The organism is Streptomyces sp. NPDC102283 (assembly GCF_044766265.1).
GTDB lineage: Bacteria > Actinomycetota > Actinomycetes > Streptomycetales > Streptomycetaceae > Streptomyces.
Genome location: NZ_JBIWLQ010000012.1, coordinates 112,663 through 228,005 on the forward strand (window position 1 = coordinate 112,663; position 115,343 = coordinate 228,005).

The 115,343-nt window shown below is 72.1% G+C and carries 86 protein-coding genes, 2 pseudogenes and 1 riboswitch (2 of these 89 only partly in view); of the genes and pseudogenes, 39 read left to right on the top strand and 49 right to left on the bottom strand.

From position 1 onward, the window contains the following. The 5 genes from ACIRJT_RS23785 to ACIRJT_RS23805 form a co-directional block, all read right to left on the bottom strand. On the bottom strand, positions 1 to 451 hold the 5' portion of the coding sequence (locus ACIRJT_RS23785) for a BTAD domain-containing putative transcriptional regulator (protein WP_403912276.1). It extends 2,378 nt beyond the left edge of the window; only the first 451 of its 2,829 coding nucleotides appear in the window; the start codon lies at positions 449 to 451; the stop codon falls past the left edge of the window. Between the two features lie 182 nt (positions 452 to 633). Continuing rightward, positions 634 to 855, bottom strand: coding sequence for a DUF6458 family protein (locus ACIRJT_RS23790; protein ID WP_215104431.1), 222 nt, complete (start codon positions 853 to 855; stop codon positions 634 to 636). Positions 856 to 955: 100 nt separating this feature from the next. Further along, positions 956 to 2,254: a M18 family aminopeptidase gene (locus tag ACIRJT_RS23795; RefSeq protein ID WP_403912279.1), complete on the bottom strand. Its 1,299-nt coding sequence runs from the start codon at positions 2,252 to 2,254 to the stop codon at positions 956 to 958. Positions 2,255 to 2,314: 60 nt separating this feature from the next. Continuing rightward, complete coding sequence (locus ACIRJT_RS23800) at positions 2,315 to 2,941, bottom strand: Uma2 family endonuclease (RefSeq protein ID WP_403912282.1); 627 nt, start codon at positions 2,939 to 2,941, stop codon at positions 2,315 to 2,317. A 109-nt stretch (positions 2,942 to 3,050) separates the two neighbouring features. Continuing rightward, positions 3,051 to 4,877 (bottom strand): acyl-CoA dehydrogenase, encoded by a 1,827-nt coding sequence (locus tag ACIRJT_RS23805; RefSeq protein ID WP_403912283.1) that lies wholly within the window; start codon positions 4,875 to 4,877, stop codon positions 3,051 to 3,053. A gap of 167 nt (positions 4,878 to 5,044) precedes the next feature. On the opposite strand from ACIRJT_RS23805, the gene ACIRJT_RS23810 reads away from it, so the two are divergent. The 3 genes from ACIRJT_RS23810 to ACIRJT_RS23820 all read left to right on the top strand — a co-directional run bounded on the left by ACIRJT_RS23810 (position 5,045) and on the right by ACIRJT_RS23820 (position 7,912). Further along, positions 5,045 to 5,512 (top strand): SseB family protein, encoded by a 468-nt coding sequence (locus ACIRJT_RS23810; RefSeq protein ID WP_371624555.1) that lies wholly within the window; start codon positions 5,045 to 5,047, stop codon positions 5,510 to 5,512. A gap of 199 nt (positions 5,513 to 5,711) precedes the next feature. Beyond that, a complete protein-coding gene (locus ACIRJT_RS23815; protein ID WP_403912286.1) occupies positions 5,712 to 6,668 on the top strand; it encodes a pirin family protein in 957 nt (318 codons plus the stop codon). 116 nt (positions 6,669 to 6,784) lie between these two features. Then, positions 6,785 to 7,912: an AI-2E family transporter gene (locus ACIRJT_RS23820; protein ID WP_403912289.1), complete on the top strand. Its 1,128-nt coding sequence runs from the start codon at positions 6,785 to 6,787 to the stop codon at positions 7,910 to 7,912. A 69-nt stretch (positions 7,913 to 7,981) separates the two neighbouring features. Here the strand turns inward: ACIRJT_RS23820 and ACIRJT_RS23825 are convergent, their stop codons facing one another. Beyond that, complete coding sequence (locus ACIRJT_RS23825; protein WP_403912292.1) at positions 7,982 to 10,111, bottom strand: SpoIIE family protein phosphatase; 2,130 nt, start codon at positions 10,109 to 10,111, stop codon at positions 7,982 to 7,984. A gap of 166 nt (positions 10,112 to 10,277) precedes the next feature. On the opposite strand from ACIRJT_RS23825, the gene aspS reads away from it, so the two are divergent. The 3 genes from aspS to ACIRJT_RS23840 all read left to right on the top strand — a co-directional run bounded on the left by aspS (position 10,278) and on the right by ACIRJT_RS23840 (position 13,829). Then, the gene (gene aspS / locus ACIRJT_RS23830) at positions 10,278 to 12,089 is read left to right on the top strand and encodes an aspartate--tRNA ligase (protein WP_403912294.1); all 1,812 of its coding nucleotides are present in this window, start codon (positions 10,278 to 10,280) and stop codon (positions 12,087 to 12,089) included. 266 nt (positions 12,090 to 12,355) lie between these two features. Beyond that, on the top strand, positions 12,356 to 13,147 hold the full coding sequence (locus tag ACIRJT_RS23835) for a L,D-transpeptidase family protein (protein ID WP_403912297.1): 792 nt from the start codon (positions 12,356 to 12,358) through the stop codon (positions 13,145 to 13,147). A 100-nt stretch (positions 13,148 to 13,247) separates the two neighbouring features. Further along, complete coding sequence (locus ACIRJT_RS23840; RefSeq protein WP_403912300.1) at positions 13,248 to 13,829, top strand: Uma2 family endonuclease; 582 nt, start codon at positions 13,248 to 13,250, stop codon at positions 13,827 to 13,829. Between the two features lie 70 nt (positions 13,830 to 13,899). Here the strand turns inward: ACIRJT_RS23840 and metG are convergent, their stop codons facing one another. Continuing rightward, positions 13,900 to 15,513, bottom strand: coding sequence for a methionine--tRNA ligase (metG, locus tag ACIRJT_RS23845; protein ID WP_403912302.1), 1,614 nt, complete (start codon positions 15,511 to 15,513; stop codon positions 13,900 to 13,902). 181 nt (positions 15,514 to 15,694) lie between these two features. Between metG and ACIRJT_RS23850 the strand changes: the two genes are divergently transcribed. Both ACIRJT_RS23850 and ACIRJT_RS23855 read left to right on the top strand, forming a co-directional pair. Next, positions 15,695 to 16,348, top strand: a complete 654-nt coding sequence (locus tag ACIRJT_RS23850; RefSeq protein ID WP_032752670.1) for a response regulator transcription factor — start codon at positions 15,695 to 15,697, stop codon at positions 16,346 to 16,348. Next, a complete protein-coding gene (locus ACIRJT_RS23855; protein WP_403912655.1) occupies positions 16,348 to 17,631 on the top strand; it encodes a sensor histidine kinase in 1,284 nt (427 codons plus the stop codon). The genes ACIRJT_RS23850 and ACIRJT_RS23855 overlap by 1 nt, the downstream gene beginning before the upstream one ends. Here the strand turns inward: ACIRJT_RS23855 and ACIRJT_RS23860 are convergent. Beyond that, complete coding sequence (locus ACIRJT_RS23860) at positions 17,565 to 19,250, bottom strand: VWA domain-containing protein (protein WP_403912305.1); 1,686 nt, start codon at positions 19,248 to 19,250, stop codon at positions 17,565 to 17,567. The two genes, ACIRJT_RS23855 and ACIRJT_RS23860, sit on opposite strands and share 67 nt — an antisense overlap. A 293-nt stretch (positions 19,251 to 19,543) precedes the next feature. Between ACIRJT_RS23860 and ACIRJT_RS23865 the strand changes: the two genes are divergently transcribed. Then, positions 19,544 to 21,613, top strand: coding sequence for a PhoX family protein (locus tag ACIRJT_RS23865; protein ID WP_403912308.1), 2,070 nt, complete (start codon positions 19,544 to 19,546; stop codon positions 21,611 to 21,613). Between the two features lie 65 nt (positions 21,614 to 21,678). Further along, positions 21,679 to 22,080: an RNA-binding S4 domain-containing protein gene (locus ACIRJT_RS23870; RefSeq protein WP_403912311.1), complete on the top strand. Its 402-nt coding sequence runs from the start codon at positions 21,679 to 21,681 to the stop codon at positions 22,078 to 22,080. Positions 22,081 to 22,141: 61 nt separating this feature from the next. Here ACIRJT_RS23870 and ACIRJT_RS23875 read toward each other — a convergent pair whose 3' ends face one another. Both ACIRJT_RS23875 and ACIRJT_RS23880 read right to left on the bottom strand, forming a co-directional pair. Continuing rightward, positions 22,142 to 22,387, bottom strand: coding sequence for a DUF2630 family protein (locus ACIRJT_RS23875; RefSeq protein WP_403912314.1), 246 nt, complete (start codon positions 22,385 to 22,387; stop codon positions 22,142 to 22,144). A gap of 60 nt (positions 22,388 to 22,447) precedes the next feature. Next, on the bottom strand, positions 22,448 to 23,374 hold the full coding sequence (locus ACIRJT_RS23880) for a hypothetical protein (protein WP_403912317.1): 927 nt from the start codon (positions 23,372 to 23,374) through the stop codon (positions 22,448 to 22,450). 131 nt (positions 23,375 to 23,505) lie between these two features. Between ACIRJT_RS23880 and ACIRJT_RS23885 the strand changes: the two genes are divergently transcribed. The 5 genes from ACIRJT_RS23885 (at position 23,506) to ACIRJT_RS23905 (ending at position 28,006) form a co-directional block, all read left to right on the top strand. Beyond that, positions 23,506 to 23,913: a hypothetical protein gene (locus tag ACIRJT_RS23885; protein WP_403912320.1), complete on the top strand. Its 408-nt coding sequence runs from the start codon at positions 23,506 to 23,508 to the stop codon at positions 23,911 to 23,913. Between the two features lie 184 nt (positions 23,914 to 24,097). Then, entirely contained in the window at positions 24,098 to 24,700 is a 603-nt protein-coding gene (locus ACIRJT_RS23890) for an NADPH-dependent FMN reductase (protein ID WP_403912323.1), read from the top strand. A 70-nt stretch (positions 24,701 to 24,770) separates the two neighbouring features. Continuing rightward, on the top strand, positions 24,771 to 25,742 hold the full coding sequence (locus tag ACIRJT_RS23895) for an ATP-binding cassette domain-containing protein (RefSeq protein ID WP_403912326.1): 972 nt from the start codon (positions 24,771 to 24,773) through the stop codon (positions 25,740 to 25,742). Continuing rightward, positions 25,739 to 26,596 carry an ABC transporter permease gene (locus ACIRJT_RS23900; RefSeq protein ID WP_403912329.1) on the top strand — a complete coding sequence of 286 codons (858 nt, stop codon included), beginning with the start codon at positions 25,739 to 25,741 and terminating at the stop codon, positions 26,594 to 26,596. The genes ACIRJT_RS23895 and ACIRJT_RS23900 overlap by 4 nt, the downstream gene beginning before the upstream one ends. 129 nt (positions 26,597 to 26,725) lie before the next feature. Further along, positions 26,726 to 28,006, top strand: a complete 1,281-nt coding sequence (locus ACIRJT_RS23905) for a MerR family DNA-binding transcriptional regulator (RefSeq protein WP_403912331.1) — start codon at positions 26,726 to 26,728, stop codon at positions 28,004 to 28,006. 341 nt (positions 28,007 to 28,347) lie between these two features. Here the strand turns inward: ACIRJT_RS23905 and ACIRJT_RS23910 are convergent, their stop codons facing one another. The 4 genes from ACIRJT_RS23910 to ACIRJT_RS23925 all read right to left on the bottom strand — a co-directional run bounded on the left by ACIRJT_RS23910 (position 28,348) and on the right by ACIRJT_RS23925 (position 34,496). Next, a complete protein-coding gene (locus ACIRJT_RS23910) occupies positions 28,348 to 32,055 on the bottom strand; it encodes an ATP-binding protein (RefSeq protein ID WP_403912334.1) in 3,708 nt (1,235 codons plus the stop codon). Positions 32,056 to 32,170: 115 nt separating this feature from the next. Next, positions 32,171 to 32,593, bottom strand: a complete 423-nt coding sequence (locus ACIRJT_RS23915; protein ID WP_371624535.1) for a universal stress protein — start codon at positions 32,591 to 32,593, stop codon at positions 32,171 to 32,173. Positions 32,594 to 32,739: 146 nt separating this feature from the next. Then, positions 32,740 to 33,399: an FMN reductase gene (locus tag ACIRJT_RS23920; protein WP_403912337.1), complete on the bottom strand. Its 660-nt coding sequence runs from the start codon at positions 33,397 to 33,399 to the stop codon at positions 32,740 to 32,742. Between the two features lie 5 nt (positions 33,400 to 33,404). After that, a complete protein-coding gene (locus tag ACIRJT_RS23925; protein WP_403912340.1) occupies positions 33,405 to 34,496 on the bottom strand; it encodes an LLM class flavin-dependent oxidoreductase in 1,092 nt (363 codons plus the stop codon). 534 nt (positions 34,497 to 35,030) lie between these two features. Between ACIRJT_RS23925 and trpS the strand changes: the two genes are divergently transcribed. After that, complete coding sequence (gene trpS, locus ACIRJT_RS23930; protein WP_403912343.1) at positions 35,031 to 36,155, top strand: tryptophan--tRNA ligase; 1,125 nt, start codon at positions 35,031 to 35,033, stop codon at positions 36,153 to 36,155. 55 nt (positions 36,156 to 36,210) lie between these two features. Here the strand turns inward: trpS and ACIRJT_RS23935 are convergent, their stop codons facing one another. The 4 genes from ACIRJT_RS23935 to ACIRJT_RS23950 all read right to left on the bottom strand — a co-directional run bounded on the left by ACIRJT_RS23935 (position 36,211) and on the right by ACIRJT_RS23950 (position 46,754). Beyond that, positions 36,211 to 38,226, bottom strand: a complete 2,016-nt coding sequence (locus ACIRJT_RS23935) for an NAD-binding protein (RefSeq protein ID WP_403912345.1) — start codon at positions 38,224 to 38,226, stop codon at positions 36,211 to 36,213. Between the two features lie 30 nt (positions 38,227 to 38,256). Beyond that, positions 38,257 to 43,380 (bottom strand): DNA repair ATPase, encoded by a 5,124-nt coding sequence (locus ACIRJT_RS23940; protein WP_403912348.1) that lies wholly within the window; start codon positions 43,378 to 43,380, stop codon positions 38,257 to 38,259. A 397-nt stretch (positions 43,381 to 43,777) separates the two neighbouring features. Continuing rightward, entirely contained in the window at positions 43,778 to 45,916 is a 2,139-nt protein-coding gene (locus ACIRJT_RS23945) for a flotillin family protein (RefSeq protein WP_403912350.1), read from the bottom strand. 151 nt (positions 45,917 to 46,067) lie between these two features. Continuing rightward, positions 46,068 to 46,754 (bottom strand): hypothetical protein, encoded by a 687-nt coding sequence (locus ACIRJT_RS23950; RefSeq protein WP_403912352.1) that lies wholly within the window; start codon positions 46,752 to 46,754, stop codon positions 46,068 to 46,070. 442 nt (positions 46,755 to 47,196) lie between these two features. Between ACIRJT_RS23950 and ACIRJT_RS23955 the strand changes: the two genes are divergently transcribed. Continuing rightward, a complete protein-coding gene (locus ACIRJT_RS23955; RefSeq protein ID WP_403912354.1) occupies positions 47,197 to 48,270 on the top strand; it encodes a PucR family transcriptional regulator in 1,074 nt (357 codons plus the stop codon). A 154-nt stretch (positions 48,271 to 48,424) separates the two neighbouring features. On the opposite strand, the gene ACIRJT_RS23960 is transcribed toward ACIRJT_RS23955, so the two are convergent. From ACIRJT_RS23960 to ACIRJT_RS23985, 6 genes are all read right to left on the bottom strand, one after another. Next, positions 48,425 to 48,880 (bottom strand): tellurite resistance TerB family protein, encoded by a 456-nt coding sequence (locus ACIRJT_RS23960; protein ID WP_215110340.1) that lies wholly within the window; start codon positions 48,878 to 48,880, stop codon positions 48,425 to 48,427. Positions 48,881 to 49,052: 172 nt separating this feature from the next. Further along, the gene (locus tag ACIRJT_RS23965; protein WP_403912357.1) at positions 49,053 to 50,408 is read right to left on the bottom strand and encodes a cation:proton antiporter; all 1,356 of its coding nucleotides are present in this window, start codon (positions 50,406 to 50,408) and stop codon (positions 49,053 to 49,055) included. Between the two features lie 2 nt (positions 50,409 to 50,410). Then, positions 50,411 to 50,881 carry a cation:proton antiporter regulatory subunit gene (locus tag ACIRJT_RS23970; protein WP_403912360.1) on the bottom strand — a complete coding sequence of 157 codons (471 nt, stop codon included), beginning with the start codon at positions 50,879 to 50,881 and terminating at the stop codon, positions 50,411 to 50,413. Positions 50,882 to 51,177: 296 nt separating this feature from the next. After that, positions 51,178 to 51,534, bottom strand: coding sequence for a winged helix-turn-helix domain-containing protein (locus ACIRJT_RS23975; protein WP_403912363.1), 357 nt, complete (start codon positions 51,532 to 51,534; stop codon positions 51,178 to 51,180). After that, positions 51,531 to 52,106: a hypothetical protein gene (locus ACIRJT_RS23980; RefSeq protein ID WP_403912365.1), complete on the bottom strand. Its 576-nt coding sequence runs from the start codon at positions 52,104 to 52,106 to the stop codon at positions 51,531 to 51,533. The genes ACIRJT_RS23975 and ACIRJT_RS23980 overlap by 4 nt, the downstream gene beginning before the upstream one ends. Positions 52,107 to 52,183: 77 nt before the next feature. Further along, positions 52,184 to 52,750: a flavoprotein gene (locus ACIRJT_RS23985; protein ID WP_403912368.1), complete on the bottom strand. Its 567-nt coding sequence runs from the start codon at positions 52,748 to 52,750 to the stop codon at positions 52,184 to 52,186. 152 nt (positions 52,751 to 52,902) lie between these two features. On the opposite strand from ACIRJT_RS23985, the gene ACIRJT_RS23990 reads away from it, so the two are divergent. After that, positions 52,903 to 53,547, top strand: coding sequence for a dihydrofolate reductase family protein (locus ACIRJT_RS23990; protein ID WP_403912371.1), 645 nt, complete (start codon positions 52,903 to 52,905; stop codon positions 53,545 to 53,547). Continuing rightward, entirely contained in the window at positions 53,544 to 53,759 is a 216-nt protein-coding gene (locus tag ACIRJT_RS23995) for a hypothetical protein (protein ID WP_403912373.1), read from the top strand. Before ACIRJT_RS23990 ends, ACIRJT_RS23995 begins: the two co-directional genes overlap by 4 nt. 10 nt (positions 53,760 to 53,769) lie before the next feature. Here the strand turns inward: ACIRJT_RS23995 and ACIRJT_RS24000 are convergent, their stop codons facing one another. After that, positions 53,770 to 54,756: a VOC family protein gene (locus ACIRJT_RS24000; RefSeq protein ID WP_403912376.1), complete on the bottom strand. Its 987-nt coding sequence runs from the start codon at positions 54,754 to 54,756 to the stop codon at positions 53,770 to 53,772. 70 nt (positions 54,757 to 54,826) lie between these two features. Further along, complete coding sequence (locus tag ACIRJT_RS24005; RefSeq protein ID WP_403912379.1) at positions 54,827 to 55,327, bottom strand: HAD domain-containing protein; 501 nt, start codon at positions 55,325 to 55,327, stop codon at positions 54,827 to 54,829. A 194-nt stretch (positions 55,328 to 55,521) separates the two neighbouring features. Here ACIRJT_RS24005 and ACIRJT_RS24010 point away from each other — a divergent pair, with 194 nt between their 5' ends. Next, on the top strand, positions 55,522 to 56,643 hold the full coding sequence (locus ACIRJT_RS24010; RefSeq protein ID WP_403912382.1) for a hypothetical protein: 1,122 nt from the start codon (positions 55,522 to 55,524) through the stop codon (positions 56,641 to 56,643). 78 nt (positions 56,644 to 56,721) lie between these two features. Here the strand turns inward: ACIRJT_RS24010 and ACIRJT_RS24015 are convergent, their stop codons facing one another. Then, positions 56,722 to 57,054, bottom strand: a complete 333-nt coding sequence (locus tag ACIRJT_RS24015; RefSeq protein WP_403912383.1) for a hypothetical protein — start codon at positions 57,052 to 57,054, stop codon at positions 56,722 to 56,724. Between the two features lie 392 nt (positions 57,055 to 57,446). Between ACIRJT_RS24015 and ACIRJT_RS24020 the strand changes: the two genes are divergently transcribed. Beyond that, the gene (locus ACIRJT_RS24020; protein WP_403912385.1) at positions 57,447 to 58,700 is read left to right on the top strand and encodes a helix-turn-helix domain-containing protein; all 1,254 of its coding nucleotides are present in this window, start codon (positions 57,447 to 57,449) and stop codon (positions 58,698 to 58,700) included. Positions 58,701 to 58,714: 14 nt separating this feature from the next. Then, positions 58,715 to 59,074, top strand: coding sequence for a hypothetical protein (locus ACIRJT_RS24025; RefSeq protein WP_403912387.1), 360 nt, complete (start codon positions 58,715 to 58,717; stop codon positions 59,072 to 59,074). An 80-nt stretch (positions 59,075 to 59,154) separates the two neighbouring features. Here ACIRJT_RS24025 and ACIRJT_RS24030 read toward each other — a convergent pair whose 3' ends face one another. Further along, positions 59,155 to 60,276 (bottom strand): cobalt-precorrin-5B (C(1))-methyltransferase, encoded by a 1,122-nt coding sequence (locus ACIRJT_RS24030; protein WP_403912389.1) that lies wholly within the window; start codon positions 60,274 to 60,276, stop codon positions 59,155 to 59,157. Between the two features lie 16 nt (positions 60,277 to 60,292). Here ACIRJT_RS24030 and ACIRJT_RS24035 point away from each other — a divergent pair, with 16 nt between their 5' ends. Continuing rightward, positions 60,293 to 61,063 carry a cobalt-precorrin-6A reductase gene (locus ACIRJT_RS24035; RefSeq protein ID WP_403912392.1) on the top strand — a complete coding sequence of 257 codons (771 nt, stop codon included), beginning with the start codon at positions 60,293 to 60,295 and terminating at the stop codon, positions 61,061 to 61,063. On the opposite strand, the gene ACIRJT_RS24040 is transcribed toward ACIRJT_RS24035, so the two are convergent. Genes ACIRJT_RS24040 through ACIRJT_RS24050 form a run of 3 tightly spaced genes read right to left on the bottom strand, consistent with a single transcriptional unit; the run spans position 61,048 to position 64,602 of the window. Continuing rightward, positions 61,048 to 62,595 carry a precorrin-2 C(20)-methyltransferase gene (locus tag ACIRJT_RS24040; RefSeq protein ID WP_403912395.1) on the bottom strand — a complete coding sequence of 516 codons (1,548 nt, stop codon included), beginning with the start codon at positions 62,593 to 62,595 and terminating at the stop codon, positions 61,048 to 61,050. The two genes, ACIRJT_RS24035 and ACIRJT_RS24040, sit on opposite strands and share 16 nt — an antisense overlap. 8 nt (positions 62,596 to 62,603) lie before the next feature. Then, the gene (locus ACIRJT_RS24045; protein ID WP_403912398.1) at positions 62,604 to 63,230 is read right to left on the bottom strand and encodes a precorrin-8X methylmutase; all 627 of its coding nucleotides are present in this window, start codon (positions 63,228 to 63,230) and stop codon (positions 62,604 to 62,606) included. A gap of 55 nt (positions 63,231 to 63,285) precedes the next feature. Continuing rightward, positions 63,286 to 64,602, bottom strand: a complete 1,317-nt coding sequence (locus ACIRJT_RS24050) for a cobalamin biosynthesis protein CobG (protein ID WP_403912400.1) — start codon at positions 64,600 to 64,602, stop codon at positions 63,286 to 63,288. Positions 64,603 to 64,962: 360 nt separating this feature from the next. Continuing rightward, positions 64,963 to 65,042: riboswitch (cobalamin riboswitch) on the top strand. Between the two features lie 117 nt (positions 65,043 to 65,159). Between ACIRJT_RS24050 and cobN the strand changes: the two genes are divergently transcribed. The 6 genes from cobN to ACIRJT_RS24080 all read left to right on the top strand — a co-directional run bounded on the left by cobN (position 65,160) and on the right by ACIRJT_RS24080 (position 74,339). Continuing rightward, positions 65,160 to 68,765, top strand: a complete 3,606-nt coding sequence (gene cobN, locus ACIRJT_RS24055) for a cobaltochelatase subunit CobN (protein WP_403912403.1) — start codon at positions 65,160 to 65,162, stop codon at positions 68,763 to 68,765. A 141-nt stretch (positions 68,766 to 68,906) separates the two neighbouring features. After that, positions 68,907 to 70,001, top strand: a complete 1,095-nt coding sequence (locus ACIRJT_RS24060) for a hypothetical protein (protein ID WP_403912407.1) — start codon at positions 68,907 to 68,909, stop codon at positions 69,999 to 70,001. A gap of 87 nt (positions 70,002 to 70,088) precedes the next feature. Then, the gene (locus ACIRJT_RS24065) at positions 70,089 to 70,550 is read left to right on the top strand and encodes a hypothetical protein (RefSeq protein WP_403912409.1); all 462 of its coding nucleotides are present in this window, start codon (positions 70,089 to 70,091) and stop codon (positions 70,548 to 70,550) included. Between the two features lie 7 nt (positions 70,551 to 70,557). Further along, positions 70,558 to 72,384 carry an alpha/beta hydrolase gene (locus tag ACIRJT_RS24070; protein WP_403912412.1) on the top strand — a complete coding sequence of 609 codons (1,827 nt, stop codon included), beginning with the start codon at positions 70,558 to 70,560 and terminating at the stop codon, positions 72,382 to 72,384. Positions 72,385 to 72,578: 194 nt separating this feature from the next. Continuing rightward, complete coding sequence (locus tag ACIRJT_RS24075) at positions 72,579 to 73,085, top strand: hypothetical protein (RefSeq protein WP_403912415.1); 507 nt, start codon at positions 72,579 to 72,581, stop codon at positions 73,083 to 73,085. A 138-nt stretch (positions 73,086 to 73,223) separates the two neighbouring features. Then, positions 73,224 to 74,339 (top strand): DUF4037 domain-containing protein, encoded by a 1,116-nt coding sequence (locus tag ACIRJT_RS24080; protein ID WP_403912417.1) that lies wholly within the window; start codon positions 73,224 to 73,226, stop codon positions 74,337 to 74,339. Between the two features lie 24 nt (positions 74,340 to 74,363). Here ACIRJT_RS24080 and ACIRJT_RS24085 read toward each other — a convergent pair whose 3' ends face one another. The 12 genes from ACIRJT_RS24085 to ACIRJT_RS24140 form a co-directional block, all read right to left on the bottom strand. Continuing rightward, on the bottom strand, positions 74,364 to 76,487 hold the full coding sequence (locus tag ACIRJT_RS24085; RefSeq protein WP_403912420.1) for a hypothetical protein: 2,124 nt from the start codon (positions 76,485 to 76,487) through the stop codon (positions 74,364 to 74,366). Beyond that, positions 76,484 to 78,535 carry a hypothetical protein gene (locus tag ACIRJT_RS24090; protein WP_403912423.1) on the bottom strand — a complete coding sequence of 684 codons (2,052 nt, stop codon included), beginning with the start codon at positions 78,533 to 78,535 and terminating at the stop codon, positions 76,484 to 76,486. Before ACIRJT_RS24090 ends, ACIRJT_RS24085 begins: the two co-directional genes overlap by 4 nt. Then, positions 78,532 to 81,228 carry a hypothetical protein gene (locus ACIRJT_RS24095; RefSeq protein WP_403912426.1) on the bottom strand — a complete coding sequence of 899 codons (2,697 nt, stop codon included), beginning with the start codon at positions 81,226 to 81,228 and terminating at the stop codon, positions 78,532 to 78,534. The genes ACIRJT_RS24090 and ACIRJT_RS24095 overlap by 4 nt, the downstream gene beginning before the upstream one ends. Continuing rightward, positions 81,225 to 85,157 carry a tubulin-like doman-containing protein gene (locus ACIRJT_RS24100; protein WP_403912429.1) on the bottom strand — a complete coding sequence of 1,311 codons (3,933 nt, stop codon included), beginning with the start codon at positions 85,155 to 85,157 and terminating at the stop codon, positions 81,225 to 81,227. Before ACIRJT_RS24100 ends, ACIRJT_RS24095 begins: the two co-directional genes overlap by 4 nt. Before the next feature lie 133 nt (positions 85,158 to 85,290). Further along, a complete protein-coding gene (locus ACIRJT_RS24105; protein ID WP_403912432.1) occupies positions 85,291 to 87,570 on the bottom strand; it encodes a VWA domain-containing protein in 2,280 nt (759 codons plus the stop codon). Positions 87,571 to 87,734: 164 nt separating this feature from the next. Then, on the bottom strand, positions 87,735 to 88,286 hold the full coding sequence (locus ACIRJT_RS24110; protein WP_403912434.1) for a Pycsar system effector family protein: 552 nt from the start codon (positions 88,284 to 88,286) through the stop codon (positions 87,735 to 87,737). Further along, complete coding sequence (locus ACIRJT_RS24115; protein ID WP_403912436.1) at positions 88,283 to 89,335, bottom strand: hypothetical protein; 1,053 nt, start codon at positions 89,333 to 89,335, stop codon at positions 88,283 to 88,285. The genes ACIRJT_RS24110 and ACIRJT_RS24115 overlap by 4 nt, the downstream gene beginning before the upstream one ends. Next, the gene (locus ACIRJT_RS24120) at positions 89,328 to 91,940 is read right to left on the bottom strand and encodes a hypothetical protein (protein WP_403912439.1); all 2,613 of its coding nucleotides are present in this window, start codon (positions 91,938 to 91,940) and stop codon (positions 89,328 to 89,330) included. The genes ACIRJT_RS24115 and ACIRJT_RS24120 overlap by 8 nt, the downstream gene beginning before the upstream one ends. A 2-nt stretch (positions 91,941 to 91,942) precedes the next feature. Beyond that, positions 91,943 to 92,794 (bottom strand): hypothetical protein, encoded by an 852-nt coding sequence (locus ACIRJT_RS24125; RefSeq protein ID WP_403912440.1) that lies wholly within the window; start codon positions 92,792 to 92,794, stop codon positions 91,943 to 91,945. Positions 92,795 to 92,886: 92 nt separating this feature from the next. Then, positions 92,887 to 93,609, bottom strand: coding sequence for a Crp/Fnr family transcriptional regulator (locus ACIRJT_RS24130; protein ID WP_403912442.1), 723 nt, complete (start codon positions 93,607 to 93,609; stop codon positions 92,887 to 92,889). Between the two features lie 420 nt (positions 93,610 to 94,029). After that, positions 94,030 to 95,790 (bottom strand): lysyl oxidase family protein, encoded by a 1,761-nt coding sequence (locus ACIRJT_RS24135; protein ID WP_403912445.1) that lies wholly within the window; start codon positions 95,788 to 95,790, stop codon positions 94,030 to 94,032. A 469-nt stretch (positions 95,791 to 96,259) separates the two neighbouring features. Then, positions 96,260 to 97,666, bottom strand: coding sequence for a glycosyltransferase family 39 protein (locus ACIRJT_RS24140; protein WP_403912448.1), 1,407 nt, complete (start codon positions 97,664 to 97,666; stop codon positions 96,260 to 96,262). A 381-nt stretch (positions 97,667 to 98,047) separates the two neighbouring features. On the opposite strand from ACIRJT_RS24140, the pseudogene ACIRJT_RS24145 reads away from it, so the two are divergent. From ACIRJT_RS24145 to ACIRJT_RS24175, 7 genes and pseudogenes are all read left to right on the top strand, one after another. Further along, positions 98,048 to 98,113: pseudogene (locus ACIRJT_RS24145) on the top strand (hypothetical protein); the annotation flags it as partial. 227 nt (positions 98,114 to 98,340) lie between these two features. Beyond that, the gene (locus tag ACIRJT_RS24150) at positions 98,341 to 101,670 is read left to right on the top strand and encodes a WD40 repeat domain-containing protein (RefSeq protein ID WP_403912450.1); all 3,330 of its coding nucleotides are present in this window, start codon (positions 98,341 to 98,343) and stop codon (positions 101,668 to 101,670) included. Positions 101,671 to 102,030: 360 nt separating this feature from the next. After that, on the top strand, positions 102,031 to 103,254 hold the full coding sequence (locus ACIRJT_RS24155) for a helix-turn-helix domain-containing protein (protein ID WP_403912452.1): 1,224 nt from the start codon (positions 102,031 to 102,033) through the stop codon (positions 103,252 to 103,254). Between the two features lie 177 nt (positions 103,255 to 103,431). Further along, positions 103,432 to 104,244 (top strand): toll/interleukin-1 receptor domain-containing protein, encoded by an 813-nt coding sequence (locus tag ACIRJT_RS24160; RefSeq protein ID WP_403912658.1) that lies wholly within the window; start codon positions 103,432 to 103,434, stop codon positions 104,242 to 104,244. Next, positions 104,241 to 106,229 carry a hypothetical protein gene (locus ACIRJT_RS24165; RefSeq protein ID WP_403912454.1) on the top strand — a complete coding sequence of 663 codons (1,989 nt, stop codon included), beginning with the start codon at positions 104,241 to 104,243 and terminating at the stop codon, positions 106,227 to 106,229. Before ACIRJT_RS24160 ends, ACIRJT_RS24165 begins: the two co-directional genes overlap by 4 nt. Then, positions 106,226 to 107,557 carry a hypothetical protein gene (locus ACIRJT_RS24170; protein WP_403912457.1) on the top strand — a complete coding sequence of 444 codons (1,332 nt, stop codon included), beginning with the start codon at positions 106,226 to 106,228 and terminating at the stop codon, positions 107,555 to 107,557. Before ACIRJT_RS24165 ends, ACIRJT_RS24170 begins: the two co-directional genes overlap by 4 nt. Positions 107,558 to 108,388: 831 nt before the next feature. Next, complete coding sequence (locus ACIRJT_RS24175) at positions 108,389 to 109,213, top strand: hypothetical protein (RefSeq protein WP_403912459.1); 825 nt, start codon at positions 108,389 to 108,391, stop codon at positions 109,211 to 109,213. A 222-nt stretch (positions 109,214 to 109,435) separates the two neighbouring features. Here ACIRJT_RS24175 and ACIRJT_RS24180 read toward each other — a convergent pair whose 3' ends face one another. From ACIRJT_RS24180 to ACIRJT_RS24190, 3 genes and pseudogenes are all read right to left on the bottom strand, one after another. Next, on the bottom strand, positions 109,436 to 110,392 hold the full coding sequence (locus ACIRJT_RS24180; RefSeq protein WP_403912462.1) for a hypothetical protein: 957 nt from the start codon (positions 110,390 to 110,392) through the stop codon (positions 109,436 to 109,438). A gap of 183 nt (positions 110,393 to 110,575) precedes the next feature. Beyond that, a complete protein-coding gene (locus ACIRJT_RS24185) occupies positions 110,576 to 110,905 on the bottom strand; it encodes a hypothetical protein (protein WP_403912464.1) in 330 nt (109 codons plus the stop codon). Between the two features lie 179 nt (positions 110,906 to 111,084). Next, positions 111,085 to 111,333: pseudogene (locus tag ACIRJT_RS24190) on the bottom strand (transposase); the annotation flags it as partial. A 135-nt stretch (positions 111,334 to 111,468) separates the two neighbouring features. Here ACIRJT_RS24190 and ACIRJT_RS24195 point away from each other — a divergent pair. Continuing rightward, on the top strand, positions 111,469 to 112,239 hold the full coding sequence (locus ACIRJT_RS24195) for a hypothetical protein (protein WP_403912467.1): 771 nt from the start codon (positions 111,469 to 111,471) through the stop codon (positions 112,237 to 112,239). Positions 112,240 to 112,693: 454 nt separating this feature from the next. After that, positions 112,694 to 113,314 carry a restriction endonuclease gene (locus ACIRJT_RS24200; RefSeq protein ID WP_403912469.1) on the top strand — a complete coding sequence of 207 codons (621 nt, stop codon included), beginning with the start codon at positions 112,694 to 112,696 and terminating at the stop codon, positions 113,312 to 113,314. A 179-nt stretch (positions 113,315 to 113,493) separates the two neighbouring features. Here the strand turns inward: ACIRJT_RS24200 and ACIRJT_RS24205 are convergent, their stop codons facing one another. Genes ACIRJT_RS24205 through ACIRJT_RS24215 form a run of 3 tightly spaced genes read right to left on the bottom strand, consistent with a single transcriptional unit; the run spans position 113,494 to position 114,977 of the window. Continuing rightward, positions 113,494 to 113,757 (bottom strand): hypothetical protein, encoded by a 264-nt coding sequence (locus ACIRJT_RS24205; RefSeq protein WP_386876842.1) that lies wholly within the window; start codon positions 113,755 to 113,757, stop codon positions 113,494 to 113,496. Beyond that, on the bottom strand, positions 113,754 to 114,560 hold the full coding sequence (locus ACIRJT_RS24210) for a hypothetical protein (RefSeq protein WP_403912472.1): 807 nt from the start codon (positions 114,558 to 114,560) through the stop codon (positions 113,754 to 113,756). The genes ACIRJT_RS24205 and ACIRJT_RS24210 overlap by 4 nt, the downstream gene beginning before the upstream one ends. 45 nt (positions 114,561 to 114,605) lie before the next feature. Beyond that, positions 114,606 to 114,977 (bottom strand): hypothetical protein, encoded by a 372-nt coding sequence (locus ACIRJT_RS24215; RefSeq protein ID WP_403912475.1) that lies wholly within the window; start codon positions 114,975 to 114,977, stop codon positions 114,606 to 114,608. 172 nt (positions 114,978 to 115,149) lie between these two features. On the opposite strand from ACIRJT_RS24215, the gene ACIRJT_RS24220 reads away from it, so the two are divergent. Continuing rightward, positions 115,150 to 115,343: the 5' portion of an HD domain-containing protein gene (locus tag ACIRJT_RS24220; protein ID WP_403912477.1), read on the top strand. Its footprint extends 376 nt past the window's final position; the window shows 194 of its 570 coding nt (coding positions 1-194); its start codon is at positions 115,150 to 115,152; the stop codon falls past the right edge of the window.

A 115,343-nucleotide genomic window follows, 5' to 3' on the forward strand; every position in this document is an offset into this window, starting at 1 on the left:
CTGCCACCCGGAGCGGCGGACCGGCGAACGCACCGCTGAGCGCGGGGCCCTGCCACAGGGACAGCGCCTCCTTGAGCATCAGCACGGCGTCGGCGGGGCCGCGCTGCTCGCGTGCCAGCGTCAGCAGTTCCTCGAACCGCTGCGAGTCCAGCAGCGTCTCCGGGACCCGCAGCACGTACGCGTCGCCGAGGGTGGCCAGCTCCACTCCGTAGGCCTCCGCGTCCGCGCCCGCCAGCAGGGCGCGCAGCCGGGAGACGTGTCCCTGGATGACGCCGCGGGCCTGGGGCGGCGGCTCGTCGTCCCACAGGCACTCCGTCAACCGCCCGATGGAGACCGGCGTGTTGGCGGACAGCAGCAGAGCGGCGAGCAGACTGCGTCGCTTGGCCGGCCCCAGGGGCAGCGGCCCGGTGAGCGTTTCGACGGAGACCGTGCCGAGCAGCCGGAACTCCACGGGCGGCTCCCCTTCCGGGCCGGACACGCCCACGGTGGGGGCGCGGGATCCGACCCAGAATATCGGGGATTCCGCAGGTCCCGCGCAGAGCCGACCGACCCGGTGACGGCTTTCGGCCGTCCCCGCGGACGGTCGTCGTACGGGCCGTCAGCGGTCGTGCGGGCCGGTCGTCGTGCGGGCCGTCAGTGGTAGCGGTGCTCGTCGTCCGAGACGACGGTGGTGGTGGGCGGCACGACCATACGGCGGCGCCGCGCGATGCTCATGTAGACGAAGACCCCCACGAGGCCGACGAGCATCATGATCCAGCCGACCAGGTCGACATTGACGGTGTCCATCTTCCAGTCCGTGGCGAACGCCAGGATCGCGCCCCCACCGATCAGGAGAATGCATCCTCCGAGTCCCATGAATCCCGCCTCCTCGACCGCCCGGTGAGTCCGGGTCGGTGTACGACTCGCGTACCCGGCCCGGCAACAACCATGTGTGAGAAGGCGGTTGGGTGGCGGGTCAGCCCGCGAGGAACGAGGCGAGCGCGTTCGCCAGCAGATACGGGTCGTCGGCGCCGCACAGCTCACGCGCGCTGTGCATCGAGAGGATCGCCACGCCGATGTCGACGGTCTGGATGCCGTGCCGGGCCGCGGTGATCGGTCCGATCGTGGTGCCGCAGGGCATCGCGTTGTTGGACACGAAGCTCTGCCACGGCACGCCCGCCTTCTCGCAGGCCGCGGCGAACACCGCACGGCCGCTGCCGTCGGTGGCGTACCGCATGTTGACGTTGACCTTGAGGATCGGCCCGCCGTTGGCGACCGGGTGGTGCGTCGGGTCGTGCCGCTCCGCGTAGTTGGGGTGCACGGCGTGGCCCGTGTCGGAGGAGAGGCAGACCGTGCCGGCGAAGGCGCGGGCGCGGTCCTCGTACGTGCCGCCGCGCGCGAACACCGAGCGCTCCAGCACCGAGCCCAGCAGCGGTCCGTCGGCCCCGGTGTCGGACTGCGAGCCGTTCTCCTCGTGGTCGAAGGCCGCGAGCACCGGGATGTACGGGATGTCGGCGTCGTCCTGCCCGGCGACGGCGGCCAGGGCGGCGGTCGCGGCGTGCACCGAGAGGAGGTTGTCCATCCGGGGCCCGGCCACCAGCTCCCGGTCCCGGCCCAGGTACGAGGGCGGCTCGATGGCGTGCGGCATCAGGTCCCAGCCGGTGACGTCCTGCGCGTCGACGCCCGCCTCCTCGGCGACGAAGCGGATCAGGTCGCCCTCCTCGACGTCGCCGAGCCCCCAGATCGGCTGCATGTGCTTCTGCCGGTCGAGCTTGAGCCCCTCGGTGTTGGCCGACCGGTCCAGGTGCACGGCCAGCTGCGGCACGCGCAGCAGCGCCCGGTCGATGTTGACCAGCCGGTGGGTGCCGTCCCGCAGCGAGATCCGGCCGGCCAGGCCCAGGTCCCGGTCGAGCCAGGTGTTCAGCAGGGTGCCGCCGTAGACCTCGACGGCGATCTGGCGCCAGCCGTGCGCCCCGGTGTCGGGGAGCGGCTTCACCCGCAGGTTCGGGGAGTCGGTGTGCGCCCCGGCGATCCGGAACGGGGTGTGCGCCCCGGCGCCCCCCGGGACGTACCAGGCGACGATCGCCCCGCCGCGCAGCACGTACTTCCCACCGGCCGACGCGTCCCAGGCGGCGGTCTCCTCGACCTGCCGGAAGCCGGCCTCCTCCAGCCGCGAGGCGGCGTTCGCCACGGCGTGGTACGGGGACGGGCTGGCCGCCAGGAAGGACATCAGGTCATCGGTGTGCGCGCGGTCGAACCGGAGAGGGGAACTCATGTTCTTCACTGTAACGAGGACTCGGAGTCCGGTATCCGGTGACCGGGGAGATCGGTGGCCCTACAGCTCGTCGATCGAGGTCAGGTCGATATCGATGTCGTACGGAGCGGAGAGCTTGAGCCGGTCGTGGTGGACGCCGGTGGAGACATACGTCTTGTCGACCGGGTCGAGCTCGTAGGTGATGACCATGGGGCGGTGGCCATCGCCGATCATTTCCACCAGCCAGAAGTGCTTGATGCCCTCTGCCGCGTACTTGTGCGGCTTGGTGTCCCGGTCGCGGTCCTCGGAGTCGGGCGAGACGACTTCGACGGCGAGCAGGACGTCTGCGGCCCGATAGCGCCTCTGGAGCTGGTCGCCGTCCGCCTCCGCCGACACCACCACCAGATCCGGCTGGGGCACACTCCGCTTGCCCAGGACGACCGCCATCTCCCGGCGCACGCGCAGGTGCCCAGGCACGTGGAGGCGCAGCCCCTGCTCCAGCAGATACATCGCCAGCGTGTGGAACTTCCGCTGCGGACTCACGAGAACCAGGTTCCCGTCGATCAGCTCTGTGTGCGGCGGGAGGTCGTCAAGCGTGAAGAAATCGTCCACGGTGTAGCCGTCCGGTGGCGGGACCGGCCACCCGGGGTTGGTGCGCCGCTGCTGCGACGCTTCGGACTGTGCCTCGGCGGTCATGGTTCTTCCCATGGAAGGGATCCTGGCCCGTGCACTCAGCGTACCCAGCTGATACGACAGCGCCGCCACCCGAACAGATTCCGGGTGGCGGCGCGTGTTGACGAAAGAGGCGAGCGATTCCTTAGAACGCGGCCTCGTCCAGCTCCATCAGGGAGTTGTCGATCGACTCGGCGAGCGCGCGCTCGGTCGAGACGCCCGGCAGGACGTTCGCGGCGAAGAACTTCGCGGCGGCGATCTTGCCCTGGTAGAAGGGGACGTCCTTGGCGGAGGCGGTCGGCAGCTTCTCGGCGGCCACGGCCGCGCCCTTGAGCAGCAGGTAGCCGACGACGACGTCGCCGGACGCCATCAGCAGGCGGGTCGTGTTGAGGCCCACCTTGTAGATGTTCTTGACGTCCTCACCGGTCGCGGTGAGGTCGGTGATCATCGTGCCGACGATCGCCTCCAGGTCCACGGCGGCCTTGGCGAGCGAGTCCAGCGCCGGGGCGAGCTCCTCGTTGCCGTGGGCGCCCGCGAGGAACTTCTTGATCTCCTCGGAGAGCGTGTTGAGCGAGGCGCCCTGGTCGCGGACGATCTTCCGGAAGAAGAAGTCCTGGCCCTGGATCGCCGTGGTGCCCTCGTAGAGGGTGTCGATCTTGGCGTCCCGGATGTACTGCTCGACCGGGTACTCCTGGAGGTAGCCGGAGCCGCCGAACGTCTGGAGCGACTGCGCGAGCTGCTCGTAGGACTTCTCGGAGCCGTAGCCCTTCACGATCGGCAGCAGCAGGTCGTTGAGGCCGTTGAGCGCCTTGGCGTCCTCGCCCGCGGCCTCCTGCTCCTGGATCGCGTCCTGGACGGAGGCGGTGTACAGCACGAGGGAGCGCATGCCCTCGGCGTACGCCTTCTGCGTCATGAGCGAGCGGCGCACGTCGGGGTGGTGCGTGATGGTGACCTTGGGCGCCGTCTTGTCCATGAAGTTCGCCAGGTCGGGACCCTGGACGCGCTCCTTGGCGTACTCCAGCGCGTTCAGGTAGCCCGCGGAGAGGGCGGCGATGGCCTTCGTGCCGACCATCATGCGGGCGAACTCGATGATGCGGAACATCTGGCGGATGCCGTCGTGCTTGTCGCCGATCAGCCAGCCCTTGGCGGGGTGCTGGTCGCCGAAGGTCATCTCGCAGGTGTTGGAGGCCTTGAGGCCCATCTTGTGCTCGACGTTCGTCGCGTACACGCCGTTGCGCTCGCCCAGCTCGCCGGTGGTCCAGTCGAAGTGGAACTTCGGGACCATGAAGAGCGAGAGACCCTTGGTGCCGGGTCCGGCGCCCTCGGGGCGGGCCAGCACGTAGTGGATGATGTTCTCGGACATGTCGTGCTCGCCCGAGGTGATGAAGCGCTTCACACCCTCGATGTGCCAGGAGCCGTCCTCCTGCCGCACGGCCTTCGTCCGGCCGGCTCCGACGTCGGAGCCGGCGTCCGGCTCGGTCAGCACCATCGTCGAGCCCCACTGCTTCTCGACGGCGATCTCCGCGATCTTCTTCTGCTCGTCGTTGCCCTCGTCGAAGAGGATGCCGGCGAACGCCGGGCCGGAGGAGTACATCCACACGGCCGGGTTCGCGCCGAGCAGCAGCTCCGCGTAGCCCCAGATCAGGGAGCGGGGCGAGGTGGTGCCGCCGATCTCCTCGGGGAGGCCCAGGCGCCAGTACTCGGAGTCCATGAAGGCCTGGTACGACTTCCTGAAGCTCGCCGGGACCGGAGCGGTCTTCGTCTCCGGGTCGAAGACCGGCGGGTTGCGGTCGGCGTCCGCGTAGGACTCGGCGAGCTCGTTCTCCGCGAGGCGCGCGATCTCGTCCAGGATGCTCTTCGCGGTGTCGACGTCCATCTCACCGAACGGACCGGTGCCGTACACCTTGTCGCGCCCGAGGACCTCGAAGAGGTTGAACTCGATGTCGCGGAGATTCGACTTGTAGTGCCCCATGGGAAGGCTCCGTAATCAATAGCAGTGGCGCACAGCGCCCCGGGGAGTGATGCGGGTCGGGCGACAGGCAGGCGTAGGTCGATCAGCTGACCTCTACGATGATGCTACCCGTCAGTAATAAGGCGCAACCCCTCAAGCCGTAGATGTGTCCGATTACTCTTTGCAGCATGTACGGCTACGACCAGAACCCTGGTGCTCAGCAGCAGATGGGTCAGATGGGCCAGATGGGTCAGATGGGCGGCGGCTACGGGGAGCAGCCGCTGTATCCCGAACCGTCGCCGCCCTCCCTGGCCGACGCGGTACGGGCCTTCACCACCGGCTCCTTCTCCGCCGAGGACTTCCAGCAGATCTTCGCCACGTCGAAGGTCTACTGCCCGCGCGGCGACAATCCGGGCTTCCTGGCGCTGCACAACACGCAGCAGCCGGTGATCCCGATGTTCACCACGCTCAAGGAGCTGCGGCTGTACGCGGGCAAGGAGTCCAAGTACTTCGTGATCACCGGGGCCGAGGTGATCGACCTGCTGCCGACGGGCTACGGCTTCGTCCTGGACATGGAGGGTGATCACCGGATGGTCTTCGACGCCAAGGCGGTCGAGCAGATGGTCGACTTCGCGATGCGTCGTATGTATGGGTAGGTGTGACGTCCCGGTGGGTCTCTGACCTGCTGTTTCGTAGTTCGGACGCGGGTCCGTGCCAGGGGTGGCGCGGACCCTTTTCGCTGTCGGGTTCACGAGTGGTCCCACCGGCGTGGCCGCCCGGGAATGCGCGACGCCTTGCAGGATGTTCACCATTCAACTAAATTGGACGCAGAACACTCGCCCGGAGGTGGCTTCCATGCCCGCAGTGACCGTCGACAACCCGCTGACCCTGCCCAAGGTGACCGCTTCGGGTGACGCCGCAGCGCGTCCCGTGCTCGCCGTCACGACCGCGCCGAGCGGCTTCGAGGGCGAGGGCTTCCCCGTCCGCCGCGCGTTCGCGGGGATCAACTACCGGCACCTCGACCCGTTCATCATGATGGACCAGATGGGTGAGGTGGAGTACGCCGCGGGCGAGCCGAAGGGCACCCCCTGGCACCCGCACCGCGGCTTCGAGACGGTCACGTATCTCATCGACGGGACCTTCATCCACCAGGACTCCAACGGTGGCGGCGGCACCATCGAGAACGGCGACACCCAGTGGATGACCGCCGGATCGGGCCTGCTGCACATCGAGGCCCCGCCGGAGTCGCTCGTCATGTCCGGCGGGCTCTTCCACGGCCTCCAGCTCTGGGTGAACCTGCCCAAGGCCGACAAGATGATGGCCCCGCGCTACCAGGACATCCGCGGCGGCGAGGTCCAGCTGCTCGCCTCGCCCGACGGCGGCGCGCTGCTCCGGGTCATCGCCGGTGAGCTCGACGGCCACGAGGGCCCCGGCATCACCCACACCCCGATCACGATGATCCACGCCACCGTCCGGCCCGGCGCCGAGGTGACTCTGCCGTGGCGCGAGGACTTCAACGGCCTCGCCTACGTCCTGGCCGGGCGCGGCACGGTCGGCGCGGAGCGCCGCCCCGTCGCGATGGGCCAGACCGCGGTGTTCGGCGCCGGCGGCTCGCTGACCGTCCGCGCGGACGAGCGGCAGGACGGCAACACCCCCGACCTGGAGGTCGCTCTCCTCGGCGGCCGTCCGATCCGGGAGCCGATGGCGCACTACGGACCGTTCGTGATGAACAGTCAGGCCGAGCTGAAGCAGGCCTTCGAGGACTTCCAGGCCGGCCGCCTGGGCACGGTCCCCGCGGTCCACGGCATGTGACACCTTCCGCCGACCCCTCCCGCCAGCCCCTCCCGCCTTCCCGTCAGGTGACTTTCCGTCACCCGTACGGGGGCGGCGGACGGGCCGGCCGCCACGCCCCGTGATCGGGTGGGAGGGTGCCCGCACCCCAGCCCCTCCTCCCCGAGAGCGCCCGCCGGGCGGCCGCCTGGTGCGGTGTCGTCCTGCTCGTCGTAGGCGTCGCCGCCGTCGCGATCTGGCTGGTCGTCGTCCTCAAGACCGCGGTCACCCCGGTGCTGCTCGCGCTGCTCGGCACCGCGCTGCTCGGCCCCGTCCACCGGTGGCTCATCGCCCGCAGGCTCAACCGGTCGCTGGCCGCGGGGCTGACCTGCGCGGCCCTCGTCGCGGTGGTCGGGGGCGCCGGATACATCGTCGTCACCGCCCTCGTCGACTCCGGCGACCAGATCGTCGACTCGCTGAAGGACGCCGGCCAGTGGGTCGTGGACCACCTGGACATCGCGGGGGCCACGGACGTCGACGATCTGGCCGACAACGCGAAGAACCTGGTCGAGAAGTTCGGGGCGAGCGCTGCGGGCGGTCTGCTCAGCGGCATCAGCCTGGTCGGTTCGCTGGTGGCGACCAGTGTGCTGGCCCTGCTGCTGACGTTCTTCTTCCTGCGCGACTCGGACCGAGCGGTGAGCCTGGCCCACTCGGTGGCCCCGCGCGGCACCGGGGACCTGGTGGAGGCCATGGGGCGCCGGGCGTTCGAGGCCGTCGAGGGCTTCATGCGCGGCACCACGTTCATCGCCCTGATCGACGCCGTGTGCATCACGGTGGGCCTGCTGATCCTGGGTGTCCCCGGCGCGGTGGGGCTCGGCGCGCTGGTGTTCGTCGGCGCGTACATCCCGTACCTCGGGGCGTTCCTCTCCGGCGCGGTGGCGGTGCTGGTCGCGCTGGCCGACCGGGGGCTCGTGATCGCCCTGTGGGTCCTGGGGGTGGTGCTGGCGGTCCAGGTGCTGGAGGGCCATGTGCTCCAGCCGATGATCCAGAGCCGTACGGTCCAGATGCACCCCGCCATGATCATGATCGCGCTGACGGCGGGCGCGAGCGTGGCGGGCCTGCTCGGCATGCTCCTGGCCGTGCCCCTGTGCGCGGCGGCTTTCGGGGTCCTGGGCGAGCTGCGCAGGGGGTACGGGGCCCGACCCGGTCCGGCCCCGGGCGGTTCCGGCCCGTCCGGCGGCGACCCGGGCCCGTCGGGCAGCCATCCCAGCCCGTCCGGTGTTTGAGGACGGAACCGGTACGGGGTTGACCCCGAGCGCTCCGGAAGACAGGGCCGCGGGGCCTGTGGGCCGGCCTCAGGGGGCCGCGGCCTCCCCCGACTCCCCCGGCCCGTCCGACTCGTACAGCTCGAACCAGATCGACTTCCCCTCCCCGCGCGGATCCACCCCCCACGCGTCCGCGAGCATCTCCATCAGCACCAGCCCCCGCCCGCTGGACGCCATCTCGCCCGGCCGCCTCTTGTGCGGCAGTTCGTCGCTGGCGTCGGCGACCTCGACGCGCAGCCGCCGCTCCCCCTGCTCGCCGGAGATCTCCGCCACCATCAGCGCGTCCCCGTCGGTGTGGACGAGCACGTTGGTGGCCATCTCGGAGACCATCAGGACCGCCGAGTCGACCTGGTCGGGATCGCTCCAGTCGTGGAGCAGTTCGCGCACGAGCTGCCGGCCGACCGAGACCCGCTCGGGCTCGGCCTGCGCGATGGTCAGGACGCTGCGGCGAGGCGGCGTCTCCCGGGCGGAGGTGCTCTCGCGCCGCAGCACCAGGACCGCGATGTCGTCCTCCCGCCGGTCCGCGAGCGGCCCCGTCGTGTAGTGCGAGGCCGGCCCGTGCACGGCCTGGACCAAGGCGTCGGCCAGCTGTTCCAGGTCCTCGACGGGCTCCTCCAGGACCGGCCGCAGCCGGGTCCAGCCGGTGGCCATGTCGTGCCCGCCCGTCTCGATGAGGCCGTCCGTGCACAGCATGATCGTCTCCCCGGGTTCCAGGACCACCCGGGTGGTGGGGTAGTCGGAGTCCGTCTCGATCCCGAGCGGCAGCCCGCCGGCCGTCTGCCGGATCACCGCGGTCCCGTCGGCGCCGATCACCACCGGGTCGGGGTGGCCGGCGCGGGCGATGTCCAGGGTCCCGGCCTCCGGGTCCACCTCCGCGTACAGGCAGGTCGCGAAGCGCGGCGTCGCGGGCTCCTCGTCGCCCTCGACGCTCTCGTACGCGTCGGTGAGCCCGGACAGGAAGCGCGAGGCCCGGGAGAGCACGGCGTCCGGGCGGTGCCCCTCGGAGGCGTAGGCGCGCAGGGCGATGCGGAGCTGGCCCATCAGCCCGGCGGCCCGTACGTCGTGGCCCTGGACGTCGCCGATGACCAGGGCGATGCGGCCGTTGGGCAGCGGGATCATGTCGTACCAGTCGCCGCCCACCTGGAGCCCGCCGCCGGTCGGCACGTACCGCGCGGCCACCGTCATGCCGGGGATCTGCGGGCCCAGGGTCGGCATCATCGAGCGCTGGAGCCCGAGCGACAGCTCGCGTTCCGTCTCGGCCACCCCGGCGCGGGCCAGGGCCTGGGCGAGCATGCGGGCGACCGTCGAGAGCACCGCGCGCTCGTCCGGGGAGAACGCCACCGGATGCCGGAACCCCGCCATCCAGGCGCCCATCGTGCGCCCGGAGGACACCAGGGGCAGAAAAGCCCAGGACTGCCGCTTGAAGCGTCGGGCGAGCGGCCAGGTGGCCGGGTAGCGGCGGCGGTACTCGTCGGGGGAGGGGAGATAGATCGCCCGGCCGGTGCGGACGACCTCGGCGGCCGGGTAGTCCGTCTCCAGGGGCATGTCGGTGAAGGGCTCCTCGTCCCCCGAGCTGTGCCCGTGGTGCCCGATGATCGTCAGCCGCTCCCCGGCGGAGCCGAAGACCGCGAGCCCGTCCGGGGAGAAGCCGGGCATGGAGAGCGAACCGGCGACCCGCAGCACCTCCGCGGTGGACCGGGCCTCGGCCAGCGCCCGCCCGGCGTCCAGCAGGAACGCCTCCCGGGACCGGCGCCAGTCCCCGGTGATCGGCGTGTGGGCGGCGTCGGTGGAGCCGGGCTGCGGCTCGGCGACCTCCTGGAGCGTGCCGAAGAGGACGTAGTTCCCGGCGTCCTGGTCCGGCGGGACGACCGGCTTGGAGCGGCTGCGCACCGTACGGAGGACCCGGCCGCGCTCGTCCACGATCCGCAGCCGCGCCTCGGCGAGGGTGCCCTCGGTGACCGCGAGGTTCACCACCCCGTAGATCTCGTTCCAGTCGACCGGGTGGAAGCGGGAGCGCACCGCCGATTCCCGGTAGCTGCCCGGCTCGGCGGGCAGCCCGAGCAGCCGGGCCGCCTCCGCGTCGAGCGTGACCGTGCCGGCTGCGTTGTCCCAGCGCCACAGGCCCGTCGCGATCGCGGCCAGGACTTCCTCGGTGCGCATTGCCCCACTTTAGGAAGATGTGCTCGGCGGACGCCACCGAGGGGCCGCCACCTGCCCCGGGGGCGGCGGGTACGGCGACGTAAAGGGAAATGAACCGTCCCGTCCCCGGGCGGTAGCCTGGGGAGGCTCCGATCCACCCCCAAACGCGAAGACTGGATGAACGACGATGCATCGGTACAGGTCCCACACCTGCGGCGAGCTCCGCGCCTCTGACGTCGGCACCGACGTCCGGCTGAGCGGCTGGCTGCACAATCGCCGAGACCTGGGTGGCATCCTCTTCATCGATCTGCGCGACCACTACGGTCTGGTGCAGCTCGTCGCCCGCCCGGGCACCCCCGGCAACGAGGCGCTGGCGAAGCTCACCAAGGAGACCGTCGTCCGGATCGACGGCAAGGTCTCCGCGCGCGGCGCCGACAACGTCAACCCGGAGCTGCCGACCGGCGAGATCGAGATCGAGGTCACCGAGGTCGAGGTGCTCGGCGAGGCCGGCCCGCTGCCCTTCACGATCAACACCGAGGACGGCGTCAACGAGGAGCGGCGCCTGGAGTACCGCTTCCTCGACCTGCGCCGTGAGCGCATGCACCGCAACATCATGCTGCGCTCGGCCGTGATCGCCTCCATCCGCTCCAAGATGGTGGCCCTCGGCTTCAACGAGATGGCGACCCCGATCCTCACCGCGACCTCCCCCGAGGGCGCCCGTGACTTCGTCGTCCCGTCCCGGCTGAACCCCGGCAAGTTCTACGCGCTGCCGCAGGCCCCGCAGCAGTTCAAGCAGCTGCTGATGATCTCGGGCTTCGACCGCTACTTCCAGATCGCGCCCTGCTTCCGCGACGAGGACGCCCGCGCGGACCGCTCTCCGGGCGAGTTCTACCAGCTCGACGTCGAGATGTCCTTCGTCGAGCAGGAGGACGTCTTCCAGCCGATCGAGAAGCTGATGACCGAGCTCTTCACCGAGTTCGGCAACGGCCGCGAGGTCACGTCGCCGTTCCCGCGCATCCCGTTCCGCGAGTCGATGCTGAAATACGGCAACGACAAGCCGGACCTGCGCGCAAAGCTGGAGCTCGTCGACATCTCGGACGTCTTCGCCGACTCCGGGTTCAAGGCGTTCGCCGGCAAGCACGTCCGCGCGCTGCCGGTGCCGGACACCGCGGGCCAGTCCCGGAAGTTCTTCGACGGCCTCGGTGAGTACGCCGTCGAGCACGGCGCCAAGGGCCTGGCCTGGGTGCGCGTGGGCGAGGACGGCACGCTGGCCGGACCGATCGCCAAGTTCCTCACCGAGACCGACGTCAAGACGCTCACCGAGCGCCTCTCGCTGGTCCCGGGCCACGCGATCTTCTTCGGCGCGGGCGAGTTCGACGAGGTCTCCAAGATCATGTCGGCCGTCCGGGTCGAGGCCGCCAAGCGCGCCGGCCACTTCGAGGAGGGCGTGTTCCGGTTCTGCTGGATCGTCGACTTCCCGATGTACGAGAAGGACGAGGAGACCGGGAAGGTCGACTTCTCGCACAACCCCTTCTCGATGCCCCAGGGCGGCCTCGCCGACCTGGAGGAGAAGGACCCGCTCGACATTCTCGCCTGGCAGTACGACATCGTCTGCAACGGCATCGAGCTGTCCTCGGGCGCCATCCGTAACCACGAGCCCGAGCTGATGCTCAAGGCCTTCGAGATCGCCGGTTACGACCGCGAGACCGTCGAGCACGAGTTCGCGGGCATGCTCCGCGCGTTCCGTCTCGGCGCCCCGCCGCACGGTGGCATCGCCCCGGGCGTCGACCGCATCGTGATGCTGCTCGCCGACGAGCCGAACATCCGCGAGACGATCGCCTTCCCGCTCAACGGCAACGCCCAGGACCTGATGATGGGCGCCCCGACCGAGCTGGACGAGACCCGTCTGCGCGAGCTGAACATCCAGCTGCGCAAGCCGGTCGCCGCGAAGGGCGCGGGCGCGTCGGAGAAGACCGCGGAGAAGACCGCGGAGAAGTAGTTCCGGAGGGGCAGCCCTCGCGGCTCCTCCCGCTCCGCGCGTGTTTCACGTGAAACAGCCCCCGATCACCCGATCGGGGGCTGTTTCGTTGCACGCGGCGGAGAGCCGATGACAGCAGGGCTACGCGGTCAGGGCGACGCGGTACAGCCGGATGGCCCCGGTTCGGGTTCGAGCGGGCCGGGCCCGGCAAGGACTGGCACCGAGACACCCCTCTCGAACCCCTTGCCGCGTCGCGCCGTCCGCCGCCATCCGAGGAGCCCGCCACCGTGTCCGTCCCGCGCCGCCCGCCCGCCCTGCTCGCCGCACCACTCCTCGTCCTGGCCCTGCTGCTCACCGGCTGCGCCTCCGGAGCCGCTCCCGCGAAGACTCCCGTGGGAGCGGCGGGGCTGGGCGCCGCGGGCCCGGAGTCCGACGCCGCTTCCGTACGCCGGGCATCACCCGCCCCGGAGGCCACGCCGAGCCCCGCCGGGATCCCCGGCCTGGGACCGGAGACCCTGGCCCAGGTCCCCGCCGAGGCCCGGCAGGTGTTCGTCGTGACCGGCGAGGAGGCCGACTCCCACCGGTCCGGCGCGGTCCTGTACAGCCGCGAGGACCCGGCGAAGAGCTGGCAGCCGGTCCTGGGGCCCTGGCCGGCGCACAACGGCATGGACGGCTGGACGGACCACCATGTGGCGGGCGACCTGAGGTCCCCCACGGGCGTCTACCCGCTCACCGACGCGGGTGGTCGGCTCCCCGACCCGGGAGCGCTGCTGCCGTACGACGAGCACCCCCGGTTCGCGGTGGACGGCGAGGGCTTCTTCGGAGAGCCGCTGGAGGGCTCCTTCGACTACGTCGTCGCGATCAACTACAACCGCACGGCGGGCGTCAGCCCCCTGAACCGCACCCGCCCGCTCGGCCTCGAACGCGGCGGCGGCATCTGGATCCACGTCGACCACGGCGGCCCCACCCAGGGCTGCGTCTCCGTGCCCGAGGAACACATGGAGGAACTCCTGCGCACCCTGGACCCGGCCATGAACCCGGTGATCGTGATGGGGGACGCGGCGACCCTGGGGCGGTGATCGGGCAGTGATCGGGCGTACGGGCGGGGGGCCTTGCCCGTACGCTGAGGATGTTCCCCGGTACAAGTGACCCGGTGGCCCGGTGCAGGAGGAGGCCGTTGTGAGCGTGGTCGAGGACCGCGTCCTGACGCAGGACGTCTTCGAAGAGCTGGCCCGTAGCGCCATACGTGCGGAGGAGGCACTGCGGCTGGAGTTCGTGAACGGGAAACTGGGGGTCAAGGCTGCGCCGGACGGGGACCACGGGCGGATCATCGAGTGGCTGACGCGCCTGTGCATGCAGGCGGATCCGAATCGATGGCTCTATTCCGAGCAAGGGCTGCGCGTCGAGACGTATCGCAAGGGCAATGCCCGCCCCGACGGGGCCTTCGCCCGCAGCGGCGCCTTCGTCGGCCAGGGCGAGTGGGCCAGCCCCGACGACGTCCTCATGGTCGTCGAGGTCACCTCGTACGACGAGGACACCGACCGCCGCGACCGCGTCGAGAAGCCGCGCGCGTACGCCGAGACCGGTATCCCCGTCTATCTGCTGATCGACCGGGACAGCTGTGAGGTGAAGGTCCACTCGGGGCCCGACGGTGTCCGCTACGAGCAGGTCGTCACCGTGCCCTACGGCAAGACCGTCACCCTCCCCGACCCGGTCGGGATCGAGCTGGACACCGAGCCGCTCAAGAACTGGACGCGCTGACCCGAAGCCGGAACGCGAAGAGCCCGGGACCGCTGTTCACGGTCCCGGGCTCATCGTGCGTACGGAGGCGTTACGCCGGCTTCTCCTCCAGGCGCGGGAACAGCACCGCGCCCTTCGTCACCGTCGCGCCCGCGGGCAGGACGCCCCAGACGCCCGCGTCCTGGACCTTCTGGTCGGCCAGCGCGCCCAGGGACTCCTCGGCGCCCAGGGACTCCCAGAGCTTCTGCGAGGTCTCCGGCATCACCGGGTTGAGCAGAACCGCGACCCCGCGCAGCGACTCGGCGGCCGTGTACAGGACGGTCGCCAGGCGGGCCTGGCCCTCCGGGCTGGTGTCCTTGGCCACCTTCCACGGCTCCTGCTCCGTGATGTAGCCGTTGACCTGCTTCACGAAGTCGAAGACCGCCAGGATGCCGGACTGGAAGTCCAGCTCCTCGCCGATCTTCCGGTCGGCGGTCGCCACGGCCTTCGCCAGGCCCTCCTGCACGGCCCGCTCGGCGTCACCGGCGGCCGTCGCCTCCGGCAGCGCACCGCCGAAGTACTTGCCGACCATCGCCGCGACCCGCGAGGCGAGGTTGCCGTAGTCGTTGGCCAGCTCGGAGGTGTAGCGGGCGGTGAAGTCCTCCCACGAGAACGCCCCGTCGCTGCCGTACGCGATGGCCCGCAGGAAGTACCAGCGGTACGCGTCCACGCCGAAGTGCGAGGTCAGGTCCTGCGGCTTGATGCCGGTCAGATTGGACTTGGACATCTTCTCGCCGCCGACCATCAGCCAGCCGTTGGCGACGACCTTGCCCGGCACCGGCAGACCCTGCGCCATCAGCATCGCGGGCCAGATCACCGAGTGGAAGCGGAGGATGTCCTTGCCGATCAGGTGCACGTCCGCCGGGAACGTACCCTCGAACTTCTCCTGGTTCGCGCCGTAGCCCACGGCCGTCGCGTAGTTGAGCAGCGCGTCGACCCACACGTAGATGACGTGCTTGTCGTCCCACGGCACCGGGACGCCCCAGTCGAACGTCGAGCGCGAGATCGACAGGTCCTGGAGACCCTGCTCGACGAAGTTCACGACCTCGTTGCGCGCCGACTCGGGCTGGATGAAGCCGGGGTTCGCCGCGTAGAACTCCAGCAGCTTCGGGCCGTACTCGCTCAGCTTGAAGAAGTAGTTCTCCTCCTTGAGGAGCTCCACCGGCTTCTTGTGGATCGGGCAGAGCTTCTGCCCGGCGAACTCGCCCTCGCCGTCGATCAGATCGCCGGGGAGCTTGTACTCCTCGCAACCCACGCAGTACGGGCCCTCGTACCCGCCCTTGTAGATCTCGTCCTTGCCGTACAGGTCCTGCACGAACTCCTGCACACGGTCGGTGTGCCGCTTCTCCGTCGTCCGGATGAAGTCGTCGTTGGCGATGTTCAGGTGCTCCCAGAGGGGCTTCCACGCCTCCTCGACGAGCTTGTCGCACCAGGCCTGCGGCGTGACGTTGTTCGCCTCGGCCGTGCGCATGATCTTCTGACCGTGCTCGTCCGTGCCGGTGAGGTACCACACCTTCTCGCCGCGCTGGCGGTGCCAGCGCGTGAGCACGTCGCCTGCGACGGTCGTGTAGGCGTGGCCCAGGTGAGGAGCGTCGTTGACGTAGTAGATGGGGGTCGAGACGTAGTACGCCTTCGCCCCCTGCTTCTCGGATCCAGTGGCCGCCATGGTCGAAATCCTAACGGCCAGATCAAGATCCACTCACATCGATAAACGCGGGCCCCGTGCGGGCGGAGCGGCGGCCTCCGGTGGAGAGCTTTGCGAAACATCCGTTCCCGTAATGGTTCCCGTAGGAAAGTCGCATCCTGGGAGGGAGCGGACAAGCGTGCACGAGGCAGGGGACATCACCATGCGGGTACTGGTCGCCGAGGACGAGGAGATCCTCGCGGAGCTGGTCGCCACCGGACTGCGCCGGGCCGGCTTCGCGGTCGACACGGTGTACAGCGGGGACGCGGCCCTCGCCTACCTCGGCCTGCACGACTACGACGTCGTCGTGCTCGACCGCGACCTCCCCCGGGTGCACGGGGACGACGTGGCCCGCCGCCTGGTCGCCTCCGGCTCCCGCACCCGGATCCTGATGCTCACCGCCTCGGGCACCATGGAGGACCGGGTCGCCGGGCTCGATCTGGGGGCCGACGACTACGTGGCCAAGCCGTTCGAATTCCCCGAGCTGGTCTCCCGGGTGCGCGCCCTGCGCCGGCGCAGCGCCCGACCCGTACCGCCCCAGCTGGAGCGGCACGGCATCCGGCTGGACACCGTACGGCGCTCCGCGCTCCGCGACGGCCGGGATCTGGACCTCTCGCCGAAGGAGTTCACCGTGCTGCAACTGCTCCTGGAGGCCGACGGAGGCACGGTCAGCGCGGAAGAACTGCTGGAGCGGGCCTGGGACGCCAACGCCGACCCGTTCACGGGGGCCGTGCGCGTCTGTATGAGCAAGCTCCGCGCCAAGCTCGGCGAGCCCGCGCTGATCCGCACCGTGCAGGGCGTCGGGTACGCCCTGTGATGCGGCCGTCCCTGCGGCGGCTGGTGGACGCCTCGAAGCTGCCGCACTCGACGATCCGGACCCGGATCGCCCTCGTGTACGGCGGTGTCTTCCTGGTGCTCGGCACCGCCCTGCTGGCCACCGTCAACCTGGCCTCCCGCGCCGGCACGGAGACCGAGGCGCGCTCCATCGCCTCGTCCGCCGCGGTCGCCCAGCCCGGCTACGCGGTGAACGGTCCGCTGATCTCCCGCCGGCACCTGGGGCCGCCCACCGTCTACGACCTCACCGACAACGTCAGCAACGCGGCGGGGCAACAGCTCCTGTACTGGTCGATCGCCGCCCTGCTCGTGATGACGGGCTGCGCGGTCGCGGTCGGCTGGTGGACCGCCGGGCGGGTGCTGCGCCCCATCCACGACATGACCGAGAAGGCCCGCCGGCTCTCCGCGCACACCCTCCACGAGCGGATGGCGCCCACCGGGCCCGACGACGAGCTCAAGGAGCTGGGCGAGACGCTGGACGCGCTGTTGGCCCGGCTGGAGAAGGCGTTCGACAGCCAGCAGAGATTCATCGCGAACGCCTCGCACGAGCTGAGAACCCCGCTGGCCACCCAGCGCGCCGCGATCCAGATCGGCCTGGACGACCCGTCCCCCGAGGACCTCGTGCGCACCCGGCAGACCCTGTTGGACACCAACCGGCGCAGCGAGCGGCTCATCGAGGGGCTGCTCGTGCTGGCCCGCAGCGAACGGGGGCTGGCCTCGGACGAGCGAGAGGCGGTCCGTCTCGACCACGTGGTCAGGGAGGAGGCGGCCCGCCGTCCGGCGGTACGGGGCGCGAGCGGCGGTCCGGGTGGCCGGGGAGCGGAGGGCGGCGGTCCGGCCGTGAACGTCGTGGTGGCTGCCTGCTCCGTGCGCGGCAACCGGCTGCTGCTCGCCCAGCTGGTGGCGAACCTGCTGGCCAACGCGGTCACGTACAACGTGCCGGGCGGCTCGGTGGAGGTCTCGCTGACCGGGGAGGGGGCGCTGCTCGTGCGCAACACCGGACCGGAGGTCTCGGAGGGCGATATCGCTGGGTTCTTCGAGCCGTTCCGGCGGGGCGAGGGCCGGGACCGGATGGGCCCGGGGTCGGGTCTCGGGCTTTCGATCGTCCGGTCGATCGCGGTGGCCCACGGCGGTACGGTCACGGCGAGACCGGGCCCGGAGGGCGGCGGTCTCGCCGTGACCGTACGGCTGCCGGTCGATCAGGCCCCGGAGCCGGCCGCGCGCTCGGCGGTCCAGGCCGGCAGCCCGGCGAGGATCTCGCGGTAGAGCTCGGCGTCCGTGATCTCGCGGGGCGCCGGTCCGGCGTGGAAGAAGCCGCTGTTCGGGGCGTCGAGCTTCCGCAGGAAGTCGAAGCCCTTCGCGTCCTGCTCGCCGAAGGCGACGAACTGGAAGAACAGCGGCAGCCGCGCCGCCTCCGCGAGCGCCTGCCGGGCGGCCTGCTTGGCGTCCGGCGGGCCGTCCGTCTGGAAGATCACGAGCGCCGGACCGGTGGCCCCCGACTTCTCGTAGTGCGCGACGACCTCCTCGACCGCACGGTGGTAGTGCGTCCGGCCCAGCCGGCCGAGGCCCGCGTTCAGCTCGTCGACGCGGCCTTCGTGGCCGGAGAGCTCGATGGACCCGGTGCCGTCGATGTCCGTCGAGAAGAAGACGACCGGCACGGAGGCGTCCTCGTCCAGGTGTGCGGCGAGCGCGAGCGTCCGGTCGCCCAGGTGCTGGGCGCTGCCGTCCTTGTAGAACGGCCGCATCGAGCCCGAGCGGTCGAGCACCAGGTAGACGCGGGCGCGGAGCCCGGTCAGCCCGTGTGCCTTGAGCGCTGTCTGCGCCGCCTTGTACGGGGCGACGAGCTGAGGAGCACGCGACTTGACCCGCGCGAGCGTGGTGGCGGGCTTGCCCGGGGCGGCCTCGGGGGTGATGGCCTCCGGGGCGACGGGCTCCGGTGCGGCGGTGACCGGCTCGGGTGCGGCGGTGACCAGCTCCGGGGCGGTAATGACCGGCTCCGGCGTCGGCGTGGGCTCGGGTGCGGTGACGACCGGCTCCGGGGCGGCCGGGGCGGCCGACATCTCCGTGATGGTCGGCGTCTCTGTGGCCTCCGGTGCCTCTGTGGCTACCGGTGCCGCTGAGGCCTCGGGGACCTTGGGGGTCTCGGGAGCCTCGGCGGGGGCGGACCGAGGTGCCTCGGGGGCGGTCTCAGGGGCCTTGGCCTCCGCTTCGGGGGCGGCTTCCGCTGAAGCTGCCGTCTCCGTCTCCGCTCCCGGCTCCGGCTCGGCCTTCGACTCCGGAGCGGGCTCCGGGGCCTCGTCGACGTCGAGGTCGATCGTGATCGGCTCCGGCGTCGGCGTCGGCTCGGGCACCTCGGCCTTGACGGGCTCCTCGACGGCCTCGGCGGGAGCCTCGGCGACCACCGGCTCCTCCGACGTGACGGCTTCCTCGGCGGTCACCGGCTCCCTGACCGCCGTGGGCTTCTCCGCCTTCGGAGCGTCCTCCGGGGCCGACTTCTGCGCGGGGACGGTCGGCGACGTCGGCGTGGCGGCAGCCTTGTCGAAGGCCTCCGCCACCAGGTCGGCGGCCAGCGAGCCGTCACGCTCCGTGGAGCCGGTGGTGGGGGAAACCGTGGACGCGGCGGACGGCGTCTCCGCCGAGGACGCCGAGGACGCGGTGGACGCGGTGGACGCGGTGGAGGAGGCGGAGGAGGCGGAGAGGGACGAGGGCGAGGCCGGGGCCGGGATCGACGCCTTCGGCTCCGCCGCGGGCTCGGCCGCCGAAGTGGTCTCCGACTCCGTCTCCTTGGGCTGAACGCGCTCGGCCTGGGGCGGGACGGTGGCCGTGGTCGGCTCGTCCTGCTCCGTGCGGCCGAACACCTTACGCAGCAAGCTCCGAATGCCCATGGGCGAGGCCTTTCGCATGAGTTGGGTGCGGTGAATGTCCGACCTGGATGTATTCATCCCTGGCCAGGACGGATACGTAAGGTTAGCGGCCGGATCCGGCCGTTCGCCGGTGCGGCCCACCCCTGCGTCAACCGAGCCGAAACCGTTCCCGGGCCGAGTCCGCCACGGTGTCCGCCGACGGCCCGCAAGGGAACAGCGGTGGCCCGGACTTCACCCGCCGTTCACCGGGAGTCCCTCGGACCGCGTGGAGGCACACATACCGTCACGCACGACACCAGACGGAGGGAATCCACGTGCGCAATCTGCTGCCGTTCATCAGCTCGCATCCGGGTGGGCGTTCCGCGCTGACCTGCCGCTTCCGCTGTGGGGACGCCTGCTTCAAGGAGACGCCCAACAACAGCGACAACGAGTACGCCGGCGACATCATCGCCGGTGCCGTGTCGCGCCGTTCGATGATGCGCGCCGCCGCCGTGGTCACCGTCGCCACCGCCGCCGGCACCGCGGCCCTGGGCGGCCCGAGCGCCCCGCAGGCCGAGGCCGCCGCGCTCGCCGGGCACGGCCACAAACCGGGCCACCCCCACAAACCGGCCCCGTCCGGTGCGCGTGGCCTGCGGTTCTCGCCGGTCGCTCCCAACAAGGACGACAAGGTCACCGTCCCCGACGGGTACGCCCAGAACGTGGTGATCCGCTGGGGCGAGCCGATCCTGCGCGGCGCGCCCGCCTTCAACCCGGACAAGCAGACGGCGAAGGCCCAGGCCGGCCAGTTCGGCTACAACAACGACTTCCTCTCCCTGCTCCCGCTGCGCGGCGAGCGCGGCCGGCAGGTCATGGTCGCGAACCATGAGTACACGGACGAGATCCTCATGTTCCGCGGTTACGATCCGGCCAACCCGACCCGTGAGCAGGTGGAGATCGCCTGGGCGGCGCACGGACTCTCCGTGGTCGTCGTCCAGGAGGAGCACCGCACCGGCAAGCTGGGGCCGGTCAACCGGCACCCGTTGAACCGCCGCCTGACCGCTACCAGCGAGTTCCGCATGACGGGCCCGGCCGCCGGGAGCACCCTGCTGCGCACCTCCGCGGACCGGTCCGGCCGCAAGGTGCTCGGCACCCTCAACAACTGCGCGGGCGGCACCACTCCGTGGGGCACCACGCTGCACGGCGAGGAGAACTTCAACCAGTACTTCGCCAACGGCACCACCGACATGCACAAGCGGTACGGGATCGGCACGAGCGCCACCGAGCGCAAGTGGGAGCGGTTCGACCGCCGGTTCGACCTGGCGAAGGAGCCCAACGAGGCCAACCGCTTCGGCTGGGTCGTCGAACTCGACCCGTACGACCCGGACTCCACCCCGCGCAAGCGGACCGCGCTGGGCCGGTTCAAGCACGAGGCGGCACAGCCGCGGCTCACCTCCGACGGCCGCCCGGTCGTCTACATGGGCGACGACGAGAAGTTCGACTACCTCTACAAGTTCGTCTCCAGCAAGCGGATGAAGAAGGGCAACTCGCGGGCCGCCCGCGAGCACAACCTGACGCTGCTGGACGAGGGCACCCTGTACGTCGCCAAGCTGAGCGGCGACTCGCCGGTCACCGAGATCGACGGCACCGGAAAGCTCCCCAACGACGGGGAGTTCGACGGGAGCGGCGTCTGGATCCCGCTGGCCACCGGAACCACCTCGCACGTGCCCGGCATGACCGCCGACGAGGTGTACGTCTACACGCGCCTCGCCGGTGACAAGGTCGGCGCGACCAAGATGGACCGCCCCGAGGACGTCGAGCCCTCGCCGCGCACCGGCCGCGTCTACGTCGCGCTCACCAACAACTCGGACCGCGGCAAGGCGGGCAAGCCCGGCGCGGACGAGGCGAACCCGCGCAACAGCAACAAGCACGGGCAGATCCTGGAGCTCGCGGAGAATTGGGACGACCCGGCGGGCGACGGTTTCGCCTGGCGACTGTTCCTCGTGGCGGGCGACCCGGACGACCCGGCGACGTACTTCTCCGGCTTTCCCAAGGAGAACGTCAGCCCCATTTCCTGCCCGGACAACGTGGCGTTCGACGCCCATGGCAACCTGTGGATCTCCACGGACGGCAACGCGCTCGGCTCGCACGACGGGCTGTTCGGCGTGGCGACCCACGGTGACCGGCGCGGCGAACTGAAGCAGTTCCTCACCGTCCCGGCCGGGGCCGAGACCTGCGGTCCGGTCATCCAGGACCGCCGGGTGCTGGTCGCGGTCCAGCACCCGGGCGAGATCGACGGAGCTTCCGTCGAGAAGCCGGCGAGTGTCTGGCCCGACGGCCCGGGCAAGATCGTGCGTCCCTCCGTCGTCGCCGTCTGGCGCAGGGACGGGCGCGACATCGGCGTGTGAGGTCCGGTGGGCGGGCGGCCTTATTGCCGCCCGCCCACCACCCGGTCCGCATTACAGTCGGACCCATGGTTTCCGGTGACGCGCCGCAGGCGGAGGGAAGCGTCCGGGTCGACGTGTGGATCTGGTCGGTCCGGCTGACGAAGACCCGTGCCCAGGCGGCCGCCGCCTGCCGGGCAGGACACGTGAAGGTCGGCGGCGAGCGGGCCAAGCCCGCGCAGGCCGTGCGCGTCGGCGACGAGGTGCGGCTCCGGCACGCGGGGCGGGACCGGGTGGTCGTCGTCTCGAAGATCGTGAAGAAGCGGGTCGGCCCGCCGGTGGCCGTGGAGTGCTTCGTCGACAACAGTCCGCCCCCGCCGCCCCGCGAGATCGCGATCCAGGTCCCCGTACGGGACCGGGGCACGGGCCGTCCGACCAAGCGCGACCGCCGGGAGATGGAACGCCTCCAGGGGCACCCGCCGGAGCGCTGAGGCCGCCACGCGGTGTTTCACGTGAAACACCGGGCCGGCCGCCCGCCCCGGCCGCCCCTGGTCAGCTCTGGTACCCCTCCACCTCGTCGGCGGGGCGGACCTTCGCCGTCGAGGGGTCCTCGCCGTACTCGCTGAGCGCCCGCCGCCGGCGCAGCAGGTCCCAGCACTGGTCGAGCTGGACCTCCACCGCCCGCAGCCGGGCCTTCTCCTCCGTGGACAGACCCATCTTCGCCACGGAGCGGTCGCGCAGGTCGCGCTCCTCGGAGACCAGGTCGTCGATGTTCTCGAAGATGTCGCGGTCGGCCATGACGCCTCTCCCGGGTCGCTCGGTGGCGGGCACGGATCCCACTCTCACCCCGGCGACGCCTCATCGCACGTCGGCCGCGGACCGTCTGCTCCGCAGGAGCACCCGGGCCAGCACTGCCCCCACGAGCAGGGCCGCACCGACCGCCAGCACCACCCACACCGTGGTCCGCAGCGAGGCGGTCAGGGCGTCGACCACGGCGGCTGCCGCGTCCCGGTCGCTGTCCGGCACCTCGTCCAGCGCCCGGCCGCGGCCGACCGCGACCAGGACGTGGAGCGCGATCGCACCGAGCACGAACCCGGCGCCCACGGCCGCGGTGGCCCACAACCCGGCCCGCAGTCCTCGACGTACGGTGGCGATGCCCACCACCAGGACGAGGAACACCAGCGTGGCCACGGCCGGCCAGATGCTGCAGTAGCGGAGCCAGCGGAACGAGCTCCTGAGGTCGTCGGCCTGATCGGGGCCGAGCACGGTGATCTCCGTCCGCTCGACCGGGATCTGGTCGGCGAACGGCACGCCGTCGCGTACCAGGTCCTGTTTGACCTGGTCGATCACCGGGGCCAGATCGATCGTCACGGCCTCGCCGCTGTCGCCGTCCAGGGCGGCCGCCACCGCTTCGTGGGCGGCGCGGTTCGCGGTGTCCCAAGCGTTCCGGAAGGGCTCGGTGGTGGTGAACGACCGGACGGTCTCGTGCAGGAACTCCCGGACCGTGTCCTGGAGCGGACCGAGGTCGGTCTGCCGCATCGCCTCCTCGGTGACCAGGTCCGCGACGGTGCTCTGCACCGCCGGGTCGGAGGAGAGCGGCGACACGGCGGCGACGTACCGGTCGGTGTCGTCGATCTCCAGGTCGACCCAGGCGGAGAGCGCGCTCAACGGCACGAGGACGGCGAGGAGGACGAGCAGGACCGCCGAGAAGACCGCGGTGGCCGCGGTGGCGGTGGTCGCCGAGGTCGATGAGGTCGCCGAGGTAGCCGAGGAAGAGGTCCGCACTCCTCCAGGGAATCCCGTACGGGGCCGGGCCGCTCCGGGCCGTACGCCATTCGAGTTGCCGGGCGGCGCGGTCGGGTGTGCTCTGGAGGGACGGGGGCGTGCGACGGGGGCGACGGAAGGAGCTGTCCGCGATGGCCACACACGCAGCCATGCCCGGCCGAAGTGGTTCCCGCGCGCATGCGCGGACCCGCCACCACACCCCGCTCGCCTGGGCCCTGCCCCTCGTGCTGGGCGTGGTCTACGGGTTCTACGCGGCGTTCATCCGCCGCGACGGCGGCCCGAGCACCGGCGGGCAGGTCCTGCTCGGGCTCGTCTCCGGTGTCGCTCTGGCGGTCCTCTGCTTCGCGGTGGGCCGTATCCAGCGCTCGCTGCCGCGCGAGCTGCGGGCAGCCGTGTACGGCGCGCTGACCGCGTGTGCCATCGGTTTCCTGGTGAGCCTCACCGACACCAGCGTGCTGAGGTCGACCGCTCTGGGTCTGGTGGTCGGGGCGGGCGTCCTCTGCGTCTCGTTCTACGTCCTCTACACGCGGGAGACCTGAATCCCGTCCGCTGTTCGGGACCGGGATCCGGGCTTCACCGACCGTGTGCGCGGCCGCCAGATTCAATCTGGCGGCCGCGCCCCCGCGTCTGGCGCCCAAGAGGTGAGGGAGCGGAACGGGCCGGGCCGGACGGGAGGTCCGGGAGGCCCGGTGGGCGGCGGAGGTCGCGGGAGGAGGGCGAGCGATGACTACGGACGAGAGCGACGACGAGGGCCGGGACGCGGGAAGCAGCCTTCCGCTGCGTGTCGCGGTGATCATCGGCAGCACCCGCGAGGGCCGCGTCGGCGATGCGGTCGGCCGCTGGTTCATGGAGCGGGCCCAGGACCGGAGCGAGCTCGATCTCGCCGTGCTGGATCTCGCCGACTACGACTTCCCCGTGCACTATCCGGGGCGAGCGACCGGGCAGATGACGGAGTTCACCCAGGAGATCGCCAGGGCCGAGGCCTTCGTCGTGGTCACCCCGGAGTACAACCGCTCGTTCCCCGCCTCCCTGAAACAGGCCATCGACTTCGCCTACGAGGAGTGGCAGACCAAGCCGGTCGCTTTCGTGAGCTACGGACACGGTTCCGCCGGCCTGTACGCCGTGGAGCAGCTGCGTTCGGTCTTGACCGAGCTGCACACGGTGACCCTGAGGAACGGGGTCGCACTCGACTTCCTCCGGCAGCCGCTGGACGGGCATCCCGGCGACACCGGCCGGGACCGGTCCGTGGGGCTGATGCTCGACCAGCTCGGCTGGTGGGGCCGGGCCCTGCGGGACGCACGCGCCGTCCGCCCGTACGTCTCATGAGCTCCCGGAACCGGACACGGATCACCGACCTCCTCCGACGACCCGCACGACGACCCACAAGGAATGGATCATGAGCACTGAACTGGCCATCGAGACCACGGGGCTGGTGAAGGTCTTCGGCGACAACCGTGCGGTGGACGGCATCGACCTCGCCGTCCCCACCGGCACCGTCTACGGCGTCCTCGGACCCAACGGAGCCGGGAAGACCACCGCCGTCCGCATGCTCGCGACCCTGCTGCGCCCCGACGGCGGCACGGCCCGGGTGTTCGGCAAGGACGTCGTGAAGGAAGCCGACGCGGTCCGCAGCCGGGTCAGCCTGACCGGGCAGTACGCCTCGGTCGACGAGGACCTGACCGGGTCGGAGAACCTCGTCCTGCTCGCCCGCCTGCTCGGCCACTCCAAGCCGGCGGCCCGCGACCGGGCGGCCCAGCTGCTCGAAGGGTTCGGGCTGAGCGACGCGGCGGGCAAGCAGGTGAAGAACTACTCGGGAGGCATGCGGCGGCGCATCGACATCGCCGCGTCCATCCTGAACACCCCGGACGTGCTGTTCCTGGACGAGCCGACCACCGGACTCGACCCCCGCAGCCGCAACCAGGTGTGGGACATCGTGCGGGCGGTCGTCGCCCACGGCACCACGGTCCTGCTGACCACCCAGTATCTGGACGAGGCCGACCAGTTGGCCTCCCGTATCGCGGTGATCGACCACGGCAAGGTCATCGCCGAGGGAACGAAGGGCGAGCTCAAGGCGTCCGTCGGCTCCGGGACCGTCCATCTGCGGCTGCGGGACGGCGGTCAGCGGGCCGAGGCGCAGCAGGTGCTGGCGCTCGCGCTGGACACGGAGGTCCAGCTGGACGCGGACCCGGTGGCGCTGACCGCACGGGTCGACGGCCAGAGCACCGAGCAGGGGGCCGCGGAGCAGGCCGGGCGTGCCCTGGCAGAGCTGGCGCGTTGCGGCATCACGGTCGACAACTTCTCGCTGGGACAGCCCAGCCTCGACGAGGTCTTCCTCGCACTCACGGACAAGAAGGGAGTGGCGGCATGAGCACCGCGACCGCCAAGACGGAGCTGGAGGGCGTCGAGCTCGCCGCGCCGGACCAGGAGCGACTCTCGGCACTCCTGGTGGGCCAGGAGCGCCCGCCGAGGCCCAGTGCCCTGTCGGCGTCGATGACCTTCGGCTGGCGCGCCATGTTGAAGATCAAGCATGTGCCGGAACAGCTCTTCGATGTGACGGCTTTCCCGATCATGCTGGTCCTGATGTACACGTACCTCTTCGGAGGGGCGCTGGCCGGCTCCACGGAGGAGTACATCCAGTTCCTGCTGCCCGGCATCATGGTGATGAGCGTCGTGATGATCACGATGTACACGGGCATCGCGGTGAACACGGACATCGCCAAGGGCGTCTTCGACCGGTTCCGCACGCTGCCGATCTGGCGGCCCGCTCCCATGGTCGGCTATCTGCTCGGCGACGTCCTGCGCTATCTGCTGGCGTCGGCGGTGATGCTCGCCATCGGCATGATCATCGGGTTCCGCCCGGACGGCGGCGTGCTCGGCGTGCTGGCCGGTGTCGTCCTGCTGGTCGTGTTCTCGTTCGCGTTCTCCTGGATCTGGACGATGTTCGGGCTGCTGCTGCGCTCCGAGAAGTCGGTGATGGGCGTCAGCATGATGGTGATCTTCCCGCTGACGTTCCTCAGCAATGTCTTCGTCGACCCGAAGACGATGCCGGGCTGGCTCCAGGCCTTCGTGAACAACAGCCCGGTCACCCATCTCGCCACGGCGGTCCGTGAGTTGATGGCGGGCAACTGGCCGGCTTCCGACATCGCCTGGACGCTGGGCTGGGCCGGGGTGCTCATGGTGGTCTTCGGCGCGGTGACGATGCGGCTCTACAACCGGAAGTGACCTGCGGCGGGCATGGCCGCCGCCCGTGCGTCGCGGACGTATCCGCCGTGCGTCCTTGACCTTCCCCGCAGGGGAAGCCCCAGCATCGGTGGGGCCGGGCGGAAGGCGTCCGGTACGAGGAGGTACGGGGTGGAACGCGAAGGCCGTGTGGTGGGCGACGCGAGCGGAGAGCTGGTGACGATCGGGGAGTTCGCCCGGTTGTCCCGGCTCTCCGCCAAGGCGCTCCGGCGCTACGACGAGCTGGGGCTGCTCCGGCCCGTCCTGGTCGATCCGGTGAACGGTTACCGGTACTACGACCCGGCGCAGGCGGAGGGGGCCCGGCTCGTGGCGTGGCTGCGCAGGATCGGCATGCCCCTGAGCCGGATCGGCCGGGTCGTGGCGCTCGACGCGGGCGCCGCGGCCGTGGAGATCCGGGCCTACTGGGCGCGGGTGGAGGCCGAGACGGCGGCCCGGCGCGATCTGGCGATGTACCTCGTCGACCATCTGTCAGCGGAGGGCAGGGCCATGGCACGCACCGGCAGTACAGGCAACACCGGCAGTACAGGCAACACGGGGAGCACCGGCAGCACGGCCGGCACGGGGGAGGCCGACGGCGCGGCGTATGGGGGGAGCCCGGGCGGGGCCGGGGCGTCGGGCGGGCCGGGGGCGGTGCCGCTCGCGATCCGGTGGGCCGCGCTGACCGATGCCGGGGCGGTGCGTACGACGAACCAGGACGCGGCGTTCGCGGGGCCCGGGCTGCTGGCGGTCGCCGACGGCTTCGGGGAGGGCGGTGCGGAGGCGAGCGCTGCCGCGATCGAGGCGCTCAAGCCCTCCGCGTGGGGCGCCCGGGACGGTGCGCTGTCCGCGGCTGACCTGCTGAACGCCCTGGAGGACACGGCGGATTCCGCTTCGCGGGCGGTCCGGGAGGCGGTCGCGCCCTGTGCGGCCCCGGACGGCTCGGGGACCACGCTCACCGCGATGCTGTGGACCGGGTCGCGGCTCGGGCTCGTGCACATCGGGGACTCGCGGGCCTATCTGCTGCGCGGCGGGGAGCTGTTCCGGATCACGCATGACCACAGCCTGGTCCAGTCGATGATCGACGACGGTTCGCTGAGCCCGGAGGAGGCGGCCTCCCACCCGGGGCCCGCGCTGTTGCTGAAGGCGCTGGTCGGGGAGACGCGGTCCACCCCGGTCGCCGTGGCGTGCCGCCCCGACGTCCGCCTGCGGGAGGCGATGGCCGGGGACCGCTATCTGCTCTGCTCGGACGGGCTGTCCGCGGTGGTGGACGAGGCGGAGCTGAGGGCGGCGGTCATCGCGGCGGAGGACCCGGAGGAGGGCGTACGCCGGTTGGTCGGCCTGGCCCGCGAGGCGGGCGGACCCGACAACGTGGCGTGTGTCGTCGCCGACGTCGACGTCTGTGCCGAGGAGTAGCGGCACGGGCGGGTGGCGGGGACGGGCGGCGGCCGGAGGTCTCCGGGGCGGCCAGGGAGGCCAGGGTGTGGGGGGAACGCGGTGGGGCCGGCTGTCCGGGCTGCCGGGGCAGGAGTAGGGGCAGGGCAGGGCAGGGCAGGGCCGGCGTTCCGGTGGGCCGGAACGGGGCTTCCGGGAGGGCCGGTCGCGGGCCGGCGTCACGGGAGGCCGGGCAGGCAGGCCTGGCGCTCCGAGGGCGCGGCCGGGCCCCGGGCGCGCCGGGAGGCGTGGTCGGGCAGTCCTGGTGTTCCGGTGGGCGTTGCCGGGGCCCCGGGGTGTTCCGGGAGGCCGGGGGGTGCGGGTCAGAGTCGCCAGTCGGGGGCGCGGTCGGGGCGGTAGGCGCAGGTGGTCCCGGTCGTGACGGAGGCCTTCAGGTGGGCCGCCAGCGCGGGGTGCAGGGTGTCCAGCTTGCGCAGGGTGTCGCGGATGCGGGCGGTGACCGTCTTGCGGGCCCGCTCGGTCTGGTCGCCCAGCCGACGCGTCCGGCCGCCGAGCCCGGCCGCGGTGCGCAGCTGGTCGAGGAGGGCCTGCCGCTCCCGGTCGTACTTCTCGACCCCCCGGACGTCGTCCCGGGCGGCGGCCCGGTCTATCTCGGCGTCCAGCCGGGCCAGGTGTTCCTTGTAGCGGCGCTTGGCCTCATCGTCGAGCACCGGATCGCCGCCGAGCTGCCCGGCGGCGACGACGAGGTCCCCGCCCTCGGGCGCGAGAAGCCGGACGGCCGGGACGTCGGCGCCGGGCAGCCCCAGCAGACTGTGCAGGTCCCGCAGGCCCTTGGCGTCCGGGACGTGCACGGTCACCCCGTCCCAACGCAGCTGCCACACCGGTCCGTTCCGCCGGAACTCGGCGGGCGGCCCGGCCCGGCCCCCGGCCGATGACGACCCGGCCGCCGCCTCCGCCGCTACGCCGGCCGTGCTCCGGTCCGGAGCCGCGACCGGGTCCTGGGTCCGCGAGACGGCGGGACCGGAGGCGGTGGTGGCGGAGGCGGTGGTGGCGAGGCGAGAGGCGGCGGAGGCGTCGATCGCCGTAGCGGTACGGGCAGCCGTGATGGGCGGGGGCGTGCGGAGGGCCGCGGCCTCGGCCACCATGTGGGCCAAGGCCAACTCACCTGCCTCCCGCTCCACTTCACCGAGCAGCCGACGGGCCTGCCCGGCGTCACCGGCCCCGGTCGCCCCGGCCCCGGTCATCCCGGCACCTGCCGTGTCGGCGCGGGCGAGCAGGGAGCGGGCCAGGCACAGCCGGGCGCGTACGGCCCAGGGGCGGGCGCCGAGGCGGTCCGACGAAGCGGCGGCCTCCGTGAGCGCCGCCACCGCCGTGTCCTGGTCGTCGCGCGCGGCGGCGAGCATGCCGAGCCAGAGGTCGACGGGGCCGCCGATGTCGCACCCGTACAGCGAGACGATCCACTGGCCCGTGTAGGGCGTCAGCTCGTCCTCCGCGCGGGTGATGAGCCGCGGGTCGCCCGTGATCGCGGCCGTCTGGGCCAGCAGCCGGAGCCACAGCGGCATGAACGCCCGCGGATAGGGGGCGTCGGGGTCCGCGTGTTCGGCGATCAGGCGCAGCGCGGGTGTGGCGTCGCCCTGCTCCACCGCGGTGACCGCCTCCAGCAGCCCGGGGTAGGGATACCCGGAGCCCGGAAGCTCGCCCAGGGCCTCCTCGGCCTCGGCGAAGTGCCCCTGGAGCAGATGCAGCGCCCAGCGCAGGTGGTGCCCCATGAAGCCGAAGGCCACGTGGTCGTTGTGCTCGGGGTCGAGCGCGTCGTCCTCCAGCGCGGTGGTCGCCTCGGCGAACCTGCCCTGAAGGGCGGCGATCAGGCTGGTGTCCACGGCGATTCCCAGGGCGAAACGGGGCATCTCGGTCAGCTCGGCGAGCCGGACGAACGTCCGGAACTGGTCGAGGAAGGCCGGGTCGCCCAGCTCCAGCAGTGCCACCCAGCTCATGGACGTCGCGTGCAGCTCCATGTCCTGGTGCTGGGTGCGCCGGCCGACGACGGTCATCTCGTCGGTGAGCTCCAGCCGTTCCATCGCCGAGCCGAGGCCCCACACGGAGTCGTGGCGTGCCCAGAGCGAGAAGGCGAGCGCCTCGTCGTCCGAGCCGCTCCGGGCCAGCGCCATGATGTGGATGGCCAGCTCCTGGGCGAGCCGGTCGTCGGAGAGGCTCTCCTGGCCCTCCTTGCCGGTGATCCTGCGGTGGGCCTCGGCGAGCAGTCCCATCGTGGGCACGTCGCGGCCGCCCAGGGAGCCGTCGCGGTGGAGGGTGATCGCCACCCGGGCCAGCAGCTCCGGTTCGTCCAGCTCCCGGGCCAGGGCGACCGACCGGTCCAGCAGCCGCTGCGCCTCGGCCGTCTCTCCCGCGTGCCGGAGCTGTCCGGCGAGGTCGAGACCGATCAGTGCGGCACGCCGGAGGTCCGGACCCCGGCCCTCCGCGTCCGCGCTGCCCGTACCGCCTGCCGCGCCCGGCCCGCACGCCGCCACTCCCCAGGCCCCTCCGGGAGACTCCTGCGACTCCTGCGACTCCTGCGGCGCCCTTGGCCCTCTTGGCCCCCCTGGCCCTCCTCGCCCCTCCGGCTCCCCTGGTCCCCCCGGACCTTCTGGCGCACCCGAATCCTGCGACTCACCGGAGGCCACCGCGAGGGCACGCCGGTAATGGCCGAGGGCCTCCTCGTCGGCCAGGCGTCCCGAGGCGTCCCGGGCGGCCGCCAGCAGCAGTTCGATCCGGCGGTCGCGGTCCAGCGCACCGCCGGCGAGGTGGGCGTGCCGGGCGAGGGCGCCGGGCCGCACCGCGTCGCCGAGACCGCCGTGCGCGTCCAGGGACCGTACGGCGGCGGCGTGGCGTTCACGGGCCTCGGCGTCGTCCAGCGAGGCGTACAGCGTCTCGCGCAGCAGGTCATGGGCGAAGGCGTACCGGCCGGACGGGCGGGGGACGACGACACGGGCGACGACGGCTGACTCCAGCAGCCGGTCCACGTGGGGGACCGGCGAGCCGTGCACCACGGCCAGGACCTGCCGACGGAATTCCCGGCCGAGCAGGGCGGCGCTGGTCAGCAGGGAGACGACCGGCTCGGGCAGCAGGGCGAGCCGCCGGCGGACCGCTTCCCGCACGCCGGGCGGAATGGTGGAGACCGGGCTCCCGCTGTGCCAGAGCCTGGCGGTCTGCTCGACGAAGAAGGGGTTGCCGCCGGTGCGCCGGTGGACCTCGTCGACCAGCTGCGGGCCGGGCTCTCGGCCCGTCGTCACCGTCATCAGCGCGCCCACCTCGTCCCGGCCGAGGCCGGTCAGGGTGAGGGTCGCGGCAGCACGCGAGACCAACGGCAGGATCAGCTGCTGGAGCGGGTGCCCGGGGGCCTCCACCTCGACGTCCCGGTAGGTGCCGATCAGCAGCAGCCGCTCGAACCAGGCGTGCTGGGCGGCGAATTCGAGCAGGCGCAGCGAGGCCGCGTCGGAGCTGTGCAGATCGTCGAGGACGACCACCAGCGGCCGGCTCTGGGAGACCGTGACGAGGGCCGTGGTCACCGCGTCGAAGAGCCCGAAGGCCTCGGCCCCCTCCGGCGAACCGCCACCCGGGAGGCTCGTGCCCGCTTCCGTGCCGGGCTCGCCGCGCGGACCGCCGGAACCCGCGCCCCCGGCGGCCCCCGGAACCGGAAGCGTGGTGGGCCCCGGGCCGTCCGTACCGCCCATGGCGACCCTGACCGGGTCGCCCAGGAGCACGGCGAGCCGGCCGTCCGACGCCTCCTGGGCCGCTGCCCACTCGGCCGCGGTGGCGGACCGGCGCAGGCCGCGCAGGATCTGGACCCAGGGCCAGTAGCCGGGGGTGTTGTCCGAGTCCCAGCAGGAACCTCCGACCACCAGCGCCCCGCGCCGCCGTGCCTCGTGCGCGGCGTCGGTGACGAGCGTGCTCTTGCCGATCCCGGCCTCGCCGGTGACCAGCACGAGACCGCCGTGGCTGTCCGTGGCCCGGGCGATCTCCGAGCGGAGGACGCCTGCGGGGTGGTCGCGCCCGAAGAGAGCAGGGGTCATGACCACACGATAGGAGCACCCACTGACAACGGCCCCTCCGTTGTCTCACCGCTGAGCGGGCTCGGCCGCCTGCGACCGCTGCGATGGCTCGGCCGCGTACGACCGCTGAGCGGGCTCAGTCGCGTACGACCGTCACCGGGCACGGCGCGTGCTGGGTGACGTGGAGGCTGACCGAGCCGAGCAGGGTGGCCTTCAGGCCGGTGTGGCCGCGGGCTCCCACGACGAGCAGGTCGGCGCCCTGGGCGCGGTCGAGCAGGGCCTGGGCCGGATTGCCGATGACCACGACCTTGCTGACCGCGGCGGCCCCCTCGGCGCCGAGGGCCTCCTCCAGCGCCTCGGTGAGGGAGACGGTGGCCAGGGCCTGCGGGTCGAAGTCCTCCGGCATGCCCGGCATCATCGACGCCCAGCTGGTGGCGGGGTACTCCCAGCTGTTCACGGCCTCCACGGTGGCGCCGGTCAGCTCGGCCTGGCGCACGGCCCAGTGCAGCGCCTTGATCGAGGAGTCGGAGCCGTCGACGCCCACAACGATCCTGCCCATATCTGCCTCCAGCTCGGTACAGCCCGGTACGGCCCGGTAGGTCCGTACGGCGCGGTCCTGTTCTGTCCCGCGTGTACAGCGTTTTGATCTCACTGTAGTCACATCGGACAAGTGGGGGCGGGTCGGTGTGAACCGCCCCCACGACATCAGTCCAGCCGCAGGTCCGCGAGCTGCTGCTCGAACGGGACGACCGCGTCCTCCCCGTCGTCCAGGCCCGGGGTCCGGGAGGCGCCGGAGACCGTACGGCCCAGGACCGCGGAGGCCAGCTCGCCGCCGGCGCGCCGGATCCGGGACGGCAGGCCATCGGTGTACTCGTCGCCCGAGGAGCCCCAGTCCTCCGAGGCCGCGTAGACGGAGGTGGGCACGGTGACGGCCCGCAGGTAGGCGAAGAGCGGACGCAGCGCGTGCTCCAGGACCAGCGAGTGCCGGGCCGTCCCGCCCGTCGCGGCGATCACGACGGGCTTGCCGGTCAGCGCGGTGTTGTCGATCAGGTCGAAGAACGACTTGAACAGACCGCTGTACGAGGCGGTGAAGACCGGCGTCACGGCGATCAGCCCGTCGGCCTCCGTCACCGCGTCGAGCGCCTCCCGCAGCGTGGCCGAGGGGAAGCCGCTGAGCAGGTGGTGGGCGATGTCCACGGCGAGGTCGCGGACCTCGATGACCTGGACCTCGACGTTCCTGTCCTGCTCGGCCGCGAGGCGCTCGCGGGCGGCGGCGGCCAGCCGGTCGGCCAGCAGCCGGGTGGAGGACGGCTGGCTGAGCCCGGCCGAGACGGCGACGAGGCGCAGGGGGGTGGTGGCGAACATCGGGGTCAGGACTCCTTTCCGGATGCCCGGGCGGCGGCGACCGCCGGGTGGACGGGCGCGGACTCCGGCACTCCGGCCGGCCGCAGGTTGGCGAACTCCTTGCGCAGCACCGGCACGACCTCTTCGCCGAGGATGTCGAGCTGCTCCAGGACCGTCTTCAGCGGGAGCCCCGCGTGGTCCATCAGGAACAGCTGGCGCTGGTAGTCGCCGACCGCGTCCCGGAACGTCAGCGTCCTCTCGATGACCTCCTGCGGGGAGCCCACGGTCAGCGGGGTCTCGCGGGTGAAGTCCTCCAGGGACGGGCCGTGGCCGTAGACCGGCGCGTTGTCGAAGTACGGGCGGAACTCCCGTACCGCGTCCTGGGAGTTCTTGCGCATGAACACCTGGCCGCCGAGTCCGACGATGGCCTGGTCGGCGGTGCCGTGCCCGTAGTGGGCGTAGCGGCGCCGGTAGAGGTCGACCATCTTCCTCGTGTGCTCCATGGGCCAGAAGATGTTGTTGTGGAAGAAGCCGTCGCCGTAGTACGCGGCCTGCTCGGCGATCTCGGGGGAGCGGATGGAGCCGTGCCAGACGAACGGCGGGACGCCGTCCAGCGGGCGCGGGGTGGCGGTGAAGGACTGGAGTGGCGTACGGAACTTGCCTTCCCAGTCCACGACGTCCTCGCGCCACAGCTTGTGCAGCAGGGCGTAGTTCTCGATGGCCATCGGAACGCCCTGGCGGATGTCCTTGCCGAACCAGGGGTAGACCGGTCCGGTGTTGCCCCGGCCCATCATCAGGTCGACGCGGCCGTCCGCGAGGTGCTGGAGGGTGGCGTAGTCCTCGGCGATCTTCACCGGGTCGTTGGTGGTGATCAGCGTGGTGGAGGTGGAGAGGATGAGGTTCTCGGTGCGGGCGGCGATGTAGCCGAGGGTGGTCGTCGGGGAGGACGGGACGAACGGCGGGTTGTGGTGCTCGCCGGTCGCGAAGACGTCCAGGCCGACCTCCTCGGCCTTCTGCGCGATGGCCAGGGTCGCCTTGATCCGGTCGTTCTCGGTGGGGGTCCGGCCGGTGGTCGGGTCGGTCGTGACGTCCCCGACGGTGAAGATCCCGAACTGCATGGCGTCCGCCTTCCTGAGTCCCGGCCGTGGTTCGGAAGCTCTGTTCCGAAGCTCCGTTCCGAAGCCCTGGCCGATTTGGTTGAACGTTGAACTACACCCTACAACGGGACCCCCCTCCTGCCTATTCCTGGCTGTTCCCGCATGTTCCACGCGGCCCGGATGCTCCCGCATGTTCCTGCCTGCCCACGTGGCCCGGCGCCCTTCCGGGGGCCACGTACTCCGGATCGGTGAGCGAGCGGAAGGGCGGCAACGAGGCTCCTCCCCCACGTGGGCGGGCACGCCCCGGAAGTGGTGCGGACCTCCTCCGCACCGCGCCCGTGGCCGCTACACTCGGCCCATGACCTCCGTCCTGTGCCGAAACTGGTGGCGTTCCTCCTAGGAGCGGCCACTGCATCTGCACGGAACCAGGGCCGTTCGACATGGACGGCCCTTTTCGCTGCCCTCGTACGGCGCGGACACGGAGACGAAGCGCAGCGGCGTTCACCGGCGGGGCCGTCCTCCACGCATCACCCACGCGAGGAGAGACCCGATCCCATGACCAGCACCGCTCCCGGCGCAGTGCCCGCACCCTCCGCTCCCGGCGCAGAGCCCGCCGCCACCGGCACGGCCCCCGCCTCGGCTGTCCCCGCCCCCGCCGAGCTCCACAGCGCCGAGCTGGAGCGCCGCATCGCCCAGGACCCCGGCAGCTTCCGGGTCCTCACCGGGGACCGCCCCACCGGGCCCCTCCACCTCGGCCACTACTTCGGCTCCCTGCTCAACCGGGTCCGCCTCCAGAACCTCGGCGTGGACGTCATCGTCCTCATCCCCGACTACCAGGTGATCACCGACCGGGACACCGCGGAGCGACTGGGGGAGTACACCGACGGGCTGCTCCTGGACTATCTGGCTCTCGGTATCGACCCCGCCCGGTCCACCGTCTTCTGCCACAGCGCCGTCCCCGCGCTCAACCAGCTCATGCTGCCCTTCCTCAGCCTCGTCTCCGTCGCGGAGCTGAACCGCAACCCCACGGTCAAGGACGAGATCGCGCACTCCCGGCAGTCCACGGTCAGCGGGCTGATGCTCACCTATCCGGTCCACCAGGCCGCCGACATCCTGGCCTGCAAGGGAAATCTGGTTCCGGTCGGCCGGGACCAGGCGCCCCACCTGGAGGTGACCCGGACGATCGCCCGCCGCTTCAACGAGCGGTACGGCGACGTCTTCCCGCAACCGGAGATCATGCTCTCCGCCGCACCCCTGCTGCTCGGCACGGACGGCACGAAGATGAGCAAGAGCCGGGCCAACTCCGTCCCGCTCGGCGCCACCGCCGATGAGACGGCCCGCCTCATCAAGGGCGCGACCACCGACGCCGACCGGCACATCACCTACGACCCCGACACCCGCCCGAACGTCTCCTCCCTGGTGCTGCTGGCCGCCCTCTGTCTGGAGCGCGACCCGCACGAGGTCGCGGCGGAGATCGGCGACGGCGGGGCCGCCGCTCTCAAGCGGACGGTGACCGACGCGGTCAACAGCCACCTGGCCCCCTTCCGGGCCCGGCGGGCGGAGTACGCGAAGGACCTGACGTACGTGCGGTCGGTGCTCCGCGCGGGCAACGAGCGGGCGAACGCGCTGGCGGAGGCCACGCTGGACGAGGTGCGGGCGGCGATGGGCGCGTTCAGGTAGCCGGGTGGCCGGGCCGCTGCTGCCACCGGGACACCGGTCGCCGGGCCGGTGCCCCCTACTGCCTCGGCACCACCGAACGCTGCCGCCGCAGCAGCTCCGCGAGCCCCCGGCGGGTGGCGGCGATCACCACCCGGTCCGTGGCGCGCAGGACGTAGCCGGGGTGCAGGTCCCAGACCAGGCCGGAGGGCGGCGGTGTCGCGTCGCCCTCCGGGTAGTACGGCGGGATCGCGGCGAGGTCCGGGGCCCGGTCGGCGGGCGGGGTGGCGTCGATGGCCAGGACCCGCCAGGCGCCCGCCCGGAACGCCTGCTCGACCGTGTGGCCCTCCAGCTGCGGGTGCCCCGCGACCTCCAGGGCCGCGAACAGCATGACCTTGCGCTCGACCGGGACCGCGCCGAGGATCTGGCGGCCCATCATCGCGACCGCGAAGGACGGGGCGGCCAGGTGGGAGACCGAGCGGGAGCGGGTCAGGGCCCCGGGGTGCGCGGTGCGCAGGGTGCGGTAGACGGCGGTGGCGAACTCGTCGTCGTACAGCCGCAGCGCGACCCTGAGGTCCGGCTTCACCGAGCGGGCGTACAGCGTCGCTTCCAGGTTCGTCGTGTCGATGCTGGTGAGCGCGAGGAGAGCGTGGGCGCGGCGGATCTTGGCCGCCTCCAGGACGCCTTCCTGGGTGACGTCGCCGATGACGGTCGGCACGTGCATCGACCGGGCCAGCGGGATGCCCCGCGCCTCGGGGTCCTCCTCGACGACGACCACGGGGATGTCGAGTTCGCGGAGGCGTACGAGGACGCGCGTACCGATCTTGCCGAGCCCGAGCAGCACCACGTGCCCGGAGAGGCCCCGGGGCGGGCGGCGCAGCGAGGAGGCCGTGCGCAGGGTGCCGAACGCCTCCAGGACGGCGGCGATCAGCAGCGGGAGCAGGAGAAGCCCGGCGACGCCGGAGAGGAGCTGGATGATCTGCCGGGCCGGCGGAGCCTCCTCGGCCGGGTCGTTCATGCCCAGCAGGTCGAGCAGGGTGAGATAGGCGGAGTGCAGCAGGCTGTCCTCGGTGGTCAGGACCGACGCGATCACCAGGGCGACCGCGGCGGCCGCGACGCCGAGGGCCGACCAGCGCAGCCTGCGGGAGAAGACCTGGGCGAGCGGGGCGCCCCTGCCGCCCATGCGGGTCGCGGGGCGGTCGGGATCGGCCCGGCTGACCGTCTCCAGGACGACGGTCCCGCGGCCGGACGCGGCGGCGACGGCTCCCTCGTCCGGCAGCAGTTGCGGGGCTTCGTCGCCGCTGCTGTCCGAACCCTCCGCCCCCGCCGGGTCGTTGGTGGTGGAGGAGAGCAGCGCGAGGGTGCACAGGCCCGGGTCGAGGGTCTCGCCGGGGCGCGGCGGCGGGCGTTCGGCGGCGCGCAGGAGCAGCCCCTCGGCCTGGATGATCTTGCTGCTGCCGGTGAGGGCGGTGGCGGCGAGGGCCGGGGCGGCGGTGTCGGCGTCGGACAGGACGGTGGTGGAGGCGTCCAGTAACGCCGGGTCGATGCCGGGCATGGCGACGGCCGCCGCCTGGTCGAGCAACTCCTCCAGGTGGAGCCCGAGCTTGCGGTTGTAGAGCCGGATCACCAGCCGCAGACGGGGGTTGAGGCGGCGGGCGGTCAGGGCGGCGCGGATGTTGCGCTCGTCGTCGTCGTAGACGAGCGCGAGGGCGGCGGCCCGGTCGACGCCCGCCTCCTCCAGTACGTCGTCGGAGGGTTCGGGGGCCTCCATGATGCGGACGGCCTCGACTCCGGCGTTGGTGTCGCCGCTGCCGCCGCCGGTGGTCCCGTTTCCGTTGTTGCCGTTGCCCGCGCGGTTCATCGCCGCCGACATCCGGCCGAACAGGGCCGCCGCCCGCCCCCGTTGGGTCAGCGGCGTCTCGGGGCTGTTCGCGTCGCGGCCCGGGGGCAGGAGCAGGGTGACCCGTTCCCCGTAGACGAAGCGCAGCTCCACGGCGAGCCGGCGCGCCAGGGCGTCGTCACCGCAGACGATCATGTGGCCGGCCGACGGCGGGCGGCCCGGCTGCTGTGGAAGTGGAGGCACGGAACCCAGCATGCCGTGGTCCTTCCGGCTCGGTCGTCCCGGTCAGTGTGGAGTGTTGGTGATCTTCGCATGGTGGTTCGGAGCCGCCCGGCCGTCGTGAGCGCCCATCGGGGCACGGCTTTCGCCCGCCGGGCCCTGGGGGTCGCCCGCCGGGCCCTGGGTTCCGCCCCCCGGCCCGTGGGTTCCGCCCATCGGGCCCCGGGGGCCGCCCGTCAGCAGGTGCCGGGGGTCCGCCGCGCGCTGGATCGCCGTCTCGACCGCCGCGATCCGGTCCGCGAGCAGGCCGAGCGCGGCCACCGCCCGGGTCATGGGGTCGCCGTCCGGCCCGCCGAGCGCCTGCGTGCGGACGTAGGACGCGGTGATCGCCGCCCACCGCTCCGCCTGTCCGGCGGTGAGCGTCCCGCGCAGGGCGGCCAGCTTGAGGAGGTTGGCCTCGGCCCCCGTGGTGAGCGTCTGGGCCTCGCCCGCGTAGTGGTCGTCGACGACGGCGGACAGCTCGTCGTCGTTCATGACGGGCACGATCCGCTCGGCGATCTTGTTCATGTTGCGGTAGGAGCCCTGGAGCCGGAACGGCGGCTCGGTGCGCGTGGCGTCCGTCCGTGCGGCCGAGGCGATGTACGCCGCGTTCACCGCGAGCACGGTGTCCCGGGCCGTGAGCAGATGGCGCAGTACCGCCAGCACGCGGTCCAACTCGGCTGCGCTGTACGGGTGTTCCAGGTGCTCCGCGCGCGCTGCCGGGTCGCTGCCGCCCGCCAGCCGCACCAGCAGCGCCAGGTCGTCCCGGGACCGGGCGGCCAGCGGGGCGAGGACCGGGTTGGCGGTCAGGGCGTTCTCCACGAAGCTCAGCGCGAAGACGTCGTCCCGGCCGCTGAGGACCTCGCCGAGATTCCAGACGTCGGCCCGGTTGGCGAGCATGTCGGGGATCCGGAACCGCTCGCCGGACTCGGTGTACGGGTTGCCCGCCATGCACACCGCGAACCGCTTGCCGCGCAGGTCGTAGCTGCGCGGCTCGCCGTCCCGCACGCCCTCGATACGACGCGTGGCGTCGCACAACGGGATGAACTTCTGGAGCAGTTCGGGCGAGGTGTGCTGGATGTCGTCGAGGTAGAGGAGTGTGTTGTTGCCCGCCTCCAGCGCGAAGTTGATCTTCTCGATCTCCTGTCGGGCGGTGGCGCTCGGGGCCCGGTCCGGGTCGAGTGAGGTCACGTCGTGGCCCAGGTTCGGCCCGCTGATCTTGACGAGGACCATGCCGAGCCGGTCCGCGACGTACTCCATCAGCGTCGTCTTGCCGTAGCCGGGCGGCGAGACGAGCAGCAGCAGTCCCTGCGAGTCGGTGCGCCGGTCGGCGTCGGCGGTGCCGAGCTGCTTGGCGAGGCTGTCGCCGATCAGCGGCAGGTACACCTCGTCGAGCAGCCGGTTGCGGACGAACGCCGACATCACGCGCGGCCGGTGGTCGTCCAGCCGCAGCCGTCCGCGCTCGGCGGTCACCAGGGAGGTGCGCAGCCGCTGGTAGGCGCGGAAGCCGGGCACGGTGTGGGCGCGGAACTCGGCGGTCCGGGAGAGGAGTTCGTCGATCCGTACGGTGAGGGCCCCGCCGCCCGCGATGCGCGGGTGGTCGCCGAGGAGGCCCTGAAGGCGTTCGGTGAGCGGCGCGTCGCACACGTACCGCTCCAGCTCCGGGCACAGTTCCACCGCCACGGCCTCCGCGAGGTCACCGCCGCCGAGGCCGGCCCCGGTGGTCCCGGCGTACGCGGCGAGCCAGCCCTCCACGAGCTGCCGACGGGCGGCCAGGTCGTCGTCGAGCGCAGCGAGGTCCTCGGCGTACGCGTCGGGGCCGGCCGCCCGGTGGAAGGCTTCCAGGAAGGCGCGGACCGGGACGCCCACGACGAACCCGGCGGGCCCGGTCGTCAGCTCCTCGAAGAGGTACGCGGCGACGGCGTGACCCGGCGCGGAGGGGGACGGGGAGCCGATCTCCGCCGCCCACTCCTCCTGGAGCACCGCGATCGCCGGGGCCAGTCCGAAGGTGTCGCGGGCGCGCGCCAGGGAGACCGCGCGTCTGGTCCAGGACGTGCGCAGCGGATCGCCGGCGCCGTGCGCCCAGAAGAGCTGGGCCGCCGCGCGGACGGCGGGCTCGTGGCGCAGCAGCCCCGCGTCCGCGTGCAGACGCAGCAGGGCGGCCAGGATCGCGGTGGCGTCCTCGTCGTGGACGCCCCGCGTATACCCCTCGTCGTACGCCTCTGCGGCCGACTCCCTCACGAGCGAGGCAAGTTCGGCTTCGCTGAGCGAGCGGAGACGTCCGGCTCCGTGCTCGTCGAGGAGGCGGGCGGCGAGGTGCTCGGCGCGGTAGACGGAGGCGTTCTCGGAGGGGAGCAGCTGCTCCCAGTACGGCCGGGCCGCCGCGAACGCCGGATCGGTGACCGCGGCCCGGTAGTCCGTGCCGGTCAGAGCGAAGGCGAGGCCCTGCCCCTGCCCCTGCCCGTTCCGATCCCCGGAGGGCACGAGCGTCAGGTCGAACGGCTGGGTGTTCACGGCGAACCGGTGGCGGCCCAGCCTGATCACCGACCCGCCGTCCGCGTACAGCTCGGTGCGGTCGCGCAGGGCGCGGCCCGCCTCCTGGCGGGCCGCCTTCAGCCGCCCGTCCAGCTCCTCCGCCCGCACGGGATCGCCCAGTTCGCGCAGCTCGTCGGCTGTCCGGCGGATCTTCGCGACCATCGGATCGGAGGCGAAGTAGGTGTGGACGGCGTCGAGATCCTCCAGCGAGGCGACCCGCCGGGCGACGGTCTCCAGCACCCGGCCCGCCGACCCGGCCAGCCGATCCGCGCGCCGCGCCCGCTCGTCCTGGAGGGTCTGCTTGCGTGCCGAGAACGCCTCGTACACCTCGGTGCGGCGCTCGGACAGCTCGGTGAGGAAGTCGTCGAACTCCGCGAACCGCGACTCCAGGTTCTCCAACTGGAGCAGTAGCCGAGCCAGTTGGTCGTCGCACGTCTCCGGGGTGACGGCGGCGGCCAGCGCGCCTGTCACCGCCTGCCCGAGCAGCGCGAACTCGGCGGCGAACTCGGCCCGCCCCTCCTTCGACAGCAGCTCCCGGCGGCGTCCGTCGAGCGTGGCGCGGGCCCGGTTCGCGCCGCCCAGCACCTCCGCGATCCGCTCCAGGATCGACGTACGCACGGTGGCGTCGCCGATGTCGAGACCGGCGACGACGTCCGTGACGGTGGCCAGCCCCTCCGTCATCGCGGACAGCCGGTCGGTCACGGCGGACGCGTCCCGGACCGTCTCCAGCGCGCCCGCGTCGGCCGTGAGCCCCGCGATGTCGGCGTGATATCCGTCGAACGCGTCCTCGCGCGCCAGGAAGGACACGGCCCGCTGGGCGGCCGAGGCGATGTCGTCCTCGGTCCGGGCCGACAGCTCCGCGATCCGCTCGACGTCGGCGTACCGCATGTCGCCGACCGTCGCCAAGTGGCCCTGCGCCCAGCGGAGTTCGGTTAGGCGCTCGACCCAGGCGGACGCCGAGCCGGGAACCTCGCCGCGCACTCGGCGGACCAGTGCGGTGATGCGGGCGGCGGTCTCCTCCAGCGCGTCGGCGGCCCGCCGGGTCAGCTCCTGTACGGCGGTGAACTCGGCCAGCACCTGCTGTGCGGTGGCCCGCAGCTCACTCAACGGCGCGCCCAGCGAACCCAGTTCCGGATCGGACAGCCAGTGGTAGCGGTCCTGGGCGCGGGCGCAGTCGGCCGCGAGCTGCCCGTAGAGCGCGGTCGTCGGCGTCATGTCCCGTACGCCGTGGGCGAGGGCGAGGCAGTCGGAGATCCCGCGCACCAGGTCGGCGTTGCCGGTCCGGGCGAGCGGGCCGGTTCCGGCGGGGCGGGCGGCGGCGTAGGTGTCGGAGACGTACGGGGTCTCCCAGCGCTGCAAGGGGTGCACGCGCGCGGGACCGTCCGGGTTGTCCCGGAGCAGGACCAGCGTCCCGTCGTCCAGCAGGGCGTGCCCGCGCCCGGTGAGCGGGGTGGCGACCTCCTGGCGGATCAGGTTGTAGGGGAGCAGGAGGCTGCGCAGGCCGTCGCGGGAGCGGAAGACGTAGAGCACGTCCTCCCCGTTGGGCGAGCGGACCGCGCCCTCGAAGACCGGCTCGGTCAGCTCCTCGGCGGTGTCGAAGGTCTTCGCGGTGCCGGTGGTGAGGTAGTAGCCGCCGGGGAAGATGATCCCCTGGTCCTCGGGGAGCCGGTGGCAGGACGGGCCGATGCCGTCGAGCCGCCGGACGGTGGCGAGCAGCGAGTTGAAGACGAGGTGGCGCCAGGCGTCCTCCTTGTACGGGCGCACGCGCAGCAGCACCAGCGGCCCGACCTCCGCGTACTCGACGTCGGCGTCGGCCAGCGACTGCAACGGCTCGTCGACGGGCTCCTCGTAGATCCCGTCCGGGGATTCGGTGTCGTCGGTGACCTTGACGGTGAGGGTGCCGCCGAGCGTGTCGACGAAGAGCCCGCCGCCCTTGCCGACGGCGATGTGCGGATGGCGCCCGGGGATGTGGGATTCGCGCCCCGCCACGGTCCACGTGAAGTCGTGGGAGGGCGGGAAGACGTGGTCGCGTTCGCCCTGCGCGTCGAGGAACGCCCCCGGCGATCCGTCCGGCCCCAGCGCCCAGCGCAGCACCCGGATGTCCTCGGCGTTCTCGCCGGTCCGGAAGACGGCGAGGAGTCTGCCGTCGACGCGGCGCAGCCGCAGCAGGCGGGCGTCGCGGAAGTAGCGGTGGAGGGAGGAGAACTCACGCCGGAAGCCGTCGTCGTCGAGGAGGGGGGACTCCGCTGCCGGGGCGTCGTCCTGTGGCGCGGAGTCCCGTACGAGGAGTACGTCCTCGACCCCGGCCTCGCCGTGCGCGCCCGGCCCCCGCTCGAAACCGAAGAGCAACCGGCCGCCCACGGCGACGAGGTCACGTGGCACGGAGGCCCGCTCGGTGCGCACCCGCTCGGTGGCGAGCAGCCGCAGCCCGGTCGAGCCGAACTCCTCGGTCCGCCGTACGTTGAGCGCCTCGGCCCGCCGCACCAGCTCCCCGGCCTGGGCCGAGAGCCGCCGCCGCAGCACCTCGTAGGCACCGGCGTCCACGTCGCCGCCCGCCCCGCTGGGGGTGTCCTGCGGCGCGGTGGCGGTGGCGGTGGCGGTGGTGTCGCTGTCCATGCGTACGGCTCCCTACGTGTGTCATCGTCTTCGGCGGGCCCGGCCCGATCCGTTCGGCCCGGCGGCACCCGGTCGGCCCGGCGGCACCCGGTCGATCCGGCACCACCCCCAGCGCCTCCGGCGTTTGAGGACGGAACCCCCGGCTAGGTGAGCCCGGCCCTGACGGGCAGGTCGGCCCCTGGTGCGCCCACCCCCGTGGGACGCACACGCAGACCGCCGGCTCCCCGGCCGAGGGTTCCGTTCTCAAGCGCCGGACGGGCTGGGAGGGACCTGGGGGTTCGTTCTCCAGTGCCGGACGAAGTGCCGGACGGGCTGGGGGGTGGCCCGGGGGTTCGTTCTCCAGTGCCGGACGGGCTGGGAGTGGCCCCCGGGGCCGAGGGGTCCGCCGTCGAATGCGCTACCCGTGCGCCCCGGCCCCGGCCCCGTTACGGGCCGCGGTCGCTGCCGCCGGAGCCACCGGCGTACCGTTCGTCAGCGACGACACCGGCAGATCCGCGAGCCCCAGCTCCTTCGCCGCCGCCAGCAGCTGCTGCACCTGCCCCGACGCCGCCCCCGACGACCCCGGCCCCATCAGCCGCATCAGCAGCGCCGACACCGTCAGGTTCTGCACATCACCCGTGGAGAACGATCCCAGCACCCGGCCGATGTCGTCCGTGAAGGACGACGAACCGTCCAGCCACGGCCCCGCCAGCGCCTGCGCGGTCCGCGAGTTGTCGACGAACCCGTCCACGGCCTTGCCGAGCGAGATCGACGAGACGAGCCGGTCGAAGAAGACCGAGTCGCCGCCGACGATGTCGATGTCGGCGTTCTCCAGGCCCGTCGCCAGGATCGTCGCCTGCGCCTCGGCGACCTGCCGCTGCACGTCGAGACCGGCCAGCCGGATCTCCTTCTCCGCTTCGAGCCGCAGCCGGTACTCCTCGTGCCCGCGCGAGGCCTCGTCCAGCGCCGCCATCGCGGCCGCCTTCTCCGTGAGCCCCGCGGCCTCCGCCCTCAGCTTCTCGCCGATGACCGCCGCGTCGGCGGTCGCCTGGGCCGCGGTGCCCTCCGCCGTGGCCAGCGCCTTGAGCCGCGAGCCCTCCGCCTCGGCCTTGAGCCGGGCCGCCGTCGCCTCGGCCTCCGCGAGCCCGGCCTTCTCGGTGACGTCCGCCTCCGCGTCCCGCACCTGCACGGCGGCGAGCCCCGGCGCGGCCGTCTCCGCCTGGATGCCCTCGGCGAGCCGCAGCTTGGCCTGCGCGTCGAGGTCCGCGGTCTTGAGCCGGGCCTCGGCGAGCGTGAGCTGCTCGGCCGCCAGGTGCGTGGACGCCGCCTCCGCCGCCTCGGCCGCCTTGATGTCCTTGACCAGCTTCTCCTGGGCCTCCGCCTCGGCCGCGATGATGACCGACCTGCGGGACCGCTCGGCGTCCTCGACGGCGCGCAGGGTGAGGATCGACTCCTCCTGCTCCGCGACCGTGCGGTCCACCGCGATCCGCTCCCGGATGACGTCGGCGACCTCGCGGCGCTCGGCCTCGACCTCCTTCGTGGCGGCGATCCGGTTCAGCTCGGTCTCCCGCTCGCGCCCGATGACCTCCAGCATCCGGTCCTTCTCGATGCGCTCGCTCTCGACGGCGATGACGCGCTCGCGGTTCTTCTGCGCGACGGCGATCTCCCGCGCCTGGTTCTCGCGCTGGATGCCGAGCTGCTCCTCGGTCTTGATGAACGCGCTCTGCGAACCGAGCCGCTCCTCCTCCTGCACCCGGGCGGTGGCCGCCTCCTCGCGGGCCCGCAGCACCTCGACCTCGCGGCGCTGCTTGATCTCCGCCTCGGCCTGCCGGCGCTCCAGCTCCAGGATCGTCTCGCGGGCGTCGACGTCCTGCCGGGTGATCTCCTTCTGCTCGGTGCGCTGGAACTCGTTGGTCCGCACGTGCTCGATCGCCGTCAGCTCGGTGATCTTCCGGATGCCCTGGGCGTCCAGGATGTTGGCCCCGTCGAGCTGGGCCATCGGGGTCTGCTCAAGGAAGTCGATCGCCGCGTCGTCGAGGTGGTAGCCGTTCAGGTCGGTGCCGATGACCTGGATGATCCGGTCCCGGAACTCCTCGCGCTTGGTGTACAGGTCCACGAAGTCGAGCTGCTTGCCGACGGTCTTGAGCGCCTCGGAGAACTTCGCGGCGAAGAACTCCTGGATGGCGACCTTGTCGCTGGCCCGTCCCGTACCGATGGACTGCGCGACCTTGATGACGTCCTCGACGGTCTTGTTGACCCGGACGAAGAAGGTGATCTGGATGTCGGCGCGGATGTTGTCCTGGCAGATCAGACCCTCGCGCCCGGCGCGGCGGATCTCGATCGTCTTCACCGAGATGTCCATCGTCTCGGCCTTGTGGAGGACGGGCAGGACGACGGCCCCGGTGAAGGTGACGTCGACCTTCTTGGTCTTGGAGATGATCAGTGCCTTGCCCTGCTCGACCTTGCGGAACAGCCGGGTGATGACGAAGGCGATGGCGACGACGATGAGCAGGACAACGGCGATGAGCACGCCGATGCCCAAGGAGATGGCATCCATTGAAGAGTCCTTGGCGGCTTGTCGGTACGGAAGTGGCACAAGCGAAGTAGGGGTGCCTGCCCGTCACGGGGCGGGCGGCCGGTTGGCGGCGACGACGGTGGTACGCGGAGGCTCCGAGCGGCGTCCCGGATGGTCCGGTGTCCCGGCCGGATCAGCCGGTCGGCCCGCCCGGCAGCTGGTGAGGTCGGGTGTTCGGACCTGGATCGAGCGCCGCGTCGTAGGGCGAGACCCAGAAGAACTCGCCTTCCTCGTCGTACGCGTAGAGGAGTCCGGAGCCGCCCATGACGAGCGGCGCTTCCTCCGCGGCGGGTCCGGAGAGCCGGGAGGTGGTCGGGAACGGCTCGGCCGTGCGGACCTGCACGATGGCGGTCGATCCGTCGTGGGACACGACCTCGGCCTGGCCGAACGTCGCGGTGACGGAGCCGGTGCGGATCGTGCAGACGCTCCCGACGAAGTCCAGCCGCGATGGCGGAGGTTCCGCCGGGAAGTACCGGCGGAAGCGGTGGACGAGGAGACGGACGGCCGCCCAGGCGAGGAACAGCGACCCGGCGAGTACGGCGACGGCGAGCACGGCGCGGGTGGTGCTGCCGGTCTCGCTCCGACGCAGCAGGACCGTGCCGGTCATGCTGCCGAACCAGGCGAAGACGATGAGCAGGGAGACCGAGACGGAGACCGGGACGCCGCCGAGACCGGCCGGGCCGGTGTCGAGGTCCGTGTCGAAGGAGTCGTGACCGGCGGCCCCGGTGAGCACCAGCAGCCAGAAGCAGACGACGACCACCAGAGCGGCGCCGAAGACGACGGCGGGGAATCCGAGTGCCGCGCTCAGGAATTCGCCCATCGGTCCCACCCCCTGCGGTTCTGCGCACGGGCCTTGAGGCGGTGCGCTTCCGTGTGATCCGGTACGGGGGCGGCGAGCGGTCGGCCGGCGGGCGGTTGACGGGCCCCGGCGCTGCGGCGTTGTCCGAATGCGCCGCGGCGGCGGGGTCGTTCCCCTGGGGACTTCTCCCGCCGCATCCCGGAGCCCGGACCGTCCCCGATCCCCCGTGGACGGTCCGGGACCCGGGTCCGAGAGAGGATTACGTCCCCCGTCCCCCGTGCTCCCCCGTGCTTCCCCCTGTGTGCTTCCCCCGTGTTGTTGCTGACCTGATCGTGTCATCCGGGACCCGCACAGCGCATTGCCGGAACCCGGCAATCTTTACGCTTCGCTAATGCCGGGCACCGGCACTGCGACGTGAGCGTTGGGGAAATGACAGGACTGTTGCAAGGCTGAAGGAGAGTACGTGGCCGAGCTGAGGATTCCCGAGGAAATGCTGGGCAATTATGCCCACATTCTGGGCGAAGTCGCCCTCACCGGCCGTCGCTTGACACGTGACGAACTGGAGGCGCGCCGGGCGCTGGGCCGTGCGGCGGCGGACGCGGGCCACCAGCTGCGCGCCCTGGTGACGATGCATCTGGCGCAGACCCGTGAGGCCTGGCCACGTGCCGCTGCCGGAAACTCCCCTGCCGTGACCGATGCCGTCCTCGCCGCGGTGGAACAGGCGGTCGACGCGTTCGCCGAGGGGTTCGAGCGTGCCCAGCGGCTCACCGTACGGCGGGAGGAGGCGGCGCGCCGGGAGTTCATCGACGACCTGCTCTACGGGCGCAGCGATCTGGTGCGGCTCGCGGAGCGGGCGACCCGCTTCGGCCTGCGGCTCTCCCGGGCGCACGCGGTGGCGGTGGCGTCGGGCCCTGAGGCGTACACGGAGACGGACGCGGTGCCGCGCAGTGTGGAGGCGGCGCTGCTGACGCGGTTCAGCGGCCGCAAGATCCTGCTGACGACGAAGGACGGCCGGATCGTCTGCATCGCGCCGGGCAGCCAGCCCGACGTCCTGCGCTACTTCGCCAAGCAGGCGCACGCGGCGACGGACGGCGGCCAGGTCGCGGTCGGCCGCCCGCACAAGGGCCCCGGCGGGGTGGTCCACTCGTACGACGAGGCGCTCGAAGCCCTCGACCTGGCGGACCGGATGGGGATGGACGACCCCGTGCTGTACGCCTCGGACCTCATGGTCTACCCGGTGCTGACCCGGGACCGGCAGGCGATGGCCGATCTGGTGCGCAGCGAGTTGGGCCCGCTCCAGAAGGCGAGGGGCGGCGCGGAGCCGCTGCTGAACACGCTGGCGGTCTACTTCGACGCGGGTTGTGTCGCCGCCGAGACCGCCCGCCGGCTGGCGCTGAGCGTACGGGCGCTGACGTACCGCCTGGAGCGTATCCACCAGTTGACCGGGTCGGACCCTTCGGATCCGATGCACCGCTACAGCCTCCAGACGGCGGTCATCGGGGCCCGGCTGCTGGACTGGCCGGCCAAGGAGCTGTGACGGCCGCGCGCCGGAGGGGGTGTGCGGGACGGGGGAGGAAGGTGTGGCCGGGGGCGCTCAGAGGGGTGACGCGCCCCCGGCCTGCCGGTGGGGACGGGGACGCGGGCCGGTGGTCGGCAGGCCCGCGCGACCGCACCGGCGGTCCTGGTAGGTCCTACAGGTCGAATTCGTGCGGCGGCAGGTCGAGTGCGAAGCACGCCTCCCGCACGACGGCCTGCTCGGACGGGTCGAAGTCGCCGTCGGCGCCGCCGATGACGATGCCGATCTGGACCACGGCACGGGCCTCGGTCGGCTTCTTCTTCGCCTTGGCGATCTCCTGGAGCACGCTGACCTTGCCGAAGGCGAAGTCGGCGGTGAGCTGGTCGACGTAGGCGTTGAAGCGGCGCTGCAGGTCGTCCGCGGGAAAGTTCCGCAGGACGTCGTTGGTCGAGATGAGCGTCGCGACGCGCTGGCGCTCCGACGGATCGATGGAGCCGTCGGCGGCGGCGACGAGAGCGCACATGGCCATGCTCGCGTCCCGGAACGAACCCGACTTCAGGTCGTTCTTCTTCGCCTCCAGCTGCGTCTGCATCGACGACGCGGATTCCTTGATGCGGTCCCACAGAGCCATGACGTCTCCCTACGTTGCGGTGCGAATCCGGACCGGAAACCGGTGCAACTCTACAGGGGTGTAGATGTGGGTGGTGGGTGTCCCTCCCTCTCACGACGAAGCCCCCGGACGCGATGAAAGGCGTCCGGGGGCTTCGTCGTGGGCCGCGAGCGGCCGGGGCGGGAGGCGGCGGCTATTCGCGCGTCTCGCCCGCCGGTTCGGGAGTGAGGTCGTCGTGCGACGCCAGCCGGCGCTCGGGAGCGGACTTCGCGACGGGCTCCTTCTCCGCGCCGCTCGTGCCCGTGCCCGTGCCCGTGCCCGTGCCCGTGCCCGTGCCCGTGCCCGTGCCCGTGCCCGTGCCCGTGCCCTTTCCGTCCTCGCTGCTGTCCCCGCCGCCGCGCCGGGCCTCGATCTTCGCCGCGAGGGGCTGCGTCCACCGGGCGGTGAGCGGGCCGACGATGACGAGGATCAGGACGTACGCGGTGGCGATGGGGCCGATGCGCGGCTCGGTGGCCACGGCCAGACCGGCGATGACGATGGAGAACTCACCGCGCGCCACGAGGGTGCCGCCCGCCCGCCAGCGGCCGCGCGAGCCGACTCCGGCGCGCCGGGCCGCGTAGTAGCCGGTGGCGATCTTGGTGAAGGTGGTGATGATGGCCAGCAGGGCCGCGGGCAGGAGCACCGGCGGGATGTCGGCCGGGTTGGTGGAGAGCCCGAAGAAGACGAAGAACACGGCGGCGAACAGGTCCCGCAGCGGGGTGAGCAGCTTGCGGGCGCCCTCGGCGACCTCGCCGGAGAGCGCGATGCCGACGAGGAACGCGCCGACGGCCGCGGACACCTGGAGCTGCTGGGCGACACCGGCCACCAGGACGGTGAGGCCGAGGACGACCAGGAGCAGCATCTCCGGGTTGTCGGAGGAGACCGCGCGGCTGATCAGGCGGCCGTGGCGGAGCGCCAGGTAGAGGACGAGTCCGACGGCCCCGAGCGCGATCACCAGCGCGAGGCTGCCGCCGGCCAGGCTGACCCCGGCGAGCATGGCGGTGAGCAGCGGCAGGTACACCGCCATTGCCAGGTCCTCCATGACGAGGACGCCGAGGATGACCGGGGTCTCGCGGTTGCCGAGCCGGCCGAGATCGGTCATGACCTTGGCGATCACACCGGACGACGAGATCCAGGTGACCCCGGCGAGCGCGACCGCGCCGACGGGGCCCCAGCCGAGCATCAGGGCCGCGACCGCGCCGGGCGTCGCGTTGAGCACGAAGTCCACGGCGCCGGAGGGGTATTGCGTCTTGAGGCTGTGGACCAGCTCGGACGCGCTGTATTCGAGCCCCAGCAGGAGCAGCAGCAGGATGACGCCGATCTCGGCGCCCACCATCGTGAACTCTTCGCTGGCCTTGAGCGGAATCAGCCCTCCGTGCCCGAACGCCAGCCCGGCGAGGAGGTAGAGCGGGATCGGGGAGAGGCCTATCCGCCCGGCGAACCGCCCCACGAGCCCCAGCCCGAGGATGACGGCTCCCAGCTCCACCAGCAACGCAGTCGTGTCATGCACGGTCAGCCCTCCGCAATGATCTCGGAGAGCGCGTCGACGCCCTCACGCGTACCGACGGCGACGAGTGTGTCCCCGATGGCCAGTCGAAAATCCGGTTCCGGCGACGGGTGCGCGCTGTGGGTGCGCAGCACCGCCACGATGGACGCCCCGGTCCGTGTCCGTGCCCGCGTCTCCCCCAGCAGCCGCCCGCCGTACGGGGAGCGGGACCCGAGCGGGATGTGCTCGGTGACGAGGTCGATGCCATCGGTCCGTACGGCGTCGATGGGCGCCGGGTCGATGAGGTGCGCGAGCGCGGTGGCTTCGGACGTCGTCAGGGGGACGGAGAGTTGGCACGAATCAGGATCGTCCTGTTCGTAGAACCCGATGAACCGGCGACCGTCGTGGTGGACGACGACCGAAATGTGCTGGCCCGTCTCGGTGGTGAAGTCGTACTGAGCACCCACTCCGGGCAGTGACGTGCGGCGGGTTCCCATGGCTTCCTCCCGAGACGTGCGGCGGCGCGCGCGCACTTGGTGATCTCTTTATCCGGCCATTACCCTATCGGGCGGCGAAATTCCGTCGAGGGGACGCAGCCGTGGGCCGTGCGGGGGCGGTGTTGATGGGGCCCCCACTGACCGGCCCACGGACCGGCCCACGGACCGGCCCACGGACTGGCCCTCCGGCCTTCCCCGCAGGCCGCCCTCTGTCGTGGTCGGTCTCGCCGCCTCGCCGCCTCGCCGCCCTGGCCGGAAATCGCCCCTGGATATCCGCACACGGGGCGGTGGCGGTGCTACGCGCCGACCGGGCCCGCCGCACGCCGCGAGGCGTCCACCAGGTCCTGGAGCGCCGCGAGGTGCCGGGCCAACGCCTGTCGCCCGGCAGGAGTGAGGGACAGCCAGGTCCGGGGCCGCTTGCCGACGTGCCCCTTGCGTACGTGGAGGTAGCCCGCGGCCTCCAGTGCGGAGGCGTTCTTGCTGAGGGTCGAGTCGGAGACCTGGCACCCGTCGCGCACGGCGGCGAACTCGGCCTCGTCGCAGGCGGAGAGGAAGGCGACGAGGGCCAGCCGGGTCGGATGGTGGATGACGCCGTCCAGTGCGGGGGGCTCGTCCCGCGCGGGTCTGTCGCTCCGGCCGGCTCTGCCGCTCACGCGAGATCCCGCAGAGCACGTCGGATGGCCGCGTTACGAAGGAGGCAAGCGCCCCAGACGCCGAGCCCCCATACTCCGAACACGCCGATCTGGGTGGCGGCCTGGCTCGCCCCGGCCGCCCAGCAGGTGATTCCCGCGATTGCTCCGGCCGCGAAGACGACGGGCAGGACAACCCGGCTCCGCCGCAGTCGCGAGGACCAGGACCGCGCCACCAGGACCCCGGCCCCCCGCCGGGCGGCCCGCGCGAGCGTGACGACGACGCCGAGCCCGAGCACCGACACGAGCAGCGCGATCACCGTCGCGGCTCCACCCCGGCCGTCGCTCCAGGCCCGCACCATGCTCGGCCCCACCAGGGCGACCGCGGCGGCCGGCCCGTACCAGGCAGGCGTCATGCCCGCCCGGAGCCCGGCCCGCTGCTGCGCCAGCCGTACGTCGCTCAGCGCGCCGGCCGCGTACTCCGCCGAGGCGTCGGGGCGCCCGGTCTCGTTCTCCCGCGACGGCGAGGGGGGCGGCGAAGAGGGCATGGGCATGCGGGGGCCTTCCGGGGCGCGGGTGAGCTGCTGACTCGTCATGATGGCATGCACTTTCCCTGGAGGAAAGTACTTTCCTCCAGAGTGCAGCGCTCTCGCCGGACCCCGGCCGCAGGTGTTCAGGTCCCCGCGGAGAGTCCGGGCGCGAGCAGCTCCAGTGCGTCCTCCCACGGAAAGGGCGCCGCTGCACCGGACTTGGGTGTGTGCGGTGTACGGGTGCTGACGAGGACGCCCATGCCGCGCAGCCTCCGCAGGCTCTCGACGTACGCGGGGTGCGCGGCGAGGGCGGAGTTCACGGCCGGGAGGACGGCGGTGGGGACGCCGAGCCCGTACGCCTCGCAGAGGATGCCGAGGGCCAGGGTGTCCGAGATCCCGGCCGCCCACTTGTTGATGGTGTTGAAGGTGGCGGGCGCGACGGCGATGGCATCCGGGTCGGGCAGCGGGCGAGGGTCGCCGGGGGAGCGCCAGGCGGAGCGGACCGGGTATCCCGTCCGGGCCTCGACGGCCGCCGGGTCGAGGAACCCGAGCCCCTGCGGTGTGGCGACGACGCCCACCTCCCAGCCGGCGTCCTGGGCGGCGGCGAACAGCAGGTCGACGTCGCGGGCGACCCCGGCCGCGCAGACCACGACGTACAGGAACGGCTTGCGGGCCAGGCGGCCGGACTGATCGCTCACGAGGACTCCCATGGATCGCTGAGGCGCGTGCGGTGTGTGGTGAGGTGAGGAAGAGGAGGGGAACGGAGGGGCGGAGAGAGGTGATCTCTGCCCTCGACCGATGAGTTTTCCCTCCCCGGGAAGTCTCACCACCGTCGTTGACCGCGCAGAAGCAGGAGAAGCCCGTGACCCAGCTGCTGAGAGTCCAGAACTTCACGGTGTCGAGCGACGGTATCGCCGCCGGCGAGGAGCAGTCGCTGGAGCGGCCGTTCGGTCACGTCGACCCCGAGCGGCTCTTCTCCTGGGCCGGGGCGACGGCGAGCTGGCCGAACCGCACGGAACCGGGTGGGACCCGGGGCCTGGACGACTACCTCACGCGGGACTTCGCCCACAACATCGGCGCCGAGATCATGGGGCGCAACAAGTTCGGCCCGCAGCGAGGGCCGTGGGAGAACCACGCGTGGCAGGGCTGGTGGGGAGAGGAACCCCCCTTCCGTACCCCGGTGTTCGTGATGACGCACCACAAGCGCCCGACGCTCACCCTGTCGGACACCACGTTCCACTTCGTCGACGGCGACCCGGCGACCGTCCTCGACCAGGCGCGGGAAGCGGCGGACGGCAAGGACGTGCGGCTCGGCGGCGGAGTCACCACGATCCGTGAGTTCCTCGACGCCGGACTGGTCGACACCCTGCACGTGGCGGTCGCGCCGGTGAAGCTGGGCACGGGCCTGCGCCTGTGGGAGTCGCCCGACGAGCTGCTCGACCGGTACCACCTGGAGGTCGTTCCGAGCCCGAGCGGCATGACGCACCACCTGTTCTGGCGGAGGTGACGGCGGGGGCCGGCCGAATCCTCCTGCTGCTTCTGCCTCTTCTGCGCGGGGCGTGGTCGGACGAGGCGGTCCGGGCGCGCCTTGCTGCCGCTCTGGTCCCGGCCGGAGCGCCCGAGGGCACCGTCGGGCGGGCGGCCGGTCATCTGCTCGGCCATCTGGAGCGGCGGGCCCAGCACGATTCCGCCTGGGGATCGCCCCTCAGCGGCGGTTGATCGGGCCGCTTCACCCCGCGCGGAAGACGACCGCCGCGCCGAGCGCCACCTTCGCCGGTACGAAGAAGTCGCCGGTCGGTGTTTCCCGCACCGGGATGTCGTTGCGGTGGAGCAGGTCCCGGACCAGGGGCAGGTCGCGCACCGTCACGGTGTACGCCACCAGAGCCGGTAGCTCGGGCAGTTCCTCGCCCGGCAGGGTCGTCGGCAGGGCCGACTTCGGGATGATCTTCAGCGCTGCCCCGTCGAGATCGAAGATCAGGGCCTCGCGCTCCTGACGAGGGTGGCGTCCCAGGTAGGTCGCGTACCGGTGACGCGTGGCGGCCAGATCCTCGTCCGCCACGCACAGCGTCGCCTCGGCCAGGCCCGTCGCCCCGTTGGGATGGTCCAGGTGTCGTGCGGACTGGATGCCCGGGTCGAGATCGGCGACGATGCCCACCCTGCCCTCCGGGACGGTTCCGGCACCCGTGCCCGTGCCCGGCTCCCGCACGTCGATCTCCAGGTAGCGGATGGTCTCGACCGGGGAGCCGGCTCCCGAAGGCGCCGCCCGCCGTACGGTGTTGACCCCACCGTGCCGTACGCCCACCGCCGTCAGACGCGCGGCCGCCTCGTCGATGGCGGGCGACGAGAACATGAGGATGTGCAGGCCCTGGAAACGATCGAGGTAGGCGGCCAGATGGGCGCTCGTCTCCCCGATCCGCTCCACCAGCTGCTCCAGCACCTCCGCCGGTGCCTCCAGGGGGACGAGGCGCGTATCGGCGGGCAGACGTCCGGAGTCGCCGGCGTTCACGCAGGTCGCGAGTTCGAGGAAGGAGTCCGGGAAGTCGGCGTGCGTATTGGCCGCCCCGAAGGGCTCGGGCGCCGCTCCTTCGCTCCGCGGCATCGCCGGACAGCTCGGCGGCGGCACGACGAAGCCGAGCCGCCCGTACAGGGCGCTCGCCTCGGCCAAGTCCCGGACGATGTGGCCCACGTGGTGGAGACGCGTCGTGTCGTGTGACATGACGTTTACCGTAACTGGCGCGGTGATGAGCGGTGTTGTGGTGACGTGCGTCGTCGTCGATGCCCCTCTCTCACCAGCTCAGCAGCGTTCTCACCGTCTCCTCCGTCAGCCCCTGCGCCGGGTCCGTGGCGACCAACAGCGTCGGTGCTGTCCGGAGTTCGGCCCACTCCCGGGCTTCCGGGGTGTGCGCGTCGTCCACCCAGGCGGTCGGGCGGTCCCCCGCGAAGGCCGCGATCGGCGGCACCTTCTCCGCCGGAGCGAAAGGGACCGGAGGGAAGCGGACCACCGGTAGGCGGGGGAGGCCGAGGAACGGGGACAGGTAGGTGTTCGCCTCGTCCTCCCAGCCGGTGGCCCAGGCCAGGTCGAAGCGGCCCGCGAGGAGCGCGAGCCACGGGGCGTGCGCGTCGTTCAGGCGGACCGGGGGGTCGTCGTCGGGGAAGAAGCCGTGTTCGCGGTAGCCGGGTGGGCAGGTCGGGGCGGCGAAGGGGTTCAGTACGCCGTCCACGTCCAGGAGGAGCAGGGGACGCGGGGCGCGCGGATGGGTCCCGGGTGTGTGGTCGTCCTCGCGCATGCGCCCACGGAATCAGTAAGTCACCTGGTCGAGTGGGGTGTTCCGCATTCTGGTCCTCGTGCCTTCCCGGCTGCGGTACGGTGATCGCGTCATCACGCTCTGTGTGTACCCGCACATGGGGCGGCCCCCGGTGGTGTATCGAGCACCGAGCCGAGGGCCTTCACCCAACTAGTGGAAGCACAGGTCCACGCAGGATGCTTTGGCATGCTATCGCGCCCTCTCGGCGCTACACGAAGGCTTCGCACGACGTCGTGCGTCATCCGCGTCTGTGCAGTGACGCGAAGGTTCTGATTCTCTACGTTCAGGGGTTGCCGGACGGCTGTACGGATCTGGCGTTGTCCGAGCATGCCCGGAAGCTGGGCATCAGGGGGCGGGCGTTCCAGCGGGCCAAGGAGCAGTTGGTCCTGTGCGGGTTCGTGCATGAGCGGCGGGTCTGCGGGGAGCGTGGGCGCTGGGCCACGCAGCAGTTGTTCGCCAATGTGCCGTTGGCCGAGGCCGAGGCCGAGGTCGTCGCGGTGTGGTGCGACGCGGGCGTCGGCGGGGGTGTCGCCTCGTCTCCGAGTGCGCGGTTTCCGACCGTCGGCCGGCCGGGGTCCCGGACGGTCGGTCATCAACTACCGGTAGACGAAGAACGGGCGAAGAACACTTCCCACCCACCCACCGAAGCCCTCGACACCGAAGCGGTCGCGGAAGCGGTCGCGGAGGCAGTCGCGGACGCGGCGCCGGTGTTGCGGCCGTTGACGGCTGAAGAAGCGGACGCGGAGCGGGTGTTGCTCTCGCTGCGGCACGCGAGTCACGGACTCCGCCTCGGTGTCGCCGAGGCTCGTTCGCTGGTCGCGCAGGCGGTGGAGTGGCTGCGGCGCGGAGTCTCCGGAGGTGAGCTGCGGCGGGTGCTGAGCAGCAATCTTCCGCAGGACGGGGTCCGGTGCGCCGTGGGGTTCCTGCGGCACCGGCTGGAGCAGAAGATGCCCGAAGCCGCCGCCCCCGTACTCGCTGTCGAGCCGGTGCGCCCGCCCTCGGAACCGACGCCCCCGCCCCCGCCTGCCGTTCCCCGATACGTCGCGCCCCTCGTCACCTGCGCCGGACCCGGGACCGAGCACGTCTTCCGGGCCATGGCCGAGGAGACCGAGTGCTCCGACTGCCGGCAGGCCGCCGCCTGGGCCCGCTGGGCCGAGCGCCGCGCCGCGGACCTTGGCGTCGACCTCGCTGACGACGCGGCGGCCGCCGTGGAGGCCGGACGCGATCCGGACGGGTGGCGGGGGCGGCTGGCTGCCGCGGCGGCCGCGGGGCTGCCCGGGGAAGCCGGGGCTTCGTAGCGGGCTGCCCCCGCGACCGGCAGGAACTCTTGGGCTGATCATGCATTCGGGCCGGGGTGTGGTCTTCTGGGCCCGCGATCAACTGGTGCGTGAGGGCACCTCCCGCGAGCCTTCCCAGGTGTGCTGCTGGATATGGTCGGCGAAAAGGCGGCAGCCGTCTCTGTCCCGGCCGGTGCTCAGTGCTGGACAGTCCGGGAGGGTGACCACCTCCACCTTGTCCCTTCCACACCAGCGCAGCCACAGCGCGGTCCCGTACGCGTCGAGTTCGGTGAGGAAGCCGTGGTGTTCGTCGCCCTCGTGGGTGGACAGATGGCACCGGACGGCTCTGTCCAGGTGCCCACCCGGCGCCTTGCTGCCTGCCTCCCGCGCCAGGTCGAGCGGCAGGCGGTGCCAGCGGGCGCACTGCCTCACGACAACCCCGCAGGCGAGTCTTCGGGGCGGGGCGTTCGAGGAGTACAGCGAAGGCAGGCGCAGGGAGGAAGGGCACCAGGGCTGTCCAGCAGCGGCAGGTTCTCGTCCTCCCGTACTTCTGTGACCTGTCCCCACGTCCGGCCTGAGTCACGGGACACCCTGAGCCTCAGGAGGACGCGCGGTTCCGTGATGTGCCGCGCAGTATGCCGGCCGCCCGAGGGCTCGTGCAGCGTGGTCTCGTCTCTCTTGGGCATGATCGGACTCCTTCGCTCAGTCCGGCACTCGTCCGGGTCAACAACCAGGAAATCGGACGGAGTCAGCGGTATCCACGGCATCGTTGCGGCACTGTTGATGCAGATGCGTGCACGACAGAGCTGCGGGAAGCGGGTGCCATGGGACTGGCGGAGCGGCGTAGGGCCTTGGGCTACAGTCAGGAGAAACTCGCCCAGTCGCTCGGTGTGGACCGCACAACGGTCGGGCGCTGGGAGGGCGGCCGGATCAGTCCGCAGCCACTCCAGCGGCGAGGCCTGGCCGCTGCCCTCGAAGTCAGCCTCCACGAGCTGGACGCCCTCCTGGCACAGTCACGAACCATCGGCCGGGAAGCCGCCGGACAGCTATCCAGTGAGCCCCCGAACGCGGGAGACCCTGACGAGATGATTCGCCGCGAGTTCCTCCGCATACTGACCGTCAGTGGCGCACTGACCGCCTTGCCCGTGGACGAGGCCGAAGCGCTGGACCAGGGGACCCGCAGTGGTGTGCCCGCCGATTTCGCCCGGATGAACGACCATCTCTGGCGGGTCTACCAACTGTCCCGTTCCAAGGGGTCCGTGTACCCGGTTGTGCGCGACCAGATCGGCACCTTGAACGAGGCTCTCGCCGGGCAGCACGGAAGCGCTCGGACCCTGCTGAACGCGGCGGCAGACCTGTTTCAGTTGGCGGGCGAGGTCGCGTTCGACGGGAATCGGTATTCCGAGGCCGCTGCTTCGTACACTCTGGCCGCTTCGGTCAGCAAGGACGCCCAGGCGTACGACCTGTGGGCGTGTGCGCTCGTCCGGCACGCCTACGTGGACATGTCCGAGCAGCGCTACCGCTCGGCCGCGCAACTGCTCGGTGCTGCCGAACGACTAGCGGGTCGGGGCGACAAGAATCTATCGACCCGCCACTGGGCCGCATCCGTACAGGCCGAGACCTATGCAGCTCTGGGCGATCTGGACGCGTGTGAGCGCGCGATGAGTCGCGCCGAGGCCGTTCGCGATCTCGCCTCCGACAGCGTCAACGGGGGATGGCTCCGGTTCGACGGCGCGCGCTTGGCCGAGGAGCGGGGATCTTGCTACGTGAAACTCGGGCGTCTGGATCTGGCGGAGGACACCCTGACGCGAGCGCTGGAGCAGACAGCCCTGTCACCCGGTCAGTCCTATCGGCGCAGGGGCGCAGTGCTGACGGACTTGGCGGCGATCGGGGCGAGGCGTCGAGACCCCGAGCAGGTCGTCGCGTACGGCAAGGAGGCCATCGCCCTGGCGCGATCCTCCGGATCCGGATACGTCGTCCGTAGACTCCGAAAGCTGCACGGCGAGTTCGGTCCCCTGAGCCGTGACCACCGCGTGGCGGAACTGGGGGCGGACATCGCCGCGCTGAGTACACCGTGACGAGAGGGGATGGCATGCCGCAGACCGAGGGTGCACGACTGTTCCGGGAAGCCTGGATCGCGGGAGTGCATCGCCATTTCCCCGGTGAGCCGAAGGCCGGCTACGTCACCCCGTGGGAGGACACCCCGCAGTGGGAGCGCGAAGCGGCCGGGGCTGTGTACGAGCAGGTGCGCCAGTTCGTCGAGATCAGCGGAGGGCATGCTTCCCGGCTTTCGCGTGAACAGCGCGGGCGCTTCGTCGCTACCTGCTGGACGGCCCAGATGTTCAAGCACTTCGACGATCCCAAGCCGGGCTACGTCGCGGACTGGCCCGACCTTCCGGCCTGGCAGCAGGAAACCGACGCCGACATTTTCGGCGCCATCGAGAAGGGGTAGCTGCCGCCGGGCTCCGCGGGACTCGGGTGGCCCGGGGTGGCCCGGGGTGGCCCGGGGTGTTCAGGGCTTCGACGTGGGCCCTACCCCCGCCCCACCACCACCCCCGCCCGGTCGATGCAGATCACGTCGACCGCGACCGGCGCGCCCCGCAGCACGGCGAGGGCTTCGTCGCGGGCCCGTGACGCCACCAGGTCGCCCAGCGGGACGCCCGCCGCCTCGCACAGGCGCAGGGCCTCCAGGCCCGTGTTGGCGGTGGCGATCCGGGAAGCCAGGTCCTCGTTCGCCCCGCCCGTCCGGGCCAGGCCGGCCAGGAAGGGCTTGTCGACCTGGGAGCGGGCCGAGTGGAGGTCCAGGTGGCCCGCGGCCAGTTTGGAGAGCTTCGCGAAGCCGCCGCAGATCGTGAGGCGGGCGACGGGGTGGCGGCGTACGTATTTCAGGACCGCGCCCGCGAAGTCGCCCATGTCCAGCAGCGCGATGTCCGGCAGGCCGTACTCCGACACCACCGTCCTCTCCGACGTCGAGCCCGTGCAGCCCGCCACATGGGTCAGGCCCGCCGCCCGCGCCACGTCCACGCCCCGGCGGATCGAGTCGATCCACGCCGAGCAGGAGTACGGGACCACCACCCCCGTCGTGCCCAGGATCGACAGGCCGCCCAGGATGCCGAGCCGGCCGTTCCACGTCGAGCGGGCGATCTCCTCGCCGTGGTCGACCGAGACCGTGATCTCCACGTCCCCCGTCCCCCCGTGCTCCGCCGCCACCCGCTCCACGTGCTCGCGCATCAGCCGGCGCGGGACCGGGTTCACCGCGGGCTCGCCGACGTCCAGCGGCAGGCCGGGGAGGGTGACCGTGCCCACGCCCGGACCCGCCCGGAACACCACGCCGGAGCCCGGCGGCAGTCTCCGTACGGTCGACCGGACCAGTGCCCCGTGCGTCACGTCCGGGTCGTCGCCCGCGTCCTTCACCACTCCGGCGGTCGCCACTCCCTCGTCCGGCCCGGCCGTCAGCTCCTCCACCGCCAGCGCGAACGCCGGCGTCTGGCCCTTCGGCAGGGTGATGGTCACCGGGTCGGGGAAGTCGCCGGTCAGCAGCGCCGTGTACGCGGCCGTCGTCGCCGCCGTCGCACAGGCCCCGGTCGTCCAGCCGGGGCGCAGGCCGGTGTGTTTGAGTTGGGCACTGCGACCGCCCTGCGCCTCAGCGTTCACGAGAGAGTCCGTTCCGATGCCTGTGCTGCCTGTGCATGTTCTTGTTCTGGGGGGTACGACCGAGGCGCGGCGGCTGGCCGAGCACCTGGTCGCCCATCACCCGGGGGTCCGGGTCACCACCTCGCTCGCCGGGCGCGTCGCCTCGCCGAAGCTGCCGCCCGGTGACGTGCGCGTCGGCGGGTTCGGGGGACCCGAGGGGCTCGCCGCCTGGGCGCGTGAGCACGGTGTGGACGCCGTCGTCGATGCCACCCACCCCTTCGCCGCGACCATGAGCCGGAACGCGGCCGAGGCCGCCGCACAGGCCCATGTTCCTCTCCTCGCCCTCCGCCGGCCCGGCTGGGTCGCCCAGGACGGCGACCGCTGGCACACCGCCGCCACGCTCGCCGGGGCCGCCGAGCTGCTGCCCGCACTCGGCGAGCGGGTCTTCCTCACCACCGGGCGGATGGGGCTCGCCGCCTTCGCGGGAGCGGGACTCGACGCGTTGTGGTTCCTCGTGCGGTCCGTCGACGCGCCGGAGCCGCCCGGCCCGGCCCGGATGGAGGTGCTGCTCGACCGGGGGCCGTTCGATCTCCCCGGGGAGCGTGAGCTGATCCGCCGCCATCGGATCGACGTGCTCGTCACCAAGGACAGCGGTGGGGACGCCACCGCACCCAAGCTCACCGCCGCCCGCGAGGCCGGGATCCCCGTCGTCGTGGTCCGGCGGCCACCGGTGCCGGAAGGGGTGCCGGTGGCCCGTACGCCCGATGAGGCCGCCCGGTGGGTACGCCGGCTCTACGCCTCCGGGTAGCGGCGGGGCGTCCACACGACGGACCGGCCGGCGCCGGAACCGCCCCGCTCCACCCACCGGGTCTGCGACGAGCCCACGATCAGCAGCGTCCGCATGTCCACCTCCGCCGGGTCGACGTCGGCCAGCCGCACCGTCCGCACACTCTCCGTCGGACCTCCGACATCGCGCGCCAGCACCACCGGGGTGTCCGGCGAGCGGTGCTCCAGGAGCAGGTCGCGGGCCTTGCCGACCTGCCACGTACGGGACTTGGAGCCCGGGTTGTACAGGGCCAGCACCAGGTCCGCCGAGGCCGCCGCGCGCAGGCGCTCCGCGATGACCTCCCAGGGCTTGAGCCGGTCCGAGAGGGAGATCGTGGCGTAGTCGTGGCCCAGCGGCGCACCCGCGCGGGCCGCCGCCGCGTTGGCCGCGGTGACGCCGGGCAGGACCCGTACGGGGATGTCCGCGTACGTGTCCTGCGAGGCCACCTCCAGGACCGCCGTCGCCATCGCGAAGACCCCGGGGTCGCCGCCGGAGACCACCGCGACCCGGTGGCCCCGCCGCGCCAGGTCCAGGGCGAACTCGGCGCGCTCGGACTCGACCTTGTTGTCCGAGCCGTGCCGCGCCTGGCCCGGACGGACCGGCACCCGGTCCAGATAGGTCGTGTAGCCGACCACGGCGTCGGCCGAGGCGAGGGCTCCGCGGGTCTGGGGCGTCAGCCAGAGCGGGCCCGCCGGGCCGGTGCCCACGACCACGACCTCGCCGCCCGTCGACGGTGAGGGGCGCGGCGCGTCGACACGGCTCGGCAGGACCGCGACCGAGAAGTACGGGACCGACGCCGGGTCGATGTCCGCCAGGTCGCCCGTGCGCTCCCCGGCCATCGTCGCCCGCTCCACGTACCGCGCCTCCGCGAGCCGCCCCGACGCCTCGAACGCCCCGCGCACCGCCGGGAACGTACGCCCCAGCTTCATCACCACCGCCGTGTCCGTGGCGGCGAGACGGGCCGTCAGCTCCTCCTCCGGGAGGGTGCCGGGGAGGATCGTCAGGATCTCCTCGCCCTCGACCAGGGGGGTGCCGAGGCGGGCCGCCGCCGCGCTGACGGACGTCACGCCCGGGATGACCTCGGTGGTGTAGCGGTCGGCCAGGCGCTTGTGCATGTGCATGTACGAGCCGTAGAACATCGGGTCGCCCTCGGCGAGTACCGCGACCGTCCGGCCCGCGTCCAGATGCGCCGCGAGACGGGCCGCGGCCTTCTCGTAGAACTCCTCCAGCGCGCCCCGGTAGCCGCCCGGGTGGTCCGTGGTCTCCGTCGTGACGGGATAGACCAGGGCCTCCTCGACGTGGTCGGGCCGCAGGTGCGCCGCCGCGATGGACCGGGCGATCGAACGGCCGTGCCGGGCGCTGTGGTAGGCGACGACGTCGGCCTCGCCGATGGCCTGGACGGCCCGCAGCGTCATCAGGTTCGGGTCGCCGGGGCCGAGCCCGACACCGTAGAGCCTGCCGGAGCCGACGCCGCCGCCACTCTTGATCCCGTTCACGTTCACTGGAGTGGTCACTGCTTTCACTACTCTTCCTCGCTCGCGATGGCGTTGAGCGCCGCCGCAGCTATCGCGCTGCCGCCGCGCCGGCCGCGGACGATCAGGTGCTCCAGGCCCGACGCGTGCTCGGCCAGGGCCTCCTTGGACTCGGCCGCGCCGATGAAGCCGACCGGGACGCCGATGACGGCGGCGGGGCGCGGGGCGCCCTCCTCGATCATCTCCAGCAGCCGGAACAGGGCGGTCGGGGCGTTGCCGACCGCGACCACGGCCCCCTCCATCCGGTCCCGCCACAGCTCCAGGGCCGCCGCACTGCGCGTGGTCCCCATCCTCGCGGCCAGCTCCGGCACGGACGGGTCCGACAGCGTGCACACCACGTCGTTGTCCGCGGGCAGCCGCTTGCGGGTGACCCCGCTGGCCACCATCGCCACGTCGCAGAGGATCGGGGCGCCGGAGCGCAGGGCCGCGCGGGCGTCGGCCACGACGTTCGGCGAGAAGGCGAGGTCCGTTACGAGGTCGACCATGCCGCAGGCGTGGATCATCCGGACGGCGACCTGGCTCACGTCGGCGGGCAGCCCGGCCAGATCCGCCTCCGCGCGGATGGTGGCGAAGGACTGGCGGTAGATCGCCGGTCCGTCCTTCTCGTACTGGTGCACAGTGCTGTCGCTTTCTTCTGCCGGTGTAGCCGGAATGGGGGAGGGGAGAGTGTGTTCAGGCGCGGGCAGCGGCCACCGCCGCGGTGAGTGCCGCCGGGTCGTTCCGGACCGCCGCCCGGGGGGCACGGTGTTCGCCCCGCACGTGCGAGATCCGGTGTCCTTCGGGCGTGACGACCACGTCGATCCACTCCCCGTGGGGGTGGCCGCAGCGGCGTTCGCACCCGGACCAGTACACAGGGAGCCGCCCGACCGGTCCGACAGCGGCCCCCGCTTCGGCCCGCACGTCGGACAGCGACTTCGCACAGCCGGGGTGGCCGATGCAGGCGCCGACGCCGGTCCACGGGGAGCCCGGGCCGGTGATCAGCCCGGCCGCCGCCAGCGCGTCCAGCGCCTCGGCCGCGGGCCCGGAGGGGCCGGACTGCCCGAAGGGGCCGGGGACGATGATCCCGCGCCACGGGGTGAGCCGCAGCTCGTTGCCGTACCGCCGGGCCGTTTCGGTGAGCAGCCGCCACTGGGCGGGGGCGAGCCGGCCCAGCGGCACACCGATGCTGATCGCGGTCACGGTCGCGGGCGCGCTCGTGCCGGTGCCCGGTGCGGTGACCGGGCCCGGGGCCGGGGCCTTCGCCGTACGCGGACGGGGGCGGTGGGCCGTTGGGCCCGCCGCCGCCCCGACGGTGCGGACCAGCGCGGCGCGCACGTCCTCGGGCAGGTCCTTCACGCGCCACGCGCCGGAGTCCCGGGCGGCGCGGAGGAACGCCTCGGCGGCCAGGAGCGCGGCGCGCGGGCCGTCCGCCGCCGGCAGCCGGAACACCTCGTCGGCGGCCCCGACCCGCAGGAGGCAGTCGTCGTCCTCCACGATCAGCGTCACGTCCGCGCCCAGCGCGTCCACGTCGCCGCGGCCGGAGTCCAGGGCGAAGAGGAAGCGGCCGGAGAGCGCGGCGGCGGCGGCCGACCCGCACACCAGGCCGTCCAGCTCGGACAGCCGGCCGCCGGCCGAGGGCGATCCGTCGAGTCCGGCGAGCGGCGAGGCCACGATGTTGCGGGCCCGCTCGTGCGCGGCCGACGGCAGCAGCCCGGCGGCGCCGAGCAGTTCGGCCGGACCGCCGCCGCACTCGGCGTCGAGGCCGCGCAGCTGGACGTTGCCCCGCGAGGTGAGATGCAGCTCACCGTCCCCGAACCGGTCGGCCACCGCGAGCAGCGCGTCCGCCCGGTCCGCGCTGAGCACCCCGCCGGGGACGCGTACCCGCGCCAGCGCACCGTCGTCGGCCCGGTGCAGCCGCAGCGTCCCCGGGCAGGCGTCGCCGCCGGCGCGGGGGGATGAGCCGCCCGTGGAAAGGGGCGAGGGGGCGGAATCGGGCATGGCGGCGAGCATACCGACCGGGCCGGTCCCGTCGGTGGGCTCGCTCCTGTGACCTGCGGGACAGCGGGTGGGGACGGCCTGCGGGACACGGTGGGGCCGGCCTGCGGACACGGACACGGTGGAGCCCGGCCCTCGGGACAGGGACAGAGCCAGGCCATCGGGCCAGGGCAGGGCAGGACCTCGGGACAGGGGACAGGGCAGGCCCCCGGGACGCGGGCGGGGCAGGCCCGCTGGTCAGCGGGGTGAGGGTGAGCCGTCGCGCTCCGGCCCCGTGATCATCACCGCACCCCCGCCCCCTGCCCCCGTCGCCCTCCGCCGCTTAGGATGCAGGCGGTGGTCCGTTCAGGCCGCCATCGCCAGACGGCGACAGGGGAGGAAGCCCGGTGAGATTCCGGCGCGGTCCCGCCACTGTGAGCACGGCCGCCACCACCGGCCGGGCGAGTCAGGAACTCCCTTCCCCGAGCGCCCGGTTCCCGAGCCGGACGCGACGCCCGGCCCCCGAGCCGGACGTGGGGAGACCCTCCGACACCGCCCGGGGCGTGGACACCCCGAGGAAGGCCTGACGCAGCATGATCCTGCTCCTGTCGACGTCCGACACCGACCTCCTGAGCGCCCGCGCCTGTGAGGGACCCGTCAGCTACCGGTACGCCAACCCCTCCCGCGTCCCCCTCGACGGACTGCCGGACCTCCTGGACGGCGTCGACCTCGTCGTCGTACGCCTCCTCGGCGGCGTACGGGCCTGGCAGGAGGGGCTGGACGCGGTGCTGGCCACCGGCCGCCCGGTCATCGTGCTGACCGGTGAGCAGGCCCCCGACGCCCAGTTGATGGCCGCCTCCACCGTGCCGATCGGCATCGCCGCCGAGGCGCACGCCTACCTCGCGCACGGCGGGCCCGCCAACCTGGAGCAGCTCGCCCGGTTCCTCTCCGACACCGTGCTGCTGACCGGCCACGGCTTCGAGCCGCCCGCCCCGGCCCCCGCGTGGGGAGCACTGGAGCGGGAGGCCCGCGAGGTGGCCGAGGGTGCGCCGACGGTCGCCGTCCTCTACTACCGCGCCCACCACATGAGCGGGAACACCGCGTTCATCGACGCGCTGTGCACCGCCGTGGAGGACGCCGGCGCCCGGCCGCTCCCGCTGTACGTCGCCTCCCTCCGTACGCCGGAGAGCGAGCTGATCGACGCGCTCCGCGCCGCCGACGCCATCGTGACCACCGTCCTCGCGGCGGGCGGCACCAAGCCCGCCGAGGCATCGGCCGGCGGCGACGACGAGTCGTGGGACGCGGGCGCGCTCACCGGGCTCGACGTACCGATCCTCCAGGCGCTCTGCCTCACCAGCCCGCGCAGCGCCTGGGAGGAGAACGACGAGGGCGTCTCGCCGCTGGACGCGGCCACCCAGATCGCGGTGCCGGAGTTCGACGGCCGGCTGATCACCGTCCCGTTCTCCTTCAAGGAGATCGACGAGGACGGGCTCCCGGCGTACGTCGCCGACGCCGAGCGCGCGGCCCGGGTCGCCGGGATCGCCGTACGCCACGCGAAGCTGCGGAACATCCCGAACGCGGAGAAGCGCATCGCGCTCGTGCTCTCCGCCTACCCGACCAAGCACTCCCGGATCGGTAACGCGGTCGGCCTCGACACGCCCGCCAGTGCCGTGGCGCTGCTGCGGCGGCTGCGCGCCGAGGGGTACGACTTCGGCCCCGAGGCCGACATCCCGGGGCTGGTCTCCGGCGACGGCGACGAGCTGATCTACGCGCTGATCGAGGCGGGCGGCCACGACCAGGAGTGGCTGACCGACGAGCAGTTGGCCAAGAACCCGGTCCGTATCCCGGCCGCCGACTACCGCCGCTGGTTCGCCACGCTCCCCGAGGAGCTGCGCCTCGCCGTGGAGCGGCACTGGGGCCCGGCCCCGGGTGAGATGTTCGTCGACCGGTCGGCCAACCCGGAGGGCGACATCGTCCTCGCGGCCCTGCGGCGCGGCAACCTCCTCATCCTCATCCAGCCGCCGCGCGGCTTCGGCGAGAACCCGATCGCGATCTACCACGACCCCGATCTGCCGCCCTCGCACCACTACCTGGCCGCCTACCGCTGGATCGCCGCCTCCGCCGACGACAACGGCTTCGGCGCCGACGCCATGATCCACCTGGGCAAGCACGGCAACCTGGAGTGGCTGCCCGGCAAGAACGCGGGTCTGTCGGCCGCCTGCGGCCCGGACGCCGCCCTGGGCGATCTGCCTCTCGTCTACCCGTTCCTGGTCAACGACCCGGGCGAGGGCACGCAGGCCAAGCGGCGAGTCCACGCCACCCTGATCGACCACCTGGTGCCGCCGATGGCCCGCGCCGACAGCTACGGCGACATCGCCCGGCTGGAGCAACTCCTGGACGAACACGCCCAGATCGCCGCGATGGACCCGGCGAAGCTGCCCGCGATCCGCGCGCAGATCTGGACGCTGATCCAGGCCGCCAAGCTCGACCACGACCTCGGCCTGGAGGACCGGCCGGAGGACGAGGGCTTCGACGACTTCATCATGCATCTCGACGGCTGGCTCTGCGAGATCAAGGACGTCCAGATCCGCGACGGGCTCCACGTGCTGGGCAACCCGCCCGCCGGGAACGACCGGGTCAACCTGGTCCTCGCCGTGCTGCGCGCCCGCCAGATCTGGGGCGGCACCGCCTCGCTGCCGGGGCTGCGCGAGGCGCTCGGCCTCGACGAGTCGGCCGCCACCCGCACCGCCGCCGACACCATCGAGGAGCAGGCCCGCGCGCTCGTCCAGGCGATGGACGACGCCGACTGGGAGCCGGGCGCCGTGGCCGGTGTCGCCGCCGGGCTGCCGGACGCGGTGGCCGACATCCTCACCTTCGCGGCCACCGAGGTCGTCCCGCGCATGGCGGCCACGACCGACGAACTCACCCACGCCGTGCACGCGTTGAACGGTGGCTTCGTGCCGGCGGGCCCCTCCGGCTCCCCGCTGCGCGGCCTGGTCAACGTGCTCCCCACGGGCCGCAACTTCTACTCGGTGGACCCGAAGGCGGTCCCCTCGAAGCTGGCCTGGGAGACCGGACAGGCCCTGGCGGAGTCCTTGTTGACCCGCTACCGCACCGACAACGGCGACTGGCCCACCTCGGTCGGCCTCTCCCTCTGGGGCACCAGCGCGATGCGCACGGCCGGCGACGACATCGCCGAAGCCTTCGCGCTGCTCGGCATCCGCCCCGTCTGGGACGACGCCTCGCGCCGCGTGACGGGCCTGGAGCCCATCCCGTACGAGGAGTTGGGCCGCCCCCGGATCGATGTCACCCTGCGCATCTCGGGCTTCTTCCGCGACGCGTTCCCGCACACGGTCGGGCTGCTCGACGACGCCGTACGGCTGGCCGCCTCGCTGGACGAGCCCGCCGAGCGGAACTACGTACGGGCGCACACCCAGGCCGACCTGGCCGAGCACGGCGACGAACGCCGGGCCACCACCCGGATCTTCGGCTCCCGCCCCGGCACCTACGGCGCGGGCCTCCTCCAGCTCATCGACTCCCGCGACTGGCGCACCGACGCCGACCTCGCGGAGGTCTACACCGTCTGGGGCGGCTACGCCTACGGCCGTGAGCTGGACGGCCGCCCGGCCCGCGAGGAGATGGAGAGCGCCTACAAGCGCATCGAGGTCGCGGCGAAGAACACCGACACCCGTGAGCACGACATCGCGGACTCCGACGACTACTTCCAGTACCACGGCGGCATGGTGGCCACCGTGCGCGCGCTCAAGGGCACGGCACCGGCCGCGTACATCGGGGACTCCACCCGCCCCGAGACCGTCCGCACGCGGACGCTCGTCGAGGAGACGTCCCGCGTCTTCCGCGCCCGGGTCGTCAACCCCAAGTGGATCGAGGCGATGCGCCGCCACGGCTACAAGGGCGCGTTCGAGCTGGCGGCCACCGTCGACTACCTCTTCGGGTACGACGCCACGACCGGCGTCGTCGCCGACTGGATGTACGACAAGCTCACCGAGACGTACGTCCTGGACCCGGAGAACCGGCAGTTCCTCCAGGAGGCCAACCCCTGGGCCCTGCACGGCATCGCGGAACGCCTCCTGGAGGCCGAGTCGCGCGGCATGTGGGCCAAGCCCGACCCGGCGGTGCTGGACGCGCTGCGCCAGGTGTACCTGGAGACGGAAGGGAACCTGGAGGGCGAGGACTGACCTCGTCGTATTTCTTCCGTCCGCCCCTGCCCGGCAGCGCCCCCGACCGGCACAATCACGGTCATGGGGACAACGGGGCAGGGCCAGGTCGGGCAGGATGCCGTTGAAGTCAACGGGCATGCTGGGCGCGGAAGTTCGGTGATGAGCAGGTTCCTCGAAGCCCTGCGCCTGACGGTCGTGTCGGGGGTGATCGGTGCGGCGATCGCGGCCATCGTGGTCGGCGCGATCCTGGAGGAGTTGCCCGTCGTCCTCACCGGGGTCGGGGGCCTGCTCCTCGTCGTCCTGATCGCCGCCGTCGCCGGGCGGTGGTCCCCGGGCCCCGGCACGCCGCCGGTGACCCGGACCGCCCTCGCCCGGATCGAGGACCTGCGGGCGACGAGCGGCGAATCGGCCGACGTGCCGGTGAGATTCGAGCTGACCGTGGCGCCGGAGCCGGAGGACGGTCGGCCCGCGTACCGCGTGAAGATCAACGAGCACATCAACCTGGTCGACATCCCCGGCTACCGGCCGCGCGGCATCGCCGTCGTGGAGTACCGCCCGGACGAGCCCTGGGACGTTTCGATCGTCACCCGCCCGACCCCGGAGTGGAGCCGCCGGGCCGAGGCGGCGGAGATCGACTCCGCGCCCGAGTCCACGCTGGTGGAGAAGCCGGGGCCGAGCGAGGGCTCCTGGTGCGTGCTGATGCTCATCATGTTCCTGGCGGGTGCGGCTTTGGTGGTGCTCCTCTTCCGGGGCGAGCTGTTCACGTCCGACGGCGATGCGGGGGCCTCGTCGACGGCGCCCTCCTCCACGTCGTCCGCCTCCTCCTCCCGGACGTTCACCACGTCCACCACCGTCTCCGGACCCTCCTCCTCGCTGCTGGTCCTCGGGCGGATGCGGGAGACGGCCACGGATCTGGAGGCCAGGGTGGGCACCGCGGACGTCACCGCGATCCTCATCGAGGAGCGCCGCATGGAGATCCGCGGCGACTCCTCCCGCCCGCCCGGCGAGACGGTGCACCTCCAGACGCTCCCGTACGAACTGTTCCCCGCCCTGGTCCACGAGGCCCGCACGACCCTGGGCGTACGCGACCCGAAGAGCTGGCGCATCGACGTGACGCCGGGCGCGGGCACGGGAGTGGGCCCCCGGGTCCGGGTCACGGTGACCGGCGAGGAGGGCACCGCCCGCCTGGACGCGGACGCGACGGCCCGGATCCTGGACCGGCGGCCGGTGGGAGAGACGCCGAAAGGCAGCTGACGCGATGCGGTTCAGCTCTCCACAGGTCGTGCGCATCCGCTTGATACGTTGCCCACCCGGTGGCTGCCGAACAAGGGGGAAGAGCTCGTGGCATGGGATGAGTGGGAGCGCCTGAAGCAGGACGCCTCCCAGCGCCAGGACGTCGGGATGCGGCTCAACCAGTACCCGGCGGGTGACGGGCCCGGCCCGGCCACGAGCGGCGTCACCGGCGGGGTGAAGTCCACCAAGAAGGCGTGGAACGACGCCGGCGCGGGCGTCGGATCCCTTCGGGAGGGCATCGACCAGGCGGTGGGCAAGCTGCGGGACGGGCAGAAGGGCCTCGGCGCGGGCGAGGGCTGCCTGACCGCGGGGGCGCAGACGTCCGTGCACGCCTCGTGGGACCGCTACGTCAAGGCGCTCGGCAAGCGGTGCGACAGCGTCAAGGGCGTCCTGGAGAAGACCGGACACGACCTGCTGCTGACCGACGAGGCCGTGCAGGCGGAGCTGAACAGCATCAAGACCGCGCACGCCGACACCCCCGCCGTCGGCGGCCGGAACGCGGGGAGGTGACGGTTCGGTGAACCTCCAGACGCTCAAGGAGCTCAAGCCGTCCGAGTGGGAGGAGGCGGCCGACGGATACCGCTCCACCGGTGACATGGCGGCCAAGGCCAAGGACCACCTGGAGAACGTCGTCACCGCCGGGATCCGCAAGTCCCTGCGGGGCGAGGCCGCCGACGCGGCCATCGCGGAGCTGAAGCGGGTCGCGGCCAACTTCCACTACACCCAGGTCCAGTGCGGCCTGCTGAGCGCCGCCCTGAACGGGTTCGCGCACGACATGGACGCGGCCCGCAAGAAGCTCCTGTCGGCGCTCGACGACGCGGCGGCCCGGAAGTTCCCGGTCGGCCCCGACGGAAGCGTCAGCTACCCGGAGGCCCAGCCGAAGAACGGCGTCGAGCTGCCGCCCAAGGGCGGTTCCACGAACGGGGCGACCGACCCCACCGCGCAGGCGGTCGGCCGCCAGGCGGCGAACATCAACCCCAACCCGCACGCCGCAGCCGCCCAGGAGATCGCCGACCGGATCGCCGGGGCCCTCAAGGACGCCACGGAGGCGGACGGGAAATGGGCGCCCAAGGTCCGTGCGCTGACGGCGGACGACGACCTCACCGTCTCGGACGCCGACTGGAAGGACACGCGGTCCGACATGGAGGGCGTGCGGGACGCGGGCAAGGCGTACCTGGACGCGATCGGCGGGCCGCCGAAGGACGGCACCCCGAAGGCGAACGCCGCGTGGTGGGCGGGCCTCACCCCACAGGAGCGGGAGGCCTACCTGTCGCTCGACCCCGCCCTGGTGGGCAGGCTCGACGGTCTGCCCTCCGACATCAGGGACGAGGCGAACCGGGTCGTGCTCGACGAGACGCAGGCCGTGGCGCAGCTCCAGCTGAACAGCATCCCGGGGCCCCCCGCCAACGAGTGGACCTGGATGACCGCGGGCCGCTACCCGGTGAAGGTCCACACCGACGAGTGGATGGCCTGGGACAGGAAGTACGGGGACCAGCACCGGCAGCTGGAGACCTCGCTCAAGGGGATGAACTCCCTGCGGACCCGGTTCGACCAGACCGGCGAGAGGGGGCTGCCGGAGGCCTATCTGCTGGGGTTCAGCGCCGAGGGCAACGGCCGGGCCATCGTGGCCACCGGCAATCCGGACACGGCGGAGCACCAGGCGGTGTACGTCCCCGGCACGACGGCGAACCTCGGCAAGGTCGAGGGCGACATCGACCGGATGACGCAGCTCTGGCGCCAGACCCAGGAGGCGACGCCGGGAGCGAACGTCTCCACGATCACCTGGCTCGGCTACGACGCACCGCAGGACGTCGTGAAGGACGCGCCCTTCGAGCACTACGCCTACGACGGGGCGCCCGCGTACCGGCAGTTCATGGACGGACTGGAAGCCTCGCACAGCGGCCCCGGCGAACCGCACCGCACGGCCGTCGGGCACTCGTACGGCACCACCCTGATCGGGGCGGCGGCCGAGAAGGGCGACCTCAACGCCGACGACGTGATCCTCGCGGGGAGCCCGGGCGTCAAGGTCGGGTCCGCCGAGGAGATGGACGTCCCGAAGGGCCACGTGTGGAACCAGGAGGCGGACGGCGACAAGGTCCCCGACATCGGACGCTGGGGCCACGGCGGCAGCCAGTGGTCCCTGGGCGGCGGCGTCTTCCTCATCCCCAGCGACGAGCCCTTCGGCGCCAACCAGATGAACACCGACGCCGAGGGCGGCGAGGGGCCGGGCGGCACCAAGGGGGTGGAAGGGCACAGCGGCTACTGGGACGAGTCCTCGACGGCGCTGAAGAACCAGGCGCTCGTCGTCGTCGGTGAATACGGTGACGTCACCGAGCCCGAGTGACCGCTCACCGATCCCCCGACACCCACCGCGCACGCGTGGGCGTGCCCGCACCCGACCGAGGACCTGTGTTGTTCCGACCTCCGCGTACCACCGGACGCGCCGCCACCGGGCGCCGCGCCCCCGCGCACCGCTCCCTCCGGGGCCGTGTTCCCACCGCCCTCGTCCTGACCGCTCTTCTCCTCAGTGGATGTGGCATGAACGACTCCAACAGCCCCAGCTCGCCCGGCGGGGGATCCGCCGGCTCCGACGACGCGTCCTCCGGTGTGCCGTACGCCGGTGTCGCCACGACCGACGAGGCGGCGGACGCCCTCGAAGCCGTCTCCAGCGAGATCTACCAGTACGCCGGAGTGCCCGGTAAGGCGTCCGAGCCGGGACCCGGGGTCAGGGAGTGCGAGGGGAAGGACCCGGAGCGGTTCTTCCGCGTGTTCCACCCGTGGAACTTCCAGCCCGGCTCCGCCGCCGACTCCGACGTGGCGATGGAGAACCTCAAGAAGAAGCTGAACACCGGCGGCTGGGCGCTGAAGAGGGAGTACCGGGACAACAGCAAGAACGAGAACCTCAACCTGGTCGCGGACAACGCGGCCAGGAAGGTCAGCGTCTGGATCGTCCAGTACCGCGACCGGGCCAAGCCCAGCCTGGGGATCACGACGACGTCCGGGTGCTACGAGGTGCCCGAGGGCGCGAAGGTGGAGAAGTTCTGAAACAGCGGCAGCGACAGCGGTGGCGGCCCGCGCGGCCCGGCCCGGCCCGGCCGGGGCCCGCCCGCCCCGGGCCCGCCGCGGCCGCACGCGCCGGGAAAACGGCTGGCCTACCCCGCTCTCGCCCCGCAGAGTGACCGTGTGACGACGAACGATCGCGTGTTCCTGCCCGGACTCGACCTGTCCCGGATCCTCTACGAGGAGGCCGTGCGGCCGGTCCTCGACGCCGAGTACCCCGGACTGCGGTACGCCGCCGCCCGGATCGGCTCCGGCTCCGAGGTGCTCGGCTTCGACACCGCCCGGTCGGCGGACCATGATTGGGGCCCGCGCCTGGACCTGTTCCTGGCACCGGACGACGCCGCCGCGCACGGGGAGCGGCTGCACCGCCTGCTCGCCGAGCGGCTGCCCAAGCAGGTGCGCGGCTGGCCGACGCACTTCCGGCACGCCGATCCGGCCGACCCGGTCGGGCACATGGAGCTGACGGACGGCCCGGTCCACCACCGCGTCCTCGTCGCCGACGTCGGCGGCTGGCTGCACGATCGGCTCGGCCTGCGGCCCGTCCCCGGCGGGGAGCCCCCGGCGCCGGCGGTCCGCGACTGGCTGGCCATGCCGCAGCAGAGGCTGGCGGAGACCACGGGCGGCGCGGTGTTCCACGACGGAGTCGGCACGCTGACCCGGGCGCGGCAGGAGCTGGCCTGGTATCCGGACGAGGTGTGGCGCTACGTGCTGGCCTGCCAGTGGCAGCGGATCTCCCAGGAGGAGGCGTTCGTCGGCCGCTGCGCCGAGGTGGGGGACGAGCTGGGGTCCGCCGTGGTCGCGGGGCGGCTCGTGCGCGACCTGATGCGCCTGTGCCTGCTCCTCGCGCGGGAGTACCCGCCGTACAGCAAGTGGCTGGGGAGCGCCTTCGCCCGACTGCCCGGGGCCGGCGAGCTGCTGCCCGCCCTGCGGGGGGCCGTCACGGCCACCGACCACCCGGCGCGCGAACGGCACCTCTGCGACGCGTACGAGGCCGTGGCCGCGGTGCAGAACCGCTCGGGCCTCGCGGAGGAGGTGGACCCCGGGCGGCGGCCGTACCACGGCCGCCCGTTCCAGGTGCTGCACGCCGAGCGGTTCGCCCACGCCCTGGCCGGGACCATCACCGACCCGGAACTGCGGGCCCTGCCGCTGACCGGGAGCGTGGACCAGTGGGCGGACAGCACGGACTTCCTCGGGCGGCAGGGGCCCGTGCGGGCCGCGGTCGACGCGGTCGGCGGCTGACGGGTCCGCACCGCCGGCCGCCGGTCAGGTGAGCAGGATCAACAGGAGGAGGCCGATGACGGCCGCTCCGACGATTCCGGCGACGGTGCCCACGAACCAGTTCTGGTAGAGGAATCCTTGCTGCTGGGAGCCCCCGCCCTGCTCCGTGGACGCCGGATGGGCCGGCCGCGCCGTCTTCGGCGGGGGGACGGCCGGCCGTGCCGTCGGCATCGGCGCCGGTCGCGGCGGCGGTGCGGTGGACGACGCCGGCGCGTAGGACGACGGGAGGGGCACGGGCGGCGTGGCGGGGGCAGGAGTGAGGGCCGGGGCAGGGGCGGCGACGGGCGGCAGGGGGGCCTGCGCCCGCGCCGGTGCCGGAGCGGAGGCGGATGCGGGAACGGACGCGAGGTGGGCGAGGAGGTCCGTCACGACCTGTTGCCACAGCTGCGGTGGCAGGTCGGGGGCCCGGTCGCCCGGGGGCGTGACCAGGACGAGCCGCAGCCACTCCATGCCGGTGTCGCGGCCGTCCTTGAGGACGATGTTGAACAGCGGCCGGAGATCGGGGGCCCGCAGGGGGTCCCGTACGAGCGGGGCGACGGCCCAGGAGAAGAGCTCGGCCGCACGCTCCCGCATCTGAGGGGCGGACGGGCTGTCCGCCTCGGACCGGCCGGGTCTGAAGTACAGGTTGTGCCGCAGCACTTCGGTGCACAGCGCGTGTGCGGTCGCTTCGTCGCGGGACCGCTGTCGCTCCGCGCGGGCCAGTTCGGCCAGGACGAGGTCGCGGGAGGCCCACGGCAGCCCGTCGGCGCGCAGGAGGGTCAGCAGCGCGGTGTCCCGGACGTCCCGGAGCCGGGCGGCCAGCCGTGCGGACTGGGCGGTGTCGACGCGCTGGTGGACCAGCAACTCCTCCTGCAGGCGACGGCGTTCCTGCTCGTGGCGCGCCTCCGCCACATGGGGCTCGTCCGCCGTACGCCGTTCTTCCGGGCCGCGGGGCTGCTGCGCCGCGTGACGCTCCTGCGGTACGTGTCGTTCCTGCGGCACGTGGCGCTCCTCCGGGACGGGCCTTGTCTCCGGGAGGTTGCGCGACTCGTGCTCGTACCACTCCTCCCGCTCGTACCGCTCCGGCTGCCCGTACCGCTCCTCCTGCTCGTGGCGCGACTCCTGTGCGTCCCGCGACTCCTGTACGTATCTGTCCTCCCGCTCCCGTTCCCGGCGCGGGGCCGGGGCTTTCCGGGCGTTCAGCATCCGCCGGAGCGCTTCGCGCCGCTCCGGCCGGGACATGGCGGCCCCGGACCGGAGCTCCCCGGCCAGGTGGGGCACGCCCGGAGCCGCCTCGGGGTCGCCGAGCAGGTGATCGACCATCGCCACCGCGGCGGACATCTCGACGTCCTTCTCGGCGGGCAGCCGCAGCCGGATGCGGGCCAGCGACCGGGCGTTCGCCGCCTGGGACGTCCACCCGGGCACACAGGTCAGGCGCAACGCGTGGGTGTCGACCGTGTCGTACGTGGCGTAGCTCCACTCCGTGCCGAACCAGTCGCCGAACACCGACAGCAGCCCCAGGTAGAGCAGGGGCGCCCGGTTGAGGCGGGGCCAGCCGGGCAGGTCGTTCTCGTCGGCGAGCAGGGACAGCCGCCGGGACGGGTCGCGCAGCCACTCGGCGACCACCACCGCGAGCGGCTTCTGCACCGTCGGGAGTTCGCCCGTCATATCGCGCAGCCGCTCGGCCGCCGTCGCGCGCAGCCGCTCCCCGTCCAGCGGCTTCAGGCCCCCGGTGGCGGTCTCGGCGACGGCCCGGCGGCTCCAGGCGTTGCCGCCGAGACCCAGGCAGCGCAGCGGCGTCAGGGTGTCCGCGTCGCCGAACACCGCGTGGCAGGCCGTGCTGGGCCGGCCGCTCCGGTCCAGGGTGGGCCACCGCTGGAGGAGCACGGTCCCCACGGCCCGGGAGGAGACCCGGACGCTGCTCGGGCGGGGCGCCGGGCCGGGGCCCGACACCCAGAGCAGCGGGCCCAGTTCGCGGCGGAGGGACTCCGCGCGCTCGACGGAGCAGGAGTGCGCCACCGCCGCCATCCCCGTACTGGAGCGGCCCTGGTTCCCGTCCCACCGGAAGACCACCTGGTCGAGCCGGCCGCCCGGCCCGCTCTCCTCGCGCCGATCGAGGGCGTCGTTCACTGGGCTTCCCTTCCCACGCCGAATGATGCGGCGCTCCCGGGCGCCTCGATGATCCCGTGCATCGCCAGCAGCGACACCAGGGGTTCCAGCACCCGCCGGGGCCCCGCGCCCGCCGGGTAGCGGCCCTGGCTCTCCTGGCCGCCGGTCGCGGACGCGATGTGCAGGGTGCAGCGGCGGAACGCGTCGAAGGGCCGCAGCCAGGCCTGTCCGGCGTGCTGCCGCAGCAGCGCGTAGACGTCCCCGCTCTCCTCCCGGAACTGGTCCGGGCCGATCGCGGCGGGCGGCGGCTCGTCCAGCCAGCGGTCGACCGGCGGCTGGAACCGGAGCAGGTCGGACTTGCCGAGCACCATCGCCGCCGGGGTCTCCAGATAGGGGCCCCGGCGCGGCAGCCGGTCGAGGACGGTGCCGAACGCCGCGTCGCCGTCCCGATCCACCTCGGTGCCCCAGCGCTCGCGCACCCCGTCGAGCTGCGGCAGCGGCAGCGCGAGCGCCGGGTCGACGACGAAGACCAGGGCGTCGATGCCGAGCAGGAAGCGCAGCGCCCCGTCGGTGCGGACGAGGTCCTCGCCGCCGAGGTCGAAGAAGGCGACCGGGCGCACCCGCCCGCGCGCGTCGGTGAGCAGCAGCGACTCGACGAACCGGGCGAAGTCGTTCAGGCCGACCTCCCTCGTGTGGTCGAGCACCTTGCCGCTGCGCAGCGGCTGCACCCGCTCCCGGACGAAGCGGGCGTGCTGTTCCGGGTTGACCGACTGCCAGCCCACCCCGTACCGCTCCAGGCCGCCGTCGGTGATCTCGGCGATCATCTGGGTCAGCAGATGGCTCTTGCCGGTGCTGGACTGGCCGATCATGGCGACCGTCAGCGGGCGGCCGTGGGTGAGGTAGGGCACCGGGATGTGGTGTTCCGGGAAGTCCGGGTCGGCCGTGCACTGCTGGACCGCGCCCCGCATCACGTCCTCGCGCCGCACCGGGTTGCCGATGCGGGAGAGGTCCAGGGCCCGGTACTGCATCTGGTCGTCCGTCACGAACAGCCTGCCCAGGTCGAGCTGGATGCCCTCCAGGCAGTACGGGCAGACGACCTCCCCGTGGGCCCGGTCCTCGGGCGCCCCGTCCGCGTCCTCCGCGGGAGCGGGCGTCCGCCGCTTCGCGTCCAGCGCCCGGTCGAACGCCTCCTGGTGCGGGCGCGAGCCGTCCGCCTCGGCCGAGGACCCCGGACGCCGTGCCTCCTCGGGGGCCAGCAGCTCCAACAGCGCCCGGGGCGTGGGGCGTCCGGCCGCTGTCGGGGCGAACGCGCGGGGCAGCGTCCCGGCGAGCACCCGGTGCTGGGCGAGGTCGGCGGGGGCCCGGTCGGCGGGGCCGGGCCGACCGGTCACGAGCTGGTAGAGCAGCTGGGCGGTGCTCCACACCGCGTCCCGGGAGTCGACGAGCCCCTCGCCCCGGTGCTGTTCGGGCGAGGCGAACGGGGCCCGGCCCCACGGCGTCCGGGGCCGCCCGGCGCGGGCGGCGCTCTCCAGGCCCCAGAACTGCACCGACGTACCGTCCCAGAACACGGTCGCGGGGGAGATCCCGCGCGCCACGAGACCCTGGTCGTCCAGCAGGCACAGGGCCAGCGTCAGGTCCCGGGCGAACACGCGCTGGTCGGAGGCGGACATCACATGGGTGCGTCCGACGGGAATGCCGCGCGGCGCGGCGTACAGCAGGAACGGCTCGGCGGCGTCGAGCTCGTAGCCGACGACGGTGGGGAACAGGTAGGCGTACGGGGAGTTCTCCAGGGTCCGGTCGAGGCGCAGGGCGGTGCCCGCCTCGGTGTCCAGCAGGGCTCGGGCCGCCGGGTGGGCGGCGTCGGCCGCGGACAGGAACACCTGGACGCACTGCTGGGACCGGTCGTCGAGCAGCCCGTTGCGGATGCGTTGGGGCAGCGCCGGGTCCCGCCGCGAGGCCGGGCCGAAGCGGGCCGGGGCGGTGCGCCGCCGCCCGGTGGGGTCGGCGAAGACGAGGTGGGGGCGCGGGGCTCCCGGTGACTCGGGCCGGCCCAGCGGTGTGGTGCTCACCACCGGTCGTCCTCCCTGAACTCGGCGTGGACGGAGGGCTCGGCGCGGTCGGCGTCGGCCCGGGCGCCGCCGCCGGTGCTCTGCCGGGGCAGGACCGTGTCGACCACGCCCATCCGCAGCGGGGTGAGCCGGATCAGCCCCGCGTACCGTCCGGAGGAGGTCCACAGCGCCTCCTCGGCCGGCGGCGAACCGCTCTTGCGCCAGGCGGCCTCGATCTCGCCCTGGAGGGTGCCCGGGGCGAACCGGATCCACCGGGCGGCCTCCGGGTCGCGGCTGAGGAGGGCCCCCTGTTCCGGCGAGGACAGCTGGACGACGGACCCCCGGTCCGCCTCCCGCCCCACCAGCTCGGCGACCCGCAGCGAATCGGTGCCCAGCAGCCCGGCGGCCGTGGTGCGGGCCCGGTGGTCGGCCGGGTACGGCGGCGGGGCCAGCACGCCGTAGCGCCACAGGTGGTGGCGGGCGGCGGACAGCAGCTCGCGGACCCGCTCCTCGGTCCGCGAGAGCGCGAGCGCCCCGGCCTGACCGCGTTCGACGGCACCCCAGTAGGGGGCCATGGCGGCCATCGCGGTGTTGCGGAGGTCCCCGGCGAGGGTGGCGACCAGGTCCGGTCCGCCCTCGCCGATCTCCCGGTCGAGCCAGCGCGGTGCGCGGTCGCCCTCGCCGCTCCCCCAGGGGGCGTCGTCAGGACCGGTGGGATACGCGGCCGGGGACGGCACGCCGTACGGTCCGGGGTCCCCGCCGTACCGGTCGCCGTCCGGTTCGCCGTGGCGGTCGCCGTACGGGTCGCTGTCCTGGCCGGCCTCGTGATCGCCGTGCCGGTCCGGGGCGTTGTCCCAGGCGTAGGCGGCGGCCCAGTCGCCGTCGTCCGCGCCCCCGCCGGCTCCACCGGACTCCGCGGTCTCCAGCGCGGAGGGCGCCGAGAGCCAGTCGTCGTCCTCGTACGGACCGGAACCGCCCGACCCGGCCGGGGCGACGGGCTCCGGCGCGGCCTGGGCGTCGGCGGCGGCCGCGGTCGCCCGCAGCATCCCGGCGACCGAACGCGCGGCGTCCGCGCAGTACAGCCGCTCCTCCGCCGCCCAGTGCTCGCGGACCAGCTCCGCCAGCAGGGCGTCGAGACCGTCCAGCGCGGCGCGCAGCGCCGTCGTGCCGCGCCCGGCGGCCCAGGATTCGGCGGCGTCCTGCCAGAGCCTGCGGACCGCCTCGGCGGTGAGCCCGAGACCGACCAGCAGCCCGGTCCCGCCGAGCCAGAGCGGCGGCTCGGCGGCGTACGCGACCGCAGCCCCGGCCACCGCTCCGGCGGTGGCCACGACGGCGGCGACCCGGGGTCCCTTCGTCCACCGGGCGGCGCGCCGGCCCGTGCGCAGCCGGTTCGCCGCCAGCAGCGCGACGATCACGAACAGCACCGGCGCCAGCAGCGCCGCCAGGACGGCGGGCCACTGCCACAGGCCGCCCAGCAGCCCCGCCGCGCCCGCCATGAGCAGGACCGCGCCCGGGGTGCGGGGAGGTGCCGCGTACTCGGTGGCGGAACCGCGGGTCACCGACTCCTCGGAGTGGTCGGCGAGCCGGTGCAGCAGCGCGGTGCCCGGCACCGGCTCGACCCGGCCGGCCAGCGCGGTGAAGTGCTGGGCCACCGAACGCAGCGCGAGCCCGCGGCCCAGGAGTGTGCCCGCCAGTTCGCGGAGCCCCTCGCCGACGCGTTCCCCCGCACTGTCGGCCGCCGGCACCCGCAGTCCGAGCGCGCCGAGCCGGGCGGTGGCCTCGGCGGTGGGCGGTGCCGCACCGCCGCCGCCCTGGAGGGCCCGTTCCACCAGGGCGCGGAACCCGCCCAGGTCCTCGCGGGCCTGGTGCAGATCCGCCTCCAGGGCGTCGCGCCGGGCGGGGTGCAGCAGGCCGGGGAAGGACCGCAGCGCTACGAGGTCCTCGTCCGCGCGGTCCAGGGACTCCGCGCACGTGCGGTGGGCGAGGTTCGCCGGGCCGTCGCCGTCCGGCCGCCGGTGCCCGTGGCCCCGGCCGTCCCGCCCCGTGACGAGTGCGCGCAGCGGCTCGGGCAGCTCGGCGTCCGGGAGGACGCCGACCGGGTCGCCGGCCCCGGTGTCCTCGCCCGCGAACCGGGTCAGCGCGTCCCGCCAGGCCCGGTCCCTGACCTCCGCCGGCAGGTCCTGCTCCAGCAGCCGGACCCCGGGGGCGGCGACGGAGTCGGGCAGCTTCCGCAGGCCCTCCAGGACCCGGACGAAGACGTCCGGCACGGAGAGGAGGTCCACCAGGACGGCCAGCGCCGCGGGGTCGTCCGGCTCCGGCCGGTCCAGGGCGGTACGGGCGGAACGCAGGTCACCGGCCCACACCAGGCCGGTCGTGGAGGTCCGCAGGGTGGTGGGCCGCACCAGCCGGCGGTCGGGGAGGTACGCCTCCTCCCCGCCGGCGTACGAACCGGGGGAGCTGCCCACCAGCAGCACCACGATCCGGGTCTCGCCCACCGCCCGGTAGCCGGCGAGCAGTTCGTACTGGAGCTGGTGGTCGGTCAGCCCGGCCGGGGTGTCGGTGACCAGGAACAACGGATAGTCCGGTTCCGGCAGTCCGGCGCGTCCCAGCTGCTCGGCCACCCGGTCGCGCACGGCCTGCGGGGTGGCCAGGGCCGTGGCCCCGGCGCGCAGGTCGAGCCGGACCACGGCGGTGGTGTCCTCGGAAGTCGTCACCGCGGGCCCCCGTTCCGGAAGGAGGAGCGCCCGGTGCCGTCGTCGTCGTCCGTGCCCCAGCCGTCGCCGTCCCAGCCGCCGGCTTCCCCGCCGTCGGCTTCCCTGCTGCCGGCTTCCCTGCTGTCGGCGTCCCGGGCTCCGGCGGGCTCGCTCCCGCCGAACCGGTCGTCGCGGGGCCGGTCGTCGCGGGGCCGGGAGTCGGTGAACCGGTCGTCACCGGCCCGTGCGTCCGTGTACGAGTCGGTGAACCGGTCGTCCCGGGGCGCCTCGTCCGCGTACCGCTGGTTCGGGGGCCGGTCGTCCCTGGGCTTCTCGTCCGCGTACCGCTGGTTCCGGGACCGGTCGTCCCCGGGCTTCTCGTCCGCGTACCGCTGGTTCCGGGACCGGTCGTCCCCGGGCTTCTCGTCCGCGTACCGCTCGTCCGCGTACCGCTCGTCCGCGTACCGCTCGTCCGCGTACCGCTCGTCCGCGTACCGCTCGTCCGCGTACCGCTCGTCACGGTATCCTCCGCCCCGGGGCGGCCGGTCGTCGCGCGAGGAGTCCGCCCCGTACCGCTCCTCCCCGTGCCGCTCCTCCCCGTGCCGGGCGCCCGCGCGCCGGGTGTCCGCGTGCCGGTCCTCGCCGGAGTACCGCTCCCCCGCGTCGTACGGGGCCGAGCGGGGAGCGGGCAGGGTGTCGTCGCGGAGCCGTTCGTCGGTGTTCGGGGCCGACGTGCCCCAGTCCTCGTCGTCCTCCGCGACGCGCCGACGCTCCGGCGCGGGCCGCGAGGGAGCCGGCTTCGGGACGCCGCCGCGTGCGTGCTCCAGCAGCGTGCGCAACGTGGGCTGGATCGCCTGCTTGTCGCCGAACTCCATGTCCAGCGCGGCGGGCAGGGTCTGTGTCCAGAACTCCGACAGCGGCCGGATCCAGCCGTCCACGCGGCGCCCGCCCAGCTCCCGGCGCTCCTCCAGCAGTTCCAGCTGGCGCGGGGCGATGCGCTCCACGAGCTCGACGAACAGCGGATGCGGTGTGCTGCCGGCCCGGGCCAGCCCGAGCGGCTGGGCCCCCATCAGCTTGCGGCAGTAGTCCTCCACGGTCCGTTCGTCGTCCAGCACCGTCCAGCGTTCGTAGGAGCGCAGCAGCTCCGACCAGCTGGAGATGGAGCCGGGGAAGTCCCCGAGTCGCAGCCGCACGCCGGGGACGCTCGCCCCCTTCTCCGGGAACAGCCGCAGCCGCACCCGCGAGGGCGAGGCGGACTCGCCGTCCAGGATGTCGACCTGGCCGTTCCACAGGCAGCACAGCAGGCGGTGCAGGATCGTGCGCCGGTCCTCCTCGCTGCTGACCATCCAGTCGTCCTCGAAGTCGAGGCGCTGGCGCCAGCGCAGCACGTCGTGGGCCTGCTCGTCGTCCTTGGCCCTGGCCCACTGGCGGAGCACCTTGCGGGCCTCGGGCACCTGGGTGAGGCTCATCTCGCTGCGGAAGAGGACCACGGTGATCGAGTCGCTCTCCACGCCCCGGTACTCCACGGAGTTCTTCGCGTCGGACGGCAGCCGCAGCGCCTTGGCGAGGAACTCCTGCACCTCGTCCGCCGCCTGGGCCCGCGGGTGGGTGACCAGGACCCGCAGCCGCCCGGTGCCCTCCGGGGTGAACCCGACCGGCAGCAGACCGGCGAGCTTGCGGCTGAACAGGTCGAGCGCTTCCTTGCTGACCTGGTCCGTGGCCTCGGCGTCACCGGCGGCCGCCGCCAGCAGGGTGCTCATCGAGGGCAGCAGGGGCCGCTCCTCCAACTGCGCCCCGCTCTCGGCGAAGAGGCGGGTGATCCGCCCCTCAAGCCGGGTCTTGACGATGCCGACCGCCCCGTCGGGGTCGCGGCGGCTCCGCCCGTGCACCTCCTGCCAGGTGCCCCCTGCGACGAGCTTCAGCAGCAACGACGCCTCGTCGTCGCCCTCACGCAGATCCTCCCGCCGGATCAGCCGGGCCACGACGTCCTCGTAGAAGTGGTTGAGGCTGCGCTGCGGCGGCAGGAGGTAGGAGATGCCGGTGCGCTCCGCGTACAGCTCCAGGCCCTTCTGCGCGGCCGACTTGCGCTCCTGGTCGGCGTGCTTGCGGAAGGCGTTCACCAGCCGCGCCAGGTCGGTGCCCGCCGTGTCCGCCTGCGACTGCCAGCGCTGCTGCTGCTCCCGCCAGGCCTCGTGCCACACGGCCCGGCAGCGCCAGCGGTACCAGCTGTCCTGGGCCTGGAGGGCGGCCCGTACGTCGTCGTCGCCCCACCGGGCCGGGGACATCCCGGCGATACGGCCCTTGATCCGGGGGGTCTTCGGCGGCTGGTCGGTGACGCCCCCGGGCCGCTTCGGGGAGCGGGAGCGGGCGGTGAGCATGCCGAGGAACCCGAGCCGGGTGATCTCGTCCTCGCTGTCCGGTACGCCCCTGACGAGGCGTTCGGCGAGGAACGGGTCGACGCTCTGGAGGAGCTTCTCGATCGCCGGGCGCGGGCTGAACCGGGCCGCCATCGCGGCGGCCTGGCGGTCGGCGACGGAGTGGAGCTCGGACAGCAGGCGCTGCATGTCCCCGATCCGCTGGTTCAGCGCCTCCTCGATCGCCTTGCCGCCGCGCGGCAGCGGCTGCGGGTCCTCGACGGACAACTGCTTGCGTTCCCACAGCTCTTCGAGCTGGGAGTCGGCGAAAAGCTGCCGCACCAGCGGCACCGTGTCGTCCTTCGCCGGGTTGCGCGGCCGCTCCACCAGTTCGGTGACCGCGACCCGCAGCAGCCGCCCGGCGACCAGGTCGGCCAGCTGGTCCATGGGCGCGGTCATCGAGGCGACCAGGCTGGTGGAGACCCCCTGCCGGCCGATGCCGGTGGGGGATGGGGCGCTGCGCTGCACACCCCGGTTGATGAAGCTGGCGGCGAAGGTCTGGAAGTCGTCGTCGCCGGCCATCGACCGGCCCTGGGCCCGGCTGTCGCCGAGTTCGGTGCCGATCAGGGACATCACCAGCGAGACGATGGAGCGGCGCAGGTCGTCCTGGCGGATGCCCGCGGTCGGGCTGAAGAGGAACGCGGTCGGCAGGATCCCGGTGCGCAGCCGGACCGGGGTGATGCCCGGGTAGCGGATGCCGAGGCCGGTCTCCTGGTCGAGGTCGCCGATCTCCGCCCCGGCGGTCGGCGCGTTCTGCCCGTCGACCAGCCGGAACAGGTCGACGAGCGAGCGGGCGGCGTTCAGCTCCGCCTCGCGCCCGCCGCCGGTGGAGGCGGGGAACGAGGACGGCATGACGACCAGCGGGTAGATCTTCACGCCGTTGAAGCGGCGGATCTTGAACGCCTGGTTGATCAGGTGCAGGTAGTCCAGGAAGATCCCGGCCCCGGTGCCGCCGGCGACCGAGAACGCGACGAAGACGTCGCAGCCGGTGACCCGGCCGCCGCCCAGCTCGCTCAGCTCGCCCGCCGACTTGGCGATGGCGTCGATCGCCTGGAGGAGGGGTTCCAGGACCGGCTGGAGCGAGTGCCGCAGTGTGGCGAAGAGCGCGGCGCGGCCCACCGTGGGCAGCTGGCCCGCGCCGTTGTGCAGCGGGGTGACGCGCGGTTCGCCCTCGCGCGAGGGCAGCCAGCCCGCGACCTCCTCGCGCAGGCTCGCCCGCAGCATCTGCGTCACCTCGGGCGAACTGTCGAAGTTCGGCAGGAGGTTGTGGGTGGCCCGCGAGGTGCGGGCGTACGCCGCGCGCAGCGAGGAGTCCACGTTGAACTGGGGCAGCCGCTGGAGGTCGGACTCGCTGAAGTCCGCGTACACGAACTGCAGGCAGTCGGGCAGTTGGTAGGGGGCGAGGCCGCCGATGTGCTGGAGTGCGGTGCCGTCGGGGCCGCACAGGTCCACGCGCAGCTTGCGTTCCAGTTCGGCGCCGACGAGGCCGCCGGTCCCGCCCAGGCCGACGAAGAGCATCGGCTGGAAGATCTTCATGGGGTTCCTCCCGCTTCCGGCCGGGGTGGGGCCGGTTCGTCCATGGGCGGAGCCGCACGGGCGCGAGTCCTCGCGGCCGTGCGGCCCGCCGGGGCCTGCGGCGCCGCCCGCCGGGTGGCGGGCGGCGCGCGCCTCACAGGTAGTCGTCGCTCCCGCCGGTCGTGCCCACCGGTTCGTGCGGCCCGGGGGCGGCGGTGGCGCGTACGGAGTCCTCGCCCAGGGCGAGGCTCAGCCGGTCGGTGAGATCGACCCGGCCGGTCGCCGTGAGCCGCTCCCGGGTGCGGCCGCCGTGTCTGCGGACCACCGCGCCGCCCTCGGGGCTGCGCTGCACGGCGTACCGGCCGTTGGTGCGCCGTTCGACGCGCGGGTTGCTGTGCTCCTCGGCGATGTCGAACGCGTACCACTGCTTCTGGCCGTGTCCGGCCGTGTGGACGCCGAGCACGTCGCCGTCCCGGGAGAGCAGGTGGAGCGTCAGCCCGTGCGGGTCGCGGCGGCCCCGCCGCTGGCGGAGCCAGGCCAGCGCCACCAGGACGCCGACGACGATCAGCGCGACGGCGCCGACCAGCACCCACCAGTACCGGTCCAGCAGGCTGGGTTCGGGGGTGACCTGGACGGACAGCGGGGTGCGCACCAGGGTGCGGTCGCCGTCGGTCGCGTCCCGGACGGTGACGGTGCCGCCGATGCCGAGCGGGCCGTCGTCGAGCCGCCCCTCGAAGGACTCCTCCGGTCCGATCCCGATGCTGACCTGATGGGTGGAGGACGCGCCGGGCTTCACCACGATCTCGGCGGGGCTCACGGTGAGGAGACCGGCCCGGACGTCCGCGAGCGACAGTTCGAGGGTATGCGGGGCGTCCGTGGTGTTGGTGACGGAGAGGTTCGCGGTGACCGTCTCCCCGGGGTGGCCGTCGCCGCGGACCGGGCCGAGCGCCGTGGTGACGGGCAGGGCCCCGGGGGCCACCTGCCCGCCCTCGCTGCGGGTGTCGGCGCTGAGACCGGAGGCGGTGAGGGTGCCGCTGACCTTCAGCGCGCCGTCGGCGCTCTTCGGGACGGTGACCGTACCGCTGAAGGAGCCGTCACTCCTGGTGGGGTCGGGGCCCTTGCCGTCGTCGGCGAGCCGCAGGGGCAGCGGGGCGAAGCCGTCGCCGGTGAGTTCGCTGCTGACCTTCAGCCCGGCGTAGTCGGCCGGGTCCTTGATCTCGTAGCCCTCGCGGGTCTGGAGCCGCATGGTGACGGTCGCCTTCTCCCCCGCCTGCGGGGAGGGCGGGTCCATCGTGATGGAGCCGCGCAGCTCCCCCTGCCACAGGACGCTGACGCCGACGGGCAGCGAACGGTGGCCCTCGGGGGCCTTCACGTCGACCTTCCACCGGCCGGGCACCGGGTCGACGATCTTCAGCGCCTCCACCGTGCCGCCGCCGCCCGCGAGTTCGAAGGTGGAGTCCCGGTACGAGCCCGTGGTGGGCACCTTGTTGCCGAGCGGGTCGGTGTAGGTGACGGTCACCTCGGGGGAGCCCTTGTCGACGACGATGCTGCCCACGGTCGCCAGCGGCGAGATGGTGATGGGCAGGGTGGCGGGCGGGCGCTTGCTCGGTCCCGCCTGGTAGCGCAGGCAGTGCGCGGCGGCGAAGATCTTCTCCAGCACCGGCCCGACGTTCTTGGCCCCGGAGACCTTGCGGGCGGTGGGGCGGGCGGACGGCAGGTCGACGCAGCCCTTCTGGAAGCCGCCGGCGGCGATCTTGTCGAGCTGCTCCTTGTCCGGGGCGGGCCCGAAGCCGAGCGGCCAGATCTGTACGTTCTCGGCGGCGGCGTTCTTCAGCTCCAGCTCCAACTGCCGCTTCCCCTCGGCCTCGCGGTGCGCCGGGTCGCCGTACTGGGGGCTGCCGGTGACGTCCATCTCCCCGTCGGTGAGCAGGAACAGCACCCGGGGGACCGACGGGTCGGTGCCCGAGCTCAGTTCGTGCACGCCCTGGCGTATCGCGCTCGGGAAGTCCGTCCCCGTGCCCTCGCTCTTCTTGCGGCTGCGCAGCTTCTCCACGCAGCCCCCGACCGACTCCCGCCCCGCGGCGTCCAGTCGGGTACGGGGGCACACGGGGTCCACCGCCCGCTGGTCGGCCGACTCGGCGGCGGCGAAGCCGAACACGCTGATGTGGGAGGTCGCCGAGACGTCGCCGAGCGCGATCCGGGCGGCGGCGGCCTTCTCCGCCTTGATGTCCGCGGGCGCGAGACTCGCGGACTGGTCCACGGCCACCGCGTAGTTGACGGAGGCGAAGGCGGGCGCGGCGGCCGAGGCCGGCTCCGGATCGGCGGCCGCCGGTGCCGTCAGGGAGGTGAGCAGGGCCGCACCGGCCAGGACGGCGAGCGCCGCCCGCCCGGCCCGGCCGGTGCCGGCCGGGCCTCTTCTTCGGTCATTTCGCACGACCGTCCCCTTTTACTGTCGTTGCCGTGTCTGCGTGTCTGCGTGTGTGGGCGCCTGCGCGGCTGGGCTTCTTGCGTCTACGTGATGTCGCGCAGTGCTTGTGTGATTGCTCTGTGTAGTTGTCGATGGTGTGCCCCTGGACGTGGCACACCCGTGCGGGGCGGTCAGCGCGCGGCCAGGCTCCAGGCGAGAGCCAGCGCGGCCGCCGGGGCGAGCGTGGCGACCGCCCACCGGATCGCCCGGTACTTGGCGGACAGGATGGCGCTGACGTCCACGGCCTGGACGAGCAGCCAGCCGACCGGGTCGCGGCCGGCCTCGTTGATGCGGGCGGTCAGCACGTCGTAGTCGAACGGGGCCAGCAGGTCCCCGAAGTAGGTCACCCCTTCCCGGTCGCGGACCGTGCCCGTACGCGGCAGGAGAGCGCGGACCAGGGCGGCCACCGCGACCACCCACAGCACGCCCGCGACGACCAGCGCCAGGTCGCCGGGGCCCCGCCAGTCGGGGGAGCCGTGCCGCCCGATGAGGAAGGCGGGCAGGGCGAGTGCCCCCGAGAGCAGCACGGCGGCCTTGGAGTCGGCCCTGCCGAGGTCCTCCCGCACGGTGACCAGAAGCCGTTCCGCGATGCGTTCCCCCGCCCTGTCCGGCCCGTGCTGACCCCCGTCCGGCACCGGCACGGTCGGGGCGGGGGAAGTCCGTGTGGTTCCGTCGGCGCTCATCCGTCGTCCTCCGCCCAGCCCCAGCCGTCGTCGCGGTCGCGGTGGCGCGGCGCGGGCGGTTCGGGTTCGGCGTCCCGGACGGGCGGGCGGGGCTGCCGCACGGGAGGCTCGTCCGCCACCCAGTCGGGGGTGAACGCCTCCTCGCGGGCGGGTGGCAACTCCTGCGGGGCGCGGCGGGCGGGCCGGGTGCCGATCGGGCCCTGGACGCCGAGGTGCTGCCTGCTGAGGTCGTCGAGTACCCGGGTCTCGATCTCGTCGGAATGGATCTGGCCGTCGGCGATCATGGAGAACAGCCGGTCGACCCGGTCCTTCTCGTCCTGCCGGCCTTCCTGACGGATCTTCTCCAGGAAGTTGTTGGCCGCCTTGGGCTCGGCGGCCAACATGTGGCTGAGCTGCTCCAGTTCACCGCCCCGCAGCATCCTCAGGTAGTTCTCCTGGCGCATCCGTGCCAGCTCGGAGTCGCTCCGCTGGCTCCGGACCCTCTCCTCGTGGCCGATCGTCCCGTCGTCCACCCGCAGCCGTACGAACAACCGCACCCGCAGTCCGAGGCCGGTGCCGAGGTCGTCCCACCGACCGGAGGCGCACGTCCGGGTGATGTCGGCGTTGGCCTGCTCCGCCTGGTGCACCGGGTACTGGGCGGAGATCTCCCGCAGCCGCTCCAGGGTCGGCGCGGTGAGGCTCTGGGCGATGTCGGTGACCACCTGCACCGCCACCAGGTGCGGATCCTCGACGGTCCACTGGATGTCCACCTCCGCCTTGAAGAACGTCGTGCCGCCGGACGCGGGCAGCTCCATCCGCAGGGTGGTCACGAAGGTGCCGGTGGCGATCTCGCAGATGGTGTGCGGCCGCCAGGCCAGCGGCGGCCTGTCGTAGTGCTCGATGCCGGAGACACCGGCCACGCTGTAGCCCCGCCGGTAGAACAGCACCGACGTGGTGCGGGCGCCGCCCTGCCGGAACGGGCCGGTCGGCGTGTACTCCCGCAGGAACGGGCCCGTGGGCCGCGAGGGGGCCACCGCCTCGTTCTCCGCCACGCGGTTCTCCTCAGCCATGACTCTCCTCCTCTTCGGACCGCCGCTGCCGCGCGGGCACGGCGAGCCGCCACAGGGCGCGCGCCCGTTCCTCGGTGAGCGGACGGTCCTGATCCCTCATCATTCGGCGCAGCAGCCAGTCCAGCCGCCGCCGGTCCTGCTCCTTGGCGATCAGGGCGGGCAGCAGCGCGGCCAGTCCTTCCCGTGTCCACGCGCGACCGTCCTTGCGCGAGGCGGAGCGCAACAGGGTCTCCAGGGCGTCGAGCGCCACGTCCCGGGACCGAGCGGTGTTGAGCGCCGTCCAGAACAGGTCGGCCAGCTTCCCGGTCAGTTCGGGCCGGGTCGCGGCCAGCGCGAGCAGCAGCGGCCAGTCGCCCCGGTCGCCCAGCGGGGTGCCGGGCTCGTCGTCGAGGACCTCGTCCACATCGGTCAGCGCCAGCCGGACGATGCTCACCAGCGCGAGGTCCTGGTACTCCTCGCCGCGGTGCCCGGTCCAGTCGGCCAGCCGCCGCAGCACGGTGGCGCACTCCGGGAGCGTCAGCAGCCGGACCACGTTCAACGAGGCCACGGCCAGCTGCTCCCCGTCGTCGCGGACCCCGATCCCGGCCAGCGCGTCCAGGGCGTCGTCCATCGAGTCGGCTGACCGGCCGTAGCCCAGGGCCATGGCCGCCGTCCAGCGCAGGGCCGGTGTGCCGTGCCGCGACCAGTTGTCGACCACCTTGCGCACCGCCCGGCGGTGCGAGGCGTGACCGGCGGCCTGGTCCAGCGCGGTGGCGGCGAAGACCCTGCGGCGGGGCGTGGGTGCTTCGGCGAGCGGCCGGATCAGCTCGCTGTACCCGTGCTCGAAGTCCCGTACGGACAGTTCCCCGGCGGCCACCGCGGCGCGCATCGACACCTGGGGCCGGGAGTCGTCGGCGAGCAGCCGCAGCCAGCGGACGACCGGGGCGCGGACGGGGAAGTGCCGGTCCCAGAGCTCGGCGAGCACGGCGGCGGGCAGCGCGGCCCCCCGGTAGAAGATCAGCCGCCCCGTCACCTCGGCGCCCGCCACGTCGACGGTCCCGTCGGCCGGCCGGGCGCGCGAGAGCGCCAGGTCGGACTCCGGGTCGTCGCAGAACAGGGGGCGGGCGGGGGTGCTGTCCGGATCGCTCTGTACGGACAGTTCCCAGGTCAGCAGGTGGGCGGCGGCGGACACCGCGCTGTGCGAGGCGCCGCCGAGGACCGCGAGTGCGATCCGGAACGCCACCGGGTGGAACAGGGCGGCGGTTCCGGAGCGCACGGGGGGCGTCCGGCCGTCGCCGGGCGGCGGGGCGGCAAGGGCCCGGTCCACCCCGGCGAACCACTCGTACGCCTGGACGGCCGCGAGACCGCGGCAGCCGGACAGCAGCTCCGCACGGCCCACGGAGCCCAGGAGATGCCCGGCCAGCAGCGAGGCGAACAGCTCGGCCTCGGCGGGCCGCAGGTCGTCGAGCCCCACGGCCTCGGTGACCTCGGGATCCTCACGCAGCTCCGCCGCACGCTCCAGCAACCGGGAGAGCGAGCCGTCCTCGTCCGGGCCGCGGTCACGGTCCCGGGCGCTGTCCCCGCTTCGGTCCCCGCTCCGGCCCCCGTCCGGGCCGCCGCCCGCGCCTTCGCCCCCGCCGCCCCCATCCCGTACCGGGTCGCCGTGTTCCTCCTCCAGCCGCTTGCGCAGCCGGACGGCGACCAGTTCACGGGTGGGGGCGGGCGGGCAGATCGCCCCGTACCGCCCGGCCAGCAGCGGGTTGGCCGCCGAGCCGACGCTCACCACGACCACCGCGTACGAGCCCCGCTCGGCCAGCGCCGAGGCCAGCTGGTCCAGGTCCATCCCGTCGGGCGGCAGGGTGCCCGGCCGGTCCAGGGCGGGCTCCAGCAGATACCCGGTGCCGCGCAGGTGGCCCCCCTCCCCGCCCACCACCTGCGCGGCCAGCTCGCGGATCCCTCGCTCCGGGTCGGCGCGGCGCACCCGCTCACTGTTCTGCCCGCCCTCGCCGTCGCGGGTGACCTCCTCCAGGAGTGCCAGCGCCGTACTGACCCGGCCGGTGCCGGGGGCCCCGCCGAGCACCAGCAGCCGGCGGGCCTCCAGTGCCCGGCGCAGCCGTACGTACCCCTCCGGCTCGATGTGGGTCCGGCGAATCCGCAGCAACTCCTCCTCCGGCACCGGGCCGTTGCGCATGGAGAGTCCGGAACGCAGTGCGTCGAGACGGATGTTGATGTCGCCGATGTGGAGCTGGCCGACGTCGGAGCGGTCCAGGCCGATGAAGTCCCGGCCGCTGGTGAGGAGTCTCTGTCCGGACCGTCGGGCGCGGGTGGCGGCGGCGGCGTCGGTCGGCCCCTCCTCCCCCTGCTCCTCGGCGAGCGGGTCGCGGGTCCGGTCCTTGAAGCGGTCCGCGGCGCGTTCGCGCTCCTTCTCCCGCTCGGCGGCCTCATCGGCGGCGGAGTCGGAGTCGGGGGCGTCGGCGGAGCCGGGCGCGTTCGCGCCGCCCGGGGCGTCCTTGGCCTTGTCGTCCCCCCGCGCCCCACCGCGCGGCGGAGCCTCGGGGGAGCGGGCCTCCTTCGCCCTCGGGGCGGCGGGCTCGGCGGAACGCTCGGCCACTGCTTCGTCGGCCATGCTCAGTCCTTCCGGGGGGTGTCGCCGGTGACGTGGCCGATGTGCACGGGCTGCTGGTAGACGTTGTGCTGGTGGACGGACAGGTCGCGCCGCGCGGTGTACCGGGCAGACGCGTCCCCGTCGTCCCGCTCGTCCCGTGCGCGTACCGGAGCGGTGGCGGCCGGAGCGTCGACGGGCGGAGCGGTGTCCGGCCCGGCGGCCGGCCCACCGCCCGGACCACCGGCCGGGCCGCCCGGCTCCTGCGGGGTGCTCGGCCCGACGTCCGGCGCGGGCCGGCCCGGCAGATGGAACCAGGCGGTGGCCTCCCCGTCCTTCAGGGCGAGCCGCGCCGAGGAGAAGCGCGCGGGCTCGATGAACTTGCCCCCGGCCGAGACCACGTCCACGTAGAGGGATTCGGAGACGACGAGCACCAGATCGGCCTGTTCACGGTCCAGCAGCTGCCGGGCGACGGACGAGTCGGCGAGCCGGCAGGTCAGGTCGACCGCACGCCCGCTGATGCCCCGGCTGTCGTGGCGTACGGGCCCGACGTGCATGGCCACCCGCAGCCCGAGCGGCACGAGGAGGGAGGGGTTCACCTCGCGCAGGTTCTCGTGGACCTCCACCATCCACAGGCCGAGCAGCCGCGTCACCGCGATCCGGCCCGGGACCGACACCAGCACGCCGTCCCCGCGGTCCTCCATGTGGACGGTGTCCCGGCCTACCCCGGCCTGGGCGAACGCGTTCTCCAGGACCTGGTAGATCCGCTCCCGCATCCGCGGCTTCTCCGCGTCGCCGTACTGCCCGGAACGTCTGGCGTCCACGCTGATGACCAGCTCGTAGCGTGCCTCACCGGCATCCAACGCGTCGTGCTCCACCGCGTGCCCCCGCTCTCTTGGCGCTTGCCGTCCCGTACAGCTTCCGGCCCGGGACGAAGGCCGTCTGTAGCCGTTTACACACGGCGGGCCGTTCAGTCCCGATGCCCCTCCGCGAGGAGAGCGAGCAGCGCGGGGTCGAGGATCTCCACCATGCGTGTGCCGGTGCGCACGATCTTCTGGGTGCGCAGCAGCCGCAGCGCCTTGGCGACCGCTTCACGGGTCGCCCCGACGGTGGCGGCCAGTTCGTCCTGGGCGAGGTGGACGACGGCGCCGGTGGACCCGGTTCTGGCCCCGGACGTGGGCGCGGACGGTGCGTAGGGGCCGGTGGGAGCGGTCCGGGAGAGCTCGGTGAGCCGGCTCGCCAGGCGCTGGAGGACGGTCAGGGAGGCGAGGGCGGAGCGCTCCTGGTCGGCGCTGCGCAGCCGGAAGGTCAGCTGCCGGATCACCAGTCCGCTGACCCGGGGGTGGGTGGCGAGGAACCGGCGGAACGCGTCGCCGCCGATGACGGTCGCCTCGACGGTGCCGAGGGCCCGTACGGTGGCGCTGCGCGGGTGTTGGTCCAACGCGGCCATTTCTCCCAGGAGTTCGCCGGGTCCGCGTAACCCGAGTATGAGCCGGGTGGCGCCGCGGTCGGTGACGTGGGAGACGGTCACCCAGCCGCGCTCCACGATGACCACATGGCCGGTCCGGTCGCCCTCGGTCAGGAGAGGGGTGTCGGCCGCGTACTCCTTGCGGTGTCCCAGGGCCATGACGCTCTCGTACTCCGGGGCGGTCAGCGCCCGCCCGAACGCCAGCTCATCGCCGAGCAGCCCCATGGCCACTCCCCCCGCGGCGGTATGTATGGCCCGATCTCGTTGGCGTAGATGTTCCCAGAACCACCCCTAGAGGGGAGTGAATTGCGCCACACATGCACTACGCATGAGTAACCAGTGCGTTGCCTGGTCGGCGACCGTGTCCGCCGAAGGTGCCTTCGCCGCCCCCACCTGGCAGCGGAGAGCCGTCCGTGGCGCCCCGGACACCGTGGGTGCGCCCGGTCATGTCCCTGACCGGCCCAGTCGTGGCGGGGGCGGGGGCGCGGTCGCGGAGCCGCGGTGGGGCGGGGTCGGGGTTACGGGTGCACGGGCGAGTTGGCGAGAACTCAGGTTTGGGTCCCGGGCACGCCGCCGGCCCCGGGATCCTTCCCGGGGCCGGCGGAACGTACCGAACGAAGCGCCTCAACGCGCCGTGTATAGCCGCTAGTTGGCGTCCACCAGGTGATGGGCGGGGACCTTCACGGTGCGGGCGCCCTTCTTGCCTCCGAGGACGACCTTGCGCAGCGCGCTGTTGTTGTTGTGGTTGGTCTCCTTGAGCCGGTTCTCCGGGTTGGCGAGGACCTGGATGTAGTAGGTGCCGTTCGGCAGGTTCGTGATGTCGAAGGACTGGCCGGGCAGGTCCTGGGTGTAGGTGTCGCCGGAGCCGACGTCGAGCACCTCGCGGACGGAGATCGAGTTCTCCTGGCCGCACGCGGTGGACAGGTCGGTGTTGTCCGGGTGCCAGTTGGCGTTCTTCACCGTGTAGTCGACGGCGTCGGTGTTGGCCAGGCAGAACGCCTCCTTGCCGCTGCGCACCGACTCCTTCTGGTCGGCCTTCAGCAGCCGGTAGCTGGCGAAGTCCGTGAAGTGCCAGTGCTCGTGGCCGGGACGCGGGTCCCACTCCATGGTGCCGGTCGGGGTGTAGCCGACCTGCTTGCCGTTGGCGTCGTAGAAGTACTGGTAGGCGTCCATCAGCTCCTTGCCCGGGGAACGGAAGCCGTCCACGACGAGCTTGGCCGGGCCCGCGTTCCACACGTTGGCGCTGAAGGCGAGGTAGTCCTTGCCGGGCACCTCCTCGTAGCCGTCGCTGACGGTGATGCCGTACGCGGGCAGCGAGCGCAGGTCCGGCTTCGGCACGTCGGGCACGACCGCCTTGCCGGTGGGCCGCTTGGCGTTGGGCTTGGCTCCCGGCGCCTGCCGGGACCCGTCGGTCTGCCCGGCACGGTCGCCGACCTTGGCCGCGGAGAAGGACTCCCGCTGGAGCGACTCCTTCTTCAGCGCCCAGGGCAGGGCGGCCGGAGCCGGCGGGTAGGGCCCGTGACCGACGTTGAACGTGGAGCCGGCGCCGGTCGTCCGGGCGGCGGGCGCCTCGGTACGCGCCGGGGCGCCGTGCGCGGCGTGGCCGGAGGGCGCGGCGGCCGTCCCGTGCCCTTCATGCCCTCCGTGCGCGGACGCGGCGCTGCGGCTGCCGGCGGGAACCGGGGGCGGCTCCTCCCAACTGCGCTCGCGGACGGTGACCTTGACGGTGCGGGTCTGGTTGGCGATGCCGAAGAGGTCGCGGTACTTCTTGGTCACGTTGATCTTGGCGGTGTACGTACCGGCGGCCAGCTGGACCGGCTTGGAGTAGTAGCCGGCGTAGGTGTTGGACGCCCACCCGTTCTCCACACCCCACACCGAGCCGAGGGTGAAGGGGTTCACCGGACAGCTCTGCGGATACTTCGAGTTGGCGGGCGCGTCGGGCCGGACCCGCCCGGAGGCGTTGTTGGGGCAGAACGCCTCGGTCTGGGTCAGCACCGTCTTGCCCGCCGCGTCGGTGAGCTTGATCTGCGCGAAGTCCGGCAGCCCGGAGAAGTCCTTCACGAGCCCGGCGGGAAGCGCCTTGGTCGTGGTCTTCTTCCCGTTCCGGAAGACCTGCGAGGCCACGACCGGGTCCTTGTAGGACTTCCGGGACACCTTGAGCTCGAAGGCGCCGTTCTCGGAGGTGAGATACGTACCGAGATCCAGATAGACGCCGGGATCCTCCTTCCACGAGTCGAGCGTCACCGAGGTGGATGCGGCGATCAGGCTGAGCTTCGGCGTCGGCTCCGCCGTCTTGGCACCAGGAGCGGCGGCGACGACGCCCGCCGTCACGGCGACTGCCGCGGCGATGGCGATCGAGGGTCGGGTCAGGCGGTTCGTGCGGCCCTGCGGGGATCTGGTCATCATTCCTCGTACTTCCGGCTTCCGGGTGCGTGACGGAACGTGGACGAGCAGCAGGGCCCCAACTCACCTGTGGCGACGCTGTGTCCGACCTGTGAGAAGCGGAGCGGGCCCCGCGGGTTGTCTGCACTCACCCGGACGGCCCACAGTTGTCCGAAAAGTACTGTCCGGTTCTCCGTGGCGGAGCTGAGCGGAAACCCTCGGCGCTACTGACGGCGCTACTACTGCGCTACTACTGCGCGGCCACTGCGCAGCGACTCCGCAGACCGGCGCCGACGCTCGTTTTCGGCCAGGAGCGCCGACGGCCGGACGGGCTCGTTCCGTACGCCGCCGGGTCACGGCGCTCTCGGTCGGGGCCCGGTCGGGAACCGGTTGCCGGGCTGAGCCAGTACGCCGAAGGGCCGTCCGGAACCACGACGTGAGAAATGGTGCGAGGCCGGGGTCCCGCAACCGCGAGATGCTCGCGGCCCCGGTCTCAGCAGTGGTTGGTTCGTGCGTGGACCGTGATGACCGAACCTGCGACCACGCGCTCGCCGCACACCTCGAAGTGCTCGGCGAGCGTCTCCCGCTTCGTCCTGGCCCTCTCGTCGTCATCCACCGCGACGCCGGGCGGCGAGGCGACGGCGACGATGCGGTGACGTGCGAGCATCCGCGCACGCAGCTCGTCGGGCGCCACCTCGGTGCCGTACAGGCTGTGCGAGGCGGCCGGGCCGCGCGCCCGCGCAAGATCCACTCCCGCGACGGGCCTGGAATCGGCGAGTTCCCATGCTCTGCGCTTCACGGACAGGTAGACCACGCCGTCATCGGGCCGGGTGGTCTCGCGCAGGGTTGCGGCGAGTGCGGTCATGTCGTCCGAGCGGCTTGCGGGAGTGCGCAGCTCAAGGGCGGTCGGCACCACCATCGCGCAGGCGACGACAGCGGCGGTGACCGCGCCCGCGCGGACCCTTCGCCCGAGCCGCAGCGCCTGGTCGAACGCGGCGCCGAGGAGCAGCGCGAGGCCCGCGGCGCCGTAGACCACATAGCGGTCCAGGTACAGGGGCTTGGCCAGGGACAACAGCATCAGGAGCCCGGTCGGCGCGAGGAAGAGGCCGAGACCGAGGGCGATCAGCCGGCCCTCGCGTGCGGTGCGGGTCCGCCGCCGCGCCCCGGCGATGGCCGCCGCAGCCAGAGACAGGCCGACCGTGAGCGAGTAGCGGACGTACTCGCCGGACCTCGTCGCATCCAGCCAGCCCACCTGGCTGGACTGCCGCATACTCACCAGCACGAGAGGGGCGAGCCCCACGGCGACGCACCCAGCCGACCCGGCGAAGGCCCGGAGCCTCGCACGCGGCACGAACAGAGCATGCGCGGCCACCGCGAGCACCGCGAACTCGTGCAGCCAACAGGCCGCGAGCAGCAGCCCCGCGTACGCCGCCCACATGCCCCGCCGGTCGCGCTCGACCGCTCGCACCAGGGCGTATGTCGCCCAGACGACCAGCGCGCAGACCAGCGCGTACGAGCGCCCCTCCTGCGCGTACTGCTGCACCCGGGGCAGCACAGCGAACACGACGCCCGCGAACAGCCCGGCACGCGGCCCTGCCAGACGCACGGCGAGCATCGCGACACCGGCCGCGGCCACGGCCATCGCGAGCACCGAGGGCAGCCGCAGTACGAGCACGTCGGTGCCGAAGGCGTCGAACAGGCAGTGCATCAGCAGGTAGTGGAGACCGTGCACGGCGTCGACGCGTCCTGATGTCTGCCACAGATCGGGCAGATCGCGACTCGCGAGCCCGATCGTCACGGCCTCGTCATGCCAGACGGCATCACCGCGCCGGATCCCCCAGAGGCCGAGCACGAGCGTGAGCAGCACCGGCGCGACGACGACGCGGTGCCGAACCAGCACCGCTCGCGCGCGAGGAGCGGGTGCGGCGCGGGGCGGTGCGGGAGGCCTGAGCGTTTAGGCGGCGGCGATGGCTGTCTCCTGCATGTCTCGACGGGTGGGGCAGCAGGTCGAGTTCAACCGCCGGGGAATTGATGCGCAGCCCCCGTCCCGAGGGCCTATCAATTGCCGGGAGGTCGCCGGAGGAAGGGAACGCTGCCCGATAGGGTCATGGGGCTGTTGGGGGACGCGTCCGTGGCATGAGGGCGCGCATCACATGACGGGGGCAGGTCACCGATGGGGCGCCGCGAGAAGCCGCTCGACCCGGCTGCGGGCGCCGCCCCACGCCTCGCGTCCGAGCTGCGGAGGCTGCGTGGGGAAGCCGGTGCCCCCACCTACCGGGCGATGGCCGAGGACGTCGGATTCTCGGCCCCGACCCTGTCCGCCGCCGCGTCCGGTGGACGGGTGCCGACTCTGCCCGTGCTGCTCGCCTATGTGCGCGCCTGCGGTGGAGACGAGGTGGACTGGGAGCGGCGATGGCGCGAGGCCACCGCAGACGCCGCCGCGGAGGCCGAGGCCGGGGAGGAGGTGGCGACCTCCCCCTACAAGGGTCTGGCCCGGTTCGAACCCGACGACCGGGACACCTACTTCGGGCGCGGTGAACTCGTCGCGGAACTGGCCGCCGCGTCGTCGCACTGGTGGGCGGCTCCGGCAGCGGCAAGTCCTCCCTGCTGCGTGCCGGGCTGGTCCCCGCCCTGCGAGACGAACCGGATCCGCGGCGCAGGCCCGCCCTCGTCCGTGTCATCACCCCGTCGGATCACCCCGATGCCGCCCTGCTCGCGCCGGTCGCTGCCGAAGAGGGCGACACGATCGTCCTGATCGACCAGTTCGAGGAGCTGTTCACGCTCTGCCGGGACGACTCCTCCCGGGCCCGGTTCGTCGACGCGCTGCTCGCCGCCCGCGCACCCGAGAGCCGGTTACGCGTCGTCATCGCCGTGCGCGCCGACTTCTACGGCCGCTGCGCCGATCACGGTCCGCTCGCCGACGCCGTGCGATCCGCCACGCTTCTTGTCGGCCCGATGACATCCGCCCAGCTCAGGGAGGCCGTCATCGGACCGGCACAGCGCGACCGCCTCCTCGTGGAGAAGGCGTTGACCGCTCGCATCGTTGCCGACGTCGAGAGGCAGCCGGGTGGTCTGCCGCTGATGGCACACGCTCTCCTCGAGGTCTGGCGCCGGCGCCGGGGCAAGACCCTCACCGAACAGGCGTACGACTCGATCGGTGGGATGCGCGGCGCCATCGCCCACACCGCGGAGACGGTGTACGCCCGCTTCACCGACGAGCAGGCCGCCGCCGCCCGTAGGCTGCTGCTGCGCATGGTTTCGCCGGGCGACGGCACGCAGGACACCCGCCGGCCCGTGGACCGTGCCGAAGTCCCCTCGTCGGTCGCGGAGTCGGCCGTCCTGGAGGAGTTGGTACGGGCCCGATTGCTCACCGTCGACGGTGCCACGGTCGACCTCGCCCACGAAGCCCTGCTCACCGCATGGCCACGGCTACGAGGCTGGATCGAGGCCGACCGGGAACGGCTGCGTCTGCATCGGGCGCTGACGGAGGCCGCCCGTGCGTGGGAGGCACTGGACCGGGACCCCGGGGCCCTGTATCGGGGCGTACGGCTCTCGGCGGCTCGTGACGCGTTCGGTGACAGGAACGACCGGGCTCGGGGGTCGGGCGGGTCCGAGGAGCTGACGGCCTTGGAGGGCGACTTCCACCTCGCGAGCCTGGCCGCCCACGAGCAGGCGCTACGAGCACGCACACGTGGAGCCCGGCGCCGCCGCTCTCTGCTGGCGGCCCTCGCCCTGCTGATCTGCCTGGCCGCGGTCGCCGGCACGGTGGCCCGGCAGCAGAGCCGCGTCAGCGACCGCCGCCACGACGAGGCCGAGGCCCGCCGCGTCGCCGGTGTCGCGACAGCCCTGCGCACCTCGGACCCGCGCCTGGCCATGCGGCTGAGTCTGGCGTCCTGGCGGATCGCCGACCTGCCGGAGACCCGGGAGGCGGTGCGGGGCGCCGCCTCCCAGCGCGAGCTGTCGTCGTTCACACCGCGCGACGGCACGGGTGACCTGCAATCCCAGGGCCGGCTCAGTGCGGACGGCCGGATCCTGACAAAGACCGGCAGGGACCGGGTGTATCGGTGGGACTCACGCACCGGCCGCTCACTCGGCGCGACCAGGATCCCGGGCGACGCGTTCGCATCGGTTCTCGCGGTCAGTCGCGACGCCGGGCGGGTCGCGTATCTCGACGGCCTGGGCGCCGTCGTCGTGCGGGACCTGCGCGACGGACAGCGGGCGCGGCGACTCGGTCGCCTTCAGGGGGGCTATCCGGAAGCGGAGTTCGGCCCCGACGGGCGGCTGCTCCTCACCGAGGACGCCGACAAGGAGCGCAGGGGGTCCAGGGTTCAGGTGTGGGACGTGGAGACGGGGCGGCTCGTGTTCGCCGCGGGAGCACGCGAGGGTGACGGACCCATCGCCCAGCTGAGCCCCGACGGGAAGCTCCTGGCCGCCTGCGCGTACGAGGCCGCCCGACTGTCGGTCTGGGACCTTGAGTCGAAGCGCCGCATACCCGCACCCTGGACCCGAGAGGCGGACCGCGAACTGTGCGACGAGGGCGCCCGGTTCACGTTCCTGCCCGACAGCCGCGCCCTTGCCGTCGCCGTGGAAGGCGGAGTCCGTACCTGGGATGTGCGGGACGGCCGGGAGCGGCCCAGGATCAGGACGGGCGGAGAGGACAGGCCGGAGGCGTCGTTCAGCGCCGACGGCGCGTACGCCGTCACCGTCCAGGGCGACATGGCCCTGTGGCACCTGGCGCGCCCGGACCGCCCATTGACGACCTACACACCGGACGGGCCCTACGTCGTCGAGCCACGGGTCGATCCGGCGGACGGGGTGCTGCGCTTCGTCGTCGGCGGTGCGAGCACGGTGAGGACGCTCGATGTTCGCGCCGTACTGGAGGCGACCGTGCCCGGGCGTCAAGGTCAGCCCTACCGGAAGCAAGGACAGCCCTACCGGCAGGCCGAGTTCAGCGCGGACGGGAACACGGCCGTGACGACGCGGCGGGACGGTCAGGACTGGGAGTTCCGGCTGCACGAACGCGGCGGCAGGACGACCGCCCTGCCGGGCCGGGCCCCCGGGGTCGCGACACCTCACGTGGCCTTCTCGCCGGACGGCCGTACCGTCGCGTACGGAGGCTCCGAGGTTCGCCTGTGGAACGTGGCACACCGACGCGAAGCCGCGCGCATCAAGGTGCCGGATCTGATCGAGACCATCGCCGTGGGCGCGGACGCCACGTCCCTGCTGTTCGCCACGTCGCGACCGATCGGCGGGCAGAACGACGCCCCGAGGGTCGTCGAGGTGTGGCGGGTCTCCGAGCAGGCCAGGAAACGCCTGCTGCGCACCCGGACGGAGACGCACTCCGTCTTCCTGACACCGGAGGCGACCGCTCTGCTCGCGTCGAACGGCGATCAGTACGACCTGGGCACCGGCCGCAGAGTCACCGGCCTGCACGGCCAGGACACGCTGCGGGCCGCGCGGTTCAGCCAGGACGGAAACCATCTGGCGGTCAGCTCCCGTGATGGCCGGGTCACTCTCTGGGACCGCCTCGGCCGGCACCGGATCGCGGTCCTCGCGCAATCGGACCACGAGGTACGGAACGAACCGCTGCCTGTCGCCTTCTCGGCCGACGGCGAGTTCGTCGCGGTCGGAGCCGAGGACGGTTCCGTACGCGTGTGGGAAACCGGCTCGCCCGGCACCCCGGGCACCCTTGTCCAGGCCGGCGAAGGCCGGATCCTCGGCCTCGGATTCACGGACGGCGCCGACAGGCTGCGCATCGCGACCCCGCACGGCGTGCATCGGGAGATCGGTGTGCTCGACCCGCAACGTGCGGCGGGCGACGTGTGCGATCGGGCCGGGGGCGGGCTCGGGGCAGAACAGTGGGACGCCTATCTGCCCGAAACCGCCTATCGCGAGACCTGCTGAGCACCTCGGCCACACCCCGGGCCGCGAGATCGGACCACGCGATCATCTTCCGGTCACCACGCATGGCCGGGGACAGGGCGCCGCAGCCGAGCACGAAGACGCGCAGCGCTCGCTGCCAGGGCTCACCGGACTGCTTCTTCACGCGGCTTCCCCGGTGCCGCGCGTTCCGGCAACGCCTGCTTGCTGGTCGCAGCCACAGCACGATGCCATGGGCTGCGTATCCGTTTCTCGCGCCCGAACAGAGGGAGGAAACATGAAACTTCCCTTTACCCGACAGAACGACGCGAGGCCGTGCCAGAATCTTCTTAAGGGGCGGCCGAGGGATAAGTCGGCTGTCCAGGACGTTGGAAAGGTAGGGGTATGGACGTCCCGTTACGTTTCGGTGCGGAGCTGCGCCGGCTGCGTGAAGAAGCCGGAATGACGCTGAAGCAGCTGGCGAAAGTCACGACGTACAGCACGGGGCATCTCTCCAAGATCGAGCGGGGTGCAAATCCCCCCACGATGAATCTGGCCCAGTGCTGTGACGCCTACTTCAATGCCGGCGGGCGGTTGCGCCGACTGCTCTCCGCGGATGACCGGTCGGCCGCAAGCAGGCCGAGGCCCGCGCGGCGCCGGGTGATTGCCACAGGGGTGGGCTCCCTGCTCGCCGCACGTATGGCGGAGGGGGGTGGGATCGGTGATGTTGGCGACCAGGACCTGCCACCGGGCGCCCTCTTCCAGGAACAGTTGCACCAGATGAAGCGACTGGGCCAGAGCCTGGCGCCGGCAGCGATGCTGCCCGTTCTCCGCTCGCAGGCATCCACCGTCACCACGCTGGCCTCCCGCACCACGGGATCCTCCCGGACCGGCCTGCTCATCACCGCGTCCCGCTTCGCCGAGTACATCGGGTGGATGGCCCAGGAGAACGGGGACGAGACCACCGCGCTGCGCGCCACGGCCGAGGCGGTGGAGCTGGCGCAGGCCGGTGGGGACGCGGACCTGGCGGACTATGCGCTGGTCCGTCGTGCGCTCGTCACCTATTACGACGGGGACGCGCCCCGGACGATCGCGCTCGCCCGACAGGCTCAGCGCAGCGCCACGCCCCCCAGGATCAGAGGACTGGCGGCCCAGCGCGAGGCCCAGGGGCACGCCCTCGCCGGTGACGAAAGGGCCTGCGGAAGAGCGCTGGAGCGGGCGCGTGATCTCTTGGCGGCCGACGTGGACCCATCGGGGGGCCCGGTGCTCGGCACCACCCAGCTCAAGGATCCGGTATCGATGGTGGAGGGGTGGTGCCTCTACGACCTGGGCCGCCCCCGGCAGTCTGCCGACCTGCTGGAGCACCAGTGCCGGCGCATCGCACCCCACGCACTGAACACCCGCGCGCGGTACGGCCTCCGGCATGCCCTGGCGCTCGCCGCGTCGGGTGAGATCGAGCGGTCCTGCGAAACGGCCCGCGAACTGCTGGCTTTCATGAGCGTCGCTCCCTCGGCCACCGTCCGTACGGACGTGCGCCGGCTGGACCGTGAATGGTCACGGTTCCGTGGAAACCCGGCGGTGCGCGGGCTCCGGCCCGCACTCGCCAACGTACTCGGCGCTGGTCGCTGAGGGTTGTTCTCGGTCACAGGAGTCTCGGCGACAGAGTAATTCGGCTGCTCCTCGCCGTGCTGGGGAGTCTGTCCGGCTCAGAACCTTCGGCTCCGACCCTCCGAGTCTTCGGCATCCCATCGGGATCGTTTGTCTTTCCGTCACAAATGGGAACATCACACAGAAGCGGAATTCCGCATGCCTTTGATCTTTGTGAATTACCGGACCAATGACGAGGAAGCCACCGCCACACTCGTGGAAAGAGAACTCTCCAGGGTGTTCGGCGATGGCCATGTCTTCCGGGCGAGCAAGTCCATCCGGTTGGGAAGCCGGTTCCCCCAGGAACTGCTCACCGCGGTCCGGCGCAGCAGCGTGCTGCTGGCCGTAATGGGGCCCCGCTGGTTGGAGCCGGGAGGTCCCGGCGGCAGGAGCCCTCTGGAGGACGAGGACGACTGGACCCGGCGGGAGATCCGGGAAGCGCTCGAGACCGGGGCTGTGGTCATTCCTCTGCTGGTCGGTGGGGCGAAGAGACTGCGTCCCGACGATCTTCCCGGCGACATCGAGGCCCTGGCCTCCTGCCAGTACCGGCGGCTCAGCCACCGCAACGCGGACGCCGACCTGACGGGGTTGGCCGACGATCTCGTGGAGCTGCTGCCCGAACTGGGATCCGCCGCGCGGAGCAACGGCTACCGGGCCCGTCCGGCACCGTCGGCCGACGACCACGGCACTGACAGGGATGGGGCCAAAGACGCCCGGACGCAGGCCAAAGTGATCAAGCACCGCCAGCGCGGGGGGATCGGCAATCTCAAGGGAGACTTCTCCGGAACCTTTGTCAGCGAGGCCCAGGGCCCGGTCCACACCGGGAGCGGGCACCTGTATCAGGCGCGTGAGCAGTATCTGGGCCCGCGTATCTCCGGCGACGGAGGCGGTGTGCAGTACGTGGGCGAGAACCACGGGGAAGTCCGGCAGAGGGCGGACCGGAACGGGCGGCCCGTGGACGAGGAACGTTGACCGACACGGGTGGTACGTCGATCAGCGACCCGCGGGGACCGGTCCACAGCGGTGGCGGTGACCAGAACAACACCTACTACTACTCGATCGACCCCCGAGCCCCCCTGGTCAGGGCCGGGGTCGATCGGCGGGAGATCGTACGTGAGCACCGGCGGCGGCTCGCCAAGTGCTTCGTATGGCCGGGCGGATACGCCCGGGCGGCCGACCGGCTGGCGCGGCCCGGTGCGGTGGTGCTCCTGGAAGGCCCGCCCGGGATCGGCCGGCGCTCCGCGGCAACCATGCTGTTGGTGGAGGCATCGGTGCCGGGCAGCCGCATCGAGGAACTGCCCACGGTCAGGGAGGAGGAGCCCCTCGACCTGTCGCCGGACGACCGCTATCTGCTGGACCTGTCGAGCATCGGCGACAGCGAGTACCCGGCTGCTCAGCGCACGCTCATGTCCTACCGCGCGCTGGCCGAGGAGAGCGGCGCCCGGCTGGTCACCGTGACTCCGTCCGGCCTGGAACGGCTGCTCGATGCGGAACTCGCCCCCTTGGCCGTGCACCTCGAACGGCCGGGCGGGCGGGCGGTCCTCAGTCGGCATCTGAGGGTGCGGGGCGTGAGGTTCGAGCACGAGCAGCTGGACCACGGCGATCTGCCCCATCTGCTCGGGACCGCTCCCCTACGGGAGCTGGACCGCTTGGCGGGCCTGGTGGTCCAGGCCCGGGACCGGGCCGGCCGCGGCACGAACTTCGAGCACTGGCGTGACGAGGCCGTGGCCGCCGCGACCAACTGGTCGCAACAGGTGGCCGGAGACCTGCGGCAGCACCGAGGCGCGGAGGAACGAGCACTGCTGCTCGCGGCGAGCATGACGAGTGGCGGACCGGCGGACACGGTGCTGAGCGCCGCGCAGAGCCTCCTGGGCGTCCTGGGACACCCTCAGGACGAAACGCCCAGACTGGCCCGGGCGGGTCTGGACGAGCAGTTCGAGGAGCTGTCCCTCGCCCGGGAGGACGACGGGCGGGTGCGGTTCGTCAGGCTCGCTTACGACGACGCGCTCAGACGGCACTTCTGGGAGAACTTCCCCGACCTGCGCGCGGACTTCCGGGACTGGGTGGGGAAGTGCGTGGAGCTTTCCGGCCTCGGAGCGGAGGACCGCGCGCGTCTGGTCGCCCGCTTCGCGGAACAGGCCCTGCGGACCGATCGACCCGGTGATCTGCACCTGCTCATCGGGAAATGGACCGACCCCTCGGCAGAGGGCCGGCTGCGGGCCGAGGCCGCGGCGGCGCTCGAACTGGGCCTCAGCCACGAGCGATACGGGGCACTTTTCCGCTCTCACGTGTACCAGTGGGTGACGACGGCACGCATGGCGCCCGATCTCGCGCGCGTGCTGACGGTCGTGTGCCGGCAGGTGATGGCCGTCACCCATCCGGAGCAGGCCATGGTCCGGCTCAGGCATCTCGCGCTCCGGCAGGAGAACCCCGAGGACATCAAGGCGGCGGCCCGCTCCGCCGTCCTGGAGCTGGCGCGCGGCAACCGCCGGCTGTACGGGCGGCTGGTGCACCGCCTTCTGGCGCGGGCGAGACCGGCGGACGGCGGCCTTGAGGTACTCCTGGCGCTGCTCGACCCTGCCGAACTGAGCTTCCACCCGCCCTGGCAGGCGTTCGTCCTCGCCTGGCGGGCCGTGATGGCAGGGAAGCCGGCGCGCGCCTGGTCCCCGTCGGTGCAGCGCTGGCTCGCCGCCCTGACGCTTCGACAGGCGGGGGAGGGGGTCCTGAAGGCATTGCTGCTGGCTGCCTACGGAGACCGGGACCTGTTGAACCAGCTCTATGTGACGACGTGCGACTGGGCCGAGACGGAGCCCGCCGACATGCCTGAGCGTCTCCGCGCCCAGCGCGACCACCGTGTGCGGACCGCCGACCGGTTCTGCCGAGAAATCGACCTTGCACAAGGGGTCGGGGGCCTCGCCCCGGTTCCGGGTGCGCGAGAGACAAGGGAAGGACCATGAGTCCCCAGCACATCACGCGCCTCATGTCCGGCGGATTCGTTGTCACCGCCCTGGCGGTGGGAGTCGCGCTCGGCCGTCCGCTCTGGATGTGGTTCCTCCTGCCTGCGCTCATCGCCGGTGCTCTGCTGATCGATATGAGGGTGTCGCGTGCGGAGGGAACGCGTCCCAGAGCCTCTGGCCCGGACCTGGACGAGTTTGTCCCCGAGCCTCCGGCCGAAGTCCCGTACCAGGAAACGTCGATCGTGGTGGTCCCTGTCCAGAGCGCCGTCGAGGACTGCCCCTTCCTGTTCTCCGCCTCCGTCTGGTGGCGGCCCGCCGGGAGATTCGCCCCCTCTGCGCACGGCAACCCGACCGCCCTGGCCGCGACGTCCGTCCTGCGACGTGTGGAGAGCATGACGCTGACCGAGGACCCAGGCCGGTGCACGTTCCTGGAGCGTTCGCTGGAGGGGGTGCTGGGAACACCGGCCCTGGACGGTTCGGGGCTGGTGGAGGCGTTCGCCACGGACATCAGGCTGGTCCTGCGGCCCAGGGACCGGGAGCACCTGGAAGAACTGGACGGGCTGCGCAAGGCCATGGGCAGCTGGGAGAGCCGCCGGCAGCACGAGCGCAACCTCCGGGAGTACCTGGGAGAGGAGGTTCTGCGGAGCCCCGGCAACGCGGTGGTCTGGTGGATGGCCCGCCACGACGATCAGATCGAGCGTGCGGTGGAGATGATCGCTCCTCTGACAGTCCTGTCCGCCGCTGCCAACGACGAGGAGATCCCCGAGGAGTACCGCGATCTGGTACGGGGCCGCGGGAAGCCGGTGGAAGGGGAGCCGATGAGCGGATTCGACCACCCGGAGCCCGGCGGTGGACAGAACCCGCCGGACCTCGGCCCGATCCGTCCGGCAGCGGGACAGGAACCGCCGGCCGATCTCCTGGCCGCCTGGCTGGACAGCGAGGGATTCACCGGAGGGTCGGACGAGACCAGGGTGTTCCTGGACCGCCTCGCGCGTACGTCGGACGCGGCGGGCCGGCCGGAGGCCGCGGAGCACATCCGCAGGCACATGCGCCGGACCGCCCACGAGGGCGGACGCCCTTCCGCCGGCCCATCGGAGACCGATACGGAGGATCCGCCGCCGGCCACACCTGCCTCCTGGCCGCCGCCCCCGCAAGGCGGAGATGCGGCCGGCCACCCGTCCGACGGGGCGGAACCGTCGAGCACCGGCAGCCGGCGGACGGCATCGGAAGGCGCGTCCGCCGAAGCGGGTGATCACAACCGGCAGTTCGACGCCGGCGCATGGGCCCGGACCGGCCCTGGCTCTGAATGGCCCGGGGGTGAGCGATGAGCCCGTGCCCGTCCCCCGATGCACTGAGCAGGGGGGCCGGGGTGAGGCAGGGGAGGGGGCGTGCACCACCCCGGCCCGACCCACACCGCTACTCGGGCAGCCGGATCCCGTTCACTCGGAAATGAATGAGACCAGAACTGAGACTGCCAACGTCGAAGGCCCCCGCAGCGAGCTGCGGGGACCGCCAACGTCGAAGGCCCCCGCAGCGAGCTGCGGGGGCCTTCGACGTATTGCCCGGTGAGAGCAATGGCGGAGGATACGAGATTCGAACTCGTGAGGGGTTGCCCCCAACACGCTTTCCAAATGTTCGTCCGGGGGTCCGGGGAAGACCAGGAGTGTTCTGACCTGCGATGGAGTCAGTGATCGGCGGGACCTTGAACGGTCCCGGACGTAGGCGAATGAGACCAGGACTGAGACCACGGAACTGAGCTTTCTTGCCAGGTCGATGGACCGATTCTCAACCGGCCACGGGTCTGCGGTGATCAGACCGGCAGTCCTCGGCTCGCACAGGTCTTCTCGCTGACAGTGAGGCATTTTGCGGATCTCCCCTGGGCATTGGGACATGCCGATGGGGCTGCGCCCCACGATGCTCTGGAGGGGAATTACGTGTCGAAAGCTGAGCTTGGGGCGCTCATTTTTGCTGCTTGGACGATGTCGTTATGGGCCCTGGCCATGACGGCTACGTCACAGCGCCGAGGTAACAGGACGCTCTTGGAACGGATCTGCTGGGCACGCGGGCGGGCACATGCAAGACGGCGCCGCGCTCAACTGGTGCGTCAGGTCCGCGACAGCTCCTTGGCGACTCGCCCAGACCGTCCGACGCTGGACTACTTGCAGCGCGAAGATGTCCTGTACCAGGCGTCAAGGAGGGCACTCGCTCTCAAGATGATCGTCCCCATCGCAACATCGGTCTCAGCGGGTGGCGCCCTCGCAACAGCCATCGAACGCACAACCTGGCACGTCCGGCGAGACGTCCTCGTTATGGGGGCCCTGGTGGCACCTATGTTGATCACTGCCGTGATTGCATCGCTTGTCACGACCCAAGGTATGCAACGGTGGACGACCGAGGCCGTGACGGTCACGGTACGGAGGGCCTACGAGGCACTCCTCAAGCCTCTGGAAGTGGAGGGGCAGGAGGCACCGAGGGCATCGCCCTTTAACGCCCCACACGTTGCGGCAGTCCGAGCGTTGGAAGACTTCGCCATCGCGCTGGAGAGGTATGCCGTGCATCGCGCGCTTCCTGACGGCCGCAACCCCATGCCCCAGGTCGTCGCCCGGTTCGCCACAGCTGCTGCCCTCGTGCGTGAGCTTCGGGACGGGGTTGAGCTTGATCGGATCGACGGTGCGAAGCGTGCTCTGCTCGAAGTGGAGCGAATCCTGAAAGTGCTCGCCAGTGGCCGGCTGCAAGATCTCGCGTCTGGGGACGTATCCGCCGATGGGCTGTTGCACAGTCACCGCGAGCGCAGAGCCTGGCGGCAGCAGGTGCTGCGGGGATCTGCGTTCACCTTGTGTCTCGCCGGCATCGTCTTTGCCCTGGCTTCGTCAGCCGTGGGCGTTGCCCTGGCCACGGCCGCCGCGGCGGGGCTAGTGGTCACCTGGGACAAGATCCTTCGTCTCTCCACCAGCTCGGACGCGAATAGGGGAGCAAGTATCTGACCGCTGATGGCGGACTCGGATCGGGAGCCCGCCTGTGCGCCCACTTCGCCTGTCACTCGGCGCGTTGAACGGCCTGGGGAAGGGCAATCAGCGGCATCGGGAGCGTTGGACGGAGACCTACGAGTCAGGGTGCCTCTCGGCGGACGTAGCGGCTGGCCGTCGGCCGTCTTGAGACCAGCCTGTGCCAGCTGCTGTTGATCACTGCGAGACGGTCGGGGCCGATCAGGTGAGTGCCGAATCCCTGCCTTGGAGTGCTAGCCCTGCGATGGCGGCGATCTGTCCGACCTGCTCTCGCAGCCGGACGAGTTCTGCGCTCTGCTGCCGTCCTGCCACGATCTCGGACAGGGCGGCGATGACGGTTTCCTCGTGTTCGGCGGTGCCGAGCACCTCGGCGGCCCGGCGGAGCAGAGCGGCGCTCACGCTGACCGAGTGGCTCAACTCCATTGTGGACGGGATGGTGGGCTCAGGGGCTGGCCTGGCTTTGCGGCGGAGTGGGGATGGTGCCGAAGCGGGCGTGGGTTCGGCCAGCGACGGGGGTTCGGTCGTCACGGTATCGAGGCTGCCGAGCACCGTGACTACCGGCTTTCGATAGCAGACACCTCTACCCGTTTTGGTGGTGTAGACGACGAGCTCCAGCGTGAGGTCGCAGATGGCCGGGCCGTTGACCCGCTTCAGTGCGTCCGTCAGGTCGGAGAGCTGCGCGGCCATCTGCCATGAGCTGGTCATGAAGTGGAACTCGCCGAGCGCTGGTTCTGCCGCGATCCGGAAGGTGAGGTTGATGGACGGCACCGGGCCGCGGCCCTCTTTCGCGGCCACCTTCCGATCCTCGAATACTGGAGGGCAGCGACATGGCTGGCCCTTCTTCTCTTCTGGCGACAGGAACTCGAAGCCGTCACATTGGTGGATGATCCCCTTACTGCCCCAGAGGATCATGTGAGCCGCCACTGCGTTAGGCCCATCCATAAGTACGCGTACCGTCTCAACCTTTGTCAGGACTTCGTGGGCAGGTTTTCCTCCCCCTTTGTTTGGTTGAGTCTGACCGCCCAGAAGGTTGGCGATGCGGGCGGCCACCTCTGCGTCGTCGGTCGTGACGCGCCAGGCGTCCAGGGCCTGAGGGCGACCCTCGGCCAAACGTCCTGTGCGGAAGCTACCGACTGGGACGATTGTGCTCTGCGTCATTCGGGTTCCTCAGTGGAGTGGGGTGCGGACAAGGCAGCCGGGCGGAGGGGGGTAGCTGAGGTCAGAAGCGAGACCTCCCGGGCGGCTCTAGCGGTGCAACGTTGGGGGTACGGACGGCACGATTCGCCTCCCGAGTGACTCACCGGCCCCCTCAAGCACCTTGCCCCAGTCCGTGTGCACGAGTCACGCCTTACCCGAGGGGTGCGAGGTCCAGAGAACGAGGTCTGCCCAGCTGCGGCAGCGGTGGACCTCGATCGCGTACGCGTTAGCGTTGGGTGCCGGGTCACAGGCGGTGTGATGAACACGCCAGGGAGCTGGGTCTGGGTATGAGAGGAGGCTTGAGAAGGAGTAGGTCTGCAGCCTATCTGTCGCTGGCTTGGCCTCCAGCTGCTCCCACGCTCGTACGTTGATCGCATGCTGGTTGACCTCCGCCATGTCGACCCAGAGGCTTCCCTCGCCGTCGGCGATGGTGTGCTTGCATTCGTCGCAGATGGCGATCAGTTCATGCGCCATGTTTCGTCCTTGAGGTCCATGCCATCGAGGGCGGTCGTACGCGAGCGCCATGCCTGCTGAAAGGGTCCCGCCCCACGATCCGGCGGTGTTCGCGATCGACCTCCACGCTACCGGCGCCTGGGCGCCACAGAGGCGCCGGTGCTGTTACTGAGGTTGGACTCGGGATGTCGTGCTGTTGGTCAGGCGGGTCGGATGGTCAGGCCGGTCTCGGTGAGGCAGCAGCCGTCGATGAGGTTGCTGCGGTACTGGATGTGCCGTAGGCCGCTCCGGACTGTGCGGATGAGGTGCTCTGGCGGGGAGGAAGCGACGTTGGAGAGCCGGCCGCGCCGCAGGAGGGACCAGATGCCTTCGACGGGGTTGAGGTCGGGTGCGTAGGGCGGCGGGTAGTGGATGGTCAGCCAGTCCCGGGTTTCGGCGAACTCTCTCAGCTTGGTGATCACTGGGAAGAGCGGCAGGAGCAGCTGCCATCGACGTCCAGGCGGCCAGGCCCCAGTACGGGGTGGGTCCGGTCCGAGCTGAAATCCGTCTGCGTCGTACTGACGGGCCCGGTAACGTCATGCCGCGTGACCGAGACTGGTGTTCAGCCCGATCCTGCCGACGAGCAGACGGCTCCTGAGGAAGCGGGGCGACCTTACCTGCTGGATTGGCAGAAGCGGCTTAACGCCTCGCCGGGCTGTCGCGCCATCGCGCTCGGAGACCGAGTCAAGCGCATAGGGTACGTGTTTCAGGGCAACGTCGCGCAGTACAAGTCCCTGGTCGCCGAACTGCAGAACCCGGTGGTATCTGGTCCCGTCTTTGACGTACGCAATCCCGAGGCACACGACCGGCTTCTTTCCGAGGCTGAGCGGCTTCTGCATAACGTGCTGATGGGGATGAGCACGCGCGTCGATCAGCAGCGCTGTTTCATGGAGGAACGCTTCCAAGAGGACTCGGCGTTGATGAATGAATACCGCAGCAAGGTCACCTCCATGTTTAAGGATGACGTGGAGGCTAAATTCTTGAAAGGGCTGCGTAATTACATCACCCATGCTCAACTCCCTGTAGCGCAGAGCAGGCAGACGTTCGGGCAAGAGTCCTTCGAGGTCACCTTTACTCTGTCAGTTGATCCCCTGCTCGCGTGGAGCCGTTGGAACGGTGAGCTGCGCACCTGGATCGTCGGTCAGGGTGACGCGGTTGTCATCGTTGACGTGGTTGACGCGTATGCCCAGAAGGCTGGCGAGCTCGACAAGTGGTTGTTCGAGCGAATCACTCTTAAGTATCGGGCCGATATTGATCCATATCTGCGCGAGTGCGCGGAATTCGATCGTGAGGTCGCTCGCGTCTTCGGTGCATAGGTGTCGCTATGGCGCCGCCTGGTTGGGAATCAGGTGAGTCGAATCCGCTGCTTGAATTTGCCTGCGAGAAATCCAGTGACCGAGAACCGTTGCGCATCAAGGTAAGAGGGCCCGCGCTCGCGGATGTAATGCAGCTTGTTGGAGTCTTGTCTCGCCGTCCGTTTCTACGGAGTCGATCAGCTCGATGACAACCAGCAAGAGCTGCGGAGGCCGCTGCCCTTGACATTCATGGTGATCGCGTCGCTCGCCGTCGATGGGATCACGTCACCTCTCCCGGCAGTTCGATCCGGACATGGCCGACTTGCGCCCTTCTCGCGCTGCCTCGGGCTGCCCAGACTGCCGTACACGGACCTGTGGGGGAGGGGCTTCGATCGTGGCTGGGCGTAGACGAGGTACGGCTGCACGCAGGCGGCGGGCTGCGCGGCTGAAGGCGGTGGCGGCCGGCGGTGGTTTGGTGCTCGTCCTGTTGGCGGTGTTCTGGTCGACTGTGTGGCCGTACATCACGGGTGCACTGGTCCTGGGCGGCGTCGGCGCGGCGGGCTGGTGGCTGTGGCGTACGGACCGGCTCGTGCGAGGGCGGGACCGTCTGTGGCGGCAGGAAGAGGCGGTGAAGGCCGGGCACCAGACACTCGCCAAGGTGGACGCGATGACCGGCACCGAGTTCGAGGACCTGGTCGCAAGCCTGTGCCGGCGGGACGGCTGCACACAGGTGCGACGGGTGGGCGGTGCGAACGACAACGGCGCTGACGTCGTCGGCCGCCTCCCGGACGGCCGGAGCATGGTGATCCAGTGCAAGCGCTACGCGCCGACCAGCACGATCGCGAGCCGTGAACTACGCGATCTGCTGGGCGCCAAGGTGCACTTCGCGGCAGACCTGGCCGTGTTCGTCACGACCACAAGGTTTAGCCGCCCCTCAGAGAAGTTTGCCCTGCAGCACGGAATTCTTGCTGTGCACCGGGACCACCTCGGGCTGTGGAACAACGGGGCCTCTCTGCTGTCCCTGAGTGAGGTGAACGGCCAAGGGCAGGGTGACTCCCGTCACCGAGCGCGCTGGAAGCAGGCGTACGAGAAGTAGCCGGCCTCGGGCAGCGCGAGGCCGGGACACGATCCTCAGTCACTTTGGTGCAGTACGCCTCCGAGCCGCGTAGGTAGAGCACGGCTGCACCGCCGTGCTCGCCGTCATCCAGAACCCCTCGGCCAGGGGCTACCTGATCGCCACCATGTACGCCGGACAGGCAGCGGAGACCGTGGGTTTCACGGAGCTCGGGTTTCTGCGCTCGTCATCGTCGTCGGCCCGGATGCCGGGCCTGGCCGCTGCAACGTCTCGCCGGCGTCTCCTAGGCTGAAGAGAAGTGCCAGGACGGTCATGACGCCCACTGCCGCTCCGATCGCGCCCACCAGGTCTCCTCGGGTGGAGGCACCGGTATGGGTCCGCGTGGTGTGCTTGTAGACGGAGAGTCCGACGGCGCAGCCGATGACGAGGAGCATCACGGCTTCGGAGGAGATCTGTACAGTCATCGCTGGCCTGCCTCGAAGAACTGCGGCCGACTGATCTTCCCGCTCGCCGCGAGCACACGAGCGGTTCCGCGGAGTCGGCGCAGCTGTCCCTCGACCGCGCGGGCGCTCATACCGCCCAGCAGAGCACCGATCTCGCGCTGGTTCAGCTCTGGGCGGCGCAGCATCAGCGTGCAGATGGCAGCAGCCTCCGGGGTGGCCTCGCTCAGTATCCGTCGCAGCGTGTCACGCGAGGCGACCGTTTCGGCGGGGTCGTCGAACAGGCTGAGCTGACCGGGGAACACGGCTTCGAGATCAGTGAGGTTGAGGAGCCCGTAAGCCCTCATCTTCACTTCCCGGCGCCGCTTCCGGGACCAGGTCTTGAAGACGTCGCCGAAGGCCATAACGCATCCGCCCACGAAGAAGGTGAACATGCTGGCGCCCTTGTCCGGGTTCCATTCGCCGCCGCGCAGCGAGCGCTCCAGGAAGCGGGGTGCGGCCGCCGTGACGCTGTCCACGGCCAGGGCTTCGCGCACCTCTGAGGTTCGAGCGAGGATGGACAGTTCGATCTCTGAGGCGTCGAAGGCCACGTTGTAGCGGTGGCAGTGATGGGAGATGGCGCCCGATCGCATCCATGCCGTCAGGGTGCGGATGCCGTAGGTCCACAGCTCCTGGGCGAAGACGTCGTAGCGGGGGCCGCGGAACTCCACCCGCCGCAACTCGTCGTACAGTTTCCGGTCCTGCACGAGGGTCGGGGGAGGCGGATCGTCCCCGTCCTCGAATGGGATCTTCACCTTCAGCTCGGCCTCGTCGCCACTGCTGATCATTTTGAGCAACACCAGTCCTCGCACGGTAGTTTTAAGTCTGGCGACTCATATGGATGCGAAGACTCGAGACCCCACACTTTGCTGCGACTTTTTTCTGGCGCTGCCGATATTTTCTTGGCGCTGTGCATCGGCGGTCAGCGATGGCCCAACGCCGGTCATCGATGCCGCCGTAGTCGGATCGCCTCCGATGGGCGGCAAGCACCCGACGCTCCATCTGTCCGGCCCCAGCAAGCAGGCCAACCGGATCGCCGAACTCTTCGCCGGCACCGCTTCACCACCCGGTCGGAAGCGAGGCTGAAGATCGCGATATGGGTCACCGGCTTCTGCCGCACCAGGCGTATCCACCGTGCGGCCGACGGACAGCCGCCCGCCACCTTCGAGAACACCATCCGAGAAGCGCGTGGCCACAACGCTCACCAGGACCAGGCTGCATGACCGAGGTCTCTACGAAACCCGGGGGTTGACACATCCTGATCCTGCTATGGCGTGCGCTGATGCGTGCTGGTGTTGCCGGGGTCTCCTGACCGCTGGGGCCGAGCACGTCCGATCGATTCAGTTGAGACTGAGCGGGATTCCGCTGGGGCACGTAATGAGCATGAACGGATCGATGGCGAAGTGGGCATGGTCAGTGGCCGAGGCGGAGCTGCGTGAGCCCCTTCCTCGTCGATGGATGCACTCGCAAGGGGTCGCGCGGCGCGCGGCCGAACTGACGGAACTCCTGGGCGCTGACGCGGACCTGCTGGCCTCTGCCGCCGTGCTTCACGACGTGGGCTACGCACCGCG

What these genes read in the sequence shown, in the direction of transcription:
- ACIRJT_RS23870 (WP_403912311.1), top strand. Translation starts at nt 21,679, where the DNA reads ATGGTTTCCGGTGACGCGCCGCAGGCGGAGGGAAGCGTCCGGGTCGAC.
- ACIRJT_RS23795 (WP_403912279.1), bottom strand. Translation starts at nt 2,254, where the DNA reads ATGAGTTCCCCTCTCCGGTTCGACCGCGCGCACACCGATGACCTGATG.
- ACIRJT_RS23860 (WP_403912305.1), bottom strand. Translation starts at nt 19,250, where the DNA reads ATGGGCATTCGGAGCTTGCTGCGTAAGGTGTTCGGCCGCACGGAGCAG.
- ACIRJT_RS23950 (WP_403912352.1), bottom strand. Translation starts at nt 46,754, where the DNA reads ATGGGCGAATTCCTGAGCGCGGCACTCGGATTCCCCGCCGTCGTCTTC.
- ACIRJT_RS23985 (WP_403912368.1), bottom strand. Translation starts at nt 52,750, where the DNA reads ATGGGAGTCCTCGTGAGCGATCAGTCCGGCCGCCTGGCCCGCAAGCCG.
- ACIRJT_RS24075 (WP_403912415.1), top strand. Translation starts at nt 72,579, where the DNA reads ATGAACGACTCCAACAGCCCCAGCTCGCCCGGCGGGGGATCCGCCGGC.
- ACIRJT_RS23925 (WP_403912340.1), bottom strand. Translation starts at nt 34,496, where the DNA reads ATGCAGTTCGGGATCTTCACCGTCGGGGACGTCACGACCGACCCGACC.
- ACIRJT_RS24185 (WP_403912464.1), bottom strand. Translation starts at nt 110,905, where the DNA reads ATGGCGCATGAACTGATCGCCATCTGCGACGAATGCAAGCACACCATC.
- ACIRJT_RS24025 (WP_403912387.1), top strand. Translation starts at nt 58,715, where the DNA reads ATGCCGCAGACCGAGGGTGCACGACTGTTCCGGGAAGCCTGGATCGCG.
- ACIRJT_RS24160 (WP_403912658.1), top strand. Translation starts at nt 103,432, where the DNA reads ATGCCTTTGATCTTTGTGAATTACCGGACCAATGACGAGGAAGCCACC.
- ACIRJT_RS23920 (WP_403912337.1), bottom strand. Translation starts at nt 33,399, where the DNA reads ATGTTCGCCACCACCCCCCTGCGCCTCGTCGCCGTCTCGGCCGGGCTC.
- ACIRJT_RS23960 (WP_215110340.1), bottom strand. Translation starts at nt 48,880, where the DNA reads ATGGCTCTGTGGGACCGCATCAAGGAATCCGCGTCGTCGATGCAGACG.
- ACIRJT_RS23895 (WP_403912326.1), top strand. Translation starts at nt 24,771, where the DNA reads ATGAGCACTGAACTGGCCATCGAGACCACGGGGCTGGTGAAGGTCTTC.
- ACIRJT_RS24205 (WP_386876842.1), bottom strand. Translation starts at nt 113,757, where the DNA reads ATGACTGTACAGATCTCCTCCGAAGCCGTGATGCTCCTCGTCATCGGC.
- ACIRJT_RS24170 (WP_403912457.1), top strand. Translation starts at nt 106,226, where the DNA reads ATGAGTCCCCAGCACATCACGCGCCTCATGTCCGGCGGATTCGTTGTC.
- ACIRJT_RS24115 (WP_403912436.1), bottom strand. Translation starts at nt 89,335, where the DNA reads ATGGCTGAGGAGAACCGCGTGGCGGAGAACGAGGCGGTGGCCCCCTCG.
- ACIRJT_RS24020 (WP_403912385.1), top strand. Translation starts at nt 57,447, where the DNA reads ATGGGACTGGCGGAGCGGCGTAGGGCCTTGGGCTACAGTCAGGAGAAA.
- ACIRJT_RS23945 (WP_403912350.1), bottom strand. Translation starts at nt 45,916, where the DNA reads ATGGATGCCATCTCCTTGGGCATCGGCGTGCTCATCGCCGTTGTCCTG.
- ACIRJT_RS23790 (WP_215104431.1), bottom strand. Translation starts at nt 855, where the DNA reads ATGGGACTCGGAGGATGCATTCTCCTGATCGGTGGGGGCGCGATCCTG.
- ACIRJT_RS24010 (WP_403912382.1), top strand. Translation starts at nt 55,522, where the DNA reads ATGCTTTGGCATGCTATCGCGCCCTCTCGGCGCTACACGAAGGCTTCG.
- ACIRJT_RS23970 (WP_403912360.1), bottom strand. Translation starts at nt 50,881, where the DNA reads ATGGGAACCCGCCGCACGTCACTGCCCGGAGTGGGTGCTCAGTACGAC.
- ACIRJT_RS23850 (WP_032752670.1), top strand. Translation starts at nt 15,695, where the DNA reads ATGCGGGTACTGGTCGCCGAGGACGAGGAGATCCTCGCGGAGCTGGTC.
- ACIRJT_RS24110 (WP_403912434.1), bottom strand. Translation starts at nt 88,286, where the DNA reads ATGAGCGCCGACGGAACCACACGGACTTCCCCCGCCCCGACCGTGCCG.
- ACIRJT_RS23910 (WP_403912334.1), bottom strand. Translation starts at nt 32,055, where the DNA reads ATGACCCCTGCTCTCTTCGGGCGCGACCACCCCGCAGGCGTCCTCCGC.
- ACIRJT_RS23900 (WP_403912329.1), top strand. Translation starts at nt 25,739, where the DNA reads ATGAGCACCGCGACCGCCAAGACGGAGCTGGAGGGCGTCGAGCTCGCC.
- ACIRJT_RS23890 (WP_403912323.1), top strand. Translation starts at nt 24,098, where the DNA reads ATGACTACGGACGAGAGCGACGACGAGGGCCGGGACGCGGGAAGCAGC.
- ACIRJT_RS23810 (WP_371624555.1), top strand. Translation starts at nt 5,045, where the DNA reads ATGTACGGCTACGACCAGAACCCTGGTGCTCAGCAGCAGATGGGTCAG.
- ACIRJT_RS23980 (WP_403912365.1), bottom strand. Translation starts at nt 52,106, where the DNA reads ATGACGAGTCAGCAGCTCACCCGCGCCCCGGAAGGCCCCCGCATGCCC.
- ACIRJT_RS23935 (WP_403912345.1), bottom strand. Translation starts at nt 38,226, where the DNA reads ATGCTGGGTTCCGTGCCTCCACTTCCACAGCAGCCGGGCCGCCCGCCG.
- trpS (WP_403912343.1), top strand. Translation starts at nt 35,031, where the DNA reads ATGACCAGCACCGCTCCCGGCGCAGTGCCCGCACCCTCCGCTCCCGGC.
- ACIRJT_RS24180 (WP_403912462.1), bottom strand. Translation starts at nt 110,392, where the DNA reads ATGACGCAGAGCACAATCGTCCCAGTCGGTAGCTTCCGCACAGGACGT.
- ACIRJT_RS23875 (WP_403912314.1), bottom strand. Translation starts at nt 22,387, where the DNA reads ATGGCCGACCGCGACATCTTCGAGAACATCGACGACCTGGTCTCCGAG.
- ACIRJT_RS24000 (WP_403912376.1), bottom strand. Translation starts at nt 54,756, where the DNA reads ATGTCACACGACACGACGCGTCTCCACCACGTGGGCCACATCGTCCGG.
- ACIRJT_RS23805 (WP_403912283.1), bottom strand. Translation starts at nt 4,877, where the DNA reads ATGGGGCACTACAAGTCGAATCTCCGCGACATCGAGTTCAACCTCTTC.
- ACIRJT_RS24130 (WP_403912442.1), bottom strand. Translation starts at nt 93,609, where the DNA reads ATGGGGCTGCTCGGCGATGAGCTGGCGTTCGGGCGGGCGCTGACCGCC.
- ACIRJT_RS24155 (WP_403912452.1), top strand. Translation starts at nt 102,031, where the DNA reads ATGGACGTCCCGTTACGTTTCGGTGCGGAGCTGCGCCGGCTGCGTGAA.
- ACIRJT_RS23825 (WP_403912292.1), bottom strand. Translation starts at nt 10,111, where the DNA reads ATGCGCACCGAGGAAGTCCTGGCCGCGATCGCGACGGGCCTGTGGCGC.
- aspS (WP_403912294.1), top strand. Translation starts at nt 10,278, where the DNA reads ATGCATCGGTACAGGTCCCACACCTGCGGCGAGCTCCGCGCCTCTGAC.
- ACIRJT_RS24100 (WP_403912429.1), bottom strand. Translation starts at nt 85,157, where the DNA reads ATGAAGATCTTCCAGCCGATGCTCTTCGTCGGCCTGGGCGGGACCGGC.
- ACIRJT_RS24050 (WP_403912400.1), bottom strand. Translation starts at nt 64,602, where the DNA reads ATGCTCGCCGCCATGCCCGATTCCGCCCCCTCGCCCCTTTCCACGGGC.
- cobN (WP_403912403.1), top strand. Translation starts at nt 65,160, where the DNA reads ATGATCCTGCTCCTGTCGACGTCCGACACCGACCTCCTGAGCGCCCGC.
- ACIRJT_RS24210 (WP_403912472.1), bottom strand. Translation starts at nt 114,560, where the DNA reads ATGATCAGCAGTGGCGACGAGGCCGAGCTGAAGGTGAAGATCCCATTC.
- ACIRJT_RS24135 (WP_403912445.1), bottom strand. Translation starts at nt 95,790, where the DNA reads ATGATGACCAGATCCCCGCAGGGCCGCACGAACCGCCTGACCCGACCC.
- ACIRJT_RS24060 (WP_403912407.1), top strand. Translation starts at nt 68,907, where the DNA reads ATGAGCAGGTTCCTCGAAGCCCTGCGCCTGACGGTCGTGTCGGGGGTG.
- ACIRJT_RS23915 (WP_371624535.1), bottom strand. Translation starts at nt 32,593, where the DNA reads ATGGGCAGGATCGTTGTGGGCGTCGACGGCTCCGACTCCTCGATCAAG.
- ACIRJT_RS24120 (WP_403912439.1), bottom strand. Translation starts at nt 91,940, where the DNA reads ATGGCCGACGAAGCAGTGGCCGAGCGTTCCGCCGAGCCCGCCGCCCCG.
- metG (WP_403912302.1), bottom strand. Translation starts at nt 15,513, where the DNA reads ATGGCGGCCACTGGATCCGAGAAGCAGGGGGCGAAGGCGTACTACGTC.
- ACIRJT_RS24005 (WP_403912379.1), bottom strand. Translation starts at nt 55,327, where the DNA reads ATGCGCGAGGACGACCACACACCCGGGACCCATCCGCGCGCCCCGCGT.
- ACIRJT_RS23885 (WP_403912320.1), top strand. Translation starts at nt 23,506, where the DNA reads ATGGCCACACACGCAGCCATGCCCGGCCGAAGTGGTTCCCGCGCGCAT.
- ACIRJT_RS23800 (WP_403912282.1), bottom strand. Translation starts at nt 2,941, where the DNA reads ATGGGAAGAACCATGACCGCCGAGGCACAGTCCGAAGCGTCGCAGCAG.
- ACIRJT_RS23940 (WP_403912348.1), bottom strand. Translation starts at nt 43,380, where the DNA reads ATGGACAGCGACACCACCGCCACCGCCACCGCCACCGCGCCGCAGGAC.
- ACIRJT_RS23855 (WP_403912655.1), top strand. Translation starts at nt 16,348, where the DNA reads ATGCGGCCGTCCCTGCGGCGGCTGGTGGACGCCTCGAAGCTGCCGCAC.
- ACIRJT_RS24035 (WP_403912392.1), top strand. Translation starts at nt 60,293, where the DNA reads ATGCCTGTGCTGCCTGTGCATGTTCTTGTTCTGGGGGGTACGACCGAG.
- ACIRJT_RS23815 (WP_403912286.1), top strand. Translation starts at nt 5,712, where the DNA reads ATGCCCGCAGTGACCGTCGACAACCCGCTGACCCTGCCCAAGGTGACC.